Annotated in this window: 83 protein-coding genes and 2 pseudogenes; 28 read left to right on the top strand and 57 right to left on the bottom strand. The window is 45.5% G+C overall.

The genetic code is table 11. From position 1 onward, the window contains the following. The 4 genes and pseudogenes from intI1 to ACOTZP_RS17240 form a co-directional block, all read left to right on the top strand. Nucleotides 1–323: pseudogene (gene intI1 / locus ACOTZP_RS17255) on the top strand (class 1 integron integrase IntI1); the annotation flags it as partial. A gap of 296 nt (nt 324–619) precedes the next feature. Beyond that, nucleotides 620–1177 (top strand): recombinase family protein, encoded by a 558-nt coding sequence (locus ACOTZP_RS17250; RefSeq protein ID WP_001162012.1) that lies wholly within the window; start codon nt 620–622, stop codon nt 1175–1177. A 2-nt stretch (nt 1178–1179) separates the two neighbouring features. After that, complete coding sequence (locus ACOTZP_RS17245; protein ID WP_421632537.1) at nt 1180–4152, top strand: Tn3 family transposase; 2973 nt, start codon at nt 1180–1182, stop codon at nt 4150–4152. Between the two features lie 78 nt (nt 4153–4230). Beyond that, nucleotides 4231–5235, top strand: coding sequence for an IS110-like element IS4321 family transposase (locus ACOTZP_RS17240; protein ID WP_000427623.1), 1005 nt, complete (start codon nt 4231–4233; stop codon nt 5233–5235). A 181-nt stretch (nt 5236–5416) separates the two neighbouring features. Here ACOTZP_RS17240 and ACOTZP_RS17235 read toward each other — a convergent pair whose 3' ends face one another. From ACOTZP_RS17235 to ACOTZP_RS17195, 9 genes are all read right to left on the bottom strand, one after another. Beyond that, complete coding sequence (locus tag ACOTZP_RS17235) at nt 5417–5941, bottom strand: hypothetical protein (RefSeq protein ID WP_001805097.1); 525 nt, start codon at nt 5939–5941, stop codon at nt 5417–5419. 12 nt (nt 5942–5953) lie between these two features. After that, nucleotides 5954–6364, bottom strand: coding sequence for a hypothetical protein (locus ACOTZP_RS17230; RefSeq protein ID WP_000985909.1), 411 nt, complete (start codon nt 6362–6364; stop codon nt 5954–5956). A 100-nt stretch (nt 6365–6464) separates the two neighbouring features. Then, nucleotides 6465–6671: a hypothetical protein gene (locus tag ACOTZP_RS17225; RefSeq protein WP_000134171.1), complete on the bottom strand. Its 207-nt coding sequence runs from the start codon at nt 6669–6671 to the stop codon at nt 6465–6467. Nucleotides 6672–6731: 60 nt separating this feature from the next. Further along, entirely contained in the window at nt 6732–8057 is a 1326-nt protein-coding gene (locus tag ACOTZP_RS17220; RefSeq protein ID WP_000088044.1) for a type II toxin-antitoxin system HipA family toxin, read from the bottom strand. A gap of 4 nt (nt 8058–8061) precedes the next feature. Beyond that, on the bottom strand, nt 8062–8355 hold the full coding sequence (locus tag ACOTZP_RS17215; protein ID WP_012477377.1) for a helix-turn-helix transcriptional regulator: 294 nt from the start codon (nt 8353–8355) through the stop codon (nt 8062–8064). Between the two features lie 400 nt (nt 8356–8755). Continuing rightward, complete coding sequence (locus tag ACOTZP_RS17210; protein ID WP_012695445.1) at nt 8756–10144, bottom strand: hypothetical protein; 1389 nt, start codon at nt 10142–10144, stop codon at nt 8756–8758. Nucleotides 10145–10148: 4 nt separating this feature from the next. Then, nucleotides 10149–10646: a membrane protein gene (locus ACOTZP_RS17205; protein WP_000340139.1), complete on the bottom strand. Its 498-nt coding sequence runs from the start codon at nt 10644–10646 to the stop codon at nt 10149–10151. Nucleotides 10647–10848: 202 nt separating this feature from the next. After that, on the bottom strand, nt 10849–11505 hold the full coding sequence (locus ACOTZP_RS17200; RefSeq protein ID WP_000462754.1) for a trypsin-like serine protease: 657 nt from the start codon (nt 11503–11505) through the stop codon (nt 10849–10851). Between the two features lie 658 nt (nt 11506–12163). Then, nucleotides 12164–12556 carry a hypothetical protein gene (locus ACOTZP_RS17195; protein WP_000341066.1) on the bottom strand — a complete coding sequence of 131 codons (393 nt, stop codon included), beginning with the start codon at nt 12554–12556 and terminating at the stop codon, nt 12164–12166. 920 nt (nt 12557–13476) lie between these two features. Here ACOTZP_RS17195 and ACOTZP_RS17190 point away from each other — a divergent pair. Together ACOTZP_RS17190 and ACOTZP_RS17185 are read left to right on the top strand one after the other, a co-directional pair. Further along, nucleotides 13477–14463, top strand: coding sequence for a hypothetical protein (locus ACOTZP_RS17190; RefSeq protein ID WP_000211823.1), 987 nt, complete (start codon nt 13477–13479; stop codon nt 14461–14463). Continuing rightward, nucleotides 14460–16499, top strand: a complete 2040-nt coding sequence (locus ACOTZP_RS17185; RefSeq protein ID WP_000166877.1) for an ATP-dependent helicase — start codon at nt 14460–14462, stop codon at nt 16497–16499. The genes ACOTZP_RS17190 and ACOTZP_RS17185 overlap by 4 nt, the downstream gene beginning before the upstream one ends. A 2-nt stretch (nt 16500–16501) precedes the next feature. On the opposite strand, the gene ACOTZP_RS17180 is transcribed toward ACOTZP_RS17185, so the two are convergent. Both ACOTZP_RS17180 and ACOTZP_RS17175 read right to left on the bottom strand, forming a co-directional pair. Further along, the gene (locus ACOTZP_RS17180; RefSeq protein ID WP_000880375.1) at nt 16502–16756 is read right to left on the bottom strand and encodes a hypothetical protein; all 255 of its coding nucleotides are present in this window, start codon (nt 16754–16756) and stop codon (nt 16502–16504) included. Nucleotides 16757–16896: 140 nt separating this feature from the next. After that, a pseudogene (locus ACOTZP_RS17175) lies at nt 16897–17117 on the bottom strand (type I restriction-modification system subunit M N-terminal domain-containing protein); the annotation flags it as partial. 625 nt (nt 17118–17742) lie between these two features. Here ACOTZP_RS17175 and ACOTZP_RS17170 point away from each other — a divergent pair. Together ACOTZP_RS17170 and ACOTZP_RS17165 are read left to right on the top strand one after the other, a co-directional pair. After that, complete coding sequence (locus tag ACOTZP_RS17170) at nt 17743–18084, top strand: hypothetical protein (RefSeq protein ID WP_001151572.1); 342 nt, start codon at nt 17743–17745, stop codon at nt 18082–18084. Nucleotides 18085–18175: 91 nt separating this feature from the next. Further along, nucleotides 18176–18367: a DUF7706 family protein gene (locus ACOTZP_RS17165; RefSeq protein WP_000398479.1), complete on the top strand. Its 192-nt coding sequence runs from the start codon at nt 18176–18178 to the stop codon at nt 18365–18367. 240 nt (nt 18368–18607) lie between these two features. On the opposite strand, the gene ACOTZP_RS17160 is transcribed toward ACOTZP_RS17165, so the two are convergent. The 8 genes from ACOTZP_RS17160 to ACOTZP_RS17125 form a co-directional block, all read right to left on the bottom strand. Then, a complete protein-coding gene (locus ACOTZP_RS17160) occupies nt 18608–19063 on the bottom strand; it encodes a hypothetical protein (protein ID WP_000374058.1) in 456 nt (151 codons plus the stop codon). Nucleotides 19064–19153: 90 nt separating this feature from the next. After that, nucleotides 19154–20395, bottom strand: a complete 1242-nt coding sequence (locus tag ACOTZP_RS17155) for a vWA domain-containing protein (RefSeq protein ID WP_001053340.1) — start codon at nt 20393–20395, stop codon at nt 19154–19156. A gap of 428 nt (nt 20396–20823) precedes the next feature. Continuing rightward, nucleotides 20824–21399 (bottom strand): TerD family protein, encoded by a 576-nt coding sequence (locus tag ACOTZP_RS17150; protein ID WP_000301247.1) that lies wholly within the window; start codon nt 21397–21399, stop codon nt 20824–20826. A gap of 68 nt (nt 21400–21467) precedes the next feature. Next, on the bottom strand, nt 21468–22046 hold the full coding sequence (terD, locus tag ACOTZP_RS17145) for a tellurium resistance membrane protein TerD (protein WP_000116680.1): 579 nt from the start codon (nt 22044–22046) through the stop codon (nt 21468–21470). A 48-nt stretch (nt 22047–22094) separates the two neighbouring features. Continuing rightward, on the bottom strand, nt 22095–23135 hold the full coding sequence (terC, locus tag ACOTZP_RS17140; protein ID WP_000255079.1) for a tellurium resistance membrane protein TerC: 1041 nt from the start codon (nt 23133–23135) through the stop codon (nt 22095–22097). Between the two features lie 22 nt (nt 23136–23157). Beyond that, nucleotides 23158–23613 carry a tellurite resistance TerB family protein gene (locus tag ACOTZP_RS17135; RefSeq protein WP_000007449.1) on the bottom strand — a complete coding sequence of 152 codons (456 nt, stop codon included), beginning with the start codon at nt 23611–23613 and terminating at the stop codon, nt 23158–23160. Nucleotides 23614–23635: 22 nt separating this feature from the next. Continuing rightward, entirely contained in the window at nt 23636–24793 is a 1158-nt protein-coding gene (locus tag ACOTZP_RS17130) for a TerD family protein (RefSeq protein WP_044704557.1), read from the bottom strand. Then, complete coding sequence (locus ACOTZP_RS17125; RefSeq protein WP_000254137.1) at nt 24793–25374, bottom strand: tellurium resistance-associated protein TerZ; 582 nt, start codon at nt 25372–25374, stop codon at nt 24793–24795. Before ACOTZP_RS17125 ends, ACOTZP_RS17130 begins: the two co-directional genes overlap by 1 nt. Before the next feature lie 320 nt (nt 25375–25694). Between ACOTZP_RS17125 and ACOTZP_RS17120 the strand changes: the two genes are divergently transcribed. The 13 genes from ACOTZP_RS17120 to ACOTZP_RS17060 all read left to right on the top strand — a co-directional run bounded on the left by ACOTZP_RS17120 (nt 25695) and on the right by ACOTZP_RS17060 (nt 39102). Further along, on the top strand, nt 25695–26753 hold the full coding sequence (locus tag ACOTZP_RS17120; protein WP_012695441.1) for an ATP-grasp domain-containing protein: 1059 nt from the start codon (nt 25695–25697) through the stop codon (nt 26751–26753). A gap of 9 nt (nt 26754–26762) precedes the next feature. Then, nucleotides 26763–27905 (top strand): phosphoribosyltransferase domain-containing protein, encoded by a 1143-nt coding sequence (locus ACOTZP_RS17115; RefSeq protein WP_001280115.1) that lies wholly within the window; start codon nt 26763–26765, stop codon nt 27903–27905. Further along, entirely contained in the window at nt 27898–28671 is a 774-nt protein-coding gene (locus ACOTZP_RS17110) for a hypothetical protein (RefSeq protein WP_001040058.1), read from the top strand. The genes ACOTZP_RS17115 and ACOTZP_RS17110 overlap by 8 nt, the downstream gene beginning before the upstream one ends. A 1-nt stretch (nt 28672) precedes the next feature. Further along, on the top strand, nt 28673–29752 hold the full coding sequence (locus ACOTZP_RS17105) for a cysteine protease StiP family protein (protein WP_001585166.1): 1080 nt from the start codon (nt 28673–28675) through the stop codon (nt 29750–29752). Then, nucleotides 29752–30708 (top strand): HpcH/HpaI aldolase/citrate lyase family protein, encoded by a 957-nt coding sequence (locus ACOTZP_RS17100; RefSeq protein ID WP_011152965.1) that lies wholly within the window; start codon nt 29752–29754, stop codon nt 30706–30708. The genes ACOTZP_RS17105 and ACOTZP_RS17100 overlap by 1 nt, the downstream gene beginning before the upstream one ends. Before the next feature lie 10 nt (nt 30709–30718). Next, nucleotides 30719–31927 (top strand): DUF4236 domain-containing protein, encoded by a 1209-nt coding sequence (locus ACOTZP_RS17095; protein ID WP_011152964.1) that lies wholly within the window; start codon nt 30719–30721, stop codon nt 31925–31927. Nucleotides 31928–31944: 17 nt separating this feature from the next. Further along, nucleotides 31945–32412: a tellurium resistance protein TerW gene (gene terW, locus ACOTZP_RS17090; RefSeq protein ID WP_001176767.1), complete on the top strand. Its 468-nt coding sequence runs from the start codon at nt 31945–31947 to the stop codon at nt 32410–32412. A gap of 462 nt (nt 32413–32874) precedes the next feature. Beyond that, nucleotides 32875–33513: a vWA domain-containing protein gene (locus ACOTZP_RS17085; RefSeq protein ID WP_001253657.1), complete on the top strand. Its 639-nt coding sequence runs from the start codon at nt 32875–32877 to the stop codon at nt 33511–33513. Nucleotides 33514–33535: 22 nt separating this feature from the next. Continuing rightward, a complete protein-coding gene (locus tag ACOTZP_RS17080; RefSeq protein WP_000116681.1) occupies nt 33536–34177 on the top strand; it encodes a TerD family protein in 642 nt (213 codons plus the stop codon). After that, complete coding sequence (locus ACOTZP_RS17075) at nt 34177–34815, top strand: vWA domain-containing protein (RefSeq protein WP_001253658.1); 639 nt, start codon at nt 34177–34179, stop codon at nt 34813–34815. Before ACOTZP_RS17080 ends, ACOTZP_RS17075 begins: the two co-directional genes overlap by 1 nt. Nucleotides 34816–34899: 84 nt before the next feature. Further along, entirely contained in the window at nt 34900–35940 is a 1041-nt protein-coding gene (locus tag ACOTZP_RS17070) for a TerY-C metal binding domain-containing protein (protein WP_001253656.1), read from the top strand. Further along, a complete protein-coding gene (locus ACOTZP_RS17065; protein WP_000081059.1) occupies nt 35940–37577 on the top strand; it encodes a PP2C family serine/threonine-protein phosphatase in 1638 nt (545 codons plus the stop codon). Before ACOTZP_RS17070 ends, ACOTZP_RS17065 begins: the two co-directional genes overlap by 1 nt. Nucleotides 37578–37602: 25 nt before the next feature. Then, nucleotides 37603–39102 (top strand): helix-hairpin-helix domain-containing protein, encoded by a 1500-nt coding sequence (locus tag ACOTZP_RS17060; RefSeq protein WP_001284318.1) that lies wholly within the window; start codon nt 37603–37605, stop codon nt 39100–39102. 165 nt (nt 39103–39267) lie between these two features. On the opposite strand, the gene ACOTZP_RS17055 is transcribed toward ACOTZP_RS17060, so the two are convergent. Both ACOTZP_RS17055 and ACOTZP_RS17050 read right to left on the bottom strand, forming a co-directional pair. After that, nucleotides 39268–40350, bottom strand: coding sequence for a hypothetical protein (locus ACOTZP_RS17055; protein ID WP_001232447.1), 1083 nt, complete (start codon nt 40348–40350; stop codon nt 39268–39270). Between the two features lie 360 nt (nt 40351–40710). Then, on the bottom strand, nt 40711–40923 hold the full coding sequence (locus tag ACOTZP_RS17050) for an Hha/YmoA family nucleoid-associated regulatory protein (protein WP_001285422.1): 213 nt from the start codon (nt 40921–40923) through the stop codon (nt 40711–40713). Nucleotides 40924–41092: 169 nt separating this feature from the next. Between ACOTZP_RS17050 and ACOTZP_RS17045 the strand changes: the two genes are divergently transcribed. Beyond that, entirely contained in the window at nt 41093–42268 is a 1176-nt protein-coding gene (locus ACOTZP_RS17045) for a tyrosine-type recombinase/integrase (RefSeq protein ID WP_000795949.1), read from the top strand. Between the two features lie 301 nt (nt 42269–42569). Here ACOTZP_RS17045 and ACOTZP_RS17040 read toward each other — a convergent pair whose 3' ends face one another. The 23 genes from ACOTZP_RS17040 to trhI form a co-directional block, all read right to left on the bottom strand. After that, nucleotides 42570–43475: a hypothetical protein gene (locus ACOTZP_RS17040; protein WP_001198595.1), complete on the bottom strand. Its 906-nt coding sequence runs from the start codon at nt 43473–43475 to the stop codon at nt 42570–42572. A gap of 9 nt (nt 43476–43484) precedes the next feature. After that, nucleotides 43485–44447 (bottom strand): DNA replication terminus site-binding protein, encoded by a 963-nt coding sequence (locus tag ACOTZP_RS17035; RefSeq protein WP_000119428.1) that lies wholly within the window; start codon nt 44445–44447, stop codon nt 43485–43487. A gap of 90 nt (nt 44448–44537) precedes the next feature. Next, nucleotides 44538–44984, bottom strand: coding sequence for a hypothetical protein (locus tag ACOTZP_RS17030; protein ID WP_000549069.1), 447 nt, complete (start codon nt 44982–44984; stop codon nt 44538–44540). Nucleotides 44985–45000: 16 nt separating this feature from the next. Beyond that, nucleotides 45001–45537, bottom strand: coding sequence for a hypothetical protein (locus ACOTZP_RS17025; protein WP_000107167.1), 537 nt, complete (start codon nt 45535–45537; stop codon nt 45001–45003). Between the two features lie 73 nt (nt 45538–45610). Next, complete coding sequence (locus ACOTZP_RS17020; protein WP_001371933.1) at nt 45611–45868, bottom strand: hypothetical protein; 258 nt, start codon at nt 45866–45868, stop codon at nt 45611–45613. Between the two features lie 7 nt (nt 45869–45875). Continuing rightward, the gene (locus ACOTZP_RS17015) at nt 45876–46466 is read right to left on the bottom strand and encodes a hypothetical protein (RefSeq protein WP_000578891.1); all 591 of its coding nucleotides are present in this window, start codon (nt 46464–46466) and stop codon (nt 45876–45878) included. Between the two features lie 44 nt (nt 46467–46510). After that, complete coding sequence (locus ACOTZP_RS17010) at nt 46511–46786, bottom strand: hypothetical protein (protein WP_001004200.1); 276 nt, start codon at nt 46784–46786, stop codon at nt 46511–46513. A gap of 263 nt (nt 46787–47049) precedes the next feature. Next, nucleotides 47050–48006 carry a hypothetical protein gene (locus ACOTZP_RS17005; RefSeq protein WP_000149830.1) on the bottom strand — a complete coding sequence of 319 codons (957 nt, stop codon included), beginning with the start codon at nt 48004–48006 and terminating at the stop codon, nt 47050–47052. 171 nt (nt 48007–48177) lie between these two features. Next, nucleotides 48178–49116: a hypothetical protein gene (locus ACOTZP_RS17000; RefSeq protein ID WP_000472041.1), complete on the bottom strand. Its 939-nt coding sequence runs from the start codon at nt 49114–49116 to the stop codon at nt 48178–48180. Nucleotides 49117–49182: 66 nt separating this feature from the next. Continuing rightward, a complete protein-coding gene (locus ACOTZP_RS16995) occupies nt 49183–50103 on the bottom strand; it encodes a hypothetical protein (RefSeq protein WP_044704555.1) in 921 nt (306 codons plus the stop codon). A 68-nt stretch (nt 50104–50171) separates the two neighbouring features. Continuing rightward, the gene (locus tag ACOTZP_RS16990; protein ID WP_000691119.1) at nt 50172–51107 is read right to left on the bottom strand and encodes a hypothetical protein; all 936 of its coding nucleotides are present in this window, start codon (nt 51105–51107) and stop codon (nt 50172–50174) included. Nucleotides 51108–51176: 69 nt separating this feature from the next. After that, the gene (locus ACOTZP_RS16985; protein ID WP_000762003.1) at nt 51177–52055 is read right to left on the bottom strand and encodes a hypothetical protein; all 879 of its coding nucleotides are present in this window, start codon (nt 52053–52055) and stop codon (nt 51177–51179) included. Nucleotides 52056–52133: 78 nt separating this feature from the next. Further along, complete coding sequence (locus tag ACOTZP_RS16980) at nt 52134–52655, bottom strand: hypothetical protein (RefSeq protein WP_001011130.1); 522 nt, start codon at nt 52653–52655, stop codon at nt 52134–52136. A gap of 269 nt (nt 52656–52924) precedes the next feature. Next, nucleotides 52925–54157 (bottom strand): DUF7146 domain-containing protein, encoded by a 1233-nt coding sequence (locus ACOTZP_RS16975; RefSeq protein ID WP_000220379.1) that lies wholly within the window; start codon nt 54155–54157, stop codon nt 52925–52927. Between the two features lie 113 nt (nt 54158–54270). Continuing rightward, complete coding sequence (locus ACOTZP_RS16970; RefSeq protein WP_000192120.1) at nt 54271–54492, bottom strand: hypothetical protein; 222 nt, start codon at nt 54490–54492, stop codon at nt 54271–54273. Between the two features lie 72 nt (nt 54493–54564). Continuing rightward, nucleotides 54565–56571 (bottom strand): VWA domain-containing protein, encoded by a 2007-nt coding sequence (locus ACOTZP_RS16965; RefSeq protein ID WP_000762700.1) that lies wholly within the window; start codon nt 56569–56571, stop codon nt 54565–54567. A gap of 76 nt (nt 56572–56647) precedes the next feature. Beyond that, nucleotides 56648–57775 (bottom strand): DUF3150 domain-containing protein, encoded by a 1128-nt coding sequence (locus tag ACOTZP_RS16960; RefSeq protein WP_000174396.1) that lies wholly within the window; start codon nt 57773–57775, stop codon nt 56648–56650. A 63-nt stretch (nt 57776–57838) separates the two neighbouring features. Next, nucleotides 57839–58012: a hypothetical protein gene (locus ACOTZP_RS16955; protein WP_001176645.1), complete on the bottom strand. Its 174-nt coding sequence runs from the start codon at nt 58010–58012 to the stop codon at nt 57839–57841. Between the two features lie 131 nt (nt 58013–58143). Continuing rightward, nucleotides 58144–59202, bottom strand: coding sequence for an ATP-binding protein (locus ACOTZP_RS16950; protein ID WP_000063335.1), 1059 nt, complete (start codon nt 59200–59202; stop codon nt 58144–58146). A 57-nt stretch (nt 59203–59259) separates the two neighbouring features. Then, complete coding sequence (locus ACOTZP_RS16945) at nt 59260–60237, bottom strand: hypothetical protein (protein ID WP_000810361.1); 978 nt, start codon at nt 60235–60237, stop codon at nt 59260–59262. Between the two features lie 60 nt (nt 60238–60297). Then, on the bottom strand, nt 60298–60675 hold the full coding sequence (locus ACOTZP_RS16940) for a hypothetical protein (RefSeq protein ID WP_000120822.1): 378 nt from the start codon (nt 60673–60675) through the stop codon (nt 60298–60300). 57 nt (nt 60676–60732) lie between these two features. Continuing rightward, a complete protein-coding gene (locus ACOTZP_RS16935; RefSeq protein ID WP_000041927.1) occupies nt 60733–61605 on the bottom strand; it encodes a hypothetical protein in 873 nt (290 codons plus the stop codon). A gap of 394 nt (nt 61606–61999) precedes the next feature. Continuing rightward, the gene (trhI, locus tag ACOTZP_RS16930) at nt 62000–63784 is read right to left on the bottom strand and encodes an IncHI-type conjugal transfer helicase TrhI (RefSeq protein WP_044704554.1); all 1785 of its coding nucleotides are present in this window, start codon (nt 63782–63784) and stop codon (nt 62000–62002) included. 179 nt (nt 63785–63963) lie between these two features. Between trhI and ACOTZP_RS16925 the strand changes: the two genes are divergently transcribed. Beyond that, nucleotides 63964–64836 (top strand): hypothetical protein, encoded by an 873-nt coding sequence (locus tag ACOTZP_RS16925; protein ID WP_000771834.1) that lies wholly within the window; start codon nt 63964–63966, stop codon nt 64834–64836. A gap of 28 nt (nt 64837–64864) precedes the next feature. Here the strand turns inward: ACOTZP_RS16925 and trhN are convergent, their stop codons facing one another. From trhN to hdtA, 8 genes are all read right to left on the bottom strand, one after another. Further along, on the bottom strand, nt 64865–68053 hold the full coding sequence (gene trhN / locus ACOTZP_RS16920) for an IncHI-type conjugal transfer protein TrhN (protein WP_000776701.1): 3189 nt from the start codon (nt 68051–68053) through the stop codon (nt 64865–64867). Between the two features lie 18 nt (nt 68054–68071). Continuing rightward, nucleotides 68072–69127 carry an IncHI-type conjugal transfer protein TrhU gene (gene trhU / locus ACOTZP_RS16915; RefSeq protein ID WP_181231580.1) on the bottom strand — a complete coding sequence of 352 codons (1056 nt, stop codon included), beginning with the start codon at nt 69125–69127 and terminating at the stop codon, nt 68072–68074. A 144-nt stretch (nt 69128–69271) separates the two neighbouring features. Beyond that, a complete protein-coding gene (locus ACOTZP_RS16910; protein ID WP_001256132.1) occupies nt 69272–70783 on the bottom strand; it encodes a TrbC family F-type conjugative pilus assembly protein in 1512 nt (503 codons plus the stop codon). Beyond that, the gene (trhF, locus tag ACOTZP_RS16905; RefSeq protein WP_001286760.1) at nt 70770–71282 is read right to left on the bottom strand and encodes an IncHI-type conjugal transfer protein TrhF; all 513 of its coding nucleotides are present in this window, start codon (nt 71280–71282) and stop codon (nt 70770–70772) included. Before trhF ends, ACOTZP_RS16910 begins: the two co-directional genes overlap by 14 nt. 277 nt (nt 71283–71559) lie before the next feature. Further along, nucleotides 71560–75864, bottom strand: coding sequence for an IncHI-type conjugal transfer protein RSP (gene rsp / locus ACOTZP_RS16900; RefSeq protein ID WP_001232109.1), 4305 nt, complete (start codon nt 75862–75864; stop codon nt 71560–71562). A gap of 119 nt (nt 75865–75983) precedes the next feature. Beyond that, a complete protein-coding gene (locus ACOTZP_RS16895; protein WP_000235773.1) occupies nt 75984–76538 on the bottom strand; it encodes a plasmid transfer protein in 555 nt (184 codons plus the stop codon). Between the two features lie 8 nt (nt 76539–76546). After that, the gene (locus ACOTZP_RS16890) at nt 76547–76972 is read right to left on the bottom strand and encodes a hypothetical protein (protein ID WP_000836981.1); all 426 of its coding nucleotides are present in this window, start codon (nt 76970–76972) and stop codon (nt 76547–76549) included. Then, the gene (hdtA, locus tag ACOTZP_RS16885) at nt 76962–77414 is read right to left on the bottom strand and encodes a H transfer determinant A (RefSeq protein ID WP_000952689.1); all 453 of its coding nucleotides are present in this window, start codon (nt 77412–77414) and stop codon (nt 76962–76964) included. The genes ACOTZP_RS16890 and hdtA overlap by 11 nt, the downstream gene beginning before the upstream one ends. A 443-nt stretch (nt 77415–77857) precedes the next feature. Here hdtA and ACOTZP_RS16880 point away from each other — a divergent pair, with 443 nt between their 5' ends. Next, the gene (locus tag ACOTZP_RS16880) at nt 77858–78826 is read left to right on the top strand and encodes an IS5-like element IS903B family transposase (protein WP_072201439.1); all 969 of its coding nucleotides are present in this window, start codon (nt 77858–77860) and stop codon (nt 78824–78826) included. Nucleotides 78827–78882: 56 nt separating this feature from the next. Here ACOTZP_RS16880 and ACOTZP_RS16875 read toward each other — a convergent pair whose 3' ends face one another. Both ACOTZP_RS16875 and parM read right to left on the bottom strand, forming a co-directional pair. After that, nucleotides 78883–79521 (bottom strand): hypothetical protein, encoded by a 639-nt coding sequence (locus ACOTZP_RS16875; protein WP_012695436.1) that lies wholly within the window; start codon nt 79519–79521, stop codon nt 78883–78885. Nucleotides 79522–79532: 11 nt separating this feature from the next. Beyond that, nucleotides 79533–80570, bottom strand: a complete 1038-nt coding sequence (gene parM / locus ACOTZP_RS16870; RefSeq protein ID WP_000818954.1) for a plasmid segregation protein ParM domain-containing protein — start codon at nt 80568–80570, stop codon at nt 79533–79535. A gap of 363 nt (nt 80571–80933) precedes the next feature. On the opposite strand from parM, the gene ACOTZP_RS16865 reads away from it, so the two are divergent. From ACOTZP_RS16865 to ACOTZP_RS16850, 4 genes are read left to right on the top strand one after another with little or no spacing between them, the layout of a single operon-like run. Then, complete coding sequence (locus tag ACOTZP_RS16865) at nt 80934–81881, top strand: metallophosphoesterase (protein ID WP_000718595.1); 948 nt, start codon at nt 80934–80936, stop codon at nt 81879–81881. Then, the gene (locus ACOTZP_RS16860) at nt 81878–82714 is read left to right on the top strand and encodes a hypothetical protein (RefSeq protein WP_000700976.1); all 837 of its coding nucleotides are present in this window, start codon (nt 81878–81880) and stop codon (nt 82712–82714) included. The genes ACOTZP_RS16865 and ACOTZP_RS16860 overlap by 4 nt, the downstream gene beginning before the upstream one ends. Then, nucleotides 82707–83228 carry a hypothetical protein gene (locus tag ACOTZP_RS16855; RefSeq protein ID WP_000598517.1) on the top strand — a complete coding sequence of 174 codons (522 nt, stop codon included), beginning with the start codon at nt 82707–82709 and terminating at the stop codon, nt 83226–83228. Before ACOTZP_RS16860 ends, ACOTZP_RS16855 begins: the two co-directional genes overlap by 8 nt. Further along, on the top strand, nt 83225–83614 hold the full coding sequence (locus ACOTZP_RS16850; RefSeq protein ID WP_000815011.1) for a hypothetical protein: 390 nt from the start codon (nt 83225–83227) through the stop codon (nt 83612–83614). Before ACOTZP_RS16855 ends, ACOTZP_RS16850 begins: the two co-directional genes overlap by 4 nt. 61 nt (nt 83615–83675) lie before the next feature. Here the strand turns inward: ACOTZP_RS16850 and ACOTZP_RS16845 are convergent, their stop codons facing one another. From ACOTZP_RS16845 to ACOTZP_RS16835, 3 genes are all read right to left on the bottom strand, one after another. Further along, nucleotides 83676–84680 (bottom strand): ParB family protein, encoded by a 1005-nt coding sequence (locus ACOTZP_RS16845; protein WP_001278838.1) that lies wholly within the window; start codon nt 84678–84680, stop codon nt 83676–83678. Next, entirely contained in the window at nt 84677–85930 is a 1254-nt protein-coding gene (locus ACOTZP_RS16840) for a ParA family protein (RefSeq protein ID WP_001050364.1), read from the bottom strand. Before ACOTZP_RS16840 ends, ACOTZP_RS16845 begins: the two co-directional genes overlap by 4 nt. Nucleotides 85931–87058: 1128 nt before the next feature. Then, a complete protein-coding gene (locus ACOTZP_RS16835; RefSeq protein WP_001371949.1) occupies nt 87059–87220 on the bottom strand; it encodes a hypothetical protein in 162 nt (53 codons plus the stop codon). Nucleotides 87221–88498 lie beyond the last annotated feature (1278 nt).

Here is an 88498-nt window from a genome sequence, read left to right as displayed (position 1 = left end):
GGGTTTTTGCGCAGCACACGCATTCGACCGATCCACGGAGCGGTGTCGTGCGTCGCCATCACATGTATGACCAGACCTTTCAGCGCGCCTTCAAACGTGCCGTAGAACAAGCAGGCATCACGAAGCCCGCCACACCGCACACCCTCCGCCACTCGTTCGCGACGGCCTTGCTCCGCAGCGGTTACGACATTCGAACCGTGCAGGATCTGCTCGGCCATTCCGACGTCTCTACGACGATGATTTACACGCATGTGCTGAAAGTTGGCGGTGCCGGAGTGCGCTCACCGCTTGATGCGCTGCCGCCCCTCACTAGTGAGAGGTAGGGCAGCGCAAGTCAATCCTGGCGGATTCACTACCCCTGCGCGAAGGCCATCGGTGCCGCATCGAACGGCCGGTTGCGGAAAGTCCTCCCTGCGTCCGCTGATGGCCGGCAGCAGCCCGTCGTTGCCTGATGGATCCAACCCCTCCGCTGCTATAGTGCAGTCGGCTTCTGACGTTCAGTGCAGCCGTCTTCTGAAAACGACAAACGATGTCAGAATAGAGTTAAATTTCCTATTGATTGACATATTCCGTCAAAGGTAATAGATTTCATCCTGACACTTTTGCCTTTGGAGGCATCTTGCAAGGTCAACGCATCGGCTATGTCCGCGTCAGCAGCTTCGACCAGAACCCGGAACGGCAATTGGAGGGTGTTCAGGTGGCGCGGGTGTTCACCGACAAGGCTTCTGGCAAGGACACCCAGCGTCCCGAGCTGGAAAGGCTGCTGGCCTTCGTCCGCGAGGGCGACACCGTGGTGGTGCATAGCATGGACAGGCTGGCACGCAACCTTGATGACCTGCGCCGCATCGTCCAAGGGCTGACACAACGGGGCGTGCGCATGGAGTTCGTCAAAGAAGGGCTGAAGTTCACCGGCGAGGACTCACCGATGGCCAATCTGATGCTGTCGGTCATGGGAGCCTTCGCTGAGTTCGAGCGCGCCCTGATCCGCGAACGTCAGCGCGAGGGAATCGTGCTGGCCAAGCAGCGCGGTGCCTACCGGGGACGAAAGAAATCGCTGAACAGCGAACAAATTGCCGAGTTGAAACGGCGAGTTGCGGCAGGCGACCAAAAAACCTTGGTGGCCCGTGACTTCGGCATCAGCCGCGAAACCTTGTACCAGTACCTGCGGGAAGACTGACCATGCCACGCCGCTCAATCCTGTCCGCCACCGAGCGCGAAAGCCTGCTGGCACTGCCAGATGCCAAAGACGAACTGATACGGCACTACACGTTCAACGAAACCGACCTGTCGGTGATCCGTCAGCGTCGCGGCGCCGCGAATCGATTGGGCTTCGCTGTGCAGCTTTGCTACTTGCGATTCCCTGGCACCTTTTTGGGCGTCGATGAGCCTCCGTTTCCGCCCCTGTTGCGCATGGTGGCCGCGCAACTCAAGATGCCAGTGGAAAGTTGGAGCGAGTACGGCCAGCGCGAACAGACACGGCGGGAGCACTTGGTCGAGCTGCAAACGGTTTTTGGGTTCAAGCCCTTCACCATGAGCCACTATCGGCAAGCCGTGCATACATTGACCGAGCTGGCCTTGCAGACCGACAAAGGCATCGTGCTGGCGAGCGCACTTGTCGAGAATCTGCGGCGGCAGAGCATTATCCTGCCCGCCATGAATGCCATCGAGCGCGCAAGCGCCGAGGCCATCACCCGTGCCAACCGACGCATTTACGCGGCGCTGACCGATTCTTTGTTATCACCCCACCGTCAGCGCCTGGACGAACTTCTCAAGCGCAAGGACGGCAGTAAAGTGACGTGGCTGGCATGGCTGCGCCAGTCGCCTGCCAAACCGAACTCTCGCCACATGCTCGAACATATTGAGCGCCTGAAATCCTGGCAAGCACTTGATCTGCCCGCAGGCATCGAGCGGCAGGTTCACCAGAACCGCCTGCTCAAAATCGCTCGTGAAGGTGGCCAGATGACGCCTGCTGATCTGGCAAAGTTCGAGGTGCAACGACGCTATGCCACGCTGGTAGCGCTGGCCATCGAAGGCATGGCCACCGTCACCGATGAAATCATCGACCTTCACGATCGCATCATCGGCAAGCTGTTCAACGCGGCCAAGAACAAGCATCAGCAGCAGTTCCAGGCTTCCGGCAAGGCGATCAACGACAAGGTGCGGATGTATGGGCGCATCGGTCAAGCGTTGATTGAGGCCAAGCAAAGCGGCAGCGATCCGTTCGCCGCCATCGAGGCCGTTATGCCCTGGGACACCTTCGCCGCCAGCGTCACCGAAGCGCAAACATTGGCGCGGCCTGCCGACTTTGATTTCCTGCACCACATCGGTGAAAGCTATGCCACGCTACGCCGCTACGCGCCGCAGTTCCTGGGCGTGCTCAAATTGCGGGCTGCGCCCGCCGCCAAGGGTGTGCTCGATGCCATCGACATGCTGCGCGGCATGAACAGCGACAGCGCGCGCAAGGTGCCCGCCGATGCGCCAACCGCATTCATCAAGCCGCGCTGGGCAAAGCTGGTTCTGACCGACGACGGCATCGACCGGCGTTACTACGAGTTATGCGCCCTGTCGGAGCTGAAGAACGCGCTGCGCTCCGGTGATGTCTGGGTGCAGGGTTCTCGCCAGTTCAAGGACTTCGACGAATACCTGGTGCCGGTCGAGAAGTTCGCCACTTTGAAGCTGGCCAGCGAATTGCCGCTGGCAGTGGCCACCGACTGCGACCAATACCTGCATGACCGGTTGGAATTGTTGGAGGCGCAACTCGCCACAGTCAACCGCATGGCTGCGGCCAACGACTTACCGGATGCCATCATCACCACCGCGTCAGGCCTGAAGATCACGCCGCTGGACGCGGCAGTACCAGACGCCGCGCAAGCCATGATCGACCAGACAGCTATGCTGCTGTCGCACCTCAAAATCACCGAGTTGCTGATGGAGGTCGATGAATGGACGGGCTTCACCCGCCACTTCACACACCTGAAGACCAGCGACACGGCCAAGGACAAAACCTTGCTGTTGACGACGATCCTGGCCGACGCGATCAACCTGGGTCTGACCAAAATGGCCGAGTCCTGCCCTGGCACCACCTACGCCAAGCTGTCTTGGCTGCAAGCCTGGCACATCCGCGATGAAACCTATTCGACGGCGCTGGCCGAGCTGGTGAATGCGCAGTTTCGGCAACCCTTCGCCGGCAACTGGGGTGACGGCACCACGTCATCGTCGGACGGCCAGAACTTCAGAACCGGCAGCAAAGCAGAAAGCACTGGTCATATCAACCCGAAGTATGGAAGCAGTCCAGGACGGACTTTCTACACCCATATCTCCGACCAGTACGCGCCCTTCAGTGCCAAGGTGGTCAACGTGGGCATTCGTGATTCAACTTACGTGCTTGATGGCCTGCTGTACCACGAGTCGGACTTGCGCATCGAGGAACACTACACCGACACGGCAGGCTTCACCGATCACGTGTTTGGCTTGATGCATTTGCTGGGATTTCGCTTCGCGCCGCGTATCCGTGACTTGGGCGAAACCAAGCTATTCATCCCCAAGGGCGATGCCGCCTATGACGCGCTCAAGCCGATGATTAGCAGCGACAGGCTGAACATCAAGCAAATACGCGCCCATTGGGATGAAATTCTGCGGCTGGCCACCTCCATCAAGCAAGGCACGGTAACGGCTTCGCTGATGCTGCGCAAACTCGGCAGCTACCCGCGCCAGAACGGCTTGGCCGTGGCGTTGCGCGAGCTGGGGCGCATCGAGCGCACGCTGTTCATTTTGGATTGGCTGCAAAGCGTGGAGCTGCGCCGCCGCGTCCATGCGGGGCTGAATAAGGGCGAGGCGCGCAACGCGCTGGCCAGGGCGGTCTTCTTCTACCGATTGGGTGAAATCCGCGACCGCAGTTTTGAGCAGCAGCGCTACCGGGCCAGCGGCCTCAATCTGGTGACGGCGGCCATCGTGTTGTGGAACACGGTATATCTGGAGCGTGCCACCAGTGCTTTGCGTGGCAACGGCACGGCGCTGGACGACACATTGTTGCAATATCTGTCGCCGCTGGGGTGGGAGCACATCAACCTGACCGGCGATTACCTATGGCGCAGCAGCGCCAAGGTCGGTGCGGGGAAGTTTAGGCCATTGCGACCGCTGCCACCGGCTTAGCGTGCTTTATTTAATGAGATGGTCACTCCCTCCTTCCCGGTACTATGCTGAGGACAGGCTTTCATTCGGAGAACTATCATGGAAAACATTGCGCTCATTGGTATCGATCTGGGTAAAAACTCTTTCCATATTCATTGCCAGGATCGTCGCGGGAAGGCTGTTTACCGTAAAAAATTTACCCGGCCAAAGTTGATCGAATTTTTGGCGACATGCCCCGCTACAACCATCGCAATGGAAGCCTGTGGCGGTTCTCACTTTATGGCACGCAAGTTGGAAGAGTTGGGGCATTCCCCAAAGCTGATATCACCACAATTTGTCCGCCCGTTCGTTAAAAGCAATAAAAACGACTTTGTCGACGCCGAAGCTATTTGTGAAGCTGCATCGCGTCCGTCTATGCGTTTTGTGCAGCCCAGAACGGAATCTCAGCAGGCAATGCGGGCTCTGCATCGTGTCCGTGAATCCCTGGTTCAGGATAAGGTAAAAACAACCAATCAAATGCATGCTTTTCTGCTGGAATTTGGCATTAGCGTTCCCCGAGGAGCTGCCGTTATTAGCCGACTGAGTACCATTCTTGAGGATAATAGTTTGCCTCTTTACCTCAGCCAGTTATTGCTGAAATTACAACAGCATTATCACTATCTTGTTGAGCAGATTAAAGATTTGGAATCCCAGTTGAAACGAAAGTTGGACGAAGATGAGGTTGGACAGCGCTTGCTGAGCATTCCCTGCGTCGGAACACTGACAGCGAGTACTATTTCAACTGAGATTGGCGACGGGAAGCAGTACGCCAGCAGCCGTGACTTTGCGGCGGCAACAGGGCTTGTACCTCGGCAGTACAGCACGGGAGGTAGGACGACATTGCTGGGAATTAGTAAGCGAGGTAATAAAAAGATCCGAACTTTGTTGGTTCAATGTGCCAGGGTATTCATACAAAAACTGGAACACCAGTCTGGCAAATTGGCCGATTGGGTCAGGGATTTACTGTGCCGGAAAAGCAACTTTGTCGTCACTTGTGCTCTGGCAAACAAGCTGGCCAGAATAGCCTGGGCCCTAACGGCACGACAGCAAACTTATGTAGCATAACGGCAGAAATACACCGGTTTAAAGAATTACTGATCTGGTTTTGCGAATACTGATATTGATGATACTAACGGCCCACCGGCCTGTTGAGGAACCTGTAAAACGGAAAGGCTCATTGAAGCCGTATATTTTCTGGAGGTTCATCAGGCGCGGAACTCATCAAGGCGCGGGAATAAAATCCCATTCAGACGCCGGATAGATTCAAGCAAGCCAACTTGTCGTCAAAATCGGTGTTGCAAAAACGGGAGTGACCATAGATTCCGTTTTCTGAGACGACCCCATCTACGTCAGGTTTCCGCTTTGGTTCGCTGGTGGCCGTCTCAGCTTGTTTTAGGGTGGAACGTGGATAGGCCAGGTTATATGCTGCGCCTGTGGTCATTTGCTCGATGACCGCAGGTGCATAACCTTCTGCTTCCAGCTTACGATATGCAGCCCGGTAGTCTCTTTGGGTTTTCAGCGGGTATATCTTTCCGCCTTTACCATCGAAAGCGATAAACCAGAAATCGTCCGTGCCAGTTTCCAGATTTCTGCAACGTTTCAGATGCCATCCGCCTTCTCTCGCCCAGATGGTACGGTTATTTCTGGCATTCGTTTTGTCATAACCGTTCTCGTCAAGCCAGCTATCAAAGCTGGTCAGCCCCAGATCCTGAACCTCCAGAGAAGGCACTCGAATGACCTGCAAGGTATGGCGGGGTCTTGGCTCTCTCATCTTGATCTCTTCCTAGCGCTGGTCTGGGAAATACGGATATTGCGGGCCATATTCATAGTCATGCGGGCCTGGCTCAACTTCCCAGAATGGACGGCCGCTAATTGTCTTTGGACCGCGCTCGTTTACGATGTCTTCTACATCCTGAATATTAAATGGCATCGTTGCCAGTAACAGCTGATCTTCGGGTGTCAGCGTCACAGTTGCACCGTCGATACGGCTGTAAAGGTCGGCAAACTGTTTACCTGCACCGTGCAACCGGTGCTCCGCTACACTTCTGATTGCGTGTAAGTCCAGCTCCGCCGCTTCCATGCGATCCACGTATAGTTTCATTTCTTTACGCAAAGCGCTCAGCTCACGGGCTTTAATAAACCCGCAGGCGTACCCACCCAGGGCGATAACTGCAATGATTGCTAAAATTGCCATTTTTTTCTCTCACGTGATTGCGGCCGTTACTCTAGTCTTAATGTGAAGTCTGGGAATTCGCTGGATGTTAAGTACGTTTTCATCCCCAGACTGACAGATGCTAAGGCGCGATCCCAACACTCCATTTGTAAGTATCAGGCCCATCTTCTCCGCTGGTGGCATCTGCTACAATCTGTGCATAACGTTCTCCAGCAAGTTCTCTTACCATCTGATCCACGACCCATTGCAGATGATGCATTTCATCGGTTCCGCCGTAACGACAAGCCAACTCAATAGCCCGCTCTATTCTTTTTTGTTCTTCAGTCATACTGAATCCTCACGCTTACATCAGCTATTCTGAAAACATGCACACTATAAATTGCGGCTGTCATTTCTCAGCCAGGCGCCTGCATTGCTGCCTCATTCCATCAAAAATACTTTCCGCAAGCTGCTGGGGGAACTGGTCCGGAAGAAGCCCGCTAACACGTTCAATGACACCCGGGGTTCTGGCGATGATTTCCTCTATCATCGCCTCTGTCTGCTGTTTACTCAGGCCGGTTATCTCACCATGCCTGATCCAGTGGCGTCGTTGTATTCGATATATCTGGTAATAGTTGCTACTGCCACGTACGGCCATCGCCAGTTTGCACTTCTGCCAGGATATCTGATTGTTCCCATGACCGATCACCGGCCATGCCGACAACACATCATAGAGTGGTGTAAGGTGATAACGTCCCTGTGGCCCAATAGAAATACTGAAATTTTTAGCGTGGCCATCTGTTGCGGCCATCATCCAGAAAACTATCTGCGTCATAAAAAACTGCGCTTTGTCACGCTCAGCACGGTCTGAATTACTCAGAACTTCCATAATTTCCGATATACCTGGCCCGCCGTCCGCCTGATATTTTCGTAATGGCGAAATGCCCAGGGCCTGACACATATCCTCCTGGGGTAAACGAATGATCCATTGTCCGTTTCCTGACCATTTTCGGTCAAAACGTTCTACCACCAGCGCTTTCTGATCTTCAAAGTGAGCAATCTGCGTTCTTGCCACGGGGAGCCCGTACTGTTCGAGAAGTACCGAGCAGAGCCATTCATTTTCAACCGACGAGCGCATGTCGGCTTTCATGTTCCCCACAAGTCCGAGCGGTAGCTTGAATATATGCGTCGTTGGTGTATTACCCTCCGGCATACACCACCGATCTTCATGCCACAGTAGGGCTGTTTTCTCCTGAGCACCGGCAATAGATAAACGTAAGTCGTCGTTATCTTCTGGCCTGCCCGGTAGCAATGTCTCCGTGGTATTACGCAAAGTTGCCGCAATTTCTGATTCAGTAAGCGGGTGATACTTCACGGAATATAAATCTGTGGGTTCATCTCCGTCATGAAGCAGCTGTATCGCGCCCACGCAGTCTTTTCCCAGCTCCGTCAGAAGATCAAAAGGCTCCAGGCTATCGGCCTTGTAACGCATTGCCAGACGTCTGCGTATGCCTTCGCTGTCCGGGAGTAAATTATCAAAATAGTCACGTACCACATTTCCACGCCAGACCTGGTTCCCGGGAGTAAAAGGAAGGGACAATGACAGCGGCCTTCCCTGTTCGTCTGCACTCCAGTCAGGAAGGTATTGTAAGCTGTCTACCCCTTTACTTTTTTCCCAGTATCCGACTTTGATTCCGTTCATCCAGATTGCCAGACGCTGCTGTTTCCGGCTCATATCGTTACCATTTCTCCTGTCGTGCAGGTGAGTTTGATTTAAGCATTTCTTCCGTCTGCTTCCCCTCTGAAGAGGCGGTTGTCGAGGAGAAGCTGATTTTTACGCCCAGGATAGAAAACACCTTGAATAGCCGTTCAATGCTCGCACTGGCAGGGTTGGCTTCCAGACGTGAGTATGTCTGTTGAGTGACCCCTAACCTTTCGGACAGGTCTTTTTGCGTCAGGCCATTCGCCTTGCGAAAACCAATGAGCAAGGGACGCAACTGGTTGAGCGTGTTTAACGGGTAATCATTATTGATCATAAGCTGGCCTCAGTAGTTCCTCTGATACACCTTGTACGCTGTTTTCTAAACATACACCCTAAAAGCTGTAATATCAAATTAACAGCCTAAAAGCTGTTAAATAGAGAGTACAACCTTTAGGCTGTTACTAAGTGGCAGCATAAATCTTTATGAGGTTTGATATGAGAGAACTATCAATAATAAGCCGTTACGCTCGTACAGCATCCGGTAAGAGAGCTGACAGATCAGGATCATCGGTAAACGAGAAGCGGAGTATCTTATGGCCCTGTTGTGAGCTGTATAAATAACTACGAGCTACTCTCTGCCTCGGGGAGGAGGCAGAGAGAGTATTAAAAGCAAAGGCAGACATTTTTAGCAGCTGGTGGGCTATGGGGTTCCGGAGGTGCTCCGGTGAATGTTACTTGACTGGCAAGTTTCCTGCTATGATGGTCAATGCCTCGATGCTGTCTATATTGTTCTGAAGCCGTTCCAGTTCTGCCTTTTCAATACCGGCCCAAAGCTTTAAGTGTCGCTGATAAAGGGACCACTTGAGTGAGTGAAAACCATTCCAGGCCAACCCCATCCAGGAGGCGTAATTCGCATTGAGAATATTGCCGGTGATATACATTTTACCTGCGTTAACAGCACTGGAAGTTCCATAACCCAGGGCAAGCATCATCCGGAAGCGTGGATTTAGCCGCAACGGCATGGTATCCAGTAAGGTCTCCCCAAAAGCTCCTTTTCCCAGCGATACCTGTTTCGCCACATAGAAAACCCGCATCAAAACTTCCATTATGCTCATCGGAATACTTGTCACGATAAACTGACGAAAGTCATACCCGTTGACATACATGTACTCTATTTGTTTGCCGAAGTTAGAACTCCCCACAGGGATCCCCTCAAGCATACGAAGTAGCCCCATAAAAGGAGCCGGTAACCCCATGCCACGGTTTCCTTTTGCTGAGGGGGCATTAACATCCGATGCCAGGTGTCCAAACATTCTGGCGATGAGCCTGAAAATATTGGTTTCGTCTGTAACGCCTTTACTGGAAGGATAAACCACGATCTGTCCATTCTGAACCACCGTACAGGTCCCGTTCAGCATATCCTTTATACCGAAAATAATGCCCAGTACGGGATCGTGTGACAAAGCTCTTAAGCGGTGATTTGTGGGAGACAAAACGCCACCGGCCGCACCCACTAAATCGCTGCTGATCGAACTGTCTGGTGCCCCTATAGGGAACAAATCTGAGAGTTTTGTACTCAGGTCCTCCGGCAAAATGGCATTGAAGGCTTTCTGCACCTGTTTATTGAAAATACCATCCACTTCTGCCGTAAAGCTCACCGTAGGTTTTGGCGGGGCTCTGACGCAAAGTAAATCCAGCATGGATGCTATGAGCCCGCATCCGCAGGCAATAGCATAATCCCAGGCGTCGAGTGCGTAGCGATCATTAAATTCTTTAATATGATTCTGGATCCGGGCATCTACAACAGCCAAGTCATCCGTGGAGAGTATTGTGGCCAGTCCAATATCACCGCATACACGCTGGTTAGCCTCGCTATATATAGTCTTGAGACCAGTAGAATGCATGGCAGTATCTGAAGGGGTCATTTCTCGCAGATGATGTTCTTTAAGCGCCAGATGCTCCGCTTCATCAAGTTCAGTGCCGCTGATTAGCCCGGTCAACTGTGCCTTAAGGCTCTCTATATCACTGTTAATTGTCTCGTGAGCGTTCGCGATATCCTGACCACGGAGCTGAATATAACGGATGGCCCTGAACTCATCATCATAAGGAGACTGACTCATGTGTTTACCTCACCGCGACCAGGCTACCTTTTGGAGCTTTCTTAGTAAGCATGTCGATTGTTGCCTTGATGCCAGCAATTTCTGCCTTAAAATATTCCGCATTCGACATCAACCTTTCCTGAACTTCGTAGAGCTTTTGGATGGCCTGACTAAGGGCGGCTGTCAGTTTCGCATTTTTTTTGTGTTTCACTATCGCGTACCCGCCAATCCCTAACACAGCTACAGGTGCGGCCAATACCGCAATGCCTGCAACCATACCGCCACCGACGATAGACCCTGCTGTAGCGAGCCCGGAGGTTATGCCTGCTGCTGACACTCCCGTTGTACCAAGCGTATAGAGAGCACCGAAGGAAGCCGCTGCGCCTACGCCTGACCCCGCCAAAGCTGCTGCGCCCTCAGTAATACCCGGGAACTTATTTTCAAGCGCCTGAAGAGCACTTGTAACTTCATCCATTGCCTTCTTGCGAATTTTTTCGAGCTCTTCAGTTTCGGTAGCGTCCATTACAGGCCTCGTATTCATAACTTGCTGTGTGATAGGTGAAAAAGAGCACCATAAAAGTGATGAAGAAATCATGACTTACTATTGTGGCACTTTCGAGTTCATGTTTGTCAGTTTCAATGCTGTTGCTGTTAGTAAGGGCAGACGCCATATCGGGCAGACCCAAAATAACTATCGTGCCAGCGTCATTTTGGAACTGACTTTGCTAAAAATCAGTAGCGGACTGAACAGACATGTGTGGATTTGAATCTGGGCAGGTTCCAGACATTATTCCAACCAGACTTCCAATGACAAAATGCTCGTCATTCTCGGAGACGACATAGGGTCCACCAGAGCAACCATCGGTGTTGAAATGTGCTATTACAAAGCGAGTTGTGAGATGTTGGGGAGAATGATTTGAGCAATTTAAAGGCCAAATGCCTGAAACTTCACCAGGGAATGTCGAAATTGTTGTCTCATTCATTGGATATCCGACACCCAATGTACCCATGCCAGCTGCGGGAGCCAGGACCTTAAAGTAACTACTTACAGGCTGTTGTATTCCAGCTGGTAATACGATTTCTGCACTGTCAACAAACGGAATGCCGTCTTTAAAGTCTGCCCTGTCATTAGCCTCATTGAGAATGAAATCGACTAGAACAGGCTCTTCGTTCACCAGTCCTTGATGGTTAAGAAATTTGACGTAAAGTTTAAGTGTATTGCTGACGGGATAAATTTTTCCAAGAGCATTGGTAACAACATGGGCTGCGGTGAGAATCTTTTGCTGCTGACCATTATCGAAACCAAACGCAGTTGCTTCGAGATGGCTACTAAAATGAGGATCATTGCTTACATAGATTTTACAAACGTAGTTTTCAAACATTATTTCCTCCTTTTGCCGGTACCTAATCAGTTACACGGCTGCATGTTATAAACAACTAAACTCGCTTCCTGATATTTGAGTTTGTATGTTTTGCCAGGCACCAGCTCACCTCTGAAACACGGTTAGTCTCCTCCATGACATGGTTATGGCGATGGTCAGAAACTGTTATCGACGAAAGGCTGGAATTCCTTTAATGGCATTATCCATTTCAAGTCGTATGTCCTGAACGGGAGCGTATATTTTTATGATTCCAGATCTTAACCCTGAAACATTCCCCGTATCAAAACTGACCCGTTACAGATAAGTCACCACCGGTGCTGTCGATTAATTTAGTGAATTGCATGTCCTCATCCCATAAAGGGTAGGGCCTACCCCCGGCATCGAGCAAACCTGACCACCCTGCCCTTATTAAGACCCCACATGCGGCAATGGTGCCCTGTCCACGCCGCCCGCGAACTTTGAGGAAATGGGGAGAAAATAAAAAGAAAACAAAAAGTTATCGGCTGAAGTACCGGCGCAGATCGGGAATCAGGCGAAGCCTGACAGCACGTTAGGGCCTGGCAGGGGGCTTGAGGGATGAGGACATGCAATTGTGATAACCTTCCCGCCACGGGGTCGGTTAAATTCGTATCCTGCCGGTGCAATTCCAACGGCCGCGTTACCAGTTCGCCGGGTAGCATGGCCAGCAAAGCCAGGCATCGAGCACCCGGGTTTCACTGACGGCCGCTGCATAGACGCCGGTATCCGGGAAGAAATAAACCGGGGTGGCGTTGTTCAGCTGGTCGCCTTCATCGGCCAGAGCGCCGATCACCTCATGAGGCTTAAGCAGCATATCCGTTAAATATTCATCCGGGTGGATGGCATTCAGCGATATGGCCATCTCCAGAAATTCATCCAGGGTATGGCGGGTACGATACCCCCGGAAAACCTCGTATGAAGGCGTGACGCATTCACCATCCAGGGAACAGGCATCGTAACCGGCCAGCTGCTCTTCGGTGAGTCCGGAGGCATGCTTTGCCACAAGATTCGTAAATTGCTCTTTATCGTCCATCACAATCCTTACGCTGTAGGGGCCTGTTTGTGTTATCACTGCTTCCGGTTTTTACTTCGCACAACCCGGCAGGTATCCGGTCGCCCGGGCGTCCTTTGCGGTCTTGTTCGCCCTTCGCCTGAATTACGTCAAATCCCTTTCACTACCCGGCCGCAGGGTGACACCTCCCCTTTTCTCCGGAAGCGAAAGAGGAAGAACAGTTTAACAGCCCGGATCCTCAATAATTTTCGCGTAACGGACTAAATAACCGGTTTATGCAGCTTCTGATAACCACAGACCGCGATAGAATAAAACGTCTGGTGAGGAACCGGAGTGTTATGTAAGCGGGGGGTTTAACTGGGTATCTGTGTAGTCCTATTTAGCCAGATATCCCGAATAAAAACCTCAACGATTAGGTAAACGAAATGGATGGATTCTGGTCGATGTTCTGTTTGTTTGTCGTGGTAGTTTCACTGCATAAAGCCCTTTCTGTAGCAGCAGCACGAGCAGACGCAGCAAAATTAAATATGCTTCTCAGAATGAGAAAGTTTAAAAAGTAGCTTTCAAGACATCTGAGAATTCTTTTAAATCCTCAGAGGAAGTTATATGTTTAGGCTATTTGCAAACTAAGGTTGGAATTCCATCATTCTAGCCTTAGATCTTTGATCAAGTGAAGTTGCTCACTTGGTTGGATTTTACCGTTTCCTGACGGCTTTTCAGAAGCGAGGGCTGGTTGGAATGCCTTCCAGCTAGAAGTCTTGCAGATGCTCTCCGGGCATTAACTCATTGTCGAATCTGCACCAGTATCACTAGGTTGTTGAGCGGGCGATTAGCTTTTTCACTGAGCCGCTGTACACTCGACTGCTTCAAGAAGCACTACTTACCATTTGCCTGCCGTAAGGTCTGTTCTTAGCTGGATTTTTTTGGGAGGATACGCAGTCATGACAACTCAATCCAGCTCAATACAATACGCTTACGCGCTAGACGGCGAGGGCACCCTCACGCACATTGGCGCTGCCCTGCGCTCACATACTTACACCTGCCCAGGTTGTAAGAGCCCCCTGACCCCGGTAATGGGCGAGTTCAACGCTAAGCACTTTCGCCATTCGGAAGAATGCTGTGCCCTTGAAACCTATCTTCACAAGTGCGGCAAAGAAGCATTCTTCTATCGCTACCAACAAGCTCTCAGCCGTGAAATGCCTATTAGCCTTGAGCTGGAGCGCCGGGTTGCCTGTAATGGTTCTCGTTTAGCCTTGGTTAGAGACGAAGCACGTCAGTGCGTAAAATCCGTGCCTGCACGCTACAACTTGACTCAATTTTTCGATCAGGCAGAGCTGGAAAAACACGATAAGGTCACAGGGCTGCGACCAGACGTGATGTTGTATGATACGACTGGCGAAAGGCGTTGCTACGTAGAGATTTGTGTCACACACCCCTGCTCTCAAGACAAGATCGAAGCCGGTATCCCGATTCTTGAGTTTAAGGTCCAATCTGCCTCTGATATTCAGATGTTGCTTACCGGGGCCTACTCGATCAAGGAGAAGATCCTGAGAGTATTCAACTGGCTTCCCCCGTTTCAATCTGTGGACACCTGTAGCGGCGTCTGCTCAGTAGGTAACGTGGATATGTCTGTCTGGAGTTTAAGTGGTTCCGGCCGACTCAACGAACAAACGATGCCGCTCGCTGAAGTGGATTTAACAATCAATTCTGACGTGAACACATGGCCTAGATCGTTAGGGGCCGCTGAGCTGGCTGATAACTTACGAGCTTTTATCCGTCACGCCGATCCTCATTCACTATTTCCCAACTGCATTATGTGCGAGCAAGCAGGCCGATGGGAGGATGGCTATCTGCAATGTCACAGTAAGGCAAAGATCGTTCCCTACACCGAGGCCCGTCAGTGCGCCAATTACAAGGTTAAGGCATGACCAAAAGACTGACTTGGGAGCAGAAAAGTATTGTCAGCCATGACACCGGACATGCGTTGGTAAAAGCCGTACCTGGTAGCGGGAAAACAACCACACTTGTAAAGCGCGTTGAGCGGCTGGTCAAGACGGGAACTGATCCTCGCTCCATTCTGATCCTGATGTACAACAAGTCGGCGCAGGTGAGCTTCACGGAGAACTTGAAGACGGCACTGATGTCGAGCGTGATTCCAGAAATCCGCACGTTCCACAGCTTGGCCTTAAAGATTGTTGGTTACGGAGAACGCCAACAGATAATCAAGAAGAAAGACCTCATTACTCCAAGCGACTACCGCTATGAGCAACTGGTAAAGCAAGCCTACCGCTATGGCTTTGACCATGAGGCGAATTATATTGACCCCAATGAAATTGAAAACTTCGAGCTGTTTATTGCTCGCTGCCGGGCGGCGGCCGTAACTCCTGTTGATGCTGCCAATGATCCAACGTTCAGCAACATCAAACGGGAGTTTATTCACGCCTATGGCCGCTATTGTGAGCTGCTGGAGGAAAACAGTCTGCGAACCTTTGATGACTGTTTGATTGAGGCTGTCGCACTGTTGCGTAATGACAGCAGCCTTGGTGCCCACTTCAAGCACATCATTGTTGATGAATATCAGGACGTTAACCTGATACAGCATGACATGACCCGCTTGCTATCTAAGTCGGATACGTCGGTTATGGCTGTTGGTGATGTTAACCAGTGTATTTATGAGTGGCGTGGTGCTCGACCAGACTTTATCGGCGGACTGTTTGAAAGGCACTACCCGAATACGAAGGTGTTTCAACTGTCATGCACGTTCAGATTTGGCCATGAGCTTTCCTTGATGGCTAACTCGGTAATTCGGCGCAACTCTACAAAGCTGACCAAGCTTTGTGTCAGTCATCCTAGCACCCCCAAAACAGAGGTCAGATTGCACTTTGATAACTGCCTATCCAAGGTGCTATCAAACCTCTCGGTGAGCAGTGGAACACAAGCCATATTGTCCCGCACTAAGGCGAACCTTGCTGAGGCGGAAATTGCTTTACGCCTGTGTGGGCTACCTTATCGCTACCTCAATGGTTCAAGCGCATTACACACCCGCACCGAAATCGGGATACTGGTAGTTGGCGTCTTGCTGTCTGTGTACGGCGATCTGCGGCTACTGGAAAACCATCCCAACAAACAAGCGATTGTTTACGGCTTTCTGAAGGAGGCTGGTTTTAGATGGCAGAAAGGGCAATTCAAAGCGGCGCTCAGTGGATTGATGGCTCCGCACGCCGACCTATGGTCTGCTCTAGGTCAGTTATTCGAGGGCGCACAATACCAAAAAGATCGGCTGGGCAGGCTCGCCACTATCTGCCAGAAAGACGGAGAGGAAACGCCTGCTATCGATGTGTTACGACGCCTGAGTATGGAGGGTTTCATTGATAGTGTTGGCTCTGAGGGTGTAACTCGCACTGGATCGAACGACCAGCAACGAGGGGTCGTGAGGATCGGGGAGCTACTTGACTCCAGTAAGATCGATTCCCGCACGTTTTTAAACCTTATCTTGAATCCAGGCGAGGCTGCTACTGACTGCGATCCCTTCATCCTTTCCACACTGCATGGTTCCAAGGGGCTGGAGTGGGATAACGTAATACTGATCGGGCTGAATGAGCAGGAATTTCCTGGCGGCAAACCCGATGATGTTTACAGCGTTCGCACATCGATGAACACCCCTCCGGCCGAAGAGGAAATCGAGGAGGAACGTCGGCTGTTTTATGTCGGTATCACTCGCACAAAACAGCAGCTAAATCTGGTGGTCCCTCTTGATGAAGGGCTTGCGCGGTGGCTCAAAAACCGCTGGGATAGCACCCCGAAGAAGTCACCGATAGCTACTCGCTTCGTCTATGAGGCTGGCTGGACTGCTTGTGCGGTTACCAGTGATGCGATCTATAACAGCACGGTAGAGAAACAGAAGGCTGACTTCAGCAAGTTTCACCAATGGTATCTAAGAGATCTTCAGCGGCTAAAAGTCTAGGGCTACCGATACTTTTCGATTTCAGACAGGTGCTCGTTATCCAGATCAATTGTGGCTTTTCTTTCAGAAGCGAGCTTCTTCGCTCGCTTTGCATACTGAAGCCCCTTGGCTGGCTGCTCTCCGCGTAGGATCTGTTCAGCCTGCTTGCTCGTGCTGTGCCCCAGAAAGCGTTCGTACTGCTCGTCAGATACCTCAGTGCCGATCAGTCGTTCGATCCAGCCGCTTTTCGGCGGGTAACTTACGCCCAGCGCAAGCAACTGCCTTTTCTGTACCCACTATTTCCGGCGCGGCCGGCTTCAATCAAGGCTTTGGTTAGAACTACAGCCATTTGGGGACTCTCATACACAAACCTGAACCATGCGGGTCTGATTGGCGGTCAAGATAGCAGCGCATCGAAATCAACACTGAACTCTGCTTCTAAGAACTCAATCGTGGCTGGTTGGCTATCGAGCGATGCTTCCCGTGTAGACTCCAGTGCGCACTCCAATCGACGCAGCAGAGTAAACGGCAAAATGATCTTGCCGAAGTCGGTATGCTTGAAATCCCCCCCCACAGGTCTTCCGCGTTCTTCCAAATGAAATCAGCTTGCGAAGCAGCCGAACCTACGAACTCTGCCATCTTGGCCTCCAACCAACTTTTGCACGAAACGGCACATCTTCCAAAAGAGGGTTGTCAACCAAGTTTTGCACAAAACGGACTTTGATCCATTTCTAACTAAAATCTACAATCCAACCTCAGATTGCAAATAGCCTATGTTTATTACAGATGGTATGGTTCGTGTTTTTGTTTATTCGATGGCAACTGTACTCTTTCTGCCGCTTGGCTTGTTGAAAAGCACGTGGTGGTTTTCACCATTGTTTGCGATAGCTGCTATTGATTACTTAATGTTTCTGCGTCGACAAGGCTAGTTGCTGAACCTCATACCTCAGAGCAATCTGTATGTTTTTTACACCACTGGTTAAAAGGTCAGGCTACGTTCCTGACGTTTTTTAAAAAACAGTTTTATGTTTGATGCGTTACTGGTCTGTCTGGTAACCCAGTGGTACATTACCATTATTAAGGCTGGCTGGCGGTGGTGCATCATGCTTAAACGACCCTCTCTGAGCGTACTTTCCGACAGTCCTGTGCACCGCACCACTTACCCGGCAGGCCTATGTCTTGGTTATTCTTCGTTGTACCTTTTTCTTCAGCTTTATCCCTGACATGTCTGTCTGAACAGTTCTAAGCAAACCGGAATGTTGTCATGGCCAAAGTACAAGGGCTCTTTGTTGGATACCGAAAATTCGCTGTTGATCGTGACTGGCTTCGTCAGCAGGAAGAACAACGTTATCGGGATCGCCAGCGACAATTTGATGAATGGTCCAGGAAATGGGTCACTGTAACCAGGCTCAAAGAGACTCGTTTATGGACTGACGGAGCCATCAGGCGATGGTTGGGTGAACCTCAGCAGCAGGGTAAATATAAAGTTTTCCCCGTTGAAGCGGTTTTGGCTGCTGAGAAGTTGAATGAGTTTCGGCTCTGGCTTAAACCCCGACTGGAAAAGAAACGTGCCCAGCACCACCACTTTTTAATTCCATTTCTGTAAAGTAGAAACAACGGCAGTTCCGGCCGCATTCAAGGCTTCGGCATCTGGTCAGAAATAAAGCGCCATTTTTCAGTATAAGGGAGGTTAGATAGTGGAAGGTATTGAGACACTGAGTTTGCAGCTTGATGAGAATGAAACTATGGCCCTTGCTCAATTAGTTAAACGTCTGAGCTGGAGCGATCTTCGTGGCTGTGCTGTGAGTGACGAAGAAGCCTGGGTAATGAAAAGCGCAATTGAAAAATTACAACAGGCGTTAAGGGAAGAAGGTTATGCGCCTCGATGAGGCTGGCTTCGTTCTTTATTCCGATAACAAATTTGCTTAAGGACTAACTATGAGCCAGCACTGGTATGAGGTGAAAAGCAATCAGGGAATTGTTCAGGTGATTGTTGGGAGAAGATATTAATGTAATGCGTTTCTGCATTACATCAAGCAGATTAGCTTTTTCTGGTCAAAATAGACGATGTGATTTTTCTTTAGCCGAAGTCCATCCGCTCCCCACGCAACCGGTAAAGGTTCGCAGGTTTAATAAAGATAGGTTTCGTATCTCCCTAAGGGTGGGATAGGTAAACTCATAATGGCATCTGTGTTTACTATGTAAGTATTCGGGTAAAATTCATCTAATACAGTAAAGTTTAGTTTCTTACAAAAGCTTAATAAATATGGGTTTTTCACGTCTTCTATTACAACATCGCACCAGGGATTCGATTCACAGCAAAGCTTCAGAAAAGACTTAAACCATCCCTTGTTTTGTATTTCTTCCGGAAGCCGTACCACATGTATGGTCAGACAATCTCCATGATAACGATTAGTACTTTGTCTAAGCCCTACAACAATCCCCTTTTCTTGAATCTGTACACCTGCCTGATGCTCTTTCATGTCGGGCGTATAGTGCCTTGCTCTGTTTAACCAGGCCACCAGCTGCTGAGCCGTACTTGGTGATTCTTCAGCTATCCATTTCAGGTACTTGATGCGGTCCATATGCGCCTCCCTGTACGATTTCCAATGAACAAAGGCTCTACAGTATTAAGCTGCTGTAGAGCTCATTCAACCAAGCTCAAACTGTGCGTATTAAAGGATGCCTAACCTTTTTGTTTCATCGATCCACGGTCTGAATTCTTCCAGTAGATTATCATATAACTTTTCATCGCTAATCGAACCGAAATCATCCATGGCAAAGAAGTGGGTGTTATCAACCCGGCGGTCAGTAAAGTCATCCAGATTTTTGAGGATACCGTAGCTTGAACCACCCAGGCCGACAAACTTCCAGAAGATGGGGTAGTTGGCAGAACGCCGGATTGCATCTTTAATCGCCCGGGTCTTGCTGATCCCGCCATCGGTAATAAATACAACATACACCGGGATTTTCGAGTCCTTAAAGTAGTCGACTATTTCTTCCATCACAGGAGGCTCGTTGTTTGTCCCTCCGAGGCCCGGCAGGTTCTCCCAGGCTGAACGCTTTCCAGCCCCGCGAATGGACTGAATATATGTGTCCAGGTTGTCCAGTGTGACGTTTGGATACTTCTTATGCTTCTCTCCAAATCCCCAGACATCCATTTCACCGTCGTCGTCGAACTGGGCGGCAAGAACGGCGATGCGGTCCAGCACAGACTGAACGTTACCCTTACTGAACTGGCCACTCATTGAGCCGGATGCGTCAAGTACAAATGCAACCGCTGCCTCAAGGGTGTCCAGTTTATTTTTAGTAAGACTGACCGAGGCTTTTTTAGCGAGGCTTACAAGGCGCGGAGATCTGGTTTCCAGTTTCTTTTCCAGACTGATACGAGCAGGCTTTGCTGGCTGCGGAGCTGGCTGTGCGACATCAACGCCATAGCTAATGGCCAGAGGCTCAAGACCACCGTTGAAACCCTGCCCGAGCGCACGAAGCTTCCAGGCGCCATTGTGCCGATATACTTCACCCAGGATAATTGCTTTCTCACTGCGGCCCTGAGTCTCAGCCTGGAACTCAGCGATTCCTTGAGCCTGCATGCTCAACGAACTGAGCCCACTGATGGTATCTTCACCATCAATGACAACTGTGATTGCAATTTTACTGATGTTCGCAGGAACACGATCCAGTGCTATCTCAATGCTGGACTGCTGAGAACCGGTAACGAGCTTTACTGCCCCTTCAGGAGAAGACAGATTATTGTAAAAGATAAAGTCAGAATCGCCGCTGACCTTTCCCTGAGCATTAAGCAGGAACAGGCAGGTATCGGGTTCGCCTTTAAAGCCGGATTTGGTAGGGTACTGAAGATTCAGCCTGATCGCAGATTGCTGAAGTGGTATGTTTTGTCCGGATTGTAGATTCACATTAACTCTCCTGATTTTTGATTATTTTAAAGCGCAGCGTTTATATAGGTTCCCCTGGCTTAGTTCAGGACGCTGGATTTCTGGTGAGGCGTATATATGGTGTGACACCATATTTCATCACGTTGAAGTTTCTATACCTGTTGAATTGGAATTTCCATTGGTCGGGTATTTTATCTTCCAGAACCCGTGCCTTCATAAGTCGCAAACGTAACATATATCAGAGGGGCATGCTGTTGATATAAGGCACGGAATACAGGCTTTAACCAGCAACCAGAGAAAAATCCGTTTCCTGCCTTTAAAAGGCTCACGTCAGAATTAACATCTCTCTGCTTTCTGAGATTCCCGAACCCTTTCTGCCCCCCCCCTCCTGATAGCGGATCGCAACCAAAAAAAACCCCGGCATTGCCGGGGTATGATTCAGCGTTATTTTAGATGTTAACGCCGTGCTGGGAGGCAAGAGCCGCCAGGCCACCGGCAAAGCCCTGACCGACAGCTTTAAACTTCCACTCAGCGCCATGACGATACAGTTCACCGAAGACCATAGCGGTTTCGGTTGAGGCATCTTCAGACAGATCGAAACGGGCAATTTCCGTGCCGTTGTCGTTGTTGTAAACGCGCATGAAGCTGTTGCTCACCATGCCGAAGTTTTGTTTACGCGCTTCTGCATCATAGATGGTAACGGCAAACACCAGTTTTTTGATATCTGCTGAGACTTTGGTCAGATCGATTTTGACCTGCTCATCGTCGCCGTCGCCTTCACCGGTACGGTTGTCGCCCTGGTGCTCTACCGCGCCATCAGGGCTGGTTTTGTTATTGAAGAAAATGAAATGCGCATCTGACAACACTTTACCGTCTTCGCCTACTGCGAACACGGAAGCGTCCAGGTCAAAACCCTGACCATCGGTTACACGGGCATCCCAGCCTAGGCCAACCATAGCAACATTCATGGTTGGTGCTTCTTTGGTCAGAGATACATTGCCGCCTTTTACGAGAGAAACTGCCATTTTTAGCTCCTGCAAACAGTTGAATGAGGGCTGCATTAACAGCCCCGGGTAGAAAAGTTACTTTTTGATCAGGACGCGTTAATGCCGTACTGAGCACATACAGATGCCAGACCACCAGCATAACCCTGACCTACTGCGCGGAATTTCCACTCACCATTGTGGCGATACAGCTCGCCGAACAGCATGGCAGTCTCAGTGGACGCATCTTCGGTCAGATCGTAGCGAGCAACTTCAGTCTGGTTATCGTCATTAACCAGACGAATAAACGCACCGGATACCTGACCAAAGCTCTGGCGACGAGCCTGAGCATCGTGGATGGTCACAACGAAGATGATCTTGTCAACTTCAGACGGGACGGCGTCCAGTTTAATTTTCAGCGATTCATCATCACCATCGCCCTCACCGGTGCGGTTATCGCCGGTGTGCGTTACGGAACCGTCGGATGACGTCAGGTTGTTATAGAAGATGAAATCTGAATCGCCGCGCACTTTGCCGTTTGAGGCCAGCAGGAATGCTGAAGCATCCAGGTCAAAGTCCTGACCGTCTGTTGAACGCGCATCCCAGCCAAGGCCCACCAGGACGTTTTTCATTGACGGAGCTGCTTTACTTAGGGAGACGTTCCCGCCTTTGGAAAGAGAAACACTCATAAAATAACCTCTTCGATTAGTAATTGTTCAGGTTAACACTTAAGGGGATTAACTCCCCTTTTCCTCAGATTCAGGTTTGCCCGGGAACATGACGCTTGCGAGAATGCCCAGCGCCAGTACACCCAGTACAACATACAGGCTGGTTGTTGCCGCGATGCTGTAACCATGATGCCAGATGTGATCGGTCGCATTCAGGCCGAGTTTTGCCGCGATGAAGAACAGCAGCACGATAACGGCCTTCTCCAGATGAACCAGGTACTGTTTCAGTGCCTCAAGGACAAAGTACAGAGTACGCAGGCCCAGGATAGCAAACATCATGGCACTATAGACGATAAGCGGTTCACGACTGACGGCAATGATTGCCGGTACCGAGTCAAACGCGAACATTACGTCCGAGAGTTCAACCACAGCCACACACAGGAACAGCGGGGTCGCATACAGCGCCGCTTTTTTACCACGGCCAATGGTGACATCGCTGTTTTCTGGTTTCGCCAGTTCAGCATCCACTTCCTTCTGGTTAAGCAGGAAGGCATGCCCTCTGAGCTTCGGCCAGATAGGGAAGAAGCGTTTAACCATGCGGTAAGCCAGATGCTGGGAGTAATCCTCAATTTCATCATCGTCATCACCGCTTTTAAGCATCATGACCGCTGTCCAGGCAACGATAATAGCGAAGACAACTTCAACATACGGCCCCAGACTCAGCAGGCTCGTACCGATGGCGACAAAGATGCCCCTGAAGACAATGGCACCAATGATCCCCCAGTAGAGAACACGGTGGCGATAACGATCCGGAACGGCGAACCAGGAGAAGATGGCCATCATGACGAACAGGTTATCGACCGACAGCACTTTCTCCAGCGCATAACCCGTGACAAACAGACTGGCAACCTCAGCACCGTGGTGGATATAGAGGAAACCGGCAAATGCCATCGCAACCACAACCCAGAATACGGACCAGAGCGCCGCACTCTTCAGCGAAATAGGCTTGTCATCACGGTGCATAAACAGGTCAATAAAGATGGCACCGACTGAAAGCGCAATAAAAACAATGACCGTTTCAGTCGGGAAGCCGATGTGTGTGGAAACCATATTTTACCCTTAGGGATGTGGATCAGAGGCCAAATTCAGCCGGGTCGAAGCCCAACGCGATAGCGATCTCGCGGGAGGCCAGTTTCTCGTCCTGATCGAAGTTACCGTCACTTTTCGCAACGGCAATACCAACACGTAAGGCCAGCTGAGCGGCCTCAGGCTGATCTTTCAGCGCCAGGATGTATTTCATGGTTTCGCCCTTGCCGATTTCAACATCGAAATCGAAGCTTGAAACCAGTTTATTGAAGAACTCAATCACCTCATTGGTATCGAAGACCTTCAGCTCTTCTGAAGAGCGCAGAAAGCCCATCATTTTCTGCTTTTCTTCCGAACTTACGCCGTCACTCGATACGGCAATACGGGCACATACAGCAACGGTGCCCTGCATGAATTTTTTGTTTTTGAAACGGCCAACCTGGCGGGTCAGTTCGTCACGGCCTGAGTTAATGGCACCTTTAACTTTGTCGAAAAAGCTCATACCTGTTTCCTTTGTTGCTGTGTTATTTAGAACCGGCGCTCCAGCGAAATCCCCAGCCAAATGCCCGGTCCATTTCGTCCTGGCCTTTGAAGTACTGGTTAATTCGCTCGACTTTAATTGCGCCGTTTTCGTTTACGAGTCTGGCAATGGCGCACAATGTGCGACGGTTTTCACCTTCGGTCAGGCGGGTCTCAATGGGCGGTTGATCCGGCACATGAATGGTGACCACACCATCAGTCTTGTCCCAGCTGGGAACACCTTCATAAATAAAGGCGTAAATCAGCACTTCGCGGATATGCTTCCATTCACGTCCATTGATATGCAGCCACTCGCCGTCTGATACATCACCCGTCCGGTCATCGCCCTTGAGCTGAACATACGGTTCATCGCGATAATCACCGAATGCATTACCGAGCGCCTGAATGACCGATTTATACCCGTCCTGAAGCTCAACAAAGGCCCCCAGATCCAGGTCGATTCCTTTGGAGCCGAACATGCCTGCAAAGCCTGATTTGCCGCTGCCCCGGTGCCAGTTCAGGTTGATCCGGATTTCACCGAAGTTATCCCGTTTGGTCAGGCTGATTGCAGGCTTCTCTTTTGTCAGCGATACCTTGCTCAGGCTGATTTTTGTCTCAACTGGCGGAGGGGTTACAACCGGAGGAGTCGGGGCTGCGGGAGCCGGTTCGTCGGCAATATTTACGCCGAAATGCTCTGCCAGCGGTTTAAGTCCACCGTTGAACCCCTGCGCAACGAAGCGGAATTTCCAGTCATTATTACGACGGTAAAATTCACCCAGAATTAAGGCTGCTTCCTGACGGCCGCTCAGTTCGACACTGCCGCTAACCAGGCCGGTAGCCCCTTGCTCCACGTCGATGGAAAGATTACGAAGACCGGACGCCGTCTGCCCACCGTCACAGGTCACGGTGAACGCAATTTTCTGGACATCAGGTTTCAGCCGGTTGAGCGCGACAGTAAAGGTTGAGTACTGGCCTTCACTGACCAGGCTGACGGTACCATCATCGTTACGTGGCTGACCATAAAACACCATGTCCGCATCACCCTGCACCTTCCCGTCGGCATACAGGCGAAACGCCGAAGCATCCACCTGGCCGCCCGAGGTGATCCGGACCCGCAACTCCTGGGCTGGAACGGGGGCATTGCCCCCCGGCGTCAGGTTCATTAGCGAATAACCGCTGAAACGATATCGGAGTGCATATCGTCAATTGTGCGGCCGCGACAGGCATGGCCAAGGGCGGTAAAGTCCCAGTTGCCGTTATTACGGCGCAGCGAAGAAATAACGATCCCGGTATGTGAGCCCTGCTCAGTCAGCTTGTAGCGAGCCAGCTCTTTGCCGGTTTGATCGACAACGCGGCAGAACGCGTTTTCGACGTCATTGAACGACTGACCACGGAAGCTGTTTACCGTAAACGCCAGGTATTCAACGTTTGCAGGCAGTCGGGAGAGGTTGACATTAATCACCTCATCGTCACCGTCACCTTCACCGGTCAGGTTATCGCCACTGTGCACAACAGCGCCGCAGGTGGATTCCAGTTTGCGGAACCAGATGGTGTCAATTGTTTTACCGGTGCTGTCCATTAATACGCAGCCAGCATCGAGATCGATTGAGTCGTTGCCTCCAAACAATCCTCCAAGAAGACCTTTTTTCTTAACCGGATCCCAACCGAGACCGAAATGAAGCTGGCTTAATGCAGATGATTCTTTGCTGAGTGATACCGTCTGGTTCTTAACTAATGAAACCATGTTTTATTCCTTAAAATGGTAATGACCGAGACAATCAAAGGTATATTTAGTAACTGACGAAGAAAATCATATCATGATGAAGTTCTCTGACAAGGGAAATTTTGGTAGTTTTCTGTAAAAACACAAAAAGAAATCCTTTTCAGGGTGTTAATTTTCTAAGTTTAATTTAAATATCAATGTGTTATCAGGAATCCAAAAAACCTGACGCACTCCATAACCACAGGAGTTATTAATCATATTATGATTGACATGTAGCTTAGACACTCATAGACTCACTTCTCAATCATAAATTTGCATGGCGTTCCGGATAATTAAAAAAAATGAACAAGAAAATTTGGTTTATGGAAGGTTTATCCTCCCAGCGAGATATTATTCAGGGGGTAAAATCATTTGCAAAAAAAAATAATTTTGCCATTACCGTTTTTGCCTCCCACCGTAACGAAAGAAATGAAATCCTTTCCGTTGCCGACTATTCTTTGACTGAACCTGAAGATCCTCAAAAACGTCTTCAGTTTATCCAGGAAACCATTCAGTCCTACGGCATCCACCATATTCATACTGGCCGTAACAGCCAGTGGTTTGAAGAACACCGTTCAGCCATTGAATCGACCGGTGCCACCCTTACTACCGGTGCAACGGGCGTCGACTGGTTAACTCTGGCTGACGAAAAAGTTACTTTTGCTCAGTTTATGGAGCAAAAGGGTCTCCCGGTCGTACCATCCTGGCGGGTGAATACGCTGGCAGAATTAAAAACACACCTCGCGGCCCCGCCGTTCACTGACAGCCCGGTATGCGTGAAGCCGGTGACGGGTATCTATGGCATGGGATTCTGGCGCTTTGATGACAGTGCTTCGCCTATGGCCGTCTTTAATCATCCCGAACATCGTCTGGTCAGTCCGCAACAGTATATTGCAGCAGCATCAGCTGCTGAGTCGTTTAAACCCCTTGTTTTGATGCCGTACCTGCCAGGCCCGGAATTTTCCGTCGATATCCTCGCGGATAAGGGCGAAATACTCGCAGCCGTGGGACGCCGTAAGGAAGGGGTTATCCAGTATCTGGTAAACGAAGGAAGCGCCTGGGAACTGGCGTGTGACTGCGCCAGGGTTATGAAGGCCGACGGGCTGGTGAATGTTCAGACGCGAAACGATGTGAATGGCAACCCGGTGCTGCTTGAAACCAACATGCGTCCGTCAGGGGGGGTGGGTTATACCCTTCACAGCGGGGTGAACCTTCCTGGGTTATTTGCTGCCTTTAAGCTCGGTCTGATGTCTGAAGATATGGTGCGCCAGAGCGCTAAAAACACCTTTTCTCCGGTTGCGGTGAGATCCATTACGGATGTAATTGCATACCCGGAATCACTCTCTAACCTTCTGAATTAAGGCGTATTTATGTCTGATATCCTCGAAGATATGATTTATCGCCGTACCCTCTCATGCGGTACGATTCAGGTAACCCGCGACCAGGGTGAAGTTTCGCTCGATGACCTGTTTGACATCGCTGAAAGACGTAACCCGAAACGCGCCTTTCTGTTTGTCAGCAAAGTACTCGGCAGGCACATTCCCGTGCCACCCTCAGTCATGCGGCAGGCCTACAGACAGCTTGCCAGCCAGTTCCCCTCGACACTGACAGGACCCGTACTGTTTATCGGTATGGCTGAAACCGCCGTTGGGCTTGGGGCCGGTGTATTTGATGAAGTGCGCCACCAGCATCCTGAATCTGTCTATCTGACCTCTACCCGTCACCCGGTTGATGGCACGTTGCTTTGCGAGTTCAAGGAAGAACACAGCCACGCCACCGATCATCTGATCTATCTGCCAGATGATGAAGAGAAAAGACGTCGTGTTACCAACGCACGAACGCTGGTTTTGATTGATGACGAGGCAACCACCGGTAATACCTTTATTAACCTGCTTTCAGCCCTGCGTAATACCGGCAAGCTTCAACATATTGAACAGGTTATAGCCGTTACGCTTACCGACTGGAGTGGCAAAGCCTTGTCCGAGCGCAGCACCTTACCAGTCACTTCGGTTTCTCTTGTAAGCGGTAAGTGGGGATGGACCCCATTACCTGATGCACCTGTCCCGGACATGCCGAAAGTCAACGTAACTTCACGAGGAGAATGGGACATCCAGGGAAAACAGTCCTGGGGCCGACTGGGGATGCTCGCACCTGCGGCCGATCTCGGCCATGAGGTCTCCGTCCACAAGGGGGAACGTATTCTGGTTCTCGGGACCGGGGAATTCGTCTGGGAGCCGTTCCTGCTTGCTGAACGGCTCGAAGCTGCCGGAGCACAGGCATTTTATGGATCGACCACCCGCTCCCCTATCGCCGTTGGTTATGCCATTGAGTCCGCCATTTCCTTTACGGATAACTACGGGCTGGGCATCCCCAATTTTGTCTATAACGTCGCCCACCAGCAGTTTGACCGCATTCTTGTGTGTACTGAGACACCCGCAGAAAGTATTGACACGCAGCTTCTTAAAGCGCTGGCTGAGGTTGCGGCCGTCGTGGAGATTGTTACCTATGAATAAACCCGTTGTTCTGAGCGACCTTGACGACACGCTCTTTCAGACCCGTCGTAAAATGGTGGACGAGCTGGCCCTGGAGCCATTCCGTACCGGTGCCGTTGATCGCACCCTGAATCCACGAAGCTTTATGACGGAAGAACAGTCCATGTTGGTGGACTGGCTCCTGGAGCAGGCTGAACTCATACCCGTTACCGCACGGGGAACTGAAGAAATCAGCCGCGTACGGATCCCTTTCCACTCCTGGGCAATCACCACTCACGGGGCCGTCATTCTCACGCCAGAAGGCAAACCCGACGAGGAGTGGAAGGCCCATATGCTCGGCCAGCTGGCTCCCTATCAGGAAAAGCTGACATCGATGCAGCGTCTGATCACTGAAATGATGGACGCAAAAGGGATCAATGCCTGGGCAAGGCTGAACTTCGAATACGGTGAAACGGCGGTTTATATGGTGATGAAGCACCGCGACAGCACCCGCCTTGACGAGCTCAATGCCATTGCAGATGAGATAGAAACGGTGTTTCCGACCGAGGGCTTCTACATCCACCGCAACAGTAATAACGTGGCCTGGCTTCCCACCGCGGTTGAGAAAGGGCTGGCAGTCAGATGGCTTCTTGAAAAACTTCGGGCTGAACGCGGAGTCTTCCCCGTAATTGGTCTGGGCGACAGCCTGAGCGATCATCGTTTTATGAAACTGTGCAGCTGGTTTGGCATCCCGCGTCAGAGTCAGTTTGCAGATGCCATTTCACAGCGAATTTTTGGAGAAAATTAAAATGCAGCCACATGACACATTTACCGGCTCATACCAGCCCGGTGACGTGGAATTTCTGCTAAAGCCGGTAGTCATTGAGATGACGCCGGTTGAGCAAAAAGAAGAGCTGATTCAGTCAGGGAAGAAACATTATTCGGACATGCTCAGTCAGGAGCCAGCGCCAACACAATGGCATCTTGATTTGTTTCACCGGGCGCTGGATCGGGGCGCAGAGAGACTTGCAAAAGAAGTCACACAGCTCGCTATTGCTCTGGCCGAACGCTTCGGTGATGAGCCCATTGTACTGGCCAGTCTCGTCAGAGCTGGCGTGCCGCTCGGCGTTATGCTGCACCAGGCCCTGCGTGACATGGGGAAAACCTCATGGCATTACGGTATCAGCATTATCCGGGATCGTGGAATTGACGGTGCAGCCCTCGACGTCATTGAAGAGCGCCATGGTACCAGCGGTATTGTCTTTGTTGACGGATGGACAGGTAAAGGCGCAATTACCGGAGAGCTTGTACGCGCACTGAAAGATCGCCCGGGCTATCCTGAGCAGCCGCGACTGGTTGTCCTGGCCGATCCCTGTGGCTGCTCCTGGCTTGCAGCCAGTGATGATGACTGGCTCATTCCTTTTGGCATCATGGGTGCGCCGGTATCAGGCCTGATCTCCCGGTCAGTATGGTCCTCTGAAGGATTACATGGGTGCATGGTTTGCGAGCATCTCAGTGAATTCGAATGCAGCCGGATGCTTGTCGATACCGTCGCCCATTTCCGTAAGAAGTTAACCCCGTCATCCCTCGCTACCCTGAGCTGGAATATGGAGTCAGCCCGGGTCTTATGGCAGACAAGTCGCGACGTTATCGCGTTCCTGGCCGATGAATTTAAAGTGGACAGCGTCAATCGTATTAAACCCGGTATTGCTGAAGCAACCCGGGCTGTATTACGTCGGGTACCGGACCATGTATTTGTGCGTTCTATTGACGACCCGGACGTTGCCTTGCTTGTAGGGCTTGCTCGTGAAAAGGGAATAGTTGTTACAGAAATGGGGGGAACCCTCGGCCAGTATCGGGCTGTAACCATTATCAAGAAGGTACTCTGATGAAAAATCGTCTTTCTCCCTGGAATCTGGGAGCCACGCTATACATGCCTGCAACACGGGAAGATATTGCTGATGCCGTCCTGCACGGGAAAATCCCGGGTTTGCGCTCTCTGGTGATTTGCCTGGAGGATGCTGTCAGTGAAGCAGACATCCCCATCGCCCTCAAAAATCTGGAGCACCTGCTGCACGAGCTCAGTAACAGCATGCGTAGCCTGGGTAAAAATGACTGGCCTCTGGTGTTCATTCGCCCTCGGCATGCCGAAATGGGCAGATGGTTAAAAGCGCATTATGATCTTTCCGCTGTCGATGGGTTTGTGTTGCCGAAATTTACCCTCAGTTCGTTAGCTGAATGGTGGGATATCATGGGCGGGACTCACCTGTGCATGATGCCAACGCTGGAAACAGAAGACGTCTTTGACGTGGTTCAGATGCGCGAGCTGGCCACTCGCCTGGTGGAACATCCCTGCCACGACCGCATTATTGCGCTTCGAATCGGCGGCAACGATCTTATGAACGTTGTGTCGCTTCGCCGCCCCCGGGACCTGACGCTGTATGACAGCCCGATGGGCTACGTCATCAAAATGCTCGTTTCAGTCTTCGGCCCGCGTGATTTTGCCCTGACCGCGCCCGTATGTGAGCATATTGACGATCATGCCGTTATGGCCAGAGAGCTGGCTCTTGATATGGCACATGGGCTTGTTGGGAAAACGGCCATTCACCCGGGTCAGATAGAGGTCATTCAAAACGCGCTGATGGTCACTCAGGGTGAGTATTCTGACGCTCTGCGGATCCTGAACTCTACCCAGGCCGTGTTTAAGTCGCAGGGAGCAATGTGTGAACCCGCCACACATCGCCGCTGGGCGGCTGGCATTCTGGACAGAGCTCGTTTTTATGGGTTACAGAACGAGCAAAGCGCTGATGGAATCAGATTACTTACCGTGACCCAGCATCATTAAGGAAATCATAATGGGGTTCAGGTTCAGAAAGTCGATCAACATTATTCCTGGCGTTCGCCTCAACCTGAGTAACGGTGCACCGAGCCTGAGTGTCGGGCCGAGAGGTGCTTCCGTTTCTTTTGGTAGCCGGGGGACCTATGCCAATCTGGGCTTGCCCGGTACCGGGCTGAGTTACCGTACCCGGCTTGACCGGGCCGCGCGTTCCGGAGGTGGAAACCGGACGGCAACCGACCCGGGGCTCAGACAGGCGCTTGAGCAGGAAGCCGCTGAACTCATGTCAGCGGTAACCGCAATCCGTAATATTCACGAGCTGACGCCGGATCCAAAAACAGGCATCAGCTGGGCAGAGCTGGAAGCAGTATACCTGCATAACAGAACGTCGCCTTTTCAGGTTCCGGCACCGGTGCGTCCAGAAAAGCCAGACTACCTTGCATTGCCGGAAAAGCCTGCCGAGAGCGAAGGCATTAGTTTTCTGGGTAAATGGTTTGAATCGGAATCAGCTAAAGCTGAGCGCCACGCCGAAAATCTTCGCCGGTGGCAGCAGGAGCTGATTGATGTGGAGCGTGAGAATACCCTTCGACAGCACCGGTACCAGCAACAACGGACGGCCTGGGCCGAACAGTATGCAAACTGGAAGTTTGAAGCAGAAGAACATGAAAAACGGCTCGCCACGGCTCAGGCAGATGCCCGGCAGCAGTTCCGGACAGACGCCGCGTTTTTCGAATCATACCTGGCGGGTGTGCTGGCAGAAACTGAATGGCCGCGTGAAACGATTGTTGCATTTGAAGTAAAGCCGGAGCTATCAGCAGTCCTGCTGGACGTTGATTTAGCTGAGATTGAAGATTTCCCTGATAAGATTTACGGCGTTAATGCCCGGGGCACGGAGCTGACGGAAAAAGCCATGACGCAAAAAGCCGTACGCGAAAACTATGCCCGCCACGTCCATGGCTGCTTGTTCCGCCTGGTCGGTATCGTTTTACATACGCTACCTTTCGACAACGTGATTGTGTCAGGCTTTACGCAACGGGTCAGTAAGCGGACCGGCTATCTGGAGGATGAGTATATCCTGTCCTGCAAATGCACTCGCAGCCAGATGTCGTCAGTAAATTTTGCAGGCATAGAACACATTGATCCGGTTGAAGCGTTAGGCGATCACCCGGTTATTCGAAAGATGAGCAGTACCTTCATTTTTCAGCCTATTGAACCACTAACCCTTTAAGCAGGCTAAATCTTACGATGCAATTAAATACCAGACAGGCCCGGATTTTTAAGCTTGCCAACTTACTGGGCACCGGCAAGCCCGTTTCCGCTGCCGACATTATAACCAGTCTGGAATGCTCAGAGCCGACATTAACCCGGGCCCTCAAAGAGCTACGCGAGTCATATTCTGCGGAGATCAAATACAGCAAGGCAGGTCATTCCTACCATCTCGTTAATCCGGGCCAGCTGGATAAAAAGACCCTTCGCCGGATGAATGAAGCGCTCGCACAGAATGCTGAACTGAAAACCGGTGAGTCTACAGGGAAGGTCGTACTCGATAAGGATAAAAAAACAGCCGTGTCCTTATCGCTACGCATGCGGATCTTAAGAAAAATTGACCGTCTGGCTGCGCTGAGTGGCTCGACCCGAAGTGAAGCGGTAGAGAAGCTGGCTCTGCACTCCGTTGACGAACTGATAAAAGAATACAGCGCTAAAAAGTCCTGACGCTAAATCTCAGACCGGGGTGAAAACCCCGGTTTTGTCATATTTTACCTCTGTATTGGCGTGACGTAGTTTTGATCTATTCTCCTCCCGCAATGCCAGCAGCGCCTTACTGACTACAAAACCTGGTGTCTTGACATCCTCTTGTGCTACACATCAATCTTTGGGCGTTTTACACTCCATTCATGCAGATCTGTGATGTATGATGAATTTCATACATAAGACAGTTTATTTGTCCGAGTTTTTTCAGAAATCTTATATTCCAGTCCGGTCTGAATTATTTTTCTGTTGATAAGAGGCCATTCACATGTCGGTAATTCTATGGTGGTTAACTTATTTCTTTAATGCCGCTTCTGAGTATTTAATCTCCACCCGACAGATGTCGTGCCGTTTTATCAAATCAACAAACCCTGGCCTCTTCCTGAAACTACTCTCCTCTTCCGATCTCTTAAGAAGGAATTACATTTGAGACGCTTACCCGTATATCTGCTACTCGACACGTCCGGCTCTATGCACGGAGAGCCTATCGAAGCGGTTAAAAATGGCGTTCAGACGCTGCTTACCACGCTGAAACAGGATCCGTATGCACTCGAAACGGCTCACGTGTCAGTGATCACCTTTGATTCTTCAGCCCGACAGGCAGTCCCCCTGACAGACCTCCTGAGTTTCCAGATGCCAGCACTAACAGCCAGCGGCACCACGTCTCTTGGCGAAGCGCTTTCCCTCACGGCCAGCTCCATTGCCAAAGAAGTACAGAAAACGACGGCTGACACTAAAGGTGACTGGCGTCCCCTTGTATTCCTGATGACGGATGGAAGTCCGAATGATGACTGGCGTAAAGGCCTGAATGACTTTAAAGCGGCCAGAACCGGCGTTGTTGTGGCATGTGCAGCCGGGCATGATGCCGATACCAGCGTCCTCAAAGAAATCACTGAAATCGTGGTTCAGCTCGATACAGCTGACAGTTCGACGATTAAAGCTTTCTTTAAATGGGTCAGTGCGAGCATTTCGGTAGGCAGTCAGAAAGTGGAGTCCAGCAAAAAAGAAGTGATCGGTCTTGAAGACCTGCCACCGCCGCCGCCAGAAGTAAATGTGGTCTTATAATTTTATTGATTAAGGGGATATCATGTCTGTCAGTCTGAGCAAAGGCCAGGGCGTAAGCCTGAAAAAAAATGAATACGATCTCTCGTCCGTTACTATCGGCCTCGGTTGGGATATTAATGAGGAAAAGAAAGGTTTTCTCGGCGGGATCTTTGGTAAAAAAGAAGAAGAATACGACCTTGATGTGATCGCTTTCCTGTGTAATTCAGCCGGAAAGGTGACCGATCTCGGCAATGTGGAAAATGGTAAACCAACGCTTGTGAATGGCGATATCATCTTTTTCAACAGCCTTCGCCATAAGTCAGGCAATATCTGGCTGACGGGCGATAACCGAACCGGAGCCGGTGACGGTGACGATGAGCAAATTATTGTGCGCCTGAATTCCCTTGACGCTCAGTACGAGAAAATTGTGTTCATCGTTCAGATCTACAATGGTGAAAAGCTCCAGCAGCACTTTGGTAAAGTTCAGAATGCCTTCATCCGGGCAGTAGATGCCCGTAATATTGAAATGGCACGATTCGATCTTTCTGGCGGACCCGCCTTCGCCAGCCAGCGCTCCATGGTCTTTGCCGAGCTGATACGCGAGGCTACAGGCTGGAAACTCAGGGCAATTGGTGAGCCTTCAGAATCAGATTCGTTTGTCTCGCACCTGAGGAATTACATGTGATGCGCCGCCTGCCTGTTTACCTTGTTATCGACACATCCGGCTCGATGCGCGGTGAGTCAATCCATTCCGTTAACGTTGGAATTCAGGCGATGCTTAGCGCTCTTCGCCAGGATCCCTACGCCCTCGAAAGCGTTCATATCTCCATTATCACCTATGACAATGAGGCGCGTGAGTTCATTCCTCTCACGCCGCTGGAAGACTTCCAGTTTTCTGACATCGTTGTGCCAAGCGCAGGCGGGACGTTCACCGGTGCTGCCCTTGAATGTCTGATGCAGTGTGTTGAACGGGATGTACGTCGCTCAGATGGTGATACCAAAGGAGACTGGCGTCCTCTGGTATTCCTGATGACTGATGGAACCCCTTCTGATGCCCTGGCGTACGGTGAAGCGGTAAAAGCGATTCGCGGCCGGGGATTCGGATCCATCATTGCCTGCGCCGTTGGTCCTAAAGCAGGCCATGAGCACTTAAAACAGCTCACCGATAAGGTTGTGTCTCTGGAGACGCTAGATTCAACCGCGTTTGCAGGTTTCTTTAAATGGGTATCGGCCAGCGTGTCTTCCGGCAGCACAAGCGCGGGGATTAATAACGGAACTGATACCCTTCCCCCTCCTCCACCAGAAATCCAGCTGGTGCTCTGACAGACAGAAAGGTGCTGTTTCCGGGCAGCACCTTTCTGTACAGCAACGTTTTCTGCTGGCCGTACCAGCCGTACGAGGAAAATTATGAGACGCCTTCCCGTGTTTTTTGTCCTGGACTGTTCAGAGTCCATGATTGGTGAAAACCTGAAAAAAATGACTGATGGTCTGCAAATGATCGTCGGAGATTTAAGAAAGGATCCACACGCACTTGAAACAGCCTGGGTCTCGGTAATCGCATTTGCCGGTGTAGCCCGTACGATTGTACCTCTTCACGAAATTGCCTCGTTCTACCCTCCCCGCCTTCCCGTTGGCGGCGGTACGAGCCTTGGAGCTGCATTGCGTGAGCTGACCGTGCAAATTGATACCCAGGTCAGAAAAACCACTCATGAGGCTAAAGGCGACTGGAAACCCGTCGTGTATCTCCTTACCGACGGACGTCCGACTGACGACACAACCGCAGAAGTGAAGCGCTGGAAGGATCACTACGCGAGTAAAGTGAATCTCATTGCCGTTGGCCTGGGGCCGTCAGCGGACCTGAATATCCTGCGGCAACTGACAGAGAATGTCATGCTGTTCACCGAATCTCAGGAAGGGGACTTTACCCGCTTCATCAAATGGATCACGGCCTCGGTTACGGCGCACAGCCGCAGCGTCGGGGACGACAAACAACCTGAGCTCAGCCAGACTGAATACATAGTCCGGCTGGCCAAGGACGAGCCAGTAAAAGCGTACGACGAAAACTGCGTTACGCTTACCGGCCGTTGCAGCAAGACCCGTCGTCCGTACCTGATGAAGTATGAACGGCCACCAGCAAGGGTTTCCGGGCTCGATTTCAGTCTGAACCTGAACAGCTTTAATATTGCCGGATGCTATCCCATCGATGAGGACTATTTTGCGTGGTCAGATGCCACCGCTACCGGTTTGCAGGTAAATACCAGCGAACTGCATGGCGTACCGGGTTGCCCCCACTGCGGTAATGCCAGTGCGTTTGCCCTGTGCTCATGCGGAAAGTTGCTGTGTATTGACGGCCCGGATGACGTGATCTGCCCGTGGTGTGAAACAGGCCTGTCATTCAGCAATGATGGCGGAAACACTAACTTCGACGTAAACAGAGGGAGAGGTTGATGTCGCAAAATGCTTTACTTGAAGAGAAGATTATCCGCTTAGTTCTGTCTGAGCTGGGCCACCCTGTTGAAGGTGAGCGGCTTTTACTTCTATCGCAGGACCCATCCCTTACCGAAGAAATTATGCGGCTTAAAGAGCGGATTGAGAGCCTTGCACAGGGTTTATCTGCGCGGGTTAGCGAAGGTGATAACGACGCAGAGATTGCCGCCTCGTCAGCATCCAGTCTTTCCGATCAGCAACAAACGGTCGTAAGTGTTGCTGATAACCCGGGCATTGACGCTACCGATACATCAGCACTGCAACCCCTGCCAGAAAATGAGCCTCATCCTCCGTTCTGGAAGCTGATGCCTTATTACGAATTTGATAAACCAGCACAGAGGGAAGACGAAAACCTGTCTTCCCTGGTATTAAAACCCGGGCAGATACCGACAGGCCAGCAGCGGGCCAGCTTAGCTGTGCCACCTGCCGTTCCCCCGAGAGCTAAAATAACGATCCCCAACGCCCGCGCAGGCGAACGTTTCTCTTCGCCGGTTGCTATCGTTCTGGGTGAGGGCCAGCAGGCTACTGTCAGGGACGTTGTCTTTCCCCGGAACATTGGCCTGTCTTTTGACAAAGAACAGGAGTTGCTGACAGGTACTCCCACCGAAAGCGGCGATATAGAGCTTTCAGTAATCTGGTCATGCACGTCGCACGACGAATGTGAAACAAAACAGCTATTTATAATCAATCCCGATCCGAGAAGCCTGTGGAAGGTGGTAGAGCCACCAGCAGACGCTCCCTACCCTAAGTCCCATCTGGACGCTGCTGGCCTGGTCAGGGGTGATATACGTATTGCTGCCGCCAGTCGCCGGGGACGCTCTCATGAGCATGCCGGAAGCTTCAGAGATGACGACTTCTACATCAACCACTGCCAGGAAACAGGATGGTCTGTCATGCTGGTCGCAGACGGAGCCGGTAGTGCGGTAAATTCCCGGGAAGGCTCCCGGATTGCAGTCAAAACGGCTGGCGATTACCTTTTAAATCAGCTCAGTGGTGTGAAAGGCGTCCATTTAAAGCAGCACATCACGGCGTGGGAAGGGAGCGATCAGCAGGCAACAATAAACGCCATGCTTCATCATTTTAAACAGGCAGCTACGCTCGCGGTCAACAGTATCCAGAACGAAGCCATTTGTGCAGAACAACCTGTGAAATCCTATTCAACAACCCTTCTGGCAACTGTAGCGCTACGAACTGATAACGAGCTGTTTGCGGCTGCATTCTGGCTTGGTGATGGTGCGATAGGTGCATACAGCCCTTCCGGTAAAGTCAGGATACTGGGAAATCCCGATAGCGGAGAATACGCAGGACAAACCCGTTTCCTTGACCAGAGCATTATCGCAGACCCCTCGTTTAGCGGCCGCATCAGCGTGGGTAAATGGAATGATGTATCTCACTTGATCCTCATGACAGACGGCGTCTCAGACCCTCTGTTTGAGACGGATAATGGGCTTCGCAGTGACGAAAAATGGACCCGTCTCGTTGATGAGCTCAACCCTGTCCTTACAGACGCCAGTATTGCGCCTGAGAGGTTAGGCGACTGGCTTAACTTTTTCTCCACAGGGAACCATGATGACCGCACTATTGCGGTGTTGTGGTAAGGGATACGCTTTTTCGGTGATCAATATGGCAAATATCGTTACGTGCAAAACAAAGGACGGCGAAACAGTCCAGTATGTTGACGAGGTAATTGGTTCGGGCTCGATGAAGGATGTTTACTTTTCGCCTGATAAATCATACGTCGTCGCTTTTTATCATAAACCGCAGAACGAGCAGGCCCGGGATCGGATTGATATGATCACCGGACGCTACAGGCAAAACATTTTTGGCCAGTCCGGAGGTGAATACTGGAAGGACCTGTTTTGCTGGCCGACCCATGTTGTTGAGCATGGGCATAAAATCGGCATCGTGGTTCCAACCTACAAAAGCTACTTTTTCTTTAAATACGGCTCTAAAAACGATGATTTTCTTGGCATAAAAGGTCGTGAAAAGGAAGGCAAATGGTTTGCCAGCGCCAGCAACCAGAACAAATTTCTCGACCCACGTGAACGAGGCAATACGCTTACCTATCTCAAGGTCTGTCTGCTGCTGACAAGAGCCGTCAGAAGGATGCATGCGGCAGGTCTCTGTCACAGCGATCTAAGCTATAAAAACGTGCTTATCGATCCAGAAATGGGACATGCCTGCATCATTGACGTAGACGGCCTGGTTGTCCCTGGAAAGTATCCTCCCGACGTGGTGGGCACCCCGGATTTTATCGCTCCGGAAGTGGTGAAAACCAGTCATCTTTCCAAAGAGGATCCGAACCGCGTATTGCCAAGCATTACTACTGACCGTCATGCGCTGTCGGTGCTTATCTACATGTATCTGTTCTTCCGTCATCCGCTACGTGGCGGAAAAATACATGACATGTCGGATGAAGTACGTGATGAGACCTTATCTATGGGTGAGAAGGCACTCTTCATTGAACATCCGACAGACAAAAGCAATGCAGTCAAAGTCAGTCAGCTATCGTCCTTTTCACTGCCCTGGGCTGACCCGGAGAAAATTCCTTACACCATCATGGGCCCTTATCTGACACCTTTGTTTGAGCGCGCCTTTATAGATGGCTTACACGATGCCACTAAACGCCCGACCGCCGATGAGTGGGAAAGCGCCCTGGTTAAAACAGTCGATCTGATACAGCCCTGCCAGAACAAGGCGTGTGAACAGAAATGGTACGTTTTCTCGGGTAAGACAAAGCCGGTTTGTCCCTACTGCGGTACGCCATACAAGGGTAAATTACCGGTTCTAAATTTATATTCTTCCCGAAAGGAAGGCAGTTATCGTCCTGACGACCACCGGTTGATGGTGTGGAGCGGGCAGTCAATCTATGCGTGGCATGTGAATCGCCTCATTGCGCCAAATGAGCGTACAACCGATTTGCAAAGGAAACGAGTTGGGTATTTTGTTTTCCATAACGATCAGTGGTGGTTAGTAAATGAAGGCATAAATGGGCTTATGTCATTACCGGATAAACGACAGATTGCCATTGGGGAAAAAATTGAACTGACGAATAACGCTCAGTTTGTTCTGTCAAAGGAGGAAGGCGGCAGGCTGGTCGTCGTTCAGTTAGTAGAAAACTAACGGACGCCCATAACGACTAAAACGTTCTGGCAGCATACTGAACCTGTTTAATGAATCACTATATTAAGCTGTGTCAAATTTAAGCTGCCAGAAAAACTGACTGTCTGTGCCGGATATGCGGTACACCTCCTGCGGCAAGGGTTTAATGCGCAAAGCCCAATTTATTTATAAGAGTGAATAGTTTTGTGGCTCTACCCTGCCGCTCTCCTTTCCTGTGTCATGGTTTTTAACATCTGAAATACTGACATTGTTAAGCCGGTGATTGTATAAGGCGATGCGGACAATCTCATGAAGATATTCAAGTTCGTTTTGTGTCAAGGACTGGCCTTCCTGGGTTTTTGAAATCATTTCCTGCCAGCAGATCAGTCTTTCGTAACTGACATGTTCGCTGTTTTCCAGGCAGTGCAACCTGAAATAGCGAAGGAACAAAGGAAATTCATCGGTCTGAGCGATGTCATAAGCCCGAACCGTTAACCTACACAGACATACAATCGTATCCTGCTGTAACCTGACTAACGCGTTATGACTGCCCGGAAGGATATCAGGCAATTTCATCTTACAGTCAGCAAGGCGCTGAAGAAGAGGCCCTTCCTCTGAAGGCTCCCGTCCCCGATACTCCTGAAGAGGTTCAGATTCAAGTTCATGCATTAATGGATGATATAGCCATTCCCGGGAACTGGTCTCATCAATGATCAGGCTTTCAATGCACTCACTGTATGTTGTTTTACGTCGCCCGAGCTGCACCTGACTGATTTCATATTCAATATCTGGAAGATCGATACGCAATGCGGCAACTCTTTCGGAAGGATGAAGGTGGTCAAAGGTTAACTTCGCAGAAATGCTACGATCCCTGTCCAGAAAGACGGCCACACATAAATCATTAACCTTTACGAACAGATCAGCTGTGCCTCCGAACATACTGCCGCTTCCAATAACCTCATTCAGTGAAACCGGCCCACCATCGTCGCCAGCGAGAAGATTTGGGAAACCAAGAACCTGGTGCTCGTTGATGACTTCAATAATTTTTCCCCGGATGGCTTCCATCAGACCATCACAGTCACCGGCTACAGCAGTACTGTGTGAGAAATGCCAAAGCTTGACCTCCCCCTGCTTTGCTAACAGATCAGTTTTGCAAGCGGGGCAGATGCAGTTACAGTCGATACCCCGGCTGACCTCTGTAATATCTAAAAAGAGTCCTGATTCTCTCTGGAGTCCAAATGGAATACCAAATGTGTAACTCTTACGCATGGCTGCACCCCGTTTTTGATAATTATTCAAACTATATCCGAAATAACGGAGGAGGATTTCTGTAAAACGAATTAAAAGAAATGATTTTTTAGTTTTCCAGATTAATGTTTGACAAGAATCAAATGAGAGCCTTACAAATATGGAGAGAGAAGTTTAGGTAAAGTAACTTTTATCACAACTTCTAAAATTAAGGAGAATATCGGATGTATTTAGCAGTGGGCTTGGCTTATGATTAAAGTCTTTCTCCGAACTTAATAAGAAAGTTAAAAAGACAGGCTATTACAGTGCCTTTAGCCCCGAAAGGGGCATAAACTATTTTCAAATCCAGACACAGTCTTTTTGTTGTGCCAATATCAATAATTACTCGCGAACAAAGGTCCACACACTCGCAGGAACTTTGTCATATAACTTTTTCATTGTCAGTTCAGCTTTACGATGATCATAAGCACCAGAAATTTCAAGAGAGGCGACACCCGAGTTTTTTTCACATAACCTTTCAAATACTTTTTCGAGCGTTTCGAACGAACTACACTTACGGAATTTCATTAAATAAGACTGCTTTGTGTCAGACATAATCAACCTTCTTTAGACAGGCCTCAACTGGCCAGGGATAATCTTAATATCATTTTTCACTTAAGCCTAACGATTTCACAACCTTTTTCGTTGTTTCCACCCTGTTCATAACCAGGTACATGAGTGCTAAAATGACTGTAAATAAAACCAGTGTATCCCGGTGAGCAGGATGAAGAATCAATCAGTGATCAGACAGTTTTCGGAAAGCGAATTGCATCAGCAGCTGGAAACGTTCGGCAACCATGATAAACAGCTTTCACGCTTGATCCGTTACTTTTCCCATCTGAGATACAACACAGCTAAAACCTATCTGCACTGGCTACGAGTATGGAACGAATGGTATCAGGCGAATGCCCGGTTGCATACAGACTGGCCAGTAAGTTCGCTCCCCGTGTCTGAGGAAGCTCTGCTGGCGTTTATGGGGCATCTTGAAGGCAAATTGTCACGAAGCAGCATAAACAGCTGTCTTCAGGCCTTAAACAGTATCCATAAAAAAGGGCTTAACCTGCCCGGGATTATTACGTCTGAAGCATGGTACATGCTGGAAGCCTTAAAACAATCGGAAGCCCGGAAGCGAAAGACGACTAAACAGGCAACTCCCTTTCTTATTGGCGATCTCAAGGCTCTGATAAAGTTACGCAGTACTACAAACTCAGTTCGTAAGCTTCGTGACCTGTGCCTGATCTGGACAGGCTTTGAAACACTGCTCCGTTCATCCGAAATTCGCCGTATACGTCTGAAAGATCTGTCTCTGGATAGTATGACCGGTGAATTTAACCTGACGGTATACCGTACAAAAACGAACATCAGTACACTTCTTACCTACCGGCTGACACGTCAGTTAACTAACTGCCTCTTGAGATTGATGAACCTTGTGAAAATGGATCAGCACAGTCATCCGGATGAATACCTTTTCCAGGCCGTAAATTTCCATGATACAGGCTATATGCCACCCGGCTGGAAGCTTCGGAGTAAAGGGAATGAGCTATCTGAGCTTCTTAAACGGCATAACCTGCCCTACCGTGCTAAACAAAGTCTTCTGAACGATGAAGATGAGGAAGACACTGTGGACGATGCCGGTATGCTCAGCAAAAATTCCCTTTTACGGGCATTTAAAGAAATGTGGAATGAGCTTTATCCAAATGAGACTAAAACCCGTTACTGGACAGGGCACAGCGTTCGTGTAGGCGGTGCGATACAGCTGGATATTGAAGGTTACTCGCTACCACAGATTATGGAAATGGGGAACTGGTCGAATGAAGAAATGGTTATGCGCTACATTCGCAATATTGAAGCTGGTAAAAAAGCCATGATCAAGCTTATGCGAAATGCCTTTGATGAATAGCGCCCTCACGGGCGCATAACTTTATTTTTTCTTGAACGGGTTAAGTCTGGTGAGATTAGAGAGTGCCCCTCCCGGAGGCAAAATTCCCGTCCTTTTATATTTGTACACGCCATTTAATTTCATTGTCTGGATTCCAAGATTAATAAGCGTGACAAGTTTAAGGGTATACAGGAGTGTAAATTGGGGAGCAACCTGAATAAAAACTAATAACAAGCCTGCACACATTACACGTAGCCATGCCGCGTACTCCATGCTCAGCGGACGCTTGAAATAGAATCTTTCGAGCAAATCAACTGTCTTATTACTGATCCACGCCGCCGCCACTGAGAGTAACAACACGATGCACACCATAATGCCCAGTTCCATTTTCACTCCCTTCTCTTTTAGTCTGTTTAAGTTGAGGCTTAGCCACAGTAGTTTTGTTTTTTGCTTTTTTCTTAGGTTTGGTATGGTGAAACAGAAAACAATCCACCATTACCCAACCATTTTTATATCGAGCCACCAGCATCTTCTGGCTGGGGTAATGAGCATGAAACAGCATTTTCACGTCCATGGTGCCCATCAACGACTGTTTGCGCTTTAGCTCATCCTCAGCCATCTGAAATTCTTGTAAGAATTCTGAAGACAGACGCTGACGCAGAATTCTTATGGCACTGGAGTTTTCATCATTCTTTGCCAGGTGCCCGAAGCGTACAAGTGCCTTGTGGGTTATCTGGATGGGTCCCAGATGAGAGCTGAGCTGTTCGTACTGCCAGAAGTAGGTCAAATCCACCTTAACCCAGCTGATGCTGTCCAGCAGAGCCTCGTTCATGATGGTTCCGGACATAGGTACCATTGTCAGCCTGGCCAGACGCATATGTATGTAGTCCGTAAGCAACCTCAGCGACTCAGGAACGTTTTTATTGAGTAGGAGATGCTGAAGCACCGGGGTTGCGGTCTGCCAACACAGATTGCGCCCGTCAGGCAGGAAAGCAAACTTTTGATCGTCAGGCGCAGAGTTCGAAGCGTTTTCCTTACGAAGCAAAAAATAATGGCCGCACAGCAGCTCTGCTCTTACCTGGTCCTCGTCAGGGTCATGTCGGGCTTTACTTAGATCAACGGTTAGCACAACGCGGTTAATCGCATCAGCGTGATATTTTTTTACCCAGACGCAGACACGATAGAGACGCTCATCGATTTTCTGGCTGGCTGTGGAAATCCATTGCATTGTTGTTCCTTAATTTTCGGGGCTGACAATGAAAATGCCCAGCTCAGCCCCCGGCACGAGTTCTGTATATTTCAGGCTCAGCTTCCGTTGGTTGGACGGACCCTGGCTGTTTTCAGGAGCCCAGTCAGAGAGCGTTTTTAATTGAGGTATGTTGCCTGCTGCGAAAATGGGCAAGGATGCTTTTACTACTGAATAATCAGTCTCAGCATATTTATTCCCGTTTCGTTCCTGCCCTTCAGGCCTAAATGCAAAAATGTGAGCAATCGGAACAGGGAAAGAGTTAGTTCGACAAAGGCGATAAGATTCGCCCTGCTTCAGTGGGTGAAATTCAAGACGGTGTAAAGCCTTATCGATATTAGACACGACATTCAAATTGGTAGTTGCTACATTTTTTACTTCTGAGGCTCTCCTGCGCTCCAACAAACTCACAAGTTGCTCTGCTGTTTTAACTTCCTGGTTTCGGTTTAGCCGCCATGAAAAAGTAACTTTTTTAAGCTGGGACTTGATGAAAAGGATATTTCTTGTTGAGTGCATAGCGACAAGGCCCGGGAGCTTCTTGTGCACTTTATCAAAACGGACATTCTTTTTATTATCGATACGCCTCATTGCCGCAGCAAAATCATTTTTTGCTTCGTTTATAGAAGTGATCAAGCTTTCGAGAAGATCTGCTCTTTCGGGGACAATGATTAGACCCGGGTATTTAGTGGTTACTTTGGTGGAATCATGACTTAATGACTCTATGTCATCCACACAGATGTCAGTAAGTGCCTGAATAATTTCCTCAACCGAAGCATCGTCTTTAATACTAACCCTGATGGGTTTAACCTGCTTCAAGCGCTCTTCTGTTCTAGATACGGTGGAGACAGTCATCAGGTTTGCCATCATCGGGGGGGTGTTCGAAAGAAAACACTTGAGCGAGTCGATGCGTTCCAGAATCTGGTCACGAAAATAGGGCAAATCGTCATAACTCATACGTTTCTCCAGGCTCATGTTATTTCCAATCAATTTTGCTGCCCAGGCTGACCTTGCAGAACATAAATGTCATGTAAACCTCTAAAGAAGTCATTTTGAAACAGCTTTCACAGCATGCGATTTATGTTCGATAGGGCTCATGAACAAAGGATGATAATGGAGACGCCATGGATAGTGGATAGTCTTACCCACCTGGGTGATCCGATTGAGGCGAAAACGACCATTTATACAGTCAACTGACCAAAGCCCGGGAGAAACTAACCTCTTCCAGCGGTAAAAAGAGAAACCTGCAACACAGAGGTCATGCTCCAGGAAATGTTGAGTTTCGACGACGCGAACTTTTATCAAAAACCCCAGCATTGGCGAAAACCAGATCAACAACCATGTTGGCGGCAGGATGACTTTGTTCAGGAGATGATCTGTCATAAGCAAGGCAGATAACATCAGAAAACTGATAGTCAACCACAGGGCCATCCAACCGGCCCATACGCGGCTCTGACAGGGTTTCCATTCGAGAAGAAAAAGTTTTTTATGCATTCTGCCCCGCCTAATTTTAATGTATTGCCGAAGTATGCTGCATCATGATGGTGGTGCGGGGAAAGATTTCAAACTTCCACAATTCTGAAGCCGTGTTCCAACCATGAAAGATCCCGTCTCCACAGCGAGTGTTAAAAGCAAGAATTTCATCCCTGACCTGGTAAGCGAGCACTTCTGGCATATCAATAAACTCAGGTAAGGAAAGAAGAATTCCATGGATAACTTCTCCGGTTAACTTACTCATAACCTCTTCCTCAGACAGGGCAGCGTCCGGGAACAAACACAACGGAAGTGAAAAACAACATAGGTCAAGACCAATAGCAGCCCTTCCTGCGTCGTAGCCTTCTTCATTAACGACAAAACGAAAGAATTTTTCTGTCTCACCCCGTAATGATGACGGTCCTTCAGACGGAACTTCAATACCACTGAAGACTTTATCGGTCCAGTTGGTAAAAGGACTGGTGAAAACCCAACAAATTAAGGATAACGCCAGCTCTTCCTTAAACATACGTTCAGTGCCGGTAGTTCTGGAAAGTTGCTTTTGAGTACTCATGTTTTACCTGTTGCATGAAATTATTGATGTTATATAAACACAACCGGCATTTTATCTAATAGGTTTGAAAACACTAAAAATCGCAAATGCTGGTACCTTTCTGTTTTAAGAGATTTTCAAGGTAAAGTGAGGCTAGATCAATTGGCTGGTTCTCTTCAAGACAGGCTCGCACAAGATCTTCAATAGAGACCGAATCAACCCCCCTTCCCTGTAAAATTTCTTTAGCAGATGCCAGCGTTTTATGAACGCTTCGACTTAGTTGTAATCTGACTTGTGTGCGGGTATCAAAAAGACAATCTTCTGTGACACTTTGTGAAACGGTTCTACTCATTGAAAAATCACTCCATTTCTGGGATCGAATGAAAATTAACAGCTATAGATGTATCAGGTTTCCCATTTTCTACGATACTCAACCACGTACGCGCTGAGATTTGTTGTTCACAGACGAGTATGTAACCTGTTCCCTGTTGATGATGTAGCTCAAGAGCTTTTAGGATAGGCTCTGAATGAGGTCCGAGAGCATCACGCGTGTGAATAAGCGTTTGCTCTGGCAATACGTTGCTAAGCATAGACAGCAGAACATTACGCTCATCCTCATTATCCGACAAAACAAGAATTATACGAAAACCCGTTTTTATACGAAATCTGATTTCTGAAACTAACTTTCTTAATCTTAATTTATATATGACCAGGCGGAATCGAGTCATCAGTAAAGAGACCACTGTGAAGATAACGATTACTGCGCCATATTTTGACCTGTAGAACCACCAGTTAAGGCCTCCAGCAACTATCAGGATTAACATTAAAATTAAACTCCCATAGAAAAAAAGTGCTGGGTAGCGAGTTGTCTTTCCTTCAATTAGTGCTGAGGCAAATATCAAAATGGATATTCCGTAAATTACCCAGTCAAAAATACTTTCTCCAATCATTCTTTAGTGAACATCCTTAAAAGTGGAAATGTAGGTTTATGGGTTTATGCATTTTCCTGATGGCCTTGACAACCAAGGATTTCACAGAAATTGTCACAGTGTGAAGCTGTAACAAAGCGCTCTCCACGTTCGAATCGCTCAACCAAATCCTTTCTTACTTCACTTCCAGGTTTCTGGAAGATGTACTCAAACTGGAGATCCTCGGCCGTTGAAAGTAGTCGTTCTATGCTGAAATCAACATGGTAAAAGCAAAACTGATTATCAACCGGGGGAAAGTTGCTTTTGGTACTGTTCTCGTTTTTGGATTTTAGTTCATTCATGAGCTCTCCTTGGTTGAGAACAGTATACAAATCTCTTTAGGGATTTTTTTTCGTTAATAGCACTTTTTTGAGTTTAAAGAGTATGTTCATACCAGAGCATTAGAGGCTACGAAAAGGATAATGGAATTAGAAAGATAGATTTTAAGTGGTGATGTAAGGTGGGATAGGTAGAAGAGGAGTAGACGCTTGTAAGCGAGGCAAAAAAAAGGCACGGAAACCGTGCCATAAGAGTATGTGAGAAAAAATCAAAATCAGGGAAAGAATCAAGCAGCTTGTGAAACTGAATCTCCAACTGCAAGATTTAAATTTCTTAGGTTATCGAAAACTTCAGATACTAAGTCATTACGGTCGTGGATTTTAATCCGCCCACCGGTTAACTCTGAAACATAAACGGTATGGCAGAGGTCAGTAACCACTTCGCCGTATTCATCAACGACTTCCAAAGATGCAATCATCGGAATATAAGAAGCCGCAGCATAGCTCTCATAAATACTTATTATGGAGTCATTGTTGCGTCGAGAAATTACCCTACCAGAAGGTAAAGCCTCATCTTCCATATAGCAATCAGATAGGTCCTCACAGAAGTCATTTTCTTTAAGTGAAATATTAAGGGTCAATTCACTGTTGATAGAGCGTGAATAAGAATATTCACTCAGTTTATAGCAAGCCAAACTTATATCACTAAAAGTTTCATAAGCTTTATAGAGGCTCGATGTTATAGACTCAGATACAAATGTTATTAGTCCAATAAAATGAGTATCCCAGAACTGTTGCAAAGCAAAACGGGCAATCATAACCTGACCATCAACCTGCATCAGTCTGTTATATTCATCCCGGTCATAACCTTTCGACTGAGAAACATCATTAGACATGCTAAGAACTTCACTACAAACATCATCATATTCAAAACGGCTAGTTGCAAAGTGTTTTCCTGAAATCTCAAGGTACTGACCAGAGACTGCGTCAAACACCTCAAGAAAGTAACAGAGTCGAGATTTTAAAGATTCTCTGTTTAAAGCTTCTATTTCATTCTCAGAGATACTATCGACATATAAATCAACAGCATTCTTGAGTTCAATAGCTTTGATATTACAGGTAAAAGAAAGCTCGTCACTTTGACAATGGCAAACACTTAATACTATATCCGCCTCATCAAAATCTATGCCAAGATAGCTCAGAACTGCTCGGACATAGTTTTTATCATCAGATGAATGTGTCATATACACTACCTCAAATTTGAGAGGAAGTGCCCCAGAAGGGAAGCGACTTCCCCACTGGGTTAGATAAAAGTTTGGTTAAGCTAAAAGAAGATGCCAGCGACAGATTTTACATTGTCATAGACAAGTGTCTTCAGCCAACCAAAGTTACTTTTTTGGACTGAAGCAAAAGGATCATTGAGACGCGTTACGAAAATCGTCAAAAGCTTCAGTTATTAGTAATGTGCGATCAGTTACTCTGTATCGGTCATTACTTTCGAGAGATACGTAAGTTGAATGCGAAGAATCACAGACAACACGCCCTCTTTTATTGATCAATCTTACTTCCATCATCACCGGCACATTGATAATTGAAGCAACATCGGTATAGAGGGATATGAGGGCATCATTGTCACAATATAACGCCCCGTTCCCATCAAATGTATCGTTAAACTTAATATATATATCTGGCATATTTGCCGGATAATCATCAGTATTGAAATCAATGCATAACTTTAAGTCATCATTAATACGGCGATTAATCTTATGCTGCCCAACACGTACAAAGCCATGTTCAACAGCTTTGATAATCCTTAAAGTTTCATTAAGACAATCTGTAATTCTTTTCTCGACAAATGAGATAAAGTCACCAAAGTCGGAATGAAAAAACTGTTTAAGTGCAAATTTCGCAACTAACACTTTCCCATCCACCTTCATTTTATCGAGATAAAGATTTCTTATAGCATCAGTAGAAGAATTAGCTTTAGATAACTCTTCACAGTCATTAATAATCATTGAAACAATATCAATAACTTTAACTGGGCTTAAAGTATTACTATATCCGCGAATATCAAACGTAAAAAATCCGAAATTCTTAAATACTCCAAGAAAATAAATTATTTTTTGTTTCAAAAGAATAGAATCGGAGTAAGATGCGTTGTGCTTTATTAGTTCAGATATGTAGAGATCCAACATACAATTTAAATTATCGATATCTACATCGTAATCAAAGGTTACTTTGTCGAACGAAGTATCAGATAATTGAACGGTTATATCGTCAGCGGGAACATTAAGGCCTAAATTTTGATAAAGAAAGGCACTAACAAATTCCACGTGGTCAGATTCTTTAAACATTTACACTACCTCATGACTAAAAAGGAAGTGCTTCCCACCGGGAAGCAAGTTCCCGGATGGGTTAGATTAATTATAAAAGAGTTCTTCAGAAGGTAAATGCATTTCTGGTTTGAACTGTTTTAAGGAGTTGTTTATAGCTTTTCGATATAACCCTGAAGAGTGTGGCTTAAACATTTGATATTCCGTAACGAGCAGAGGAGACGTAAAGCATCCTAAGTTCACTAGTGAAATATTTGATGTTTCTTCACAAACATCTAATTCAGCGTATATCCGCCTCTTCATTACCCTGCCTGCTAAATAGCGACGAACATGATTTATAAACTTGTCCGCATCTGATATAGAATTAACTATATAATCAGATGTGACTATCTGATTAGATACAGTTTCAGGTATAGCTTCGGCTATTATTTTTACGTTCATTTCATAATCAACACTATGGAAGCAAGCAAGAATTTGTGGCTTCGCGCTTTCTAAAATCTTTTCAAGAACAGAAAAAATCAGAGAGAACTCGTTTAAAATTCGCTTTTGTATAAGTCCATGTAGATGTTTTATGAAAGGAGAACCGTGTTCAACAAGGCCTAGTATAAGATCCTTAGAGGCCAAATCTGAGCGGTAATAAACGTATTCTAGATTATCCCGGTTAAATCCTTTGATAAGCAAATCAGGCTGCTCTGAGACCAGTCGTAAATGAGTTGAAGCTATAGAAACTTCAAAACGAAAGTTCGCGAGATTTACAGGGCCTGCTTTTAATGTAGCCGCTTCGGAAAAATAAATGAAAAGAGGATGCAAATCATCGTTACCACAGTAAAGATGGTCTGCGCCCTTAAGATATTTCACCAAATGAGGTAGAAAAGATATTACTGGAATATCAGCCACAAATCGAATATGCCGAAATGGTTTTGAATCCAAATATATATTTTCCACTACAGCGCCAACAAAACCCATTTTAACAAGAATAGATTCAACTAACTTTTGTATCGCATTCATTTAAATACCCTCTTAATAGAGGGATTTCTCCCAAAGGGAGAAATCCCTATGGGAGAAAATAATTTTAATTAATAATTGTAGCGAAGCGCATGTTCTTTTTCACTAAGATGGTTTTCATATTCCGACTTACCAGAACTTAAACACTCTTTGAAAAAGACCTTTGAAAAATTCTTCAAGTCACTTCGGTTGTTAATTTCTTTGTCAGACATCAACTTAGCTGAGTGTGAGGTATCCACAGGCCCCAACCACCATTCATATTTAATATAAACACAATTGGTTTTTGTATGTCCATTTAGAAATCGTTTTGCATTTCTAAGTATTTTTCTACAACCGTTAAGGTCTGAAAGTAAGATATCTGGAGCAATGAGCTCTTCCAGAATATGACCAGGTAAGCCTTTCCTAAAAAGCTCAACATCGTAACTACAATACCAGTCACGATAATTAAAAGCTTTAATAAGTCTTTCAGGTGTATCCAAAGATATCTTATTCAGGATTTTTAATGCAAAGCATACAGCATCTTTTAACAACTCGTGCACCTCAACATTGATAAATGAGAAAAACGAGCTTAATTCTTTCTCTAAGGAATTATACAACTTACCGTAAATATCCTGAGAAAAAAGATACTGCAATCTTTCTTTATTATAAGTGCAATTCGAAATTGAATAGACTTCTCCTCTTTCGATTTTGCACCCTTCCCTTAAAACTATAGGAAACCTCAAATGGTTAACAATGAAAGAATGATTCTTTCTTTGCTTCAAAGCATCTAATTGAAATTTCGTAATTTCCTCCAGATTTGCATCTTCAAAACCTGGAAAGGGAATATCACAGAAACAAGAACTATATGCTTTTGCTGATTCATACATAAACTCCAGTGAAACATCAGCATCAAAAGACATACCAGAGAACATGCCCTGCCCATTGTCTAAAAATGTAATGTTTTTAACCTGTATTTTTTTATGTTGAACAACCAAAAAGGCATTAATGATTTTTTCGATAATTTTCATGTGATCCTCTCTCAATAAAAAAGGGATCACTCCCATATGGGGTGTGATCCCCACATGGGTATAATTTAATTAAAAATCTGTAAGACCTAAATCTTTATTTCTACCACAAACTGTAGAAGATATAAGACGTTTTACTCGCTTTCGAGCACTTCGGCCTGACGTATCTTTCAAGTACATCGGTAATGACAATGATGAGATTTGATTACTTCGCTTATGATGGCAGACTATATAGCCCTGCCTCCACCCCGAACGCACAAACTCACGGATGCGGTTAATATATGCCGAAGCTTGAGATTTTGTACTTATCGATTCAGAACACTTTAAGTTCTGTTCGATAGAGTAAAGCTCAGCCGCCATTAATTTCACCTCATACAGGTCATCCCCATAACTTATAGTTTTCAACAGCTCTTCCTTTTCCCGAATGAAAAATACTTGCTGCATTCCAAGGATCAGGTCATAGGCCTCTCGAAAGAGGTCGATAAGCTTATTACGAACATAAATCATAAACTCCTCAAAGTGCTGAAGCCAGAAATAAGCCGCATTACTTATTTGTGAATTGTGAGAACAAACAAGCCCTTTAGCAAGCTCGACCTCTTCCTCCCGAAAAGTAAAGTTACTTTTCTTAAACCGACTTTGTTCAAAAATGCTTTGATGCATTTCTATCCATACAGAAACAAAACCGAGGGATTCAAATTCTTCGTTTAACAAATGTAAACTTTCGAAGATTTTCTGAATTTCGATCCCGATGTCATATGACAGTGGACATTCTTTTATAGAATAAACATAACCGGGTAGGAAGTGAGATAAATGCTCAGTTCGCAAATATAAACTGAATTTAAGTTCTGTCAGTGGTTGTTTCAAAGATAATTTAGATGATTCGCTTATATTTACTGGTTCAACACCATTTCTAATCAAAATAGCTTTTACCAGGTCCGTAGCTAACTTCATACAGCCTCCAGTCGTTATTGAGGCCTCCCTGATGCAGGTTGGCCATCAGGGAAAATATGTAAATCAATTAGCAACCAATCAGACCGTTGCCATTACATTGTCAATGTATCTGACAAGGGATGGGCGGTCGTCCTGTAAGGCAAAACGGCGAAGGTCATCAAGATTATACGCAGGAAGATAATCAGCGTAACCTCGAATACGAAGGTCCTCAACCACAACTTTTATATACTCAAATCGTCCAAGATTTCCTTTTAATGGGGGTTTTCCTGGACTAGACAGCATATCGTCTGCTTGCTCCCATGTGATTTCTTTAGCTTCACCACTATGTAGATCAAGATGGACATATATGAATGACTTATAATCTCCACGGCAACGAAGATAATATTTCGGATAGAAATATTTGTCACAACGCAACAAACACGTTCCTGAAGGACGAACTACGTACAACAGGTTTCTGTCATTTTCTAATATGCCATGTTTCAAAATCGTTATATCTATCTCATTATCATGCAGCAAATAGCATGACGATGGTTCATTGACGATGCGCGATTTTATAACAGCAGCAAATTTATTAAAAACTTCGTTAGTTTGAAAATTCATTAAAATGCTCTCCGATGTAAAACGACGAGCATCACCATAACGGTAATACTCCCGTTATGGGTTTTAATAGTTTATGGAATAACCATGTCATACAACCGACCATAGCCAGTAGTACCGCACATTTATTTAACTGAGCAAGCATCTCAGCCGTGAAAAGACCTTAAAGGCAGGTAATTATCACGAAGGAAAGCGGTTATCTTATCAATACAATTTAAAAAATAATATTGATAAGATAACCCCCCCCGCAAAATGCGGGGGAGTTATCGTTGTTACAGCTGATTAAGACATTCAGGAGCCCAGTGAATCGGGAATCCATCCTGCCCTGTTAACTGGAGAACATCGTTCCAGTCGATACCCTTTTTCCCATCAGGAATATCTTGTGCTGGTTCGAAGACTTCAATTGTCAGCTTTGATGCGGGATATCGTTTAGCCAAAAACTCAACCATGCGGCTTTGAAGTCGCTGAGCAGCTTCGATACCGGCACGAGTGCCTTGTGAGTTAGCAATATCCTTATCCGCCCAGATATAAAAGTTTATATATTTTACATCCGGCGGAGGCAGTAAAAAATCAGGAACAGTAACGTTTTCAAGGCACCATGCGGAGCTGGCTGCCCAGCATGGTGTTGAAGTCGCTTCTACAACAGAAAGCGCATTCTCGATCCCTTCAGCCACTCCCAGTGTCCAGGTCGAACTACCTGAATCATAGTGAGGGTCAAACAACTGAATTGAGCCACCTGTCATATCGGCAGGAGGCTTCATCATCAGCTTTGGATTTTCTACAGGTGCCTTATCACCGTTTTTGTCTACGTATGTTCTATGGATAGTCAGAGGCCGACCTCGGGTGTCACGATAGATTGCAATCATTCCCGGATAGATAATCGATTTCTGCTTATCTTTATCCCAATAGTAGATCCGGTTATTAAAGCCTAAATCCTTTGGTAAGTGACTCAGTAAGCGGGAGATCCCACGATTACGGAGGTACAAAGCAACAGGAGTATTAGGCTTTATTTCACCGGTATAGTGATACATCACATCAAGTTTTCGCATTCGCTTTGCCACTTCCTCTCGGTCAAGAGTTTCTGTGGCACGAACTGCTGATTTATAGCGTCGTTCATTTTCAATGTCGGCGTCAGTTAACGGAGCATGCAGATCCATCCCGAAAAAATCTGAGAGAATCTTTTTGCAAGTCTGCGTTTTACTTAATTCATAATATTTCGCCAGAACATCAATTCCGTCGCAAAACTCATTTACCGGAAAGTCATTATGGATCGCACATCCGGTATAAAGGTCTTTTTGTCGGAAACGAAACTTCGATTTCCCTGCGCCAGTAAACGGGCAAGGAACCTGGCTCGGGGCTTTTGCACAAGCGTCTTTGAAAGCAGGTATTCTTTCGAATATATACTTCCAGCCAGACACTTCAGCAATTCGAGCATGAACGAGTTTAATAAAGTGTTCAGATACTTCCTGTGGTTTACGACGAAGAGCCGGGGATGCATAAGTCATGATGATCTCTCTTATCTGGCATTGTGAGTTTCTCAATGCCTTCTGCGGTGCAGAAGACAGGGAGAAACCCACAACGCAGAATTTAAGAAAGAGGGCCCGGGGGCCCTCAACATTTATGCTTCAGTCGTGAAGCCATTATTCTCAAGACGCTGTATGTAGTTATCTACAAGTAACGCAGCCTGCTGGCTATTACCCTCCGCTATAGTGACTTCGCGGAAGATTCTTTCCTGAGGGCTATCATTGCTTATAACTTCACCAACACGTCCGAAAATACGGACTTTATGCATCGCACCGACTTTTTCATGTTCTACACGGTAAGTTTTTATCTGAGTCATATTTTGCTCCTTATTCCTTCATGGAGCAAAAAGACCCACCGGGGCCTTTTTGCCCCGATTGGGTAGAGTTTATTAAGAAAGTATTTGATGAACTAGCTTACTGACTTCAATAGACAATAAAGAAGTATCATCAACTGTTACGAAAGTGTCCGTTTCAAAACCAATTATTTCATCAGTCTTAATACCAACACCAACGATTTCTATTCCATTACATTTAGCCTTTTCCATAACTTCGACGATAGTAAATTCCGATTTATTCGGATAACCATCAGTTATAAGAAAAATTATTTTCCTATCGAATTGGCTGTCAAGTAACAGATCAACAGCTGCCATTAAAGCAGATCCCGTAGGGGTATAATAACCCTTACATCCAAGAGTGAATTTCGATAGAGATTCCTCAACGCTTTGATCAAACGTTTTGATAATCTCAAATTCACTTTCCTTGAAGGGAAAAACTATATTGGAGACATGCATTTTTGACAAACTTTCAGCGGCCATCGATAAAGCAAGATCTGACTTAATGGCATGAATATATCTTTCATCATTAGCCATTGACGCTGAAATATCACGAACTAATACGAGGCCAACATGCCCTCTATTTTTAGATTCGCTTTGAGCTCTGAAGACATCACGAACTCCCATTTGTGACAGAATTAATCGATTTCCATCGAAGGTAATTCCACGCTCATGAGTTTTGTTTCGGCCACGCATTTTAACCTGCTGTAAAACAGACAAGTCGCTACCGATTGAATGACTCAGAGACAAAGCCTCATTGTAAACATTCAAATCGATAAGGAGATCAGGGATATCCCATTCAGAAGCACCGAATTCGGCTTTCACGTCATCGGATACTTTTGATGCAATACCTTCAATCTCTTTAGCCAAAGCATCGTGATAATCTTCGCTATCCTCATCACTGCTAAGAAAGGCATCCAACAAATCTGCCAGTATCTCCCATTGAGCCGATGAAAAGTTACTTTCATCTTCAACGTTAGTCGAACTGGCTTCATCTGATTCACTCTCGGAAGGGTTAATCGCATCAGTATCGTCTTCAATAATGTTATCACCCGTGGGATTGCCACCGGTGGGTTCATTATTTCCCTCGTTATCTTCAGCAAGTTCTGAAGGCTCAGAACATCCCTCTTGAGCAAGATCAGCGTTATCGGAAGTATCTGCCTGACCTTCACTATCGTCCTCAGAATCATCCTCACGACTATCAGTCGACGTAAGCGATTTATCTTCTGATTCGGTATCGGTATCGGTCTCGGATTCATCATATGCCTCCTGCTCCTCCTGCTCTGTCTGCTGCTGTTGTTCCTTTGCCTCATCCCGCAGTCTCTCTAAAAGAGCCAGGGTCTTACGAGCAAGGGATTCACAGCCCTGAGTATTTTCACAACCAAGAGCATCATGAAAAATTTCCTCAACATCAGAAATTACTGGAGAAAGTATCTTTTGGGCATAGTCAAAAAACGGATCGAGGGTTTCTTTGTGACCTACCTGCTGAAGGACTTTTACTCGCAATGAGTTAAGCAGATACCACTCAATAAATAGGACAGGATTTTCCGGACGAGAAGATATATCAGGAGTCATCCTTCCGGCTTTAACCATCAGTGCGTAAGTGGCTGCAAGCCGCCGCTTTGCATCCGGATAATCGTTACCAACCTTCTCTTCCATCTGTACATCATCGAACAGATTTATAAGCCCGGTAAGACGTTTTGCCCTGCTATAAGCTTTACGTTTCTCAGCGAGGCTCTCAAACTCTGCATTCATTCCGTCATCGAAGCGTGTAAACCCTTCAGATGACATGAGAACACTATTAAAGGCGTCACTGTAAACCTCACTGACGGTATAGCGACCATGACCAGCTTCATGACAGGTAAAACCTTCAATCAGACTGACAAAGTCATCATCGCTATAATCGCCGTTTGGTAAAACACAAACTTTATTGACAGGATCAAAATACGGTCCTTTGGTATTGTCGTCTATTACAACTCTTACATCGCCTAAGCCGCTAATGACTTTTGCTATATTCTGTAAACGCTTAATATGGCGCGGCGATGATTTAAGATCTAATTTCATAGAATACCTCTTTATAAAAAGGGGTACTCACCCAGATGGTGAAGTACCCATCTGGGGTTTTTAATAAAGCAAACAGTTACCAGCCTTTGAGCTCGATATCAAAACCATTTTCAGCATTGTCTTCCTGTTGCGAAACTGATTTCTCAGGTTCAGCTACAGAATCAGTGTTTGAAAACGTGCTGTTTTTTATATCGTTCTCTACGACAGGTTCAACCTGAAACACATTTGTTGAATCTAAAATAGCTTCAATACCTGTGTTCTGTAGCGCGTTCGGTTCTGTTTGTGAGCTTTGATTAAATGATCTGGTAATAGATTCCAACCAGTCAGTAACCTTTTGCTCTCCTGAAATAATACGCTTTAACATTGAAGCATCACTCATGAAATAAAACCACTGCTGTAACACCGCAACGTCGCGAGGTTCAGAAATGGCACCTTTAGGTAAATTATTCATTATGTGTTTTATAGCTTCTGCAAGTACTGCCGCCTCTTTATGTATAAACATGAAGCTAATGATCTTATTTTGCATTTGCTTCAGTCGGTCAATAGTACTTGAGCGCAAATTATTATTTTTACTAATTTTTTCATAAACCCTCATTGCTTCTTCTGCCAGATCTGTTATCAATTGTTCCTGATAGTAGTCCTGGGTTTCATCACCTTCAACGCTAATAGGCGTAAAAGGAATAAAGTGAGCAATATTAAATCTAAAGGATTTTATGAAATCATCTTTAGTTAATTTCAACTGATCAATCAAAGAAGACATTCTTGGGCTTCTATTTTTTTCAGCCTCAATATGCATCTCATAATTGTCTACAACGTTTTGAATACCTGCCTGAAACTCTCGTTCAATCTCTTGGGCCCCTTCCAGAAACTCTTCCATACTGGAAACTGGTAAAATCCACATATTGCTATAGCGGATGCACAAGCGTGAGCAAAGGGTTGATATTCTGCTGGTAATCGTACTTTTGAAGCTAAGGGCTTTTATGTCAATCCAACGTACTTCGCTTTTAGATACGCTTTTTTGATCCGTAATATCATCTCCATCATAAGACAAATCGATTTTATCGGTTCGACGCGATCCTTGACAGCCACTTATTTCAATTTTTGTTATAACTGCACCTTCCAGTAAATCTGGATATGATTTTGCAAAATTCTCAGAGATTTGTTTTGCAGATACTTTGTTAAGCATTGAAGTATTTAAAGTCATGGGTTTCTCCAAAAAAAAGGGGAAACCCTCCCCAACGGGAAAGATTTCCCGATAGGGTTGATATTAAAGCTTCTCTGGTGCAATTAAAAGAATACCGGGAAACTCAGCGGCAACATCATCATTGCCCATTGCTCCCTGATACATATAACCTTTTAATTCCATTTCTTTAATTAGACCTTCCATATTTATTTTACCATCATGATAAAACAATAAAGAATAGTCGTTATTCAGTTGCATAAGTCCAGTAAAATTAGTTCCGTTTTTTGCTATAGCAATGGTAGCAGCACCATCCGTACTTAAAAACGCACTAAATTCAAGATGGGATAACTCTGAGATACAAATATCAGAGGTTTCATAACAAATCCCATCTAACTCGACTTTTTTGCTGTGAAATACTCCAGCGATTTATCCTTGTCTTCGCCAAGAGAAAGATCTATAGCTTGAAGAACAAGATCGACCACATGTAAAGGTAAAGCAGAAGCAAAAGCTATTTTGAAAGTGTCAAGAAGACTAAAGGTTTTTAACGTCATCGACGTGCCAACCCAAGCTACTAATTGACGAATATCCATCACACTGTCTTCTGTACCAGAGTCATTTACTGCAATCGCTACTCTTACGAACTTCTCAATGACCTGAAAAGGCAAAGAGCTATATCGTTTAGTAAGCACATTGGTTAAAGCAACTTTGTCGGGCTTCTCCATTTCAACTATCAAGAACCGCTTTATAAAAGCTGCATCTTGACGTTGAGAAGAAACGAACCGGCGAGCGCCTCCACTCATGTTTGTGTTTGCAGTACCAATAAATCGCGTGTAGCCATTAGCAGTTATAACCTCACCACCATTAGCACTGAGTGACCAGGGCTTACGTTCAATGGGCATGTGAAGTTTTGCTGCCGTATCAGGATCGATTTTGTCCACTTCATCCAGAAGAATGAGGTGACCATTACGAAATCCCGTTACCAAATCGCTGTGTACAAAACCTGTATTACCACCATTAAGACTGCGCTCACCTTCAAGCTCATCAACTCGAATATTGCTGTTGATCTGCTTAATTGTCAGCGGCCAATTCATCATGTGGCTAATGTACATTACCATTTCAGTCTTGCCAGAACCGGACTCACCTTTAAGACACACACTTAAATCTATATCCGGACTGATAAGCAGTTTAACCACTTGTTCAAGTATTCGGGGATTTGGTATGTAGTCTTTGTTCAGCGGAGCTCGATACGAGGTTTTAGTTTTGAAAACAGGCACAGCCATCTTTGGATCCATTTCTGGAATACCAAAAAGGTCCTTTGCTAGAACTAAAAGATACTCACCTTTATCCACATAATGTTTTAACTTTATAACATCCGGGGAAAGAAGAGCTTCTAATTTTTCATAAGCATCAGAAGATGTTTCATTTAACTTCATAGCGGCATTAGACATTTTTAACTCCGGTAAAATGCAAACACCGCCCTCTGGCAGATGTTTGCCAGTGGCATTTTATTTGAGATTCATTTGGCAAATAGTTGCCATCAGTTTCCTGATTTGAGGCACATTATAACCAAGATGATTTCCCACTATTTCAAAAGCTTCAGACATGATCCATTCAAAATGATTTTCGAATATTGGATTTATTTCTAACTTGCCAAAAGCGTTTCGTTTAGTTAACAGATCACATGAAACAAGCTCGTCAAACAACTCTAATGTGGATTTAAAAGCTTTTATGTAAACATCCATAATTTCCCTGTCAGTCCATTTAACAGCCAGTTTTTTTTCTGACATTAAATAATCCTGATCAAAGAAGATGTCCCAGCCCATATCGTCATTGCAATCATGCAAAATGATTTCATCATCATTCCTGCATTCAGCTAATTTCGTGTTTTCACTAATCGAACGATGCGAATGATAATAGAGCCATGATTTTAATTCCGCTCTAAATTCACATGCATCAAGTCCATGAGATAAACAAGTGTATTCAAATGATTTTGACATATACCACCGTGTTTCAGCTTCTAAAAGTGGATTCACTGTGATATTACCATTGTCATCTTTGAAGAATAACTTTCTCCTCAACACTAGTTCTTTAATGATTTCCAAAGACTCTTCCATAGCGGATAGAAAAACAACATACACATCCTCAGGGGTCCATTCTATTACCAGACCACCCAAATCTGGGTTATATTCTTCAACCGAATATAGATAATCTGTTTCTGCTGCAAAATTAATTGTATGCAAAATCTGATTTTTAAGTAATTTGGATTTTTCATAAAGGTGATTTTCACGCCTTTCAGAATCATAATTTATCTCAGAAATGTTACTTTCATCTGATTTAAAGTTTAATCCGGACGTGTATGCATCATTTAAATGCTCTTTGGGTGAATCAACTATTTGCGTTATTTCATCTTCATCTATATCGAATATAGAAAAAAAACTAAGTTGATTACTACTTATTGCAGTAGCCCTAAATTTTTGTTTCATGGGGACTCCAAAAGGAGAAATCCCATGAAGGGATTTCTCCCCTTTAGGGTGGGTTTAATGTCAGATCTGATTAAAGCTACTTTGTCCAAAACCTTTTAGAGGTTTAGGTATGTGAGCCAACTTACTTGTTGCTACCACTCTCATGTAGTCAAGAGGATGTTCTCTCCCTTCAATCATAATAGTATCGACAACAATATAACCGGAGACCATCAACTCATCACCCTGATTTATACCAGTGAAACAGGTTGAATACATTTCAGGCGACACCTTGATTTGAACTGAAAATTCTCTCTCAGTGATTTCACCATCAACTTCTGTCTTCATCCTATTTTTGAGCTTTATTAACAAACCTATACTCTGGTCAGTCATTTTTTTCTCCACAGCACTGATAACTATCCCGGACACTTTTACTTCATTGATATATTCAAGATATGACATTTTCCGCTCCTCGATTTGTTCAAAGAGAAGCCCCGTTAGGGTTCCCCCTTAACAGGATTAAATAAATTTATTAGTTACATACATGAACGTGCAGACTACCAAACAGGCAATTCCGGCAATATGTAACCAATTTCTTGTTGGTTTAGTTGGTGCAATCGCTAAAGAGTTCTCCAACTTCTCTGTTACAAGACGTCGATTCTCTGCTTTAGCCGCATCATCTAAATATTGAGTTTCACGCTTAGCGAGAGTCTCAATTTTCGATTTTATTGCATGGTCCCATCCTTTAGTTTCAAAAACGCTTAACTCACTAAAGGTGTGCGTCATGAGATCTTCTGGGAAACCCAGTTTTTTCATTAACGGACGAATGGTATCATACATTTTTTCTACATTTTCGTAGTGGGCCTTTACTGCGACATCAAAACGCTTACGTAAAGTTAATTTTTCACGTTTGCAAATGATGTCCGAAACCCAATTTATTAACTGCTCATTTTTGAGTTCACTGGCTTTTTCAAGTGAGTAATCCAGATTATCCACGTCAAGAAATGAATTTAATCCGTATTTTTCAAACTCCTCAACAAGATATTTATCCAGTTCAGTTAAGCTTTTAAAAAGTGGTACATCTGGGGAAGCTTTAAGAAGCTTATAAGCTCCTTCGAAATCAATTTTCTTGACCACGAGCTCCACAACATCCACATGATAATAGCTTGAATAAGCAGAAAGCTTTTCGGCCAACAAAGACACAGGCTTAAGAGACTTAAGTTCAATGATATTTGGGCCGTCCTCATTCAAAATAACAATCAGTTCATTATCACGTTCTGTATATTTCATCAGAACTTCTAAGAGCTGTTTGTTTAGCGCCTTATCCATCTCTGGAATAATTTCACTAAAGGTTTGATGAAGGGCTTTACTGCGAGCTTTATTTTTAGACATTTGGGGTCACCTATATATAGTAAGAAGGAAGAAACAAATTTTTGTTTCAACACGAAGGCAAAGCCTGTCATTCATCTCCCGTAAGCTATGAACCGCCTGATTTATACTATCTGGCATTAGAAGTACGCAACAAAAATAGCCCCAGGAGGAGCTAAATTAGTTACGGTTTGGTAAATTCAGATTGCCTTTTGCAGGCATGGGAAGTGCACCAGCGACAAAGGTGACATTTTGCCGGTGGTGTCTTACAGCTTGTTTAAGCTGGCCGCTTTTCACGGCTAAATCAACGCTTAACGCGAAAGTAACTTTAAGCAAAGTTACTCAAATTTGGGAGCTGATATTTAAGCTCATTGTTTTTATACTATAGCTTTAAGCATAAGTAAATGCCCATATCGAATTATTCTGTATAAAGTGGAGAAATTCGAATATTAGCTGCTTCTTTCATCTTTTCTTCACTGCATTCTCTTAAAAAGAAAGAAGGATCACCATACCACATTACAAAAAGTTGCTTTTCTGCACGCGTAAATCCAACATAAAGCAAACGTCTTTCTTCTTCTATTGCCTCCTCCCCAACTGATCTTTTACTTGGTATCTGATCCGCATTACAACTCATTATTATTACTTTATTCCACTCAAGACCCTTTGAACCATGCAAGGTTGATAGGACTACTTTCTCTGGGCTGTATTCCTCGTCCTTCTTCCTAGGGCCTAATGACATTGCAGCAGCACGATTTATCATATTCATCCAACCAGTCTTTTCTGCCCACTGTTTACAAGTGTCTAAAGCAATTTTTGTTAAGGTTGCTGTACCTTTATTACTCCTCATCTTGATTGACGACGATTCCATCCATTTCGTAAGGTTGGCGAAACGTTTTGCTATCTCAACTTTATCAGAACTTTCCTGGGTAAAGCGCACGAAGTTTGAATGTAATGTTTTTGTTTCGAGAGAACTGTCCTCCGGGATGGCAAGGTCGCCAAAAGTAACTTTTCTTCCTCTCATACTCAATGCCACTTCATCCAAAACTGATTCCTGTTCTCCAAACAATGCCAATACTCTCTTCATTAAGCGAGGATCATTTGATTGTCGGAAAAAGGCCATAAGGCTTAACACATCGCTTGTTTCTTTTTCATCCCAGAATGATTTACCTCCGTAACGAATTACTGGCTGTTCGATCAAACTTTCTAGCTCATCCAAGTGAGCATTATTGCGGCTTAGAATTGCCCATCCATGTGGATCCTGATTTATAAGGCTTAAAATACCCTGTATCTGTTCCTCCATATCTACATATGAACGAAAAGTGACCTTTCCCCCTCCCTTTTTTGCCGAGCGTAACTCTTTGGCATAACGGTAAACATTCTTTCCTATCAGTGCTCCGGCCACCTCTAAAATTTCAGGTTCACACCTAAAGCATGTGTTTAAGTAAAATATGTTAGGTCTGAAGTGTTTTTCAAACTGTTGAAATATTTTGACTCCTCCTGAGGATCTGAAGGAGTAGATGGCCTGATCATCGTCTCCAACTATACTCGTATAGACTCCAGCTCTTGTATGCAATGCTATCCATGAGAATTGTATAGAGTCAGTATCCTGAACTTCGTCTACTATCAAATGTGTCAAATCTAACGTGCGCATTTTTCCCGAATGCATTTGACCGACAACAAATTTTGAAAGAGCATTGAGGTCCGCCACATGGTCTTTCTGGCATAACGCCTGATAGGTATTAAACAAATGGATCTGTTGTCTGTTATGCCGAACTGAAATCACATCCGTATCCATTTCTCTGCCGATAGCATCAATAACGAATTCAGCTTCAGCAAACTTCATCGTTACACCGGATTCTTTCAAAGCCCGGTGAATGACAGATCTCTGTGCTGGCCCTATCAACATCTTTCCCGGCCAGCGAATCATGTCCAGTTGCTTCTTAACGAGTCCGTGAAAAGTATCCACCAGCACCCGGTCAAGATCCTTCTTGCTCAATCGCTTTTGTAACTTTGCTGCAAGTGCGTTTGTTGCAGCGCGAGTAAAGGTCACCATCCCGATTCTTGCATATGGATACTTTTTGAGAATCGATATAACCGCTTCTATCATGGTGAACGATTTGCCTGATCCAGGCGCTGCTATCACCATATTGTTTGCGCTAGCATTCTCGATAACAGGTCTTTGCTCTTCTGTTGGCTTACCCATTTCAACCTCATTACTTCGTTTTAATAATTATACATTTTTATAAAAGCGCTTTTCTTGTGTACTGCTGGTTCTACTGGAAATCACTTTTTTTCCTTTTTTATGCAATCAGGTTGTTTGTGAAACGCGTGACTATGGAATAATGGTTCCATCTCCAAAAGACATTACAAAAAGGGCTTTAAATGAAACTTTTACGTTTAGTATCTCTGGTCTCTTCTGTCGTCATTGGTTTTTCCCTATCGGGTTGTGCCGGTGACACCGGCACTACGCCAGGCACCGCTCTGAATGCGTACAGTCACGGCCAGTACTGGCATGCTAATGCAAATGATTCTGTCGCCAAGAATGCCTATTCGTTTGCTGGTTTCGACGTTAATTTTAAGGAGCAAGAGGTTACTCCTGGAGGGGATGCCGACAACTTTCTTTCTAAGTATCTCATCAATAGTTCGATGGGCTACGTAACAGGCGGTCTAAAAGGTTTTGGGATCATGAGCCTCAGCTCTTTGTACAGTTCTTCTGACGCCGAATACATCCAGGTCAATCAATACCTAGTGTTCGTCCCCAATCCAAAAAAATTGCCTTACAATGATGAAAGTTTGGTACGTGAGGGAGCTAAGTATGTTTTTGAGCATACAAAAGCAACTCAGGCCTCATTTGGATACAACCCTGAAAAACAGAAAGCAGCTCTGGCCACATGTAAAATTGATATGGCAGTCGTCAATAAATGGAGTACCTGTGATCTGCCCTCTAAGCCTGATGCTGATGTTTTCCCTACAGATTCAATGTACAGCTTTCAGGCGATTCGCCCCGCAACAGGAACCGAAATTCCTGAGCTAAACCTTCCCGCTGGTGATTACGCTGTAATTCGTTATGTGTTCATCCCATTTAAAGGAAACGAAACAAGCGCTGATTTTTCGGGTATCATTTTCCGTTCTGATAGCCCAAATACAACAACTCCAGGGGGTGTTGCAGCCTCCATCAACGGAAAAGATTATTACCTCTTTACCGGTGAATACGGTAAAAAAGGCTTCCCAGAAAAAACATTGAAAGCCAAGTAATTAAAAAAGGGGCCTAACGGCCCCTTCTTCAATATTTCGGCAACTGCTTGCCCGTAACCGGATCCAGCGTAGTTGAACCTACCTCACATATGGCCGGTCGAGGTAAATAGCTACAATCTACATTTTCCTCTTTTATAGCCTGAGCATTTTCTTGTCTGGCCTTTATCATATTTTCTTCACCGCCCATTGCTTCCTTGGTACGTTCTGATGGAAGTTGATAGTTCTCATTCTGGAATGGTAAGTTTTCCACAATTGATTCTTCGGAGAATTTTGAATATTGATCAGGAACTTCTCCTACCTGAACTGCATCATTAATCCACTCCGTCAGATCAATTTTATCGAAATCCAGTTGCTGTATTTGCTTTATTGATAGCCCCACGCAATTAGAGGCGACAGGGTCTATTCCTAATTGCGGATAAGCTTGTTGCATAATAACGCGTGACAACATGGAATTATAACAGCACATGTCTGTTGCTTTTTTAACGCATTTCTTTGTGAAACCAACATTCAGATATTTGACGCATCGTTCCGTATCTAATGTAAAACAGGATTTTTGATTCTTATGAATAGAAGCTTCCATCTCTTTCTGGTCGCATGCTACCAACATTTCTAAAAGCATTTTAGTGACCTGATAGGCTGTATAAATCCAACCGATCACGTTTAATGCAAGCATAAAGTTTTGAACCGCAGCCGAGAAGACAACCTCTCCTCCGGTAGTAGCAACGTTCTTAAAGACAAAGTCACGAACTGTATCTGGTAGCAATTCGTAGGCTTTCTTCATTGCCATCTGCTTAAGCTGACCTATACCGAAGCTGGACATTGTTTCCTGTGCCAACTGGCCAGCACCTCCTGCCCCTCCAGAAGTTGCGGAAGACCCAACTGCCCTGCTTAGATTACCAGCGACGTTTTCATATACGCTCGTTAAGGAGCTCGTGACGTTGTTCCACATTTGCCCTACTGTTTTACCAGCTGATGCAGTCCACTCTCCGACCGCATTAGACATAGAAGCCCATGTACCTGTATCACCGCCGGTCCATTTTATTAGCTGAGCATTAACTCTGGTCCAGTTTGTGTTTCTGATCATAGATCCGGCAAGCATGATACCTTCAAGTGCTCCTGCGGTTCCCTGTGGTGCTTCGCAGCAGTCCGTCTTTGCCAGGCCATTTACAAAGCCTACTGAACGACCACACCATTCAGGTTTTCCTTCAAAGACGGAACATGAATTGGCATCGTTAGGGTCTTCGCATTTGGCTTCGCCCTGCATGTACTGAACCATGTTTGAATAAGCCGCAACTTTTCCAAAATCGTTGTTCTCTTCCTTTGGCCCAGTTTCGCATGTTCCACCTGAACATGGGATCATGCCAACACAGGCATTTGTAGAAGATTCAACCTCCCGAACTACATCCTTCCCTCTGTCACAGGTGTATTTCTGTTCATACATGTAGCAACTGTTAGTGCCCTCATCGAACCAACCCTCTGCACATGTTTGTTTATCGAGTACACATGCTGCATCATTTTTATAAGCACTACATGCATCAGGCATACTCTTTATTTCTTCATAGTTGTAACAGAGGTCCTTTCCATTAGCGTCTTTCATAATTTTTCCACTAGCGTCATAAGAGCAAATTTTGTCTTTGGCCAATGGATCACAAAAGTAGCCTTCAAGGTTTGTCTTCCAGGTAAGAAATCCTTTATCACCTTCATACAGAGGCTTTGCCAATGAAAGCACGCTTTCCGGAAGCCGTTTTGTGCCAACATCCATATCTTTAAACCGATCGAAACGGCAGAATGTATTCGGAGCTTGTACAGCATCGTAACAACCAGCTGGTTCCTGGACGTGCTTATCTTCGAGCTTCATATTTTCAAAAGTCAGCTCAACCTCAAAATACCCTTCACCCTTCCCACCAACCCATACTCTGGATGCCATTGTCACTTCTCGATCAGGCTCCTCATACACCGATTTTCTGACCTTATCAGTCACATCGTAAACCTTGTCGAGTTTCCACGATTTTTTTAACTCCCAAGATCCCTTAGGAGCCGGATAGTCACTTTCTCGATATGCACCATCTATGTGAGCAAAAATCTGCGTGCCATCAAGTGTTACCCGCATGTGGTCATCCCACTCCGCGTTAACAATCTTTGCTGAGGCCAATTTTGCATCCGGATGGAATTTTAATGTCAGTTCGTTATCATATACCCCGTCACTCCAGTAGTTGTCATCACGGCGACCAAACCATATACGCACACAATTATCGCCGCACATCGACATGTCTCCGTTTCCGCCTGAAATGTAAACAGGGACTGAAAAATCACGGGTTATCGTGCAGCTGCTGAAGTTATCTTGCTTAGGCGAGTTACAGTAGAACTCTTTGTAATCAGGATAGTGTGTGGTTACTGTTTTTTTAGAGGTCTCAACATTACAGTTCTGAAGCCAGTTTCCAGTACCAGCAACAGCATTTGTTATCTCATTTCTCCCCGCAGTAAACATGGGATCGTTAGGCTTTATAGATGATGCCGGGTTGTCCTTGTTAGCATTTACGAGGGTGCGGTAGGCAACGCCATCATAACTTTGAGCATCAAATAACTGGCTTTTCCGATTCTTTATATCGTTTACAAAGCCATCCTCATCCCCATAACGATCTGCGGCATTGAACTTAATATCGCTGTGCTTTTGCTCTGAGCTGAAAATCTCTCCGGTATTTGTTTTGGTTCCAGGAGTAGTATTGGGATTACTGCTTATACCAATGTTGCCATTAGCATCCCGAGAGAGCAGCTTTGCCCCTTCCTTGGTATAGTTTGAATTGATTGTCCCTCCAGACATACTCGGCAGTTGTACGGCGCTACCAATGGACTTTCCATCGGATGCGGCATTTTTCATGACACTTTCATTTGAGTTCCCTGCCCCATACTTTCCGAGATTAAGATTAGCGGATTCGGCTTTACCCACGTATTTCTCGGTGATCTTCCCACTGACATTCTCGCCTGAATCCGCATTCTTGTACTTCTCAACAATGTCCTGAGCACTGGTTGTCGCATTGCGATTTGCGTTAGGATTAGCAAGATTAAAGTTACTTTCGAGCTGGTCAAATATAGCGTCTGCCGCATAAATACGAGGAGTCATTACCATATTTATGAGAGAGATATAAAAAGCCCAACTCATAGTATTGGCAATCATTGATGCAATAATAGTTGAAGCTATCGTTTTTCTAAGTTTCATTATTTTTACCCTTAGAAATCAAGCGCCTGGTATATATCTGACGCAACAGTCATTGTAACGCCACAACATATAGACATAATTATCATTGCCTATTTTTTTGCGCCCACCTTTAAGGGTTGACCAGTCATGTACCGAATCACCAAGACGATGACAGCAATCCGGCCCTTTCGCCTCAGGAGTTGGGAAAAGCATTGAAAGCCGATACTGGGAACGAGGTGTAAAGTATTCCCACGTTTTCTCACACATTGCGTCTGCTCCCATCGTTCGCATCAGCATTCCCTGGCGATGTAGTTTAGTCAGAAGACGCTGGGTTATCAGTGAACTCGTCCTTACAGCGTCATCATTTGCGTAAATGTGGCCGGTTAATGGATAAAGGTTGCCATCGCATCCGGCACAAAAGTATGCAGCGAGATTATCCTTTCCTGCTGTTACTGCTACACAGTCAGCAGCGCACACCATTGAGGCAATTGGGTTTGCAAAAACTACTGCCTCTGGATTCAGGACGAGTGTAAGCAGATCACTTTCCCACATAGGGTCCACTTCGCTTATATAGGTCAGGCTGGCATCTATATAGGGTTCAGCAGTGCACTCGCCAATAATCAGTAATTTGAGCATTGTCATGATTGGGAACTCCCAAAGATGAACATCGTAAAATCCGGCTTCAGTTGCTGTCATTGGCTGATTTGTGTTGCTTTTACCAATATCAAACTGCGATTTTTGAAGCATCGTGCCTTCAAGAAAGGGGCTGCACCAGGGGCTCTTTACAACTTCTACAATCTTCACCGGCTGAAAGAAGCTCAATTGCCAACCTATTTCCGGTACGCCGTTCTGATCTGTGCAGTAGCAACCCGGACGTGAAGGAGCAGCGCCTTCTGGAGCTGCCCCTATGCCCATTATCCTCATGGGAAAAATGCAGCTCCAACAGATATTCTTAATCAAGCCCTGCCACACTCCAGCTGACTGACACATAGCCCCAGGGACTCCAGCATCTGCTGCCATAGCCATACCCGGTATAGAAAGCGAAAGCATAACTGCTACAATGAACTCTAAAAGTAACTTTTTGAATTTTTTCACCATCATGCTCACTTGGATGTAATAAATGTTGCAACACTTTCGATATAGTCGACGGCTTTGGTAAAATAACTTCTCATCTGGTCCGGATAATTTAGCGTCAGCCATGTTGCAAAGAGAGCGCCTATAATAAATCCGAGTTTCATCTTATTTTTCCTCTGAAAGATTTGGGGCTCCGATACCACGGACTTCTGCCTCGCTAAACAGGGTGATCCGGAATTTATCTTGGTCAGTAGTTATAAGCGCAGGTGTGTTTTTAATCTGAAAGCGTGAGATGATCTGTTCGTTAACTTTAAACACCTTACCGTTAAATTTTTCACGTAAATCATTTAGGTGATCCCATCCATTATCTTTTTGGATACGGGTAAACATTGGCATTACTTTTCCACTACCCAGACGTTGTCGATACTGCTGCTCAGCCCATACCAGCTGGCCCGGATTGAGTGGATCGAAAATTATCATCGTCAGGTTTTGAGGAAATCTCGAAAGTGGATTAATCAACTCACCGGCGGAAGCTATTACACGGCCCTGCTTATCTTTTACGTCCTGAGTGACCCTCACTGTAGGGTCAATTAAAAATTCTTTGTGTTCCTGGGCAGGAGGGAGGTCGACCATCCATTGATTTTTCCATGTGTCAGAAACGGCCCTTTTTTTTGCACCTTCCCAGTCATATTTTTGTGCACGTTCTTCCAGTTCTTTAATGATGCTCTTTTCTTCAACGGGATAAGTGGTACCAGCAACCGGGAAAATATCCTGATCGGGTTTTTTAGCAAGTTCTCGCTGAAAAAACTCAACGTTGAAGGAGCCTACCATTTTTGCAAAACGAGCTTGCTCCCTAGAAATAATTGTCGGTACTTGAGTTACTTGATACTGACTGAAGCTATCAGGATCAATTGTAATCAAAGGAGATTCAAATTTTCCTTTGACAATCATTTGGTTTATTGCTGCCTGTGTCTCTGGTAGCCGAGTAGTTCCTTTCTTTAGACCATTGAAAACTACACGAGCTTTATGCTCTGAGGCCGTACGTAGAAGGTCTTCCAGTACATAATCCGGCAAGCTAAATGAAGCAAAGATCGTTATTCCATTTTCAGTTGATAGTGCTTCTTCACGTGTGCTATCCATTTTTCTTTCGAAGTCAGCAGCTGTGATGCCCGAGGAACCAAACAATTTTTCGATATTTTTAGATTGTCCTCGCATGACTTCCGGCTTATTTTCCACAGCTTTCAGAGCCGCTTCATTAAGGCTGGCGTTTTCTTGAATTTCATCACGTCTTCTAATTATATCGTTGACAGCTTCAGAGTTATTACTTTGGGCCCTGATAGCCTGGGTATGGTCTATAACTGCTTGAACACTATCCGCATTCATACCGGGGACGTAACCACGGTTTATTTGCTTGCTCAGGTCCTGGTTTTTTTGGAGTGCTTCAGCTTGCGCTATGTACTTCTGCACATCTGGTGATTTTAGCGTAGCATCAAGGCTAAGAGCCCCATCTGGCTGCTGTGCACCTTTAGCCTGTGCCCCAAGCCCTTTTGCTTGCTGAGCGATTAGGTCAGCATCATGTTGATACTCAGTGCTTGCATTTGTATTACTTAAAACTGCACATAACGCAAGTCCAGGAAGTATTGGTAAATATTTTTTATTTACATTAAAAGATCGCATATGTTTTCCCAATTACTGAATTCAGCTTTACTGTTCCCCAAAAACGGGAATCCCATGAGTGATCGGTTTGCCCAATTAGGAAAACTTCGCCTTCAGGAATTATCAATTCTTTTTCAATCAAAATGGACGGAATATTGTATTTCTTCGAAATACGACGTGCATTAGCTTCAAAAAATTTGTCCCCGTTATAAACCCCATCCATTGTTACTTTAAGTTTGTCACCGCCCACACCGGCAACAATTTTTATGACTCGTTCATTTTCTGGGATAAAACGTACCGATTTCGGCATGTTAAATGCTATGAGTTCACCAGTTTTAATACTTTTATCCGAATGATCAATCATATAAAAATCAGCAGGCAGGCACCCATTCAATAAACCGTATCCAAATGTATAACGGGTGAAAAAGACACACATAACGAGAATCAGCAATAAAATATTAAGGGGGACATACCAATCCAGTATAAGCAGCCCTCTCTTTTTAGGTATGTAGTCGCTCATATTTTTCTCACTGGCACTGAAGAATATTTTTACTAGGCAGATGCACCTCTATCCAAGTAATTATTATCCATGTTTTTCAACGCTCGGAAGTCTGCAAACCAACCTAATATTCACCTATAAGAATGTTAATTCCTCAGCATGTATACGCAGCTTTGTTAGCGGCCATGAAAGATGCCTTTGGAGCAAAGTTACTTTCCGACATTAATTTTTCAAAGGTCCAATTATTGGGTATAAAAAAGCCGGGACATAATGTCCCGGCTTTATATTTAAAAATTAACTACTCACTGCTTGGTATTGATACAGTGTTTTCAGACTTACTTGCCTCTTCAGCCGGTCCGAAAACTGTCACGTGCTGTGTTGCAAAGTCTCCACTATCATCATAAGCAATTACTTTTATGTCCTGCTTACCACGGTTAAGGTTTTTAGAAAGTGTAGCCGTACTACCGAAAACGTTCCTTAATTCGCCGTTGATGAACCATTCATATCTAACCATTTTTCCATCAGTATCATCACATTTATTGGTAAAGCTCCAGCTTAGGTTGGTTTCCGTGTAGCTCAATGTACAATTAGGCACTGCGTTTTTAACGACATCAAACTCAACAGATGCTGAACCTCTCTGTCCAAGTTTACTAACAACATCAATTGTAATCTCGTATTTCTTTTCTTTTAAACCCGAGATCAGTTGAGCCCAATAATTTTTGCCGCTGGGTATTACTTCACCGTTCACCTTGTATGTGACCGTATCTATCGAGTCCGCCGAATGAGATAGCTTGATGTTTGACCTTAAGGTTACATCGAGTGGAGCTCTCATATATTTGTTAGAGAACTTGGGTGTCATCTCAACGTTCATTGGCGTTTGTTCATCGACAACAAAGGTATTTTCGATACGCTGTTCATTGTTTCGGTTATCTTTGAAAACAACCATCAATGTATATTTGCCAGGATTTTCAATTGTAAATTCTTTGGTGTCACCTTCATCTTTAGTGATTACCAGATTCTCTTTGTCGTAGATCCATTCACGGGAATAAGTAACACCAGGATAGTCTCCATCCTTAATACCGCTCAACGCAACGCGTAGGGTGGTCGGTGCCATGTCGTATTTAAGTTTGGAGCTTATTTTCATCTCGGGAAATTTATAAACCCACGATTTGACAGAAACTCTACGGGTAGAAACCGTATTCTCCTTATTGTCCGCTAACCATGCACTGTATTCAAAAGCAGCATATCCCTGTTTATCCAACATTTGCTCAGTAAGGGTAACAGACAGTGAAGAGCCCTTAAATGTCTGGCCATCCGGTGTTTTCCATTCTTCAACTACGTTATTACCATTCTGGTACTTACTGTTAGGGTTCGTGAACTTACCTTCCAAAGTAACTTTTTGACCAACCTCTACCTTTGAAACCCCCGTTACCGAGACAGAAAGGCGCTTGGGTTTTGCGGCTGCCAACCGAGCAGACGTTTCCTTCCATGAAGACTCCTCTGCCAGTTCATCGGAATCAAGGTAACGCATCCGGGCATAAATCGTAGACGGTAGGGTATCAGCTGAAGCCACAGTGTAAGTTGTATCTCCCTGCACCCAGTTGACTTTATCCTCTGACCAGAGAACCTCAGCGGTGCCTGCTGGTATAGGTTCATCGTTATCAAGCAGGGTTACAGGTATATCTGAGCCCTGAAGAATGTCTGTAACATCTATACTGAGCTTAGGCTGCTTGTAGGTAACTACCGTTAAGGCATCTGTGTAGGAAATCTTGGATGTGAATTTATTAGTCATTTTTGCCCTATAAAGCCACTTTCCTACTTCTGTCTTTTTGATACTTACACTTCTCTTTCCGGTCATGTCGGAAAGCATGGTCCAGGTTTGACCATTATCAGAGGACTGCTGCCATTCGGTGGGGGCGAGTGCATCAGAGTTAGCCGTACTGGCAGATTTGAAGCTTACCAGAGTACTAAGTGGGATCCTTCCGATAATAAGGCTTTTCGACAGGTTACCCTCCAGTTCCTCACCTTTATAGATTCGAATGCCTACAGCACTGGTCTCACGTTTCATTTCAAAATCAGAGAATGGCGATCTGACCTTAGCCACACCAACCAGACGCATATTACCCAGATCCATATTTTCAATTTTAATCTTGGTTTCGACAATGCCCGCATCATTGACCGGCAATGCTTCAGTCAGCGCAGTTCTTTCGTATGTAGTTTTATAACGGCCTGTTTCTGGATCTTTGCCGTATACACTTTTTTGAGAGTATATCGTGACGTCCCATTCTCCCATTGTTTTACGGTCAAATGCACTTTTACGTGTGGAGTTGTTATAACGCCCCACTGTTACCTTTAAGGGCACTTCAAGAGATGTGGCTGTTTTTTTGTCATCCACTTCCATCGATGCTCGAATATTGAAATCAGGCACCGTATATACGTTGAGGGTGTCTGTAGTTCTTAATTCTGGATCCTTTGAGTATTCTACAGCTATGTCAAAGACGTTCTTTGTCCACAATGGTGCAGCAGCAACCTTGACCCTTTGTACAAAGGTCGTTGCATCGTTGTTTGAGGAACGATTTTTAAATGACGTTTTGACAGCCTCAGAGCCGTTTTGAGAGACGATCATCGTAACGTCAGCTGGTACCACCTTCGCTAATATTCGAGCGGCCTCCCCCCCGGTCGTATAAGCCAGAGCAGTGTTCGGATTGATGCCTGCTATGACTTTATTCTTTTTGTAAGAGATGATCGGGTTGTATGGTAATTGTGTGGTCAGAGTACGGCGATTCCTTGCGGAAACCGCTTTAGAGCCCTTCCCGTTAATCATATAGACTTGATAGTCGAGCAGATTCTCACCTGTTTTATTAAAGAATCCAGTTAGACCCGGGGTACGTCCTTTAAAATAGAACTCCAACCCATCAGGGACATTGTTCCACTGAGGGTAGCATGCTGTAACATCTGATTTTTCCCCATACCAGGCGAGGTAAGCATTCGCATTTTCCTCTGTGGTAAACAGAGTGCATTTATCACCAGCTGTTTGACTAAGCAGGTCCGTATACTGACGTACGCGCGAGTAAAGAGTTACGTTTTTTTCCAGATTCTTAAGAGTGAATCCAGTAGGTTGATAAGTGAACACGGTACTGAAATTTACGTTTTTTCCATAAAGGTTTTCAGCCACCACAGTAATCTCGTGATCCGAATTAACTGCTAAATCGTCTCCAACCGGCAGGTAGTAAATACCTTTATAATTTGTAGGTGTTAACGAAACTACTTTGTTGTCTATTGTTACTGATTTTATGTCAGCAACCCCAGCCTGCCCCTGGAAAGCTGCAACGATAATCTCGTTCAGGAAGTATACGGGTGCTCGTTTAGTTAATACCTGCCCATCTTTGAGAACCATAAGCGTTGGGTTATCAGACAGCATCAGTTTGCTTTCAGGCTCAGTGTACGTAGAAGAGTTTTTGCTCGTATTTTCTACTGTAAAAGTCGCTGCGTAGGACCCGTTTATAAGATCCGTTAAGTCAAAGATATAGAGGTACTCATCACCGACTTTTTGAGGTCCACTTACCGGCTGTAAAGTTCTACGTAAAGGGGTTGCCCAGGACTGTTTGAAATCAATCTCAGTGCCATCATCTAAAGTCACTTTAGTCGTCGGCTTAAACACGCCATCCGGAGTCATAGTGAGCGACATAGCTGTTGGGAGCCACCATTCACCTTCTGTTTCTTGCTGGGGTACCTTAACGGCCACAGCAACGGTTTTGGCTCCGGTATAGATGTCCTGGCCACCTACTTTGATTGTTTTAGCCTCATCGGTAAAATTCCAAAGTGTATGGTCTACTACAGGAGGCCGATAATCCCAGTTAACAACAAGCTTTTTGGATTCAGGAGGTGCGAAATAATTATTCTTAGAGTTTGCTGTAATTGTGATATCACGTGAACCCAAAAGTTCATCTGTATCACTGGCCTTAATGCTTCCAACTTCAATGGTACAGGAAGTTCCGCCAATAGGTACTTCACAGGCGGAGCCTGAACCTATTGAGATGTATTGAATATAATTGCGGGGTTCAACAGAAACAGCGATATCTTTGATCGCTTCATCCTTTAAATACGATTTGAAAGAAAAGCCGTCATAGACTAATCCGTTCAGGGATGATTTAAGACCGGTGATAGTTGGTTTTACCGGTGCCACACTTTTGATTGAATATTCACCTTTTACTATTTCAACTTTTTTCCGTTCAGAACCAGAGAAGTAAGAAATCTTGTAAGGTAGTTTTAAATCACCGGTGGTGTTGGGAACGCCTGAAAGAGTGAAGCCGTTAGAAGTTAATCCCAAGGTATTGGGTAACCACTCAAAAAAACAAACGAGGTTATCAACAGAGGAAGTCGCTCGATCATCAACCGTTACATTACAGGCTGTGCCTGCACCTGAGGCAGTGATAGTGTTAGAATTAACGTATGCAACAAAGTCGCCCGGCCCCGGGTCAAAGGATACGGCTGGCAAATCAGCCTGTAGCTTTCCTGAAATCATAATCGCTTCAGCATAGACCGCTTTAATCGGAGCAATTAAAGAAAACAACAGGGCTAAACCTAAACCTGATTTTCTCATGACGAATACCTGTTTTTCTGAGCAAAATTAAACTCACTTTACGATGAAAAACAGAAATATCCGTTCGTATAACATTTAAAAAAACCTGTATTTTTCCGTATATTCCGTATGTTAATGCGCTATTTTGAATTCTTGGCTTCAGATAAGCGAAGCGCGGTAATTATAGACTCGGAGCTTACCCAGGGCGTTTTTTGAGCAAGATATCCAAGTATGTAGAGGCCAATTTTAACGCAATCCATTTGTGAGACGGGGACCATGTGCATGAAGGGTTTTAAGCCATCTTTATCGACTGGAACTATCCCTGCGGATAACAACAAACCGCCCCTCTCGTTTGGGGTAACGCTTATATTTTTGTATACGACGTGGCCATGATGTGAGGTTTTCCTCTTATCAATCTTTAAAGTATGCATGATTCTAAGAAATACAGATGCCATCTGCATAACTTCATTCGTCGACAATTTTAGAAGTACAGAACGGTTTGAGCCCCAGTCATAATCTTTTTTTGCGTTCCTTGGAGCGACGTGCAATGTAAGATAATAATTATCAATCTCATTTGAAAAAGGTGAAGGTTTTGATGAGCTAACATCTTCATTGTTCATCTCAATGACAAGGGCTGCATCCTGACCAAATGCTTTAACATTATGGTTTTTAAGAGCGAAGTCTGAAGTTGCCATATAAAAAGTCACTTTTGATAAAACCACATACCGCCTAATGATTCATCATCGGCAAGATGCTTGAAATTTGATAGTGTAAATCCTGTTTTGGTTTCAGAAATCACCAGGCTGTAAGATGCCGTATGTACAAGGCGAGAATTGTTTAGATCAAGATCATCACAAAAACCAGGGCTTTTGACGGGGTCAGCCTTTTCAACAAAAGTTACTTTTGAAGCGATGCCGTTGATCACGATTTTCTCGTTATCAGCAATTTTAATGTTTAAAGAAGGCGAGCTTTTATCACATGGCAGGAAGAGTGATGTCTTTTTAAATGTGTTTCCAGTGAAGTCCAAAAGGTCAGGTTTAACCGGAACATTGTTTAGGATTTTATAAACTCCAGCAAATGCACATAACACAACAAAACCAGATAAAACATATCTAATCTTAGACTTCATCCCCCAGTTCCTCTCCTAAAAGTTTTAACGCGCTTACGCACATAAGCCTCAACTGATACAGTAAGTTATCAGCGGTTATTCCACCAACGAAGGTAACTGTACGTCGTATTGATGCTCCGCCAGGCTCGCACTGGATATGGCCAATACCAGAATCACGGAGGAAGTCATTTTCTGCACTTACAAGGTCTGACTCTACAGGTGGAATGATAACTTCAATGAGTATTGTATCAACTGGGGCCCACTCCCAATCGAACTTAAGAGAGGAAATTGGGGATATAGAAACAAGAAGCTCATCAATATTAAAAATTACGGGTTTTATTCCCATAACCTCAGACTGAATGAAGTGGCTTTCTACCATAACTACCGGAAACTCTGAAATAGTCAGAACTCCGATTAACTGGTCTCGGCGTAAACCATGTATTAGTGAGTTGCGAGATAGCATTCGATCAGCCTTTATTATAATAATCAATCATTTGGGACAAGGACAAAAGGGATTACAGAAACGAAGATTCTACATGAACATCGTTGTCAGTGACCTTAGGTCCATCGGGTATAAGGGTATCAAAAAATCCTTACATAACCATTAAACCACAAAGACTTTTTACGTAAAATAATAATTAAGTACCAGATTTATTAAGATAATTCTTAGGTTTTTTACAAATTTAGGAAAAATCCGCACTTCCTGTAACAGCATCCAAATTAACCTAAAATACCGTTTCATTAACAGTAATTTTACAGATTCAGCTGAAGCCTGAGTTTATTATAACAAAAAAAAGGCCAGCAAGTATGCTGGCTTTCCTGGTAAGACAAGTTGAACTCAGAAGTCGATTGTACTGTCTCTCACCTATCTTGCGGCTTTGTTGAATAAATCGAACTTTTGCTGAGTTGAAGGATCAGATCACGCATCTTCCCGACAACGCAGACCGTTCCGTGGCAAAGCAAAAGTTCAAAATCACCAACTGGCCCACCTACAATAAAGCCCTCATCAACCGTGGCTCCATAACTTTCTGGCTGGATGATGAAGCTATTCAGGCCTGGTATGAGTCAGCAACACCTTCTTCACGAGGCAGACCTCAGCGCTATTCTGACCTTGCCATCACGACTGTGCTGGTCATTAAACGCGTATTCAGGCTGACCCTGCGCGCTGCGCAGGGCTTTATTGATTCCATTTTTTCTCTGATGAACGTTCCGCTACGCTGCCCGGATTACAGCTGTGTCAGCAGGCGGGCAAAGTCGGTTAATGTCAGTTTCAAAACGCCCACCCGGGGTGAAATCGCACACCTGGTAATTGATTCCACCGGGCTGAAGGTCTTCGGTGAAGGCGAGTGGAAAGTCAAAAAGCATGGCCAGGAACGCCGTCGTATATGGCGAAAGTTGCATCTGGCAGTTGACAGCAACACACATGAAATCATCTGTGCAGACCTGTCGCTGAACAACGTTACGGACTCAGAGGCCTTCCCCGGGTTAATCCGGCAAACCCACCGGAAAATCAGGTCAGCCGCCGCCGATGGCGCTTACGATACCCGGCTATGTCACGATGAACTGCGGCGTAAGAAAATCAGCGCGCTTATCCCTCCCCGAAAAGGTGCGGGTTACTGGCCCGGTGAATATGCAGACCGTAACCGTGCAGTGGCTAATCAGCGAATGACCGGGAGTAATGCGCGGTGGAAATGGACAACAGATTACAATCGTCGCTCGATAGCGGAAACGGCGATGTACCGGGTAAAACAGCTGTTCGGGGGTTCACTGACGCTGCGTGACTACGATGGTCAGGTTGCGGAGGCTATGGCCCTGGTACGAGCGCTGAACAAAATGACGAAAGCAGGTATGCCTGAAAGCGTGCGTATTGCCTGAAAACACAACCCGCTACGGGGGAGACTTACCCGAAATCTGATTTATTCAACAAAGCCCTATCTTGCCAAAGTCGCTAGTCGCTTGTTTGCCTTAGCTTTAGATTTTATGCTTATGGAGGCGGTTTGATTTTCATCCGATACTTTTTCTAGCACTGGCACCACAGAGGAAATGGACTTTTCTTTTGAAATTTTGGATGCACCTGAAGAAAGTGGGCTTTCAGATGGTATAGAGGTATCGCTTCCCTCATTTTCAATCTTCACACCAAAGCAGGCATGTTCCTTTTGTACAAGGAAGGTTTCTTTTACAGAAACAGAATCCTGCTTTGAATTATCTAATTGTAGAGGTGTTAAATACTCCTTAAACTTTTGATCTAAGACATTCTCTAGCAATACATTAATAGGAGGCTTAGGTTCAGTATCTATAGTATTTCCATCATTCAGAAACCTATTAAGATCTGCAAGTGTTAATCTTTCGTTTAAACCATTTATAAAATTTGCCAAGTCAGGAAATAAATTATTTAATACCAACCCGGTACTAATAGCCGACCTAATTAAATCCAGTTGGTCACCCCTATGACAAAGTTCTGTTTTTTTCAAGAAACTATAAACATAGGGTGCTTTTCTTTCGGATATCCAGAAAGACCGGATCTGAATCCGGTCGTTATCTGCCTTATTTGAGATAGGGTATTTAGCCATGTTCTAGCTCATTATTCTGAATAAATAGTATCAGCAATTGCCAAAGATAATGCGAACTGCGGATTGTCTACCATGATAACTTTAGCCGTTTCAAAATGTTTACGAATAGCTGTTTCGATGAGATATGAACCTCCCCCAACAAGGAAAACATTATGAGGCCTCTCTTCGACTTGTGTAACCGCTCTGATTACTTTACTTTGCAACTTCTGTACCGCAGAGTTTACCGCATCAAAAACACCGTCACGCTTGTCCTCTGCAACCTTCAAAGCTGATTTATCATGACGATTATCAACAAGATGATGAATGTAAGCATTACTCGTATTCAGTTTCTCAGATTCAAGATACCTGCTGATCTCATCGTAAACAATAGAACAACCAATACGGTCAAAACCTTTTACTTTCGAAATCTGTTCTAATTGCCCAGTAATACTTGCAACATCAAGAGTAGTACCACCAAGATCAATTACCAAACTTGATTCAAATGAAGCAATATCCTCAATTTCATCTGCCCGGGTCACAGCTGGTAAAGATTCAGGGAAAACAGTCACAGACAAAACGTTAAAAGAATAGCGTTTACCGTCAAGATAACGCTCTACTGGTTTCATCAGATTATCTTTTTTTCTCTGAATATTTTCAATATTCGTTTCCCCTAAAGCAGTATAGAACTGGCTAAGTGGTAAAGTAACAAAGAGGTGAACATCCTGAGGAACTAAACCAGAAGCATGAAGTGCATGGTGAACATTTAACCGGCTAATTTCATCGTATTGGTGAGATACATCAGTCGATTCCAGTGAGTTACTAGATTCGCTGTGATGCGAAAACCTTTCCAGCCCATCAATAAGATAGTTAAAAGGATTGAGACCCTCATGGCGAACACGGAAATCTGGAACAAAACTATTTTGTGTAAGCAAGGGAACTAATTCGTTTCTTTCATTAAGACAAACCAGTTTTGCAGCTTTACTTCCATCATCGACAACGATTTTTAAAGCTTCAGTGATATCCTGCACTGATGGTGAAACAGGACTTTCAGATTTTAATAGTTCAGCCATAAAAACTCTCTTTTATTAATAGGACCATATTAGATATTAACTTTATACATTAATGGTGACCTATTATCAACATTAACACTATTAAAAAAATACGTAAGTCTATGTTATTTCAGCATCCTTCCATTTTAAATACCTTACCGTTAAATTTCCTGTATTCATGTATTAACCATGTTTATAAAGGAGCCAATTATAATCAGAAAGTTACTTTGCATCCTAAGTATGAACTGTTTGAGAGCCAGGACTGGGGCCTTTACCTGTAAGTAACAAAGGTCCTTAGGCTTAGAATCCAAAATGACGCCTTTTTGTAAAAAAATCATAGTTCGAAATACCGTATCATCGATGTAAACATACGTAGAGGAATTTATGGCAGCTGAGCACGTCCAAACTATAGACCTTACAAACTTCTCCGGAAGGATTTTCTTTCTGGCAGATCCTCATGGACATTACTCTGCGCTGTGCAACTTGATCCAATCAGTTACAAAGCCAGAAGAAGAGATAGTAATTTTCTCTACTGGAAATTTGTTTGACTATGGGCCGGAACCCATAGAATTGATGAAGGCGATAAACAGTGGCTTTTTCGATGGACGTTTTGTGAGGCATTTCTCAGCTGCCGGAGCCGGAGAAGAAATGTTAAAAAAATTGTTACCATTAAACAAAGACCGGAGAACATTTTACCCCAGCACATACCTCAATGAGAGATGGTGTGTAATGGGCGGAAAGTGGCATAAAGCTGTGAATCGTTACTATTTAGAGGAAGAGGTAAAAAAACTTCTTAATACCCAGCTTGGTACGATGATGCAGATTTTACTAAAAGGCGATATAAAAATTGGGGTTTGCCCTTCTGATTACGCCCCTATCCGCACATCATTCACTGATACTTATAATGCGCTTCAAGCATTCAACTATGCCAATGTGAATATTTTTCAGAGCCAGTTTCTATTCGGTATGGACCATGCCGTAATACCAATGATGATAAATGACGTCAACCTTATGGTCCTAGGTAGGAATCCTGTAAACAGCATTCGAAAAGCCCATGGTCGTACTCAAAACAATCTTCCAGTACTGATCGGTAATTGTTTGCATATAAATACTGGATCACTCTATATGTCAAAATTAGAAGACCAGGTAATAGTTGCTCCGGGTATACCGCAAACTGACTCACCAGCACTTACATTAGTAGAAATAATCATGAAGAACAATCCAGTTTTATTGTGTCATCAGCTAATACAAACAACAAACAAGTTTTATTCACTTAAAACCTATCCTTTAGAACTCGATTCGATTGAAAACAACATTGAGGTAACAAGATGAAGATAAATTGGAAGATTATCTCAATTTCAACATTACTTTTGCATCTTCACGCAGCAGCTGCACCACATCAAGAGAAAGAGCATAGAAAAGATGCTTTTTCTTCTGCCGCACAGAAAAGTGATTCACTTATATCTGCTAAAGCGGAGCTTATAAACGGAAGGTGGTTTATAAATGGTAAATATAGGCCTGTTCTAAAGACCAGCATGACCAAAACCAATTTCTTAGAAATCATGAATGTTTCAAATAAAGAATCACTTTTTATTGTGATACCAAAACTTGAGTATAATATCATTGCCAAAAATAAAATCTTACTAAATGAAAAAATTGCATTAAGCGAAGGCACATCCGGAAAAAGCATTGTTTGGGTCGAGCCAAAATCAAGTCTAACTATATCGTTTATAAATGACCTTGCTAATACGCCCCTTCAGGCTATCGTTTCGATCACAAGAAACAACAAAGATATAATTGCCATCTTTGGACCGGATCAGGGTAAAGGGTTTACTCTTCCCGGAAATACGTCTAATGATCAAGTGTCCGTTCCTGACTATTCTGACCTAAATATAAAAAAACTTAACATACCTCAAAGTGTTGGTAATCCAGTAACCATCAATCCTAAAGAGAAGAATTACCTCTTAGTTGGACAAGGAAAATATGAAATCTTATCTCTTCCTAAATATCAACATTTAGTATTTTCTGAACCCGTTTATATTGAGAAAAGAAAAAATATCCTCGGTGGTTATGGTTATTGGACGAAAGAAACAATTCTCTACCCCGGTGAATCATTATCTTTTATAACGAGCGCCAAAAACAATCTAAGGAAGCGGGATGATTAAAGTTATCACACTTTTATTGTTTGCATTACTGACTGGTTGTCAGTCAGTAGAAAGTAAAATCGAAGAACTCCCGACAGTTGGTTTTGACCCTATTCTATACAATAAAAGTGAGGCCTTTACTGACGGAAAAGTTACTTTACGTGTCGAAAGTTCAGGAACTGATGTTTGGCTTGTCGCCAAGAATGGAACCAGAAGTTTTATTGAGCTTTCAGGCCTAACGCTAGGTGGTAGTCGTTGTGCTTACAATGCCCGTAGTAAGCAACTTTTGCCCCCAGGCAGCGTAAGCACATTCGTAGTTCCTACGGTTGGAATGCTTGGACTTTGCTTCAACAATGAAGATCAACTTATGTTTATTAACCGTGCTTTTAGCAGAATCTCTCCCAAAGCAAAAGGAAAAGATTCGCTTTCGCTTTTATTTTCTGTTAGTTACGATTTTCCCGGAAAAGCGGACCTAATTACTAACCACGATTTTCAAGAGTTATATCTTTTATTTTTGAATGAGGATAATCTATGAAACAAACATTAATTGTTATTTTAATATGTTTTTGTCACACGGCTTTAGCATATCCATACCGTATCTATACTGTCCCGGAAGGGGCATTAGTAAAAAACATACTAACTAATGAATATCTAGGAAAAACCCCTGTGGTTGTGGACGTGAGCAATACCGAAGCTGGTTCTACTTTTGGGATTTCATTATTTAGACATGAAAATGTTGCTATAAAGATTTTTACAGTAATGCCTTCAGCAGAAAATAATTTTGCTGTTTCTGGACCTGACGTTGCAACTATGTCATTGCCGGGAAAAGCACCTTTAAACGTAGTAAATGATGGGAATGGCGCTTCTGTTCATATAGAACTAAGACCTTATATGTCTGAACCTGCGCACACCCCATATTAATATAACAAGAAATTAAAAATATAAATCATATGAACTGCATCATAAAGATGCAGTTCAATATTTATTCTGATACTTTTAATTTTTCTTTTATGAACTCCTCTAGTTCCTTAATAAAACCCGCATTTATCCTATTGAATTCAAAGCGAATTTTTCTACCAGTATTGTTTTTACTGATTCTTGCATACTTATCTTTGTTATCAAAAGTAATAAGATCACTTGTTTCCCATTTTGTGGAATAAGTTTTTTCACAAACACTTTCCACAGATTGTGTGATTTTTTCCATTACAACTTTTTGAGCAACCTGGAGATCTCCAATGTCTAAATCTTTTGTTTCCTCTTTAACATTATCTATTACTTCATCTAAAGGAAATAGATTTTTTTGCACATATTTCTGTAAACGAGACAAGCGACTATAATAGGAGTTCGGGATTCCTTCATAATCCGGGAATAAAGAGATCAATGTTTCGTCAATACGGGCCGCCTGGATTCTTTTGGCTACCGATACATGACTAATCCCAAGATATGCTGCGAGTTCTTCATTAGTAGAAAATCCTTTTTCTTCCATTTTTTTGATAAATTGAAACCCAACTTCTCTATATGAAAATTTTCGAGATGTTTGTGCTGCGGATATAATTGAATTTATATCATCTTCGGTTAGTTCATCCGGAAGAACCCACAGGGGGAGATCCTTTTCTGCCTTTATACAGCAGAAACGTCTGCGACTTCCTTCTATTAATAAATAAACCCCATCTCTTTTTACAGCGATCCCTTCGGTATCGACCCCTCTTTCTTCAATCTGCTTAAGAATATCTCTAACAGAATAATCTGTAAGGGCTTCTTGATTTCGTGGGTTCGCTGGATGGACTAAGGTCTCCTTCTCCACTCTCTGGGCTGGAACAATCACATGTTCCGCTTCAAGTCTCCGGCCCTTATGAAGAGTGAATAACTTTTTTATGCGAGGTGCTGTTTTCAAACCCGCAAGACCTGAACGGTGACCGACTTCTGTCCGCTTTGGTGCGTTTAAATATCGAGATTTATCATTCCCGATATGTTGCTCATCGCTCATGCGTTAACTCCTTGCTTAGCTGAAAAACTTTTTATTTCATTTATAAATTGCTGATATACCTGTAATACAGATTCTTCTGCGACATCAAGCTGCTTTGCGGAACAAAGTTCCTCTGATTTTTTGATATCAAGCACTGTACGCCCTTTGGAAGCAGCTGCCTTAAATGCTTCAGAATTTTTTATGTTAGCGGACATCAAAAGGTCCTGAACAGTTCTGATTAATTTATCCAAAACTATTCTTTCATATGGACTTTTGTCATCTACATTGACAGCAAGAACTTTGAACCATTTTAAATTGTCGCCCTTACTTGGTGATTGTTTAAACCTTTCACTTATTGTAAGCATGAAGTCTGTAGTAGAGGCGTAATCATATTCACGTGGTGACACTGCGACAAGAATCCCATCGGCCGCTTCGTCAGCAGCCCAGATCAAAGGTGAATCTTCAGGTGGAGTGTCTATAATAATCAAATCATAGTTCTGCTTCAGTACCGGTAAGATAACTTCCTTGAAACGTAGTAACAAAGACGTACGTTCTTCTCTAGAACATTGCCAGTATTTATCTTTAAAACGAGCATCTGTCGGAAAAGCCGTTATTACGTCCAAGTTTGGCAGATGCGTTGAAAAAGGCATATTAGTGATGATTTCTTCTTCAGAGAATCCTGAATCTAAATATTTTTTATACTCAGAATTTTCTTCATAAATTCCAAGGATTGCATCAATTGCTGTAAGGAAGACATCATCTTCTGAGACACTTTGAATCATGCTGCTTCCAATCGAACCTTGTGGGTCCCATTCGATCATTAATACACGTGCATTGAGTTGTAGATCTAAAGCAGCTGCTACTGCTAAAGCTACAGATGTAGTGCTTTTCCCTGTACCGCCTTTATGATTCTGAGTAACAATAGCTCTGCTAAAGTAATGATCGCGGTACTTGGGATAACCCAGGGCATCCATTATTTTTTGAACATCCCAGCGGGTGTAAAGATGATTTTTGTTTTGATAAATAGGTGCACCAACAAGTTCTTTTTCTTCTAAGTCCGAAAGTATTTTATTGAACGTTACTCGTGACTTCCCAAAAAAATCAGAGAGATTTTTTTTATTCAAACAGTGGTTATAGATCAGTCTATCAACACCATCAACACTATCATCAGAAACAGATACTCTTGATGAAGCCATCAGAGATTCCTTTAGAGAAATCTGCTCGCTTTTCATGCGCTGACCAACGAGGGCGATCTTTTCAAGTAAATTCATGGTTATGACCTTTTTGCACTGAAAACCGACTTTTACGCATATATGTAAACTTTACGTATAATGCGTCCATTTCCTTGTTATGCGTACAATTCTATCCTTAGTTTCAATCTTAAGCTAATGTTTGTTTACTTTTTTATGATTTTTTGTGAGCTTAACTTGCAGATGTGAGCTCAGACTCTCTAGTCCATACCTAATGCACAACCTGTTTAAACCACGATTCTTGTCTCCTTCTCTACGCTTTGAAGTTAAGAGCTCCATTAATGAATCTTCACGCCTACCCTATTTCTTGCTTAGACCCTAAAATCTATCTCACCGGTGTGCTGATATACGTTTCCTAACTGTGAACCGTTGTCGTCAGTCCAGTCTAAAGATATGAGGTGTTAATCTCTTGAGGAGGCACACTACGAATTATGGGAGCAGAGTTAGCAACCTCACCCCGAAATGAAACCCAACTTAAGGAGGCAACCCCAGTGTGGAGATTAAGGGGGTTAAATCTGCCAGCGGCTGACAGTGTCCCAGCTGCTGCTCAGTCACACCACGCCCTGATTTAATCCCCTGCCCGGTATTGTAATGACCGAAAAAAACCCGTGCACTGGTGTCGGCAGACCGGCATGCATGAATATGACGTTAATCTGTATCAGCAGGCACTTTTCGCATAATGGGAGCAAGTGATAGCAACGCCGCCCAGAACGGAATGCCAACATCAGGACTGAACCCAAGTTTGGCGATTAAGGGGGTTAAATTTGCAAGCGGATGACAGTGCCCCCAGCTGCTGCTCAGTCACACCACGCTTGATTAAATCTCTCGCCAGGTCTTGTTTTGACCGAAAATAGCCCAAGCACTGATGTCGGCAGACTGGCATATAGGAATATGACGTTAATCTGTATCAGCAGGTACATTTCGCATTATGTGAGCAAGTGATAGCAACCCAGCCCGGAACTGAAGGCCAGCATGAGGACAGAACCCCAGTTTGGCGATTAAGGGGGTTAAATCTCACAGCGGCTGACAGTGCCTTCAGATGCTGCTCAGGCATACTACTCTCCCTGATATAATCTCCCATATGTTCTTGAGATCGTCGGAAATCGCCCATGCACCGGTGTCGGCAGACCGGTATGCAGTAATGTGAATTTAATCTGCATCATCAAGCACATTTCGTATTATGGAAGTAAGTGTTAGTAAACCAAAGCCCGCCCAGAACGGAAGGTCAACATCAGAACAGAATCCCAGTTTGGCGATTAAGGGTGTTAAATCTGCAAGCTGCTGACAGTGCCCCAGTTGCTGCTCAGTCACACCACGCCCTGATAGAATCTCCTGCCCGGAAATGTGATGACCGAAAAAAGCCCGTGCACTGGTGTCGGCAGACCGGCACGCAGGAATATGACGTTAATCTGTATCAGGAGGCACATTTCGCATTATGGGAGCAAGCGATAGCAACCCAAGCCCAGAACTGAAGGCCAGCATCAGGACAGAACCCCAGTATGGCGATTAAGGGGGTTAAATCCGCCAGTGGCAATAAGATCCCGAGCGGTGTTTAAGAAATATTTCCCGAAGGACAATCTTCCGCTCGTACGATGAATATAGTGTTCAACCCGGGAGAGGGATCACTTAACCTGCTTAGCCTAAATCTTACGTCATTCTCTAAACGGAGTTTAAGCTTAATGGTCCTGAGAAAGTTAAAAGGACTACCCATAATGACGGTTTGAGATGGCGAATAAGGGTTTTTTCTGCCAGCGGCTGACATTGCCCCAGCTTCTGCTCAGTCACACCACGCCTGATTAAATCTTCCGCCAGGTCTTGTTATGACCGAAAATTGTCCGTGCACTAGAGTCGTAAGACCTGCATACAGGAATGAGGCGTAAATCTTTATCAGGTGGCAAGGTTCGCATCATGGGAGCAAGGGTCTTGAACTGGAGGTTAACATCATAAAATCCCAGATTGGCGATTAAGGGTGTTAAATCTGACAGCGACTGAAAGTGCCTTCAGATGCTGCTCAGGTATATTACACCCTGAAAAAATCAAGCATCTGTGCTTGCGAATATCGGAAAAGGCCATGCACCGGTGTCGGCAGACCGGCATGGGCAATGAGACGTTAATCTGTATCAGCTGGCGCATTTCGTATCATGGGAACAAGTGTTAGCAACCCTCTCCAGGACGGAAGGACACTATCAGGACTGATCCCAGTTTGGCGATTAAGGGGGTTAAATCTGCCAGCGGCTGACAGTGCCTTCTGATGCTGCTCAGACATACTATGCACAGATATAATCACCCGTCCGTCCTTGTGATTATCGGAAAAGGCCATGCACCGGAGTCGGCAGACCGGTATGCAGTGATGTGACTTTAATCTTTATCAGCAGGCGCATTTCGTATTAAGGGAGCAAGTGTTAGCAACCCTGCCCAGGACGGAAGGACACTATCAGGACTGAACGCCAGTTTGGCGATTAAGGGGGTTAAATCTGCCAGTGGCTGACAGTGCCTTCTGATGCTGCTCAGACATACTATGCACAGATATAATCACCCGTCCGTCCTTGTGATTATCGGAAAAGGCCATGCACCGGAGTCGGCAAACCG

Origin of the sequence: Enterobacter cloacae complex sp. SYL001, from assembly GCF_049237025.1 — a bacterium.
In the GTDB taxonomy this organism is placed as follows: domain Bacteria; phylum Pseudomonadota; class Gammaproteobacteria; order Enterobacterales; family Enterobacteriaceae; genus Enterobacter; species Enterobacter intestinihominis.
This window is presented reverse-complemented; position numbering and strand designations above follow the sequence as displayed.

Bases quoted from the DNA above. Each gene is read 5' to 3' on its own strand.
- ACOTZP_RS17245 (WP_421632537.1), top strand. From the start codon at position 1,180: ATGCCACGCCGCTCAATCCTGTCCGCCACCGAGCGCGAAAGCCTGCTG.
- ACOTZP_RS17240 (WP_000427623.1), top strand. From the start codon at position 4,231: ATGGAAAACATTGCGCTCATTGGTATCGATCTGGGTAAAAACTCTTTC.
- ACOTZP_RS17235 (WP_001805097.1), bottom strand. From the start codon at position 5,941: ATGAGAGAGCCAAGACCCCGCCATACCTTGCAGGTCATTCGAGTGCCT.
- ACOTZP_RS17230 (WP_000985909.1), bottom strand. From the start codon at position 6,364: ATGGCAATTTTAGCAATCATTGCAGTTATCGCCCTGGGTGGGTACGCC.
- ACOTZP_RS17225 (WP_000134171.1), bottom strand. From the start codon at position 6,671: ATGACTGAAGAACAAAAAAGAATAGAGCGGGCTATTGAGTTGGCTTGT.
- ACOTZP_RS17220 (WP_000088044.1), bottom strand. From the start codon at position 8,057: ATGAGCCGGAAACAGCAGCGTCTGGCAATCTGGATGAACGGAATCAAA.
- ACOTZP_RS17210 (WP_012695445.1), bottom strand. From the start codon at position 10,144: ATGAGTCAGTCTCCTTATGATGATGAGTTCAGGGCCATCCGTTATATT.
- ACOTZP_RS17205 (WP_000340139.1), bottom strand. From the start codon at position 10,646: ATGGACGCTACCGAAACTGAAGAGCTCGAAAAAATTCGCAAGAAGGCA.
- ACOTZP_RS17200 (WP_000462754.1), bottom strand. From the start codon at position 11,505: ATGTTTGAAAACTACGTTTGTAAAATCTATGTAAGCAATGATCCTCAT.
- ACOTZP_RS17195 (WP_000341066.1), bottom strand. From the start codon at position 12,556: ATGGACGATAAAGAGCAATTTACGAATCTTGTGGCAAAGCATGCCTCC.
- ACOTZP_RS17190 (WP_000211823.1), top strand. From the start codon at position 13,477: ATGACAACTCAATCCAGCTCAATACAATACGCTTACGCGCTAGACGGC.
- ACOTZP_RS17185 (WP_000166877.1), top strand. From the start codon at position 14,460: ATGACCAAAAGACTGACTTGGGAGCAGAAAAGTATTGTCAGCCATGAC.
- ACOTZP_RS17170 (WP_001151572.1), top strand. From the start codon at position 17,743: ATGGCCAAAGTACAAGGGCTCTTTGTTGGATACCGAAAATTCGCTGTT.
- ACOTZP_RS17160 (WP_000374058.1), bottom strand. From the start codon at position 19,063: ATGGACCGCATCAAGTACCTGAAATGGATAGCTGAAGAATCACCAAGT.
- ACOTZP_RS17150 (WP_000301247.1), bottom strand. From the start codon at position 21,399: ATGGCAGTTTCTCTCGTAAAAGGCGGCAATGTATCTCTGACCAAAGAA.
- terD (WP_000116680.1), bottom strand. From the start codon at position 22,046: ATGAGTGTTTCTCTTTCCAAAGGCGGGAACGTCTCCCTAAGTAAAGCA.
- terC (WP_000255079.1), bottom strand. From the start codon at position 23,135: ATGGTTTCCACACACATCGGCTTCCCGACTGAAACGGTCATTGTTTTT.
- ACOTZP_RS17135 (WP_000007449.1), bottom strand. From the start codon at position 23,613: ATGAGCTTTTTCGACAAAGTTAAAGGTGCCATTAACTCAGGCCGTGAC.
- ACOTZP_RS17130 (WP_044704557.1), bottom strand. From the start codon at position 24,793: ATGAACCTGACGCCGGGGGGCAATGCCCCCGTTCCAGCCCAGGAGTTG.
- ACOTZP_RS17125 (WP_000254137.1), bottom strand. From the start codon at position 25,374: ATGGTTTCATTAGTTAAGAACCAGACGGTATCACTCAGCAAAGAATCA.
- ACOTZP_RS17120 (WP_012695441.1), top strand. From the start codon at position 25,695: ATGAACAAGAAAATTTGGTTTATGGAAGGTTTATCCTCCCAGCGAGAT.
- ACOTZP_RS17115 (WP_001280115.1), top strand. From the start codon at position 26,763: ATGTCTGATATCCTCGAAGATATGATTTATCGCCGTACCCTCTCATGC.
- ACOTZP_RS17110 (WP_001040058.1), top strand. From the start codon at position 27,898: ATGAATAAACCCGTTGTTCTGAGCGACCTTGACGACACGCTCTTTCAG.
- ACOTZP_RS17105 (WP_001585166.1), top strand. From the start codon at position 28,673: ATGCAGCCACATGACACATTTACCGGCTCATACCAGCCCGGTGACGTG.
- ACOTZP_RS17100 (WP_011152965.1), top strand. From the start codon at position 29,752: ATGAAAAATCGTCTTTCTCCCTGGAATCTGGGAGCCACGCTATACATG.
- ACOTZP_RS17095 (WP_011152964.1), top strand. From the start codon at position 30,719: ATGGGGTTCAGGTTCAGAAAGTCGATCAACATTATTCCTGGCGTTCGC.
- terW (WP_001176767.1), top strand. From the start codon at position 31,945: ATGCAATTAAATACCAGACAGGCCCGGATTTTTAAGCTTGCCAACTTA.
- ACOTZP_RS17080 (WP_000116681.1), top strand. From the start codon at position 33,536: ATGTCTGTCAGTCTGAGCAAAGGCCAGGGCGTAAGCCTGAAAAAAAAT.
- ACOTZP_RS17075 (WP_001253658.1), top strand. From the start codon at position 34,177: ATGCGCCGCCTGCCTGTTTACCTTGTTATCGACACATCCGGCTCGATG.
- ACOTZP_RS17070 (WP_001253656.1), top strand. From the start codon at position 34,900: ATGAGACGCCTTCCCGTGTTTTTTGTCCTGGACTGTTCAGAGTCCATG.
- ACOTZP_RS17065 (WP_000081059.1), top strand. From the start codon at position 35,940: ATGTCGCAAAATGCTTTACTTGAAGAGAAGATTATCCGCTTAGTTCTG.
- ACOTZP_RS17060 (WP_001284318.1), top strand. From the start codon at position 37,603: ATGGCAAATATCGTTACGTGCAAAACAAAGGACGGCGAAACAGTCCAG.
- ACOTZP_RS17055 (WP_001232447.1), bottom strand. From the start codon at position 40,350: ATGCGTAAGAGTTACACATTTGGTATTCCATTTGGACTCCAGAGAGAA.
- ACOTZP_RS17050 (WP_001285422.1), bottom strand. From the start codon at position 40,923: ATGTCTGACACAAAGCAGTCTTATTTAATGAAATTCCGTAAGTGTAGT.
- ACOTZP_RS17045 (WP_000795949.1), top strand. From the start codon at position 41,093: ATGAAGAATCAATCAGTGATCAGACAGTTTTCGGAAAGCGAATTGCAT.
- ACOTZP_RS17040 (WP_001198595.1), bottom strand. From the start codon at position 43,475: ATGCAATGGATTTCCACAGCCAGCCAGAAAATCGATGAGCGTCTCTAT.
- ACOTZP_RS17035 (WP_000119428.1), bottom strand. From the start codon at position 44,447: ATGAGTTATGACGATTTGCCCTATTTTCGTGACCAGATTCTGGAACGC.
- ACOTZP_RS17030 (WP_000549069.1), bottom strand. From the start codon at position 44,984: ATGCATAAAAAACTTTTTCTTCTCGAATGGAAACCCTGTCAGAGCCGC.
- ACOTZP_RS17025 (WP_000107167.1), bottom strand. From the start codon at position 45,537: ATGAGTACTCAAAAGCAACTTTCCAGAACTACCGGCACTGAACGTATG.
- ACOTZP_RS17020 (WP_001371933.1), bottom strand. From the start codon at position 45,868: ATGAGTAGAACCGTTTCACAAAGTGTCACAGAAGATTGTCTTTTTGAT.
- ACOTZP_RS17015 (WP_000578891.1), bottom strand. From the start codon at position 46,466: ATGATTGGAGAAAGTATTTTTGACTGGGTAATTTACGGAATATCCATT.
- ACOTZP_RS17010 (WP_001004200.1), bottom strand. From the start codon at position 46,786: ATGAATGAACTAAAATCCAAAAACGAGAACAGTACCAAAAGCAACTTT.
- ACOTZP_RS17005 (WP_000149830.1), bottom strand. From the start codon at position 48,006: ATGACACATTCATCTGATGATAAAAACTATGTCCGAGCAGTTCTGAGC.
- ACOTZP_RS17000 (WP_000472041.1), bottom strand. From the start codon at position 49,116: ATGTTTAAAGAATCTGACCACGTGGAATTTGTTAGTGCCTTTCTTTAT.
- ACOTZP_RS16995 (WP_044704555.1), bottom strand. From the start codon at position 50,103: ATGAATGCGATACAAAAGTTAGTTGAATCTATTCTTGTTAAAATGGGT.
- ACOTZP_RS16990 (WP_000691119.1), bottom strand. From the start codon at position 51,107: ATGAAAATTATCGAAAAAATCATTAATGCCTTTTTGGTTGTTCAACAT.
- ACOTZP_RS16985 (WP_000762003.1), bottom strand. From the start codon at position 52,055: ATGAAGTTAGCTACGGACCTGGTAAAAGCTATTTTGATTAGAAATGGT.
- ACOTZP_RS16980 (WP_001011130.1), bottom strand. From the start codon at position 52,655: ATGAATTTTCAAACTAACGAAGTTTTTAATAAATTTGCTGCTGTTATA.
- ACOTZP_RS16975 (WP_000220379.1), bottom strand. From the start codon at position 54,157: ATGACTTATGCATCCCCGGCTCTTCGTCGTAAACCACAGGAAGTATCT.
- ACOTZP_RS16970 (WP_000192120.1), bottom strand. From the start codon at position 54,492: ATGACTCAGATAAAAACTTACCGTGTAGAACATGAAAAAGTCGGTGCG.
- ACOTZP_RS16965 (WP_000762700.1), bottom strand. From the start codon at position 56,571: ATGAAATTAGATCTTAAATCATCGCCGCGCCATATTAAGCGTTTACAG.
- ACOTZP_RS16960 (WP_000174396.1), bottom strand. From the start codon at position 57,775: ATGACTTTAAATACTTCAATGCTTAACAAAGTATCTGCAAAACAAATC.
- ACOTZP_RS16955 (WP_001176645.1), bottom strand. From the start codon at position 58,012: ATGCAACTGAATAACGACTATTCTTTATTGTTTTATCATGATGGTAAA.
- ACOTZP_RS16950 (WP_000063335.1), bottom strand. From the start codon at position 59,202: ATGTCTAATGCCGCTATGAAGTTAAATGAAACATCTTCTGATGCTTAT.
- ACOTZP_RS16945 (WP_000810361.1), bottom strand. From the start codon at position 60,237: ATGAAACAAAAATTTAGGGCTACTGCAATAAGTAGTAATCAACTTAGT.
- ACOTZP_RS16940 (WP_000120822.1), bottom strand. From the start codon at position 60,675: ATGTCATATCTTGAATATATCAATGAAGTAAAAGTGTCCGGGATAGTT.
- ACOTZP_RS16935 (WP_000041927.1), bottom strand. From the start codon at position 61,605: ATGTCTAAAAATAAAGCTCGCAGTAAAGCCCTTCATCAAACCTTTAGT.
- trhI (WP_044704554.1), bottom strand. From the start codon at position 63,784: ATGGGTAAGCCAACAGAAGAGCAAAGACCTGTTATCGAGAATGCTAGC.
- ACOTZP_RS16925 (WP_000771834.1), top strand. From the start codon at position 63,964: ATGAAACTTTTACGTTTAGTATCTCTGGTCTCTTCTGTCGTCATTGGT.
- trhN (WP_000776701.1), bottom strand. From the start codon at position 68,053: ATGAAACTTAGAAAAACGATAGCTTCAACTATTATTGCATCAATGATT.
- ACOTZP_RS16910 (WP_001256132.1), bottom strand. From the start codon at position 70,783: ATGCGATCTTTTAATGTAAATAAAAAATATTTACCAATACTTCCTGGA.
- trhF (WP_001286760.1), bottom strand. From the start codon at position 71,282: ATGAGCGACTACATACCTAAAAAGAGAGGGCTGCTTATACTGGATTGG.
- rsp (WP_001232109.1), bottom strand. From the start codon at position 75,864: ATGAGAAAATCAGGTTTAGGTTTAGCCCTGTTGTTTTCTTTAATTGCT.
- ACOTZP_RS16895 (WP_000235773.1), bottom strand. From the start codon at position 76,538: ATGGCAACTTCAGACTTCGCTCTTAAAAACCATAATGTTAAAGCATTT.
- ACOTZP_RS16890 (WP_000836981.1), bottom strand. From the start codon at position 76,972: ATGAAGTCTAAGATTAGATATGTTTTATCTGGTTTTGTTGTGTTATGT.
- hdtA (WP_000952689.1), bottom strand. From the start codon at position 77,414: ATGCTATCTCGCAACTCACTAATACATGGTTTACGCCGAGACCAGTTA.
- ACOTZP_RS16875 (WP_012695436.1), bottom strand. From the start codon at position 79,521: ATGGCTAAATACCCTATCTCAAATAAGGCAGATAACGACCGGATTCAG.
- parM (WP_000818954.1), bottom strand. From the start codon at position 80,570: ATGGCTGAACTATTAAAATCTGAAAGTCCTGTTTCACCATCAGTGCAG.
- ACOTZP_RS16865 (WP_000718595.1), top strand. From the start codon at position 80,934: ATGGCAGCTGAGCACGTCCAAACTATAGACCTTACAAACTTCTCCGGA.
- ACOTZP_RS16860 (WP_000700976.1), top strand. From the start codon at position 81,878: ATGAAGATAAATTGGAAGATTATCTCAATTTCAACATTACTTTTGCAT.
- ACOTZP_RS16855 (WP_000598517.1), top strand. From the start codon at position 82,707: ATGATTAAAGTTATCACACTTTTATTGTTTGCATTACTGACTGGTTGT.
- ACOTZP_RS16850 (WP_000815011.1), top strand. From the start codon at position 83,225: ATGAAACAAACATTAATTGTTATTTTAATATGTTTTTGTCACACGGCT.
- ACOTZP_RS16845 (WP_001278838.1), bottom strand. From the start codon at position 84,680: ATGAGCGATGAGCAACATATCGGGAATGATAAATCTCGATATTTAAAC.
- ACOTZP_RS16840 (WP_001050364.1), bottom strand. From the start codon at position 85,930: ATGAATTTACTTGAAAAGATCGCCCTCGTTGGTCAGCGCATGAAAAGC.